The 111,048-nt window shown below is 61.6% G+C and carries 113 protein-coding genes and 1 pseudogene (2 of these 114 running past the window's edge); 55 read left to right on the top strand and 59 right to left on the bottom strand.

Features of this window, described 5'->3' with window-relative positions; translation table 11 throughout:
* On the top strand, positions 1–196 hold the 3' end of the coding sequence (gene mgtE / locus AB8B33_RS04190; protein ID WP_113324186.1) for a magnesium transporter. 1,178 nt of this gene lie to the left of the window's left edge; the window shows 196 of its 1,374 coding nt (coding positions 1,179–1,374); its start codon lies beyond the left edge, outside the window; it ends in the stop codon at positions 194–196.
* A gap of 316 nt (positions 197–512) precedes the next feature.
* Here mgtE and AB8B33_RS04185 read toward each other — a convergent pair whose 3' ends face one another.
* The 5 genes from AB8B33_RS04185 to AB8B33_RS04165 form a co-directional block, all read right to left on the bottom strand.
* The gene (locus tag AB8B33_RS04185) at positions 513–1,325 is read right to left on the bottom strand and encodes an ABC transporter ATP-binding protein (RefSeq protein WP_113324187.1); all 813 of its coding nucleotides are present in this window, start codon (positions 1,323–1,325) and stop codon (positions 513–515) included.
* The gene (locus tag AB8B33_RS04180; RefSeq protein ID WP_113324188.1) at positions 1,322–2,326 is read right to left on the bottom strand and encodes an iron ABC transporter permease; all 1,005 of its coding nucleotides are present in this window, start codon (positions 2,324–2,326) and stop codon (positions 1,322–1,324) included. Before AB8B33_RS04180 ends, AB8B33_RS04185 begins: the two co-directional genes overlap by 4 nt.
* Positions 2,323–3,336, bottom strand: coding sequence for a FecCD family ABC transporter permease (locus tag AB8B33_RS04175; protein WP_439014459.1), 1,014 nt, complete (start codon positions 3,334–3,336; stop codon positions 2,323–2,325). The genes AB8B33_RS04180 and AB8B33_RS04175 overlap by 4 nt, the downstream gene beginning before the upstream one ends.
* A gap of 6 nt (positions 3,337–3,342) precedes the next feature.
* Positions 3,343–4,275 (bottom strand): ABC transporter substrate-binding protein, encoded by a 933-nt coding sequence (locus AB8B33_RS04170; RefSeq protein WP_439014458.1) that lies wholly within the window; start codon positions 4,273–4,275, stop codon positions 3,343–3,345.
* A 133-nt stretch (positions 4,276–4,408) separates the two neighbouring features.
* Entirely contained in the window at positions 4,409–4,882 is a 474-nt protein-coding gene (locus AB8B33_RS04165; RefSeq protein ID WP_037071926.1) for an Lrp/AsnC family transcriptional regulator, read from the bottom strand.
* Between the two features lie 144 nt (positions 4,883–5,026).
* On the opposite strand from AB8B33_RS04165, the gene AB8B33_RS04160 reads away from it, so the two are divergent.
* Positions 5,027–5,932, top strand: coding sequence for a DMT family transporter (locus AB8B33_RS04160; protein ID WP_439014457.1), 906 nt, complete (start codon positions 5,027–5,029; stop codon positions 5,930–5,932).
* A 78-nt stretch (positions 5,933–6,010) separates the two neighbouring features.
* Here AB8B33_RS04160 and AB8B33_RS04155 read toward each other — a convergent pair whose 3' ends face one another.
* On the bottom strand, positions 6,011–6,631 hold the full coding sequence (locus AB8B33_RS04155) for a L,D-transpeptidase (RefSeq protein WP_439014456.1): 621 nt from the start codon (positions 6,629–6,631) through the stop codon (positions 6,011–6,013).
* A 230-nt stretch (positions 6,632–6,861) separates the two neighbouring features.
* A complete protein-coding gene (locus AB8B33_RS04150; RefSeq protein WP_439014455.1) occupies positions 6,862–8,526 on the bottom strand; it encodes an electron transfer flavoprotein-ubiquinone oxidoreductase in 1,665 nt (554 codons plus the stop codon).
* Between the two features lie 255 nt (positions 8,527–8,781).
* On the opposite strand from AB8B33_RS04150, the gene AB8B33_RS04145 reads away from it, so the two are divergent.
* Positions 8,782–9,570, top strand: coding sequence for an SDR family oxidoreductase (locus tag AB8B33_RS04145; protein WP_007825239.1), 789 nt, complete (start codon positions 8,782–8,784; stop codon positions 9,568–9,570).
* Positions 9,571–9,579: 9 nt separating this feature from the next.
* Here AB8B33_RS04145 and AB8B33_RS04140 read toward each other — a convergent pair whose 3' ends face one another.
* Positions 9,580–10,449: a phosphotransferase family protein gene (locus AB8B33_RS04140; protein WP_439014454.1), complete on the bottom strand. Its 870-nt coding sequence runs from the start codon at positions 10,447–10,449 to the stop codon at positions 9,580–9,582.
* Positions 10,450–10,745: 296 nt separating this feature from the next.
* On the opposite strand from AB8B33_RS04140, the gene AB8B33_RS04135 reads away from it, so the two are divergent.
* On the top strand, positions 10,746–12,065 hold the full coding sequence (locus tag AB8B33_RS04135; protein WP_439014453.1) for an efflux RND transporter periplasmic adaptor subunit: 1,320 nt from the start codon (positions 10,746–10,748) through the stop codon (positions 12,063–12,065).
* Complete coding sequence (locus AB8B33_RS04130) at positions 12,062–15,178, top strand: efflux RND transporter permease subunit (RefSeq protein WP_439014452.1); 3,117 nt, start codon at positions 12,062–12,064, stop codon at positions 15,176–15,178. The genes AB8B33_RS04135 and AB8B33_RS04130 overlap by 4 nt, the downstream gene beginning before the upstream one ends.
* A gap of 36 nt (positions 15,179–15,214) precedes the next feature.
* On the opposite strand, the gene blaOXA is transcribed toward AB8B33_RS04130, so the two are convergent.
* Positions 15,215–16,039 (bottom strand): class D beta-lactamase, encoded by an 825-nt coding sequence (blaOXA, locus tag AB8B33_RS04125; protein ID WP_439014451.1) that lies wholly within the window; start codon positions 16,037–16,039, stop codon positions 15,215–15,217.
* A 104-nt stretch (positions 16,040–16,143) separates the two neighbouring features.
* On the opposite strand from blaOXA, the gene AB8B33_RS04120 reads away from it, so the two are divergent.
* The 5 genes from AB8B33_RS04120 (at position 16,144) to AB8B33_RS04100 (ending at position 20,073) form a co-directional block, all read left to right on the top strand.
* A complete protein-coding gene (locus tag AB8B33_RS04120) occupies positions 16,144–17,034 on the top strand; it encodes a LysR family transcriptional regulator (protein WP_439014450.1) in 891 nt (296 codons plus the stop codon).
* A gap of 233 nt (positions 17,035–17,267) precedes the next feature.
* Complete coding sequence (locus AB8B33_RS04115) at positions 17,268–18,563, top strand: Hsp70 family protein (protein ID WP_439014449.1); 1,296 nt, start codon at positions 17,268–17,270, stop codon at positions 18,561–18,563.
* Positions 18,564–18,631: 68 nt separating this feature from the next.
* Positions 18,632–19,534, top strand: a complete 903-nt coding sequence (locus tag AB8B33_RS04110; protein ID WP_439014448.1) for a uracil-DNA glycosylase family protein — start codon at positions 18,632–18,634, stop codon at positions 19,532–19,534.
* A gap of 134 nt (positions 19,535–19,668) precedes the next feature.
* Positions 19,669–19,860 carry a hypothetical protein gene (locus AB8B33_RS04105; protein ID WP_113324116.1) on the top strand — a complete coding sequence of 64 codons (192 nt, stop codon included), beginning with the start codon at positions 19,669–19,671 and terminating at the stop codon, positions 19,858–19,860.
* A 66-nt stretch (positions 19,861–19,926) separates the two neighbouring features.
* On the top strand, positions 19,927–20,073 hold the full coding sequence (locus tag AB8B33_RS04100) for a hypothetical protein (protein WP_439014447.1): 147 nt from the start codon (positions 19,927–19,929) through the stop codon (positions 20,071–20,073).
* Here AB8B33_RS04100 and AB8B33_RS04095 read toward each other — a convergent pair whose 3' ends face one another.
* Both AB8B33_RS04095 and AB8B33_RS04090 read right to left on the bottom strand, forming a co-directional pair.
* Positions 20,074–20,946, bottom strand: a complete 873-nt coding sequence (locus AB8B33_RS04095) for a hypothetical protein (RefSeq protein ID WP_310382759.1) — start codon at positions 20,944–20,946, stop codon at positions 20,074–20,076.
* A 247-nt stretch (positions 20,947–21,193) separates the two neighbouring features.
* Positions 21,194–22,132, bottom strand: coding sequence for a DMT family transporter (locus tag AB8B33_RS04090; protein WP_439014446.1), 939 nt, complete (start codon positions 22,130–22,132; stop codon positions 21,194–21,196).
* Positions 22,133–22,584: 452 nt separating this feature from the next.
* Here AB8B33_RS04090 and AB8B33_RS04085 point away from each other — a divergent pair, with 452 nt between their 5' ends.
* The 3 genes from AB8B33_RS04085 (at position 22,585) to AB8B33_RS04075 (ending at position 29,046) form a co-directional block, all read left to right on the top strand.
* Entirely contained in the window at positions 22,585–23,691 is a 1,107-nt protein-coding gene (locus AB8B33_RS04085; protein WP_439014445.1) for a methyl-accepting chemotaxis protein, read from the top strand.
* Positions 23,692–23,877: 186 nt separating this feature from the next.
* Complete coding sequence (pepN, locus tag AB8B33_RS04080) at positions 23,878–26,526, top strand: aminopeptidase N (protein ID WP_439014444.1); 2,649 nt, start codon at positions 23,878–23,880, stop codon at positions 26,524–26,526.
* 204 nt (positions 26,527–26,730) lie between these two features.
* Entirely contained in the window at positions 26,731–29,046 is a 2,316-nt protein-coding gene (locus AB8B33_RS04075) for a PAS domain-containing sensor histidine kinase (RefSeq protein ID WP_439014443.1), read from the top strand.
* Between the two features lie 12 nt (positions 29,047–29,058).
* On the opposite strand, the gene AB8B33_RS04070 is transcribed toward AB8B33_RS04075, so the two are convergent.
* From AB8B33_RS04070 to AB8B33_RS04055, 4 genes are all read right to left on the bottom strand, one after another.
* The gene (locus AB8B33_RS04070; protein WP_439014442.1) at positions 29,059–32,016 is read right to left on the bottom strand and encodes a bifunctional [glutamine synthetase] adenylyltransferase/[glutamine synthetase]-adenylyl-L-tyrosine phosphorylase; all 2,958 of its coding nucleotides are present in this window, start codon (positions 32,014–32,016) and stop codon (positions 29,059–29,061) included.
* Between the two features lie 81 nt (positions 32,017–32,097).
* The gene (locus AB8B33_RS04065; RefSeq protein WP_113324124.1) at positions 32,098–33,504 is read right to left on the bottom strand and encodes a HAMP domain-containing sensor histidine kinase; all 1,407 of its coding nucleotides are present in this window, start codon (positions 33,502–33,504) and stop codon (positions 32,098–32,100) included.
* Entirely contained in the window at positions 33,501–34,247 is a 747-nt protein-coding gene (locus AB8B33_RS04060; RefSeq protein WP_029616368.1) for a response regulator transcription factor, read from the bottom strand. Before AB8B33_RS04060 ends, AB8B33_RS04065 begins: the two co-directional genes overlap by 4 nt.
* A gap of 135 nt (positions 34,248–34,382) precedes the next feature.
* Positions 34,383–35,948, bottom strand: a complete 1,566-nt coding sequence (locus AB8B33_RS04055; protein ID WP_439014440.1) for a Do family serine endopeptidase — start codon at positions 35,946–35,948, stop codon at positions 34,383–34,385.
* Positions 35,949–36,190: 242 nt separating this feature from the next.
* Between AB8B33_RS04055 and AB8B33_RS04050 the strand changes: the two genes are divergently transcribed.
* The 4 genes from AB8B33_RS04050 to AB8B33_RS04035 are packed head-to-tail and all read left to right on the top strand — an operon-like array spanning position 36,191 to position 37,863.
* A complete protein-coding gene (locus AB8B33_RS04050; RefSeq protein WP_113324126.1) occupies positions 36,191–36,538 on the top strand; it encodes a metalloregulator ArsR/SmtB family transcription factor in 348 nt (115 codons plus the stop codon).
* 40 nt (positions 36,539–36,578) lie between these two features.
* Entirely contained in the window at positions 36,579–37,055 is a 477-nt protein-coding gene (locus AB8B33_RS04045) for an SRPBCC family protein (protein WP_439014438.1), read from the top strand.
* 5 nt (positions 37,056–37,060) lie between these two features.
* On the top strand, positions 37,061–37,477 hold the full coding sequence (locus tag AB8B33_RS04040) for a VOC family protein (protein WP_439014437.1): 417 nt from the start codon (positions 37,061–37,063) through the stop codon (positions 37,475–37,477).
* Positions 37,474–37,863, top strand: a complete 390-nt coding sequence (locus AB8B33_RS04035; RefSeq protein ID WP_439014436.1) for a DoxX family protein — start codon at positions 37,474–37,476, stop codon at positions 37,861–37,863. The genes AB8B33_RS04040 and AB8B33_RS04035 overlap by 4 nt, the downstream gene beginning before the upstream one ends.
* Before the next feature lie 43 nt (positions 37,864–37,906).
* Here the strand turns inward: AB8B33_RS04035 and AB8B33_RS04030 are convergent, their stop codons facing one another.
* The 8 genes from AB8B33_RS04030 to AB8B33_RS03995 all read right to left on the bottom strand — a co-directional run bounded on the left by AB8B33_RS04030 (position 37,907) and on the right by AB8B33_RS03995 (position 45,240).
* The gene (locus AB8B33_RS04030) at positions 37,907–38,380 is read right to left on the bottom strand and encodes a cytochrome c-type biogenesis protein (RefSeq protein WP_439014435.1); all 474 of its coding nucleotides are present in this window, start codon (positions 38,378–38,380) and stop codon (positions 37,907–37,909) included.
* A gap of 173 nt (positions 38,381–38,553) precedes the next feature.
* Complete coding sequence (locus AB8B33_RS04025) at positions 38,554–40,548, bottom strand: heme lyase CcmF/NrfE family subunit (RefSeq protein WP_439014434.1); 1,995 nt, start codon at positions 40,546–40,548, stop codon at positions 38,554–38,556.
* Positions 40,545–41,072: a cytochrome c maturation protein CcmE gene (gene ccmE, locus AB8B33_RS04020; protein WP_439014432.1), complete on the bottom strand. Its 528-nt coding sequence runs from the start codon at positions 41,070–41,072 to the stop codon at positions 40,545–40,547. Before ccmE ends, AB8B33_RS04025 begins: the two co-directional genes overlap by 4 nt.
* Positions 41,069–42,223: a c-type cytochrome biogenesis protein CcmI gene (gene ccmI / locus AB8B33_RS04015; protein ID WP_439014431.1), complete on the bottom strand. Its 1,155-nt coding sequence runs from the start codon at positions 42,221–42,223 to the stop codon at positions 41,069–41,071. The genes ccmE and ccmI overlap by 4 nt, the downstream gene beginning before the upstream one ends.
* Positions 42,224–42,322: 99 nt before the next feature.
* Positions 42,323–42,751, bottom strand: a complete 429-nt coding sequence (locus AB8B33_RS04010) for a hypothetical protein (protein ID WP_310377810.1) — start codon at positions 42,749–42,751, stop codon at positions 42,323–42,325.
* A gap of 121 nt (positions 42,752–42,872) precedes the next feature.
* The gene (locus tag AB8B33_RS04005; protein WP_113324135.1) at positions 42,873–44,276 is read right to left on the bottom strand and encodes a sensor histidine kinase; all 1,404 of its coding nucleotides are present in this window, start codon (positions 44,274–44,276) and stop codon (positions 42,873–42,875) included.
* Entirely contained in the window at positions 44,266–44,937 is a 672-nt protein-coding gene (locus tag AB8B33_RS04000) for a response regulator transcription factor (RefSeq protein ID WP_113324136.1), read from the bottom strand. The genes AB8B33_RS04005 and AB8B33_RS04000 overlap by 11 nt, the downstream gene beginning before the upstream one ends.
* 54 nt (positions 44,938–44,991) lie before the next feature.
* Complete coding sequence (locus AB8B33_RS03995) at positions 44,992–45,240, bottom strand: hypothetical protein (protein WP_113324137.1); 249 nt, start codon at positions 45,238–45,240, stop codon at positions 44,992–44,994.
* A 274-nt stretch (positions 45,241–45,514) separates the two neighbouring features.
* Here AB8B33_RS03995 and AB8B33_RS03990 point away from each other — a divergent pair, with 274 nt between their 5' ends.
* Positions 45,515–46,729 carry an MFS transporter gene (locus AB8B33_RS03990; RefSeq protein ID WP_439014430.1) on the top strand — a complete coding sequence of 405 codons (1,215 nt, stop codon included), beginning with the start codon at positions 45,515–45,517 and terminating at the stop codon, positions 46,727–46,729.
* Between the two features lie 478 nt (positions 46,730–47,207).
* On the opposite strand, the gene AB8B33_RS03985 is transcribed toward AB8B33_RS03990, so the two are convergent.
* Together AB8B33_RS03985 and AB8B33_RS03980 are read right to left on the bottom strand one after the other, a co-directional pair.
* Positions 47,208–47,519, bottom strand: a complete 312-nt coding sequence (locus tag AB8B33_RS03985) for a Dabb family protein (RefSeq protein ID WP_439014429.1) — start codon at positions 47,517–47,519, stop codon at positions 47,208–47,210.
* Between the two features lie 88 nt (positions 47,520–47,607).
* Positions 47,608–48,228: pseudogene (locus AB8B33_RS03980) on the bottom strand (hypothetical protein); the annotation flags it as partial.
* Between the two features lie 154 nt (positions 48,229–48,382).
* On the opposite strand from AB8B33_RS03980, the gene AB8B33_RS03975 reads away from it, so the two are divergent.
* Positions 48,383–48,520 carry a hypothetical protein gene (locus AB8B33_RS03975; protein WP_162748077.1) on the top strand — a complete coding sequence of 46 codons (138 nt, stop codon included), beginning with the start codon at positions 48,383–48,385 and terminating at the stop codon, positions 48,518–48,520.
* Positions 48,521–48,614: 94 nt separating this feature from the next.
* Here AB8B33_RS03975 and AB8B33_RS03970 read toward each other — a convergent pair whose 3' ends face one another.
* The 4 genes from AB8B33_RS03970 to AB8B33_RS03955 form a co-directional block, all read right to left on the bottom strand.
* Positions 48,615–49,181 carry a TetR/AcrR family transcriptional regulator gene (locus AB8B33_RS03970; RefSeq protein WP_439014428.1) on the bottom strand — a complete coding sequence of 189 codons (567 nt, stop codon included), beginning with the start codon at positions 49,179–49,181 and terminating at the stop codon, positions 48,615–48,617.
* A 27-nt stretch (positions 49,182–49,208) separates the two neighbouring features.
* Entirely contained in the window at positions 49,209–49,670 is a 462-nt protein-coding gene (locus tag AB8B33_RS03965) for a nuclear transport factor 2 family protein (RefSeq protein ID WP_113324142.1), read from the bottom strand.
* 209 nt (positions 49,671–49,879) lie between these two features.
* Positions 49,880–50,248: a DUF983 domain-containing protein gene (locus AB8B33_RS03960; RefSeq protein WP_037105104.1), complete on the bottom strand. Its 369-nt coding sequence runs from the start codon at positions 50,246–50,248 to the stop codon at positions 49,880–49,882.
* 304 nt (positions 50,249–50,552) lie between these two features.
* Positions 50,553–51,956, bottom strand: a complete 1,404-nt coding sequence (locus AB8B33_RS03955) for a PLP-dependent aminotransferase family protein (RefSeq protein WP_439014427.1) — start codon at positions 51,954–51,956, stop codon at positions 50,553–50,555.
* Between the two features lie 401 nt (positions 51,957–52,357).
* On the opposite strand from AB8B33_RS03955, the gene AB8B33_RS03950 reads away from it, so the two are divergent.
* The 9 genes from AB8B33_RS03950 to AB8B33_RS03910 all read left to right on the top strand — a co-directional run bounded on the left by AB8B33_RS03950 (position 52,358) and on the right by AB8B33_RS03910 (position 60,101).
* Complete coding sequence (locus tag AB8B33_RS03950; protein ID WP_439014426.1) at positions 52,358–52,840, top strand: MSMEG_0572/Sll0783 family nitrogen starvation response protein; 483 nt, start codon at positions 52,358–52,360, stop codon at positions 52,838–52,840.
* Between the two features lie 85 nt (positions 52,841–52,925).
* Positions 52,926–53,966: a Nit6803 family nitrilase gene (locus AB8B33_RS03945; protein ID WP_439014425.1), complete on the top strand. Its 1,041-nt coding sequence runs from the start codon at positions 52,926–52,928 to the stop codon at positions 53,964–53,966.
* A complete protein-coding gene (locus tag AB8B33_RS03940; RefSeq protein ID WP_439014424.1) occupies positions 53,893–55,011 on the top strand; it encodes an MSMEG_0568 family radical SAM protein in 1,119 nt (372 codons plus the stop codon). Before AB8B33_RS03945 ends, AB8B33_RS03940 begins: the two co-directional genes overlap by 74 nt.
* Positions 55,008–55,550 (top strand): MSMEG_0567/Sll0786 family nitrogen starvation N-acetyltransferase, encoded by a 543-nt coding sequence (locus AB8B33_RS03935; protein ID WP_113323035.1) that lies wholly within the window; start codon positions 55,008–55,010, stop codon positions 55,548–55,550. The genes AB8B33_RS03940 and AB8B33_RS03935 overlap by 4 nt, the downstream gene beginning before the upstream one ends.
* Entirely contained in the window at positions 55,550–56,527 is a 978-nt protein-coding gene (locus tag AB8B33_RS03930; RefSeq protein WP_439014423.1) for a sll0787 family AIR synthase-like protein, read from the top strand. The genes AB8B33_RS03935 and AB8B33_RS03930 overlap by 1 nt, the downstream gene beginning before the upstream one ends.
* Complete coding sequence (locus AB8B33_RS03925) at positions 56,524–57,675, top strand: MSMEG_0565 family glycosyltransferase (protein ID WP_439014422.1); 1,152 nt, start codon at positions 56,524–56,526, stop codon at positions 57,673–57,675. The genes AB8B33_RS03930 and AB8B33_RS03925 overlap by 4 nt, the downstream gene beginning before the upstream one ends.
* Complete coding sequence (locus tag AB8B33_RS03920; RefSeq protein ID WP_113323032.1) at positions 57,668–57,955, top strand: MSMEG_0570 family nitrogen starvation response protein; 288 nt, start codon at positions 57,668–57,670, stop codon at positions 57,953–57,955. Before AB8B33_RS03925 ends, AB8B33_RS03920 begins: the two co-directional genes overlap by 8 nt.
* A 14-nt stretch (positions 57,956–57,969) precedes the next feature.
* Positions 57,970–59,241, top strand: coding sequence for an MSMEG_0569 family flavin-dependent oxidoreductase (locus AB8B33_RS03915; RefSeq protein WP_439014421.1), 1,272 nt, complete (start codon positions 57,970–57,972; stop codon positions 59,239–59,241).
* A gap of 2 nt (positions 59,242–59,243) precedes the next feature.
* On the top strand, positions 59,244–60,101 hold the full coding sequence (locus AB8B33_RS03910; RefSeq protein ID WP_439017184.1) for a Pnap_2097 family protein: 858 nt from the start codon (positions 59,244–59,246) through the stop codon (positions 60,099–60,101).
* On the opposite strand, the gene AB8B33_RS03905 is transcribed toward AB8B33_RS03910, so the two are convergent.
* Positions 60,079–61,518: a PLP-dependent aminotransferase family protein gene (locus AB8B33_RS03905; protein ID WP_439014420.1), complete on the bottom strand. Its 1,440-nt coding sequence runs from the start codon at positions 61,516–61,518 to the stop codon at positions 60,079–60,081. The genes AB8B33_RS03910 and AB8B33_RS03905 overlap by 23 nt on opposite strands.
* A gap of 87 nt (positions 61,519–61,605) precedes the next feature.
* On the opposite strand from AB8B33_RS03905, the gene AB8B33_RS03900 reads away from it, so the two are divergent.
* From AB8B33_RS03900 to AB8B33_RS03880, 5 genes are all read left to right on the top strand, one after another.
* Entirely contained in the window at positions 61,606–62,469 is an 864-nt protein-coding gene (locus AB8B33_RS03900) for a DMT family transporter (RefSeq protein WP_439014419.1), read from the top strand.
* A gap of 44 nt (positions 62,470–62,513) precedes the next feature.
* A complete protein-coding gene (locus tag AB8B33_RS03895) occupies positions 62,514–63,230 on the top strand; it encodes a class I SAM-dependent methyltransferase (protein ID WP_439014418.1) in 717 nt (238 codons plus the stop codon).
* A gap of 90 nt (positions 63,231–63,320) precedes the next feature.
* On the top strand, positions 63,321–64,010 hold the full coding sequence (locus AB8B33_RS03890; protein ID WP_439014417.1) for a glutathione S-transferase family protein: 690 nt from the start codon (positions 63,321–63,323) through the stop codon (positions 64,008–64,010).
* 24 nt (positions 64,011–64,034) lie between these two features.
* Entirely contained in the window at positions 64,035–64,379 is a 345-nt protein-coding gene (locus AB8B33_RS03885) for a metalloregulator ArsR/SmtB family transcription factor (RefSeq protein ID WP_113323025.1), read from the top strand.
* Positions 64,379–64,840 carry an SRPBCC domain-containing protein gene (locus tag AB8B33_RS03880; protein WP_439014416.1) on the top strand — a complete coding sequence of 154 codons (462 nt, stop codon included), beginning with the start codon at positions 64,379–64,381 and terminating at the stop codon, positions 64,838–64,840. The genes AB8B33_RS03885 and AB8B33_RS03880 overlap by 1 nt, the downstream gene beginning before the upstream one ends.
* Here AB8B33_RS03880 and AB8B33_RS03875 read toward each other — a convergent pair.
* Positions 64,827–65,447, bottom strand: a complete 621-nt coding sequence (locus AB8B33_RS03875) for a CGNR zinc finger domain-containing protein (RefSeq protein WP_439014415.1) — start codon at positions 65,445–65,447, stop codon at positions 64,827–64,829. The genes AB8B33_RS03880 and AB8B33_RS03875 overlap by 14 nt on opposite strands.
* Positions 65,448–65,608: 161 nt before the next feature.
* Between AB8B33_RS03875 and AB8B33_RS03870 the strand changes: the two genes are divergently transcribed.
* The 3 genes from AB8B33_RS03870 to AB8B33_RS03860 are packed head-to-tail and all read left to right on the top strand — an operon-like array spanning position 65,609 to position 68,011.
* Positions 65,609–66,319 (top strand): alpha/beta fold hydrolase, encoded by a 711-nt coding sequence (locus tag AB8B33_RS03870; protein ID WP_439014414.1) that lies wholly within the window; start codon positions 65,609–65,611, stop codon positions 66,317–66,319.
* A gap of 57 nt (positions 66,320–66,376) precedes the next feature.
* A complete protein-coding gene (locus tag AB8B33_RS03865; RefSeq protein ID WP_439014413.1) occupies positions 66,377–67,216 on the top strand; it encodes an alpha/beta fold hydrolase in 840 nt (279 codons plus the stop codon).
* A gap of 24 nt (positions 67,217–67,240) precedes the next feature.
* Positions 67,241–68,011, top strand: a complete 771-nt coding sequence (locus AB8B33_RS03860; RefSeq protein ID WP_439014412.1) for an SDR family oxidoreductase — start codon at positions 67,241–67,243, stop codon at positions 68,009–68,011.
* A 6-nt stretch (positions 68,012–68,017) separates the two neighbouring features.
* On the opposite strand, the gene AB8B33_RS03855 is transcribed toward AB8B33_RS03860, so the two are convergent.
* The 4 genes from AB8B33_RS03855 to AB8B33_RS03840 all read right to left on the bottom strand — a co-directional run bounded on the left by AB8B33_RS03855 (position 68,018) and on the right by AB8B33_RS03840 (position 69,577).
* Positions 68,018–68,392: a VOC family protein gene (locus AB8B33_RS03855; protein ID WP_439014411.1), complete on the bottom strand. Its 375-nt coding sequence runs from the start codon at positions 68,390–68,392 to the stop codon at positions 68,018–68,020.
* 6 nt (positions 68,393–68,398) lie between these two features.
* Positions 68,399–68,575 (bottom strand): hypothetical protein, encoded by a 177-nt coding sequence (locus AB8B33_RS03850; protein WP_439014410.1) that lies wholly within the window; start codon positions 68,573–68,575, stop codon positions 68,399–68,401.
* Positions 68,576–68,690: 115 nt separating this feature from the next.
* Positions 68,691–69,125, bottom strand: coding sequence for a DUF1801 domain-containing protein (locus AB8B33_RS03845; RefSeq protein WP_113323019.1), 435 nt, complete (start codon positions 69,123–69,125; stop codon positions 68,691–68,693).
* 11 nt (positions 69,126–69,136) lie between these two features.
* Positions 69,137–69,577, bottom strand: coding sequence for a DUF1801 domain-containing protein (locus AB8B33_RS03840; protein WP_439014409.1), 441 nt, complete (start codon positions 69,575–69,577; stop codon positions 69,137–69,139).
* A gap of 165 nt (positions 69,578–69,742) precedes the next feature.
* Between AB8B33_RS03840 and AB8B33_RS03835 the strand changes: the two genes are divergently transcribed.
* Complete coding sequence (locus AB8B33_RS03835; RefSeq protein WP_113323017.1) at positions 69,743–71,365, top strand: ABC-F family ATP-binding cassette domain-containing protein; 1,623 nt, start codon at positions 69,743–69,745, stop codon at positions 71,363–71,365.
* Here the strand turns inward: AB8B33_RS03835 and AB8B33_RS03830 are convergent.
* On the bottom strand, positions 71,362–72,315 hold the full coding sequence (locus tag AB8B33_RS03830; protein WP_439014408.1) for an SDR family NAD(P)-dependent oxidoreductase: 954 nt from the start codon (positions 72,313–72,315) through the stop codon (positions 71,362–71,364). The genes AB8B33_RS03835 and AB8B33_RS03830 overlap by 4 nt on opposite strands.
* A 115-nt stretch (positions 72,316–72,430) precedes the next feature.
* Between AB8B33_RS03830 and AB8B33_RS03825 the strand changes: the two genes are divergently transcribed.
* Entirely contained in the window at positions 72,431–73,342 is a 912-nt protein-coding gene (locus tag AB8B33_RS03825; protein ID WP_439017183.1) for an AraC family transcriptional regulator, read from the top strand.
* 130 nt (positions 73,343–73,472) lie between these two features.
* Positions 73,473–74,378, top strand: a complete 906-nt coding sequence (locus AB8B33_RS03820; protein ID WP_113323014.1) for a S1C family serine protease — start codon at positions 73,473–73,475, stop codon at positions 74,376–74,378.
* 56 nt (positions 74,379–74,434) lie between these two features.
* On the opposite strand, the gene AB8B33_RS03815 is transcribed toward AB8B33_RS03820, so the two are convergent.
* A complete protein-coding gene (locus AB8B33_RS03815; RefSeq protein ID WP_037105163.1) occupies positions 74,435–75,163 on the bottom strand; it encodes an esterase family protein in 729 nt (242 codons plus the stop codon).
* The gene (locus AB8B33_RS03810; protein ID WP_439014407.1) at positions 75,160–76,125 is read right to left on the bottom strand and encodes an acetylxylan esterase; all 966 of its coding nucleotides are present in this window, start codon (positions 76,123–76,125) and stop codon (positions 75,160–75,162) included. The genes AB8B33_RS03815 and AB8B33_RS03810 overlap by 4 nt, the downstream gene beginning before the upstream one ends.
* A gap of 343 nt (positions 76,126–76,468) precedes the next feature.
* Between AB8B33_RS03810 and otnK the strand changes: the two genes are divergently transcribed.
* Positions 76,469–77,731: a 3-oxo-tetronate kinase gene (gene otnK, locus AB8B33_RS03805; RefSeq protein ID WP_439014406.1), complete on the top strand. Its 1,263-nt coding sequence runs from the start codon at positions 76,469–76,471 to the stop codon at positions 77,729–77,731.
* Entirely contained in the window at positions 77,724–78,359 is a 636-nt protein-coding gene (gene otnC, locus AB8B33_RS03800) for a 3-oxo-tetronate 4-phosphate decarboxylase (protein ID WP_439014405.1), read from the top strand. Before otnK ends, otnC begins: the two co-directional genes overlap by 8 nt.
* Here otnC and AB8B33_RS03795 read toward each other — a convergent pair.
* On the bottom strand, positions 78,356–79,165 hold the full coding sequence (locus AB8B33_RS03795) for an endonuclease/exonuclease/phosphatase family protein (protein ID WP_439014404.1): 810 nt from the start codon (positions 79,163–79,165) through the stop codon (positions 78,356–78,358). The two genes, otnC and AB8B33_RS03795, sit on opposite strands and share 4 nt — an antisense overlap.
* 70 nt (positions 79,166–79,235) lie before the next feature.
* Entirely contained in the window at positions 79,236–80,150 is a 915-nt protein-coding gene (locus AB8B33_RS03790) for an SDR family oxidoreductase (protein ID WP_439014403.1), read from the bottom strand.
* A 102-nt stretch (positions 80,151–80,252) separates the two neighbouring features.
* Here AB8B33_RS03790 and AB8B33_RS03785 point away from each other — a divergent pair, with 102 nt between their 5' ends.
* From AB8B33_RS03785 to AB8B33_RS03775, 3 genes are all read left to right on the top strand, one after another.
* A complete protein-coding gene (locus AB8B33_RS03785; protein WP_439014402.1) occupies positions 80,253–80,822 on the top strand; it encodes a TetR family transcriptional regulator in 570 nt (189 codons plus the stop codon).
* 103 nt (positions 80,823–80,925) lie between these two features.
* Positions 80,926–82,077 (top strand): class C beta-lactamase, encoded by a 1,152-nt coding sequence (ampC, locus tag AB8B33_RS03780; protein ID WP_439017182.1) that lies wholly within the window; start codon positions 80,926–80,928, stop codon positions 82,075–82,077.
* A 129-nt stretch (positions 82,078–82,206) separates the two neighbouring features.
* Positions 82,207–83,715: a mechanosensitive ion channel family protein gene (locus AB8B33_RS03775; RefSeq protein ID WP_113322585.1), complete on the top strand. Its 1,509-nt coding sequence runs from the start codon at positions 82,207–82,209 to the stop codon at positions 83,713–83,715.
* A 3-nt stretch (positions 83,716–83,718) separates the two neighbouring features.
* On the opposite strand, the gene AB8B33_RS03770 is transcribed toward AB8B33_RS03775, so the two are convergent.
* Positions 83,719–84,213 (bottom strand): YcgN family cysteine cluster protein, encoded by a 495-nt coding sequence (locus AB8B33_RS03770; RefSeq protein WP_310377891.1) that lies wholly within the window; start codon positions 84,211–84,213, stop codon positions 83,719–83,721.
* A gap of 187 nt (positions 84,214–84,400) precedes the next feature.
* Between AB8B33_RS03770 and AB8B33_RS03765 the strand changes: the two genes are divergently transcribed.
* The 3 genes from AB8B33_RS03765 to AB8B33_RS03755 all read left to right on the top strand — a co-directional run bounded on the left by AB8B33_RS03765 (position 84,401) and on the right by AB8B33_RS03755 (position 87,844).
* Positions 84,401–86,584 (top strand): transglycosylase domain-containing protein, encoded by a 2,184-nt coding sequence (locus AB8B33_RS03765; RefSeq protein WP_113322583.1) that lies wholly within the window; start codon positions 84,401–84,403, stop codon positions 86,582–86,584.
* 131 nt (positions 86,585–86,715) lie between these two features.
* Positions 86,716–87,303 (top strand): DUF1214 domain-containing protein, encoded by a 588-nt coding sequence (locus AB8B33_RS03760; RefSeq protein WP_113322582.1) that lies wholly within the window; start codon positions 86,716–86,718, stop codon positions 87,301–87,303.
* Entirely contained in the window at positions 87,296–87,844 is a 549-nt protein-coding gene (locus AB8B33_RS03755) for a DUF1254 domain-containing protein (RefSeq protein ID WP_113322581.1), read from the top strand. The genes AB8B33_RS03760 and AB8B33_RS03755 overlap by 8 nt, the downstream gene beginning before the upstream one ends.
* A gap of 15 nt (positions 87,845–87,859) precedes the next feature.
* Here AB8B33_RS03755 and AB8B33_RS03750 read toward each other — a convergent pair whose 3' ends face one another.
* A complete protein-coding gene (locus tag AB8B33_RS03750; RefSeq protein WP_439014401.1) occupies positions 87,860–88,030 on the bottom strand; it encodes a hypothetical protein in 171 nt (56 codons plus the stop codon).
* A 541-nt stretch (positions 88,031–88,571) separates the two neighbouring features.
* Between AB8B33_RS03750 and AB8B33_RS03745 the strand changes: the two genes are divergently transcribed.
* Positions 88,572–88,781, top strand: a complete 210-nt coding sequence (locus tag AB8B33_RS03745) for a hypothetical protein (protein ID WP_439014400.1) — start codon at positions 88,572–88,574, stop codon at positions 88,779–88,781.
* Positions 88,782–89,037: 256 nt separating this feature from the next.
* On the top strand, positions 89,038–90,090 hold the full coding sequence (locus tag AB8B33_RS03740; RefSeq protein WP_113322594.1) for a DUF2336 domain-containing protein: 1,053 nt from the start codon (positions 89,038–89,040) through the stop codon (positions 90,088–90,090).
* Between the two features lie 160 nt (positions 90,091–90,250).
* Here AB8B33_RS03740 and AB8B33_RS03735 read toward each other — a convergent pair whose 3' ends face one another.
* From AB8B33_RS03735 to AB8B33_RS03720, 4 genes are all read right to left on the bottom strand, one after another.
* On the bottom strand, positions 90,251–91,837 hold the full coding sequence (locus AB8B33_RS03735) for an ABC-F family ATP-binding cassette domain-containing protein (RefSeq protein WP_439014399.1): 1,587 nt from the start codon (positions 91,835–91,837) through the stop codon (positions 90,251–90,253).
* Between the two features lie 124 nt (positions 91,838–91,961).
* Positions 91,962–92,300 (bottom strand): DUF1491 family protein, encoded by a 339-nt coding sequence (locus AB8B33_RS03730; RefSeq protein ID WP_113322578.1) that lies wholly within the window; start codon positions 92,298–92,300, stop codon positions 91,962–91,964.
* 37 nt (positions 92,301–92,337) lie between these two features.
* Positions 92,338–93,786 carry a methyl-accepting chemotaxis protein gene (locus AB8B33_RS03725; RefSeq protein ID WP_439014398.1) on the bottom strand — a complete coding sequence of 483 codons (1,449 nt, stop codon included), beginning with the start codon at positions 93,784–93,786 and terminating at the stop codon, positions 92,338–92,340.
* A 190-nt stretch (positions 93,787–93,976) separates the two neighbouring features.
* The gene (locus AB8B33_RS03720) at positions 93,977–94,951 is read right to left on the bottom strand and encodes an oxidoreductase (protein WP_439014397.1); all 975 of its coding nucleotides are present in this window, start codon (positions 94,949–94,951) and stop codon (positions 93,977–93,979) included.
* A 54-nt stretch (positions 94,952–95,005) separates the two neighbouring features.
* On the opposite strand from AB8B33_RS03720, the gene AB8B33_RS03715 reads away from it, so the two are divergent.
* Positions 95,006–96,073, top strand: a complete 1,068-nt coding sequence (locus tag AB8B33_RS03715) for an AraC family transcriptional regulator (RefSeq protein WP_439014396.1) — start codon at positions 95,006–95,008, stop codon at positions 96,071–96,073.
* A gap of 86 nt (positions 96,074–96,159) precedes the next feature.
* Here the strand turns inward: AB8B33_RS03715 and AB8B33_RS03710 are convergent, their stop codons facing one another.
* Together AB8B33_RS03710 and AB8B33_RS03705 are read right to left on the bottom strand one after the other, a co-directional pair.
* The gene (locus tag AB8B33_RS03710) at positions 96,160–97,113 is read right to left on the bottom strand and encodes a peptidoglycan-binding domain-containing protein (protein WP_439014395.1); all 954 of its coding nucleotides are present in this window, start codon (positions 97,111–97,113) and stop codon (positions 96,160–96,162) included.
* Positions 97,085–98,623 carry a sensor histidine kinase gene (locus tag AB8B33_RS03705; RefSeq protein ID WP_310377916.1) on the bottom strand — a complete coding sequence of 513 codons (1,539 nt, stop codon included), beginning with the start codon at positions 98,621–98,623 and terminating at the stop codon, positions 97,085–97,087. The genes AB8B33_RS03710 and AB8B33_RS03705 overlap by 29 nt, the downstream gene beginning before the upstream one ends.
* Before the next feature lie 450 nt (positions 98,624–99,073).
* On the opposite strand from AB8B33_RS03705, the gene AB8B33_RS03700 reads away from it, so the two are divergent.
* Both AB8B33_RS03700 and AB8B33_RS03695 read left to right on the top strand, forming a co-directional pair.
* Positions 99,074–99,613: a DUF5330 domain-containing protein gene (locus AB8B33_RS03700; RefSeq protein ID WP_310380014.1), complete on the top strand. Its 540-nt coding sequence runs from the start codon at positions 99,074–99,076 to the stop codon at positions 99,611–99,613.
* 208 nt (positions 99,614–99,821) lie between these two features.
* Complete coding sequence (locus tag AB8B33_RS03695; protein WP_310377918.1) at positions 99,822–100,244, top strand: SufE family protein; 423 nt, start codon at positions 99,822–99,824, stop codon at positions 100,242–100,244.
* A 97-nt stretch (positions 100,245–100,341) separates the two neighbouring features.
* Here the strand turns inward: AB8B33_RS03695 and AB8B33_RS03690 are convergent, their stop codons facing one another.
* The 10 genes from AB8B33_RS03690 to AB8B33_RS03645 form a co-directional block, all read right to left on the bottom strand.
* The gene (locus AB8B33_RS03690; protein WP_113322572.1) at positions 100,342–100,767 is read right to left on the bottom strand and encodes a YciI family protein; all 426 of its coding nucleotides are present in this window, start codon (positions 100,765–100,767) and stop codon (positions 100,342–100,344) included.
* 365 nt (positions 100,768–101,132) lie between these two features.
* On the bottom strand, positions 101,133–101,564 hold the full coding sequence (locus tag AB8B33_RS03685; protein WP_007821525.1) for a MucR family transcriptional regulator: 432 nt from the start codon (positions 101,562–101,564) through the stop codon (positions 101,133–101,135).
* A 437-nt stretch (positions 101,565–102,001) separates the two neighbouring features.
* Complete coding sequence (gene mnhG / locus AB8B33_RS03680; RefSeq protein WP_007821521.1) at positions 102,002–102,334, bottom strand: monovalent cation/H(+) antiporter subunit G; 333 nt, start codon at positions 102,332–102,334, stop codon at positions 102,002–102,004.
* Positions 102,334–102,645 (bottom strand): cation:proton antiporter, encoded by a 312-nt coding sequence (locus AB8B33_RS03675; RefSeq protein WP_310377923.1) that lies wholly within the window; start codon positions 102,643–102,645, stop codon positions 102,334–102,336. Before AB8B33_RS03675 ends, mnhG begins: the two co-directional genes overlap by 1 nt.
* Positions 102,642–103,121, bottom strand: coding sequence for a Na+/H+ antiporter subunit E (locus AB8B33_RS03670; RefSeq protein WP_310377925.1), 480 nt, complete (start codon positions 103,119–103,121; stop codon positions 102,642–102,644). Before AB8B33_RS03670 ends, AB8B33_RS03675 begins: the two co-directional genes overlap by 4 nt.
* Positions 103,118–104,665, bottom strand: a complete 1,548-nt coding sequence (locus AB8B33_RS03665; RefSeq protein ID WP_439014394.1) for a Na+/H+ antiporter subunit D — start codon at positions 104,663–104,665, stop codon at positions 103,118–103,120. Before AB8B33_RS03665 ends, AB8B33_RS03670 begins: the two co-directional genes overlap by 4 nt.
* A gap of 61 nt (positions 104,666–104,726) precedes the next feature.
* Positions 104,727–105,104, bottom strand: coding sequence for a Na+/H+ antiporter subunit C (locus AB8B33_RS03660; RefSeq protein WP_310377930.1), 378 nt, complete (start codon positions 105,102–105,104; stop codon positions 104,727–104,729).
* Positions 105,104–105,523, bottom strand: coding sequence for a Na+/H+ antiporter subunit B (locus tag AB8B33_RS03655; RefSeq protein ID WP_310377932.1), 420 nt, complete (start codon positions 105,521–105,523; stop codon positions 105,104–105,106). Before AB8B33_RS03655 ends, AB8B33_RS03660 begins: the two co-directional genes overlap by 1 nt.
* A gap of 85 nt (positions 105,524–105,608) precedes the next feature.
* The gene (locus AB8B33_RS03650; protein ID WP_439014393.1) at positions 105,609–107,969 is read right to left on the bottom strand and encodes a putative monovalent cation/H+ antiporter subunit A; all 2,361 of its coding nucleotides are present in this window, start codon (positions 107,967–107,969) and stop codon (positions 105,609–105,611) included.
* Positions 107,970–108,101: 132 nt separating this feature from the next.
* Entirely contained in the window at positions 108,102–108,305 is a 204-nt protein-coding gene (locus AB8B33_RS03645) for a hypothetical protein (RefSeq protein ID WP_113322567.1), read from the bottom strand.
* Between the two features lie 215 nt (positions 108,306–108,520).
* Between AB8B33_RS03645 and msrB the strand changes: the two genes are divergently transcribed.
* Complete coding sequence (gene msrB, locus AB8B33_RS03640; RefSeq protein ID WP_113322566.1) at positions 108,521–108,934, top strand: peptide-methionine (R)-S-oxide reductase MsrB; 414 nt, start codon at positions 108,521–108,523, stop codon at positions 108,932–108,934.
* Between the two features lie 46 nt (positions 108,935–108,980).
* Here the strand turns inward: msrB and AB8B33_RS03635 are convergent, their stop codons facing one another.
* Positions 108,981–110,048 carry an NAD(P)/FAD-dependent oxidoreductase gene (locus AB8B33_RS03635; RefSeq protein WP_310377937.1) on the bottom strand — a complete coding sequence of 356 codons (1,068 nt, stop codon included), beginning with the start codon at positions 110,046–110,048 and terminating at the stop codon, positions 108,981–108,983.
* 76 nt (positions 110,049–110,124) lie between these two features.
* On the opposite strand from AB8B33_RS03635, the gene AB8B33_RS03630 reads away from it, so the two are divergent.
* Positions 110,125–110,664: a GNAT family N-acetyltransferase gene (locus tag AB8B33_RS03630; protein WP_310377939.1), complete on the top strand. Its 540-nt coding sequence runs from the start codon at positions 110,125–110,127 to the stop codon at positions 110,662–110,664.
* A protein-coding gene (locus tag AB8B33_RS03625; protein ID WP_439014392.1) for a class I SAM-dependent methyltransferase crosses the window boundary here: on the top strand, positions 110,661–111,048 show its 5' portion. The gene runs 359 nt beyond the window's last position; the window shows 388 of its 747 coding nt (coding positions 1–388); the start codon lies at positions 110,661–110,663; its stop codon lies beyond the right edge, outside the window. Before AB8B33_RS03630 ends, AB8B33_RS03625 begins: the two co-directional genes overlap by 4 nt.

Raw genomic sequence — 111,048 nt, 5'->3', positions numbered from 1 at the left:
GACGGTCTTTGCCGCATTGGTCGGTATCGTCACCTTCGGCTCCATATCGGGTTCGATGCTGCCGTTCATCTTGCAGAAGCTGCGGCTCGATCCGGCAACGGCATCGGCTCCGTTCGTCGCCACGCTGGTCGATGTGACCGGGCTCGTCATCTATTTCTCAGTGGCGCTGCTGATCCTCAGCGGGACGCTGCTGTAGATCCTGCTTCAGATTTCAGGCCGGTCGGCCTGAAATCATCCGCATCCAGAGCTTTGTTCTGATGCAATTCCGGACGAGGCCCTCAGTGCCTGCATAGGATGCATAAGATGCATAGGCAGTTTTCCACTGCTCTATAGGAAATGTCAGATACACACCTGTCATGTCACCATCTGACATTTCCCACACGGCGTATGGAAAATCCTATGCAAGTTATGCATCCTATGCACCCTATCAATGATCTGGCTGGCTCTGCGCAAGAACAGCTCCATCCCATCACCTCAACGCAAAATCGCTGCACATTTTTGTTGGAATGGCTCTAACGTTCGACGAAGGGGAGGCAGAGTGGTGTCCCATCAACGGGATGGGATATCACGACGGCGTCGATGCCGAAGACTGCGCGAATGAGCTCCGGCTTCAGAAGATCGGCAGGGCTGCCTGCCGCGTGAATGCCGCCATCGGCGACCGCGATGATGTGGTCGGCATATTGGGCGGCATGATTGAGATCGTGGACGACCATGACGATGGTGCGTCCACTCTTCTCGTTCAATTCCTTCAACAGTTCCAGAACTTCCAGCTGATGGGCGATGTCGAGATAGGTCGTCGGCTCGTCCAGCAGCAGGATCGGCGTTTCCTGCGCCAGCGCCATGGCGATCCAGGCGCGCTGGCGCTGGCCGCCGGAGAGGCGGTCGAGCGGGCGCTCGGCGAGACCGGTCAGGCCGGTCGCGGCCAGCGATGCCTCGACGATCTGCTCGTCACGGCGCGTCGTGCGCGACAACATGCCCTTGTGCGGATGGCGTCCGAAGCGGCAGAGCTGGCGCACTGTGAGACCATCGGGTGAAACAGGGCTTTGCGGCAGGAGCGCCAGCGTCTGCGCAATCGTCTTGCCGGGCATGGCGGCGATCGCCTTGCCGTCCAGCGTCACGGTGCCGCCGAGCGGCTGGATGATGCGGCCGAGCGCGCGCAGCAGCGTCGATTTACCGGAGCCGTTGGCGCCGATCAGGGCGGTGATCTTGCCGTCGGGGATCGTGACATCGACATGATCGAGAACCTTGATCGCGGCATAACCGAGCGTCAGGTCCTGCGCGGACAGGCGCGAATGGGCGGCATCAATCATACCTGCATCAGTCATGGGCGGCCTGCCTCCTTGATCAGCAGGAAAATGAGATAGGGACCGCCGATCACGGCAGCGACGATGCCGGCCGGGATCTCGTTCGGCAGGGCAACTAGCCGGCCGATCAGGTCAGCAGCGGAAAGCGTCAGGGCGCCGATCAGGGCGCTTACTGGCACCATGTGGCGGGCGCGCGGGCCGGCGAGCAGCCGGGCGGCATGCGGTGACAACAGGCCGAGGAAGCCCATGCTGCCGACGGCGGCGACGCTGCCGGCGCAGAGCAGCACCGAGACGACGATGAGGCCGCCGCGCAGGAGACCGGGCGAGATACCCAGGCTCGTCAACGTATCGTCGCCGAAACCGCCGGCATCAAGCCGGATGGTGGCGATCAGCACGAAAGGCAGACAGGCGAGAAGCCAGAGCGAGAGAGCGACCACATCGGTCATCGTCGAGCCATAGACGCTGCCGGCAAGCCAGACCATCGACTGGTCAGCGCGGGTCGGCACGAGCACCATGACATATTGCATCAACGCCTGGGCCAGCATGCCGAGGGCGACGCCGACGAGCGCCAATGCCGCTATGCCGCCACCGAAGCTGCGGCCGATCGCAAGCAGCACCAAAGCGCCGGCAACCGCGCCAGCGATGACACCTGATGGAATGGCCCAGACGGCCCAGGCCGGCGGGGTGAAGAGACCGGCGAGGAAGGCGCCGAGGCCGGCCCATTTGGTGATGCCGACCACATCGGGCGAGGCCAGCGGATTGCGCAGCGCACCTTGCAGGAAGGTGCCGGCAATGCCGAGCGAGGCCCCGGCGAGGATGGAAACGATGACGCGCGGGGCGCGGTACTGCATGACGATGAAGGCGCTCTTGCCGCCGGCGATACCATCCAGCACCTGGGCGACCGACAGGGTCACGGCGCCGATCGTCATGCCGAGCACGGCAATGATGAGGATGAGAACAGCGACGACGAGGCAGACGCTTGCCGCACGCAGGCTCTTCGATGGCAAGGCCGCACTGGTCATTTTGCCCTCTGCCGCCAGAGGATGGCAACGAAAGCCGGTGCGCCGATCAGCGCCGTCACGATGCCGACAGGGGTTTCGGCCGGAAAAGCGGCGACGCGGCCCACGAGATCGGCGGCAGTCAGGAGCAACGGGCCGGCGATGGCGCTCAGCACAATCACTGTCAGCTGGTCGTTGCCGGCGAGACGCCGCACGATATGTGGCACCAGCAGGCCGATGAAGCCAATCGGGCCGCTGACGGCGACGGCGGAGCCGGCGAGAATGACGATCAGCATTGCAGCAAGGCCGCCGACACGCCGGGCATTCTGGCCAAGCGAAACACCGGTGGTCTCATCGAGCGCCAGCACCCCGAAATGACGACCGGCGATGAGGGCGATCCCCCCGCCGAGAAGCGTGAAGGGCAGTATGATCCAGACCTTGCTCCATTGCGCGCCATTGATGGAGCCGGCAAGCCAATAGACGATATCCTGACCGGCATTGTTGGCAACGAGGATCGCCTGCACGAGGGCGGCAAGCACGAGCTGGATGGAGATGCCAGCAAGGGCCAGCTTCATCTCGTTCATGGCGCCCGATACCGACAGTGCCCACATGGCGAGACCTACGGCAGCCGCGCCAATGAAGGCCGGCCAGACCGTGCCGCCGGCACTCAGGCCGGGCATGGCGATGAGAGAGATGACGATGACCAGTGAGGCCCCGGCATTGATGCCGAAGGTCTGTGGCGAAGCGAGCGAATTGCGGGTCAGCGTCTGGATCAGCACGCCTGCAATTGCGAGATTGGCGCCGACCAGCATGGCGAGCATTGCCCGCGGCAGGCGCACATCCCAGACCAGCGCGCTATCCGGCGAGCCGTCGGGTGCAAACAGCAGATGAAGCGCGCGGGCGACCGGCAACTCGGAGACGCCGAAGGAAATGCCGGCGAGAATAACCATGGCGAGCGCCAGCAACAGGCAGAATGCCAGCAGCACGGGGCTGCCGGTTTCATGCCGCATGGCTGCGCCGCCTTTTGTCGTCATTGGCGCTTATCCGGCCTGATAGACCTTGGCGAGGATTTCGCGAGCGATCATCTCTGCCGTCGTCAACCCGCGGAAACGGGAAAACTGGTTGCGGTCGACCTGAAAGACCATGCCGGTTTTCACCGCCGCAATGTTGTTGAAGGCGGTGTTGCTCTTCCACTGGTCGAACACGGTGGCGCCGGCGTCGGTCGCGACCAAAAATACGTCCGGATTGACGGCGACGAGACGCTCGATCCCTGCCCCGCTTTCCACGGCATCGCTGGAATCGATCGCCGGCGTCAAGCCCATGGCCTTGAAGACGGAACCGGTGAAGGAGGAGGAGCTATGCAGGCTCATGGAATCGGGATTGGCGACGGCGAGCAGGAAGCGGCGCTTTTCGCCGGCCGGGATCTTTGCGACCAGTCCGGCGATGACGGCCTCATGGGCGGCGAGCGCCTGTTCACCCTTCGCCTTTTCACCCAGGGCATCGGCGATGGTTATGACCGAAGATTTGATAGTCTCGTAGCTGCCTTCCCAGCTGTTCAGCACGATGGTCGGCGCAATGGCACTCAATTGTTCGTAGATCGCCGAATGGCGGAGTTCATCGGCAATGATGAGATCGGGCGTCAGGGCGGCGACGAGCTCGAGATTGGGCTCCAGCCGCGTGCCGACCGAGCTGTAGTCGATCTTCTTGCCGAGAAGCTGTTCGATACGCTTCGGCTGGTTGTCGTCGGTAATGCCAACCGGCACGACATCGACCGCATTCAGCGCCTGCACGAAGGAGAATTCGAGGGCGACGACACGCTGCGGCTTGCCGGAGATTTCGGTAGTGCCGAGCTCGTGTTTGATCGTGCGCTTGTCATCATCGGCAAAGGCAAGGCTCGGTACGGCAGCAACCGCACCAGCCGAGAGCAACAGGCCGAACTGGCGGCGCGACAGCGGAATATCAAAAACGCTCACGGCAAATGTCCTCATACTGAAATGATCACCGGCCCTCACACCGGATGAGACACCCGCTACAGAAGTGAAGTGAATTTTTCAAGTAAAGTTTACAAAAACAATCACCTTATTGGGATGCCTTGTTGGGGGCGCGTCAGTTGCGCTCGGGCAGCTTCAGCGGTCCATGCGTCTTGATGCTGCGAATGGCGAAATTCGAGCGGATATCGGTGACATTCGGCAGGGTCAGCAGCGTCTCCGTCAATAGCCGCTCATAGGCCGAGAGGTCTTCGACCACGACTTCCGCCAGGAAATCGGCCGTGCCCGAGATCAGGAAACAGGAGACGATTTCGGGGATGGCGAGCAGTGCCGCCTGCTGGGCCTCGGAATTCTCCTTGCTGTGACGGGCAACCTTGAATTCGACGAAGACGGTGAGGCCGAGCCCGACCTCCTTGCGATCAATATCGGCTGTGTAGCGGCGGATGACGCCGAGCTTTTCGAGATTGCGGATACGGCGCAGGCAGGGTGATGGCGAGAGGTTCACCTTCTCGGCGATCTCGACATTGGTGGCGCGGGCATCCTCCTGCAGGCATTTCAGGATGGCAATATCGAACTTATCGAGATTTGGCATATTTGCGAAATCCATCAACATGAATTGGCAGATCATTGCGCATAACACGTTTTTTGAGCCACAGATAGCAAGGACATGCCTCGGCTTCCGGCGCTAAAGTTCTTTTCAACCGGATGGCATCCGGATGGAGGAAAGGACAGGACGATGAGCACGATCGCATTTTCAAACGAGAAATCGCCTTCGCAGACACTGGGTTATGCCGCCGGCACGATCACCGTGCTGATCTGGTCGACATGGTTTCTGGCAACCCGCCACAGCGCTGCAACGCCGCTCGGTTCCATCGATATCGGGCTCATCCGCTTCGGCATTCCGGCGCTCGTTCTCTCACCGGTCTGGCTGCGCACCGGGCTCTTGCCTAAGGGCCTTCCGCTTCACCTGCTGGCGATCATGGTCGCCGGCTGCGGTGCGATCTTCTTCCTGGTGACGACGCTTGCCATTCATTCGACGCCAGCCGCCTCGTCGGGCATCCTGCTCGGCGGCTCCATGCCGCTTGCCACCGCCTTGATCGGCGTTCTGCTGTTCGGCGAACGGCCGGATGCCACGCGGATTGCCGGGCTGCTCGCGATCGTCGCCGGTGTGCTGATCCTGCTCGTTCGCAGCCTTGCCGATGCTTCCCTGCCCTGGACGAGCTTCGTGCTGCTGCCATCAGGCGCCGTTCTCTGGGCAAGCTATACACATGCCTTCCGCCGTTCGGGCCTGACCGCCATCCAGGCCAGCGCGCTGATCGCCATCTGGTCCTTCCTGATCATGGCCGTCCTTGCGCTGGTCTTCGGCATTTCGCTGCCGCAGGCCCCTCTTCCGGAAATCGGCCTGCAGGTTCTGAGCCAGGGCATTCTTTCCGGCCTCGTTGCCATGGTCGCCTACGGCACGGCGGTGCGCACCCTCGGCGGAACGCAGGCTGCGGCTTTCACCGCGCTGACGCCGGTGCTTGCGACACTCGGCGGCGGCTTCCTGCTGGGCGAGCAGATGGGTCTTGCCGAAATCAGCGCGGCCGTGATCACTGGCATCGGTGTCGCGCTCTCGACCGGTATTGCCGCCAAGCGCCGCTGAGCATCCACCAAAAACAAAAGCCGCCGACAGCGATCCGCTGCGGCGGCTTTTGCATGCCTATCGTTCGGGCTTGGGGGTTCAGGCTGTCGCCTGGATGACGACGACCTTGGCACCGACTTCGACGCGGCTGTAGAGGTCGATCACATCGTGGTTCATCATGCGGATGCAGCCGCTTGACATGGCAAGGCCGATCGATTGCGGCTGGTTGGTGCCGTGGATGCGAAAATGCGTGTCGTTGCCGCCGCGATAGAGATACATGGCGCGCGCACCCAGCGGATTGTTCGGGCCGCCCGGCATGCCGCCGGCGAGCTTGCGATAGCGCTCCTCGCGACGCTGCATGTTTTCCGTCGGCGTCCAGCTCGGCCATTCCGCCTTGCGGCCGACATAGGCATTGCCGGCGAAGGCCAGCCCCTCACGGCCGACACCGACGCCATAGCGCATCGCCCTGCCGTCACCGAGGATATAATAGGCGCGCCGTATCGGGGTATCGACGACGACAGTGCCCGGCGCAAAGCTGCCCTCATAGGCAACTTCGGTGCGGCGCAGCTCCGGCTTGATCTGATCGATCGGCACCTGTCGCAGCGGAAATTTCTCATCCGGAAGTGCGGCATAATTCGTCTGGCTGTTCAGAGTGGTCGAAGAGCAACCGGCGACAAATAGGGGCAGAGCGATCAGAAAGCCCCGGCGCGAGATCGTCATGAATGTGTCCTTAACGCGTCAAGAAGATGTCGCAAGCTAAGGAGATTATGGTTAATGAAATGATAAACGGGCGCGGCAGAAAGAGATAACGAATGTGTTATCAGGTATAGGCGGCGCATTGCTCGGCGCAGCTTTCAATACTACTCGCCAGTGCAAGATATTGATCTGCGGCAAGATTTTTCCGGGGTCATTCCGGCGCCGGGTTTACGGCGCCGAACAACCGCGCGGCCTCACATATTCGGATAGACCGGCCCCTCGCCACCCTGCGGCGGCACCCAGTTAATGTTCTGGTTGGGGTCCTTGATGTCGCAGGTCTTGCAGTGGACGCAGTTCTGCGCGTTGATGACGAAGGTCTCTTGGCCGTCCTTTTCCACCCATTCATAGACGCCGGCCGGACAGTAACGCGCCGACGGGCCGGCATAGATGTCATGTTCGGACGATTTCTGCAGGGCCATGTCCTTCACCTGGAGATGGACCGGCTGATCCTCCTCATGGTTGGTGTTCGACAGGAAGACGGAGGACAGGCGGTCGAAGGTGAGCACACCATCCGGCTTCGGATAATCGATCTTCTTGTGCTGTGAAGCCGGCTCCAGCGAGGCTGCGTCGGTCTTGCCATGACCAAGCGTGCCGAAGAAGGAGAAGCCGAAGAGCTGGTTGGTCCACATGTCGAGACCGCCAAGGGCGACGCCCAAGGCTGTGCCGAACTTCGACCATAGCGGCTTGACGTTGCGCACGCGCTTCAGGTCCTTGCCGATATCGCTCTTGCGCCAGTCGGTTTCGATCTCGGCTACTTCGTCATTGGCGCGGCCGGCAGCAATCGCCTCGGCGATGCGGTCGGCGGCCATCATGCCCGAGAGCACGGCATTGTGGCTGCCCTTGATGCGCGGCACGTTGACGAAGCCCGCCGAACAGCCGATCAGCGCGCCGCCCGGGAAGGAGAGCTTCGGCACCGACTGATAGCCGCCCTCGGTGATGGCACGCGCGCCATAGGAGAGGCGCTTGCCGCCCTCGAACGTGCCGCGGATCGCCGGATGCGTCTTGAAGCGCTGGAATTCCTCGAAGGGATAGAGATAGGGGTTCTTGTAGTTCAGGTGGATAACGAAGCCGACGGCGACAAGATTGTCTTCCAGGTGATAGAGGAAGGAGCCACCGCCGGTGGACATATCAAGCGGCCAGCCGAAGGAGTGCTGCACCAGGCCGCGGCGGTGGTTTTCCGGCTTGACCTCCCAGAGTTCCTTGATGCCGATGCCGAATTTCTGGGGTTGGCGGCCGCTCGAAAGATCGAACTTGGCAATCAGCTGCTTGGCGAGCGAGCCGCGCACGCCCTCTCCAACAAGCACATATTTGCCCATGAGAGCCATGCCACGCGCATAGTTCGGGCCGGGCTCGCCGTTCTTCTCGATACCCATGTCGCCGGTCGCGACACCGATGACAGCGCCCTCATCATTGTAGAGCATTTCGGTCGCGGCAAAGCCTGGATAGATCTCGACGCCGAGTTCTTCGGCCTTGGTCGCCAGCCAGCGACAGACATTTCCGAGCGAGACGATATAATTGCCGTGATTGCTCATCAGCGGCGGCATCATGATGTTCGGCAGGCGGATGGAACCGGCGGGGCCGAGCAGCAGGAAGTGATCGGCATTGACCTCGGTCTTGAAGGGGTGGTCAGCCTCCGTGCGCCAGCCTGGAAGCAGGCGATCGATGCCGATGGGGTCGACAACGGCGCCGGAGAGGATATGAGCGCCGACTTCGGAACCCTTCTCCAATACCACGACCGACAGTTCCGGATTGACCTGTTTCAGGCGGATGGCGGCTGAAAGGCCGGCGGGACCGGCGCCGACGATCACCACGTCGAATTCCATGCTCTCGCGTTCCGGCAGCTCAGTCATTTCGGTCATCCATCCGTCTCCGCTCGGCCCTCTCAAGGCCGTTCATCCCCATTCCTGAGGTACTCTCTTGTCAAAACCGGAAAACATTGTCGAGCCGGGAAGCGACAGCCAATCCTCCAATTCGCACAATGATGTTCCTCCGCACAGAAGATTATATGACGCTTACGTTAACGTCAATTATTGGAGTACCGTGAAAGCGGTCTTCGCGCTTTTCTTTCACGGGACTTGCGCCCTATAGAAAGGGCACAGGAAATGGAGGAAATCATGGATCTCGGCATCAAGGGCAAACGCGCACTCGTACTGGCTTCCTCGCGCGGCCTCGGGCTCGGCATTGCGAAGGCGCTGGCGCAGGAAGGGGCAAACGTTCTTCTCTGCGGGCGCAGCGGCGAGCAGCTGGACGCCAATTGCAAGGCGATCAATGAGCAAGGAAATGGCCGGGCCGACTGGATCTGGGCCGACCTTTCCGAGGACAATTTCATCGCGAGCGTAACGGCTGCCGTGCAGGAGAAATTCGGCGGGCTCGATATTCTCGTCAACAATACCGGCGGCCCGACGCCCGGCACGACCGAGGACATGTCGCCGGAAAAGCTCGAAACCTATTTTCTCTCCATGGTCGCGCGCGTCATCACGCTGACCAACGCCCTGCTGCCCGGCATGAAGGCGCAGGGCTGGGGCCGCATCCTGACAGTCGCCTCGTCAGGGGTGATCGAACCGATCGCCAATCTGGCACTGTCGAACACGCTGCGCCCGGCCCTTGCCGGCTGGAGTAAGACGCTCGCATCGGAAGTGGCCGGCCATGGCATTACCACCAACCTGCTTCTGCCCGGCAGCATTCTCACCGCACGGCTCGACGATCTCGACGGCGCGGCCGCCAAACGGACCGGCAAGAGCGTCGAGGAGATTCGCGTGGAGAAGGAAGCGCGCATTCCGGTCGGGCGGTACGGCAAGGTGGAGGAATTCGCCGCAACGGCGGCCTTCCTCTGCAGCCAGCCGGCAAGCTACATCACCGGATCGCTGATCCGTTGCGACGGGGGTGCTGCGCGCTCCGTCTGAGCAACTGCATCATCCAGCAGCGGCCCATGCTTTGACGCTGTCGATCATCTCGCCGGCATAGGTCGGATCGTCTGCAAATTCTGCGAGTTCCGACAGGCGGTGGAAGCCGGTGAGGATAGCGATGCGCCAGCGGTCGAGCCGGCGGCCGGTCAGCATCTCGTAGGCCGAGACGATGCGTGATGTCAGATCGGGCGAGATGAAGTTCGAATAGATGAACTCCTGATGCAGCGGGCCGAAGCCTGAATCCGAGAAATCATAGAGGCCGTTCAGCCTGCCCTCAGCATGGTCGAACGCCATATTCCAGCCATGACCGTCGAAGAAGCCGTAAATGACCCCGTAAGGATCTGGCGGTAAAGCAATGAAATCCCAGATAATCCTTTCTGCATAACTTACCAGCTCGGACGACAGCAGCGGTAGCGCCTTTTCCCGCACCGCGTCAGGTGATTGCCAAGGCAGGATCGGTCCGGCGCCGAGCGCGCGCAGGCGGTCGGCATCGAGAGCATGCAGTTCGGCATAGAAGCGGGCGAGATCGTCGCCGAGGCGCTGGCGGGCCGCTTCCGGCAGACGCTCGTAATCGCCGGCGATGAGATGTTCGCCCCGGATCTTGGCATGGTTGGAGAAGATCGGCGGGCCGTCATGGATGCGCATATCGGGAACCGCCATCGACAGCGACGGCCTGATGATGCCGAGAAGGGCCGCCTCTTTGACCAGTGCCCTCTCCGCGGCCAGATCGCGCGGGAACTTGAAGATCAGCCTGTCATCCACATCGATGGCTATCGAATCCCAACCCTTCGTCGCGAGCCGGAAAACGGAGGCCGTAAGCTCCGGAAAGATGTTGGTGATGAGTGAACGAAATTCACCGGCATTCAACTCGGCCATGACCGTCTGCCTCTGCGTTTTCCAGATTCTAACCCGCGCACAGGACCTGCAATTCGGAGCAAATAGTGTTCGCCAATACAGCCTGCGCTGGCAGGTCACCAAGGCGGAGGACGCTGCCTATCCGACTATATATTAGTATAGTTTGAATATTACAGAATGTTCATTACCAAAATTTAAGCCATTATAACCGCTTAGTGATCATCGCCGGGGTGATTATGTCTTTTTTGCGCCGCAATATAGGCGGCTCAATCAGCGCGGAAAATCACGCAATCTGCCCAACAAAACCGGTTTCGCTTATGAAGAAATTTTGGATCACCGTCACTATTGTAGCCGTGGCCGCGGTTGGCTTCTGGCAGTTCGGGGACAAGATCCCCTATGCTTCACGCATCCCCTATCTCTCACAGTTCATCAACAAGCCTGAGGGCAGCCAGAACAACGGCCATCAGCAGGCGCAGGCCGATCAGGCCCAGAGTGGCGGCGGGCAGCAGGGTGGTCAACAACAGGGTGGCGGGCGCAGGCGTGGCGCGAACGGTGGTCCCACGATGATCAAGACCGTTGCAGCCGTGAAGGCCGCTCTGCCCATGGATGTGACGGCGACCGGTTGGGCCGATGCCGAGGATAATACGACGATTGCCGCACAGGAACAGGGCCTCGTCGTCAGCATCGAGTCCGAAGACGGTGCGACGGTCAAGGAGGGCGATCTGATCGCCAAGCTGGACGACCGGACGGCCAAGGCCGCCGTCGACAAGGACAATGCGATGATCGTGCGCGATACGGCAACGCTCGCAGAATCCGAGACGGCGCTGACCCGGGCGCAAGACCTCTTCAACCAGAAGGCCGGCACCCAGCAGAGCCTCGATCAGGCCAGGGCTGCCCGCGATACTGCCGCCGCGACCGTCGAAGCCGACAAGGCCACGCTTGCTTCGGACCAGGTCATCCTCGAGCATACCGATATTCGCGCGCCCTTCGACGGCAGGCTCGGCGATATCGCCCTCAGCAAGGGCGCCTTCGTCAATGCCGGTGCGGCCATCGTCACCATCGCCAAATACGATCCGATCTATGTGAAGTTCCACCTGCAGGAGCGCTACCTGCGCGTCCTGAAGAAGGCGCTGGCCTCCGGTCCGGTCGAGGTCAGCACGGCGCCCAATTCCACCAAGGGGCAAGTGCGCAAGGGCGAAATCAGCTTCTACGACAATACGGTCGACACGGCATCGGGCACGATCCTCGCCAAGGCTAAGTTCGAAAACGCCTCCGGCGCTCTGTGGCCTGGCCAGTCGGTCAATATCGTCGTGCATTTCAACAACGACGAGCAGCAGGTGGTCGTACCGACGGTTGCCGTCAGCCCCGGCCCCGACGGTTTCTTTGCCTTCGTGGCCAAGGACGGAAAATCGCATCTGACGCCTGTTACCGTCGCCCGCGCCAACGGCGGCTTCACCGCCATCGCGTCGGGCCTTTCGGAGGGCGACCATGTGGTCGTCGAAGGCCAGGGTCAGCTCAGCGACCAGCAGGCGGTCAACGAACAATTCGACGACAAGACGCTCAACGTCGCGTCCGCTGACGTGCCTCAGCAACAGCAGCAACAGGCCGAGACGATCGCGGTGGGGGCTGAGCAATGATCCCGAATTTCTGTATTCAGCGCCCGGTGGCGACGACGCTGCTTGCGATCGGTGTCATTCTGGCAGGCCTCGCGGGCTACCGGCTCGTGCCGGTTGCGGCTCTGCCGCAGGTCGACTTCCCGACCATCAACGTTTCGGCGCAGCTGAGCGGCGCCTCGCCGCAGACGATGGCGACTTCGGTCTCGACACCGTTGATCAAGCAGTTCGAGACGATCCCCGGTATCAGCGAAATCAGCGCGTCGAGTTCGCTCGGCAGCACCAGCATCGTGCTGCAATTCGACCTGAACCGAGATATCGATGCGGCCGCCGCCGACGTGCAGGCGGCCATTTCGCATGCGACGCGGCAGCTGCCCGACAACATGACGACACCGCCGAGCTACCGCAAGACCAACCCGGCCGATGCGCCGATCATGCTGCTTTCGGTGCAGAGCAACACCATGCCGCGCAGCAAGCTCGACGAGATCGCCGAAGACATTATTTCGCCGTCGCTGTCGACGCTTCCGGGCGTCGCCCAGGTCAGCGTCTTCGGTGCGCAGACCTATGCCGTGCGCGTCGAGGTCGATCCCAACAAGCTGCTGACCCGCGGCATCGGCATCGACACCGTCAACAAGGCGCTTGCGGCCGCCAACAGCCAACAGCCGGTCGGCACGCTGCAGAACAATTCGCAGGCCATGACCATCACGGCGAATACGCAGCGCACCAACGCCGAGCAGTTCCGTTCGCTCGTCATCGCCAATCCGAACGGCGCGCCGGTCCATCTCGGCGATATTGCCGATGTCCAGGACAGCGTCGAGAACCAGTATACGGGCAGCTGGTATGACGGCCAGCGCGGCATCATCCTTGCCATCCAGCGCCAGCCGGATGCCAATACGGTCGATGTCGTGGATGCGATCAACGCCAAGCTGCCGCAGCTCCATGCCGAAATCCCGCCCTCGGTCAACACGGTCATCATGAACGATGCCGCAAAGCCGATCCGCGATGCCATCGCCGACGTGAAGTTCACGCTGCTTCTGACGATCGGCCTCGTCGTTCTCGTCATCTACCTCTTCACCGGCCATGCGACCGCTACGATCATTCCGGGGCTTGCCGTTCCGCTGTCGCTGATCTCGACCTTCGGCATGATGTATGTGCTGGGCTACAGTATCGACAATATCTCGCTGCTGGGGTTGACGCTCGCGGTGGGTCTCGTGGTGGACGACGCGATCGTCATGCTGGAAAACATCCTGCGGCATGTCGAGGAAGGCATGCCGGTGCGGGAGGCGGCTATCAAGGGTGCGGGCGAAGTCAGCTACACGATCATCTCCATGTCGGTGTCACTGATCGCGGTCTTCATCCCAATCCTCTTGATGGGCGGCGTGGTCGGCCGCGTGTTCAACGAATTCGGCATGGTGGTGGCGATCGCCATCATCGCTTCGGCCATCGTATCGCTGACGGTGACGCCGATGCTCGGTTCGCGCCTTTCCAACAACCACAGCCGTCCGCCACTCATCATCCGCATCTTCGACGCCGGTTTCGAGCGGACGCTGCGCGGCTACGACAATGCGGTCGGCTGGTGCCTTCGCCACCGCCCCTTCATCCTCGGGATCTTCTTCGCTTCCGTCGCGCTGACGATCTATTTCTTCATGACGCTGCCGACGAGCTTCTTCCCGCAGGAAGATATCGGCCGCCTGACGATCAGCACCCAGGCGCGACAGGACATTTCCTATTCGGCGATGGAAGCCCTGCAGCAGCAGGCTGCCGCGATCGTCAAGGCGAACCCAGCCGTCAACCATGTGATGTCGACGATCGGTGGCAACCCCAACAAGCCACAGAACAACGGCTCGATGTTCGTCGAACTGAAGGACAAGGATCAGCGTGCACCGCTTGACCAGACGCTGCGCGAGCTGCGCACGGCGATCAACAAGATCCCCGGCCTGCAAGCCTTCGTGACACCGAACCAGAGCCTGCGCTTCGGCGGACGCCAGACTGCCAGCCAATATCAGCTGGTCATACAGGCACTGAACGCCGACCAGACCAACTTGTGGGCAGGAAAGGTCCAGCAGGCGATGCGCGCCGACCGCCTGTTCACGGACGTGACCTCGGATGCGCAGAACAACGCCCTGCAAGCCAATATCGTCATCGATACCGAGCGGGCAGCCGCCTACGGGATCGACAACGACACGCTGCGCACGACGCTGCAGGAATCCTTCAGCGGCTTTGCGGCTGCGGAAATCCAGTCGACCGGCGACAGCTACGACGTCATCGTCGAATATGACACGAGCAAGCCCTGGGACGACCAGAAGCTATCGGAAATCCGGGTCGCTTCTTCCAATGGCAGCCTGGTGCCGCTGTCGAACTTTGCGCATGTCGAGCGCACGGTCGGACCTGTCACCATCAACCAGACGGGTCAGCTCGTCTCGACCACCGTGTCCTTCAACCTGCCGGAAGGCGTATCGCTCAGCGACGCGACGGCCAGGATCGAGCAGATCAAGAAGGACCTCGACATGCCGGCAGACGTCTTCACGTCCTATGGCGGTACGGCAGAGATCTTCCAGCAGTCGCAGGGCAATACGCCCTATCTGATCCTGGCGGCTGTTCTGACCATCTATGTCGTGCTCGGCGTGCTCTATGAAAGCTTCATCCACCCGCTGACCATCCTCTCCGGCCTGCCGGCGGCGGCCTTCGGGGCACTGCTCGCGCTTAAGATCATGGGCTTCGACCTGTCGATCATCGCCCTCATCGGCCTCCTGATGCTGATCGGTATCGTCAAGAAGAACGCGATCATGATGATCGACGTGGCGGTGGAAACCATGCGCACGACGGGCGAGAAGGCGACAGCGGCGATCCACGAAGCATGCGTGCGACGCTTCCGTCCGATCATGATGACGACCTTCTGCGCCCTGCTCGGCGCCCTGCCGATCGCGCTCGGCACAGGTGCGAGCTCGGAACTACGCCAGCCGCTCGGCATCGCCGTCGTCGGTGGCCTCATCGTCTCGCAGATGCTGACGCTGTTCATCACGCCTGTCATCTTCGTCGAGATGGACCGCTTCGGGAATTTCCTCCACCGCATGCTCAGCCGCGAGAAGAAGGAAGAGCATGTGGCAGCGGAAACGCGAGCGATGGCCGCGGAATAGAGAGACAGAAAGGGCGCCTTCCGGCGCCCTTTCGCATCAGCGGCCTTCGACCAGCTTGGGGAAATCCGCGACCAGCGTATCCCGCGTCTCGAAGCTGATCGGATTGTCGCTGTAGCGGTGATTGGCGATATAGAGCCTTGCGAAGATGAGCCGCCTGTCGCCCTTGGTCGCCCAGCCGACAAACCAGCCGAGCGGCCGTTCGTAATTGGTCTTGCCGGCCGCATTGCGCAACCAGCCGGCGCCGGTTTTGCCCTGAATATCCCAGCCGCCAGCCGCCTGGAAATGCGGCACGATCGCCTCCGTCATCTGCCGCGCACGTTCCGAAATCGGCAGGATGCCGGTCCGGAAGCGGCGCAGGAAGCGCACCTGATCTTCGGCCGAGATCTTCAGCGAGGACATCAGCCAGGATTCGGTCAGTCCATCCGTATTGCCAGGCCCGCCCGTAACATCCTGATTGCCGTAGCCGAAACGCCTGACGTAATCGGCAAAGGCGCGCTTGCCGAGCTTGCGGGTCAGCGCCTGTGAGAACCAGACGATGGAATCCCGCTCCCAAATGGTCGGATCGGTATCCTTCTGCTCGCGTGGGGATCGCCTGAGCTTCGGATCATATGTCCAGAGCGGATTGTGCTCGTCGACCAAAATGCCGGAATCATAGCCCATCATGGCCAAAGGCAGTTTGAAGGTCGACTGCGGATAGAAGCCCTGGTCGCAATTGCCCTGACGGTAAATCGTCTCGCCGGTCTTCTCATCGATGATGACGGTGCAGCGGATCGCATCCGCGGCATCGGCCGGCGATACACCCATGGAAATTGCTGTAATACTTATGGAAAATGCCAGAAGAAGAAGTCTTTCGAAAGCCACTTTCGTTCTCCATATGGTTCGACCTCAGCTTTCTAGGCCGGCCTGGAAGGCCTGATCAAACGATGATATTTCCGGTCAGGCATAAATCAGATTAGGCCATTGCCATGGTTCGACCATATTTGCCGCTGAACTCGCTGCGTGCTTTCGAGGCGGCGGCGCGGCACCTTTCCTTCACCCGGGCGGCGATCGAGCTCTGCGTTACGCAGGCGGCCGTCAGCCATCAGGTGAAGCTTCTGGAACAGCGCCTCGGGGTGAGCCTGTTCCGCCGCCTGCCACGCGGGCTGATGATCACGGAGGAAGGGCTTGCGCTGCTGCCTGCCCTGCAGGATTCCTTCGACCGCATGGCCGATATGCTGGAGCGTTTCGAGGGCGGCCATGTGCGCGAGGTGCTGAAGCTCGGCGCCGTCGGCACGCTCGCCGTCGGCTGGCTCCTGCCCCGGCTTGCCGATTTCCGCGAGCAATATCCATTCATCGATCTCAGGCTTTCGACCAACAACAATCGCGTCGATATAGCCGCCGAAGGGCTCGACTATACGATCAAGTTCGGCAATGGCGCCTGGCACGATATCGAGGCGGAGGCACTGTTCGAGGCGCCACTTTCGGTGCTCTGCATTCCCTCGATCGCCCGCCAGCTTTCTTCCCCTGAAGATGTCGCCCATCAGACATTGCTGCGCTCCTACCGCGCCGACGAATGGCCAAGCTGGTTTGAGACGGCGGGCGTCACACCGCCGCCGATCCGGGGCATGGTCTTCGATTCCTCCGTGCTGATGATCGAGGCGGCACTGCAGGGTGCGGGCGTGGCGCTGGCGCCGCCCTTGATGTTTTCCCGCCAGCTTGCGGCGGGCGAGCTGGAGCAGCCCTTCCCGATCTGGATTTCCAAGGGCAGCTACTGGCTGATGCGGCTCAAATCCCGCTCCGTCACGCCTGCCATGGAGATGTTCCGCAAGTGGATCGGCAGGATGGCCGAGGAGACGCGGATGCAGCTCGGAAACTGATTAGAGCGCCGTGCATCCGCACAGCGCTCTAACTCTCTAGATTTGCGCATCAGGCTTTCCGAAAATCGATTCCGATTTTCGGGCCGATGCTAAGGCGGGTTGCTTTCCGACCTCTCCTGTGCGATCACGCGCCTCTCAAAACATCTTCGGGGGCGCAGCAAAGCGCCCTTTCGCATTTCGGGGTATCTGCCCCGGCTCATAGATTTTCGACATATTTGATAGGGAGCACGGCCATGGCACGGGCGCTCGGGCTTGACTTCGGCACGACCAATACTGTTCTGGCGCTGGCAGATGGCGACGCAGACACACATTCCATATCGCTTACCAGCAGCGCCGGCACGGCCGACAGCATGCGCACCGCGCTCTCCTTCATGAAGGATCCGCAGCTCGGTGCCTCGGCGCTGAAGGTCGAGGCCGGGCACGCGGCGATCCAGCAGTTCATCGACAATCCCGGCGACTGTCGTTTCCTGCAGTCGATCAAGACCTTTGCGGCCAGCGCCCTCTTCCAGGGCACGATCATCTTCGGCAAGCGGCAGAGCTTCGAAGACCTGATGGAAATCTTCATCCGGCGCCTGCGCCATTACGCAGGCGAGAACTGGCCCGAAGATACCGGCCGCATCATTGCCGGCCGCCCGGTGCATTTTGCCGGCGCCAGTCCGGACCCGGTGCTGGCCGTGCAGCGCTACAACGAGGCGCTGACGCGTTTCGGCTTTCCGGAAATTCACTATGTCTACGAGCCTGTTGCGGCCGCCTTCTACTTCGCGCAAAACCTGAAGTCCGATGCGACCGTGCTCGTTGCCGACTTTGGCGGCGGTACGACGGACTATTCGCTGATCCGCTTCGAGACCAGGGCCGGCAAATTGACGGCAACGCCGATCGGCCATTCCGGTGTCGGCGTCGCAGGCGATCATTTCGACGCGCGCATGATCGACAACATCGTCGCGCCGCTGATCGGCAAGGGCAGCCATTTCAAGAGCTTCGACAAGATCCTTGAGGTGCCGTCAAACTACTATGCGAGCTTCAGCCGCTGGAACCAGCTGTCAATCTTCAAGACATCGCGGGAATTCGAGGATCTGAAGAAGCTGGTGCGCACGGCGCTGGAACCGGAGAAGCTGGAAACCTTTGTCGATCTCATCGATCATGACGAAGGCTATCCGCTCTATCAGGCGGTCTCGGCAACGAAGATGGCGCTTTCCTCCGCGGAGGAAGCACCCTTCGATTTCGCCCCGCTCGGGCGCGGCGGTCATCGCACGATCAAACGCCGCGATTTCGAAAGCTGGATCGTCGACGACCTCGCCCGCATCGAAGGGGCGCTCGACGAGGTGCTGGAAAAGACCAATACGGATGTGTCCGGCATCGACAAAGTGTTCCTGACCGGCGGCACATCCTTCGTGCCGGCGGTGCGGCGCATCTTCACCGAGCGCTTCGACAGGGACAAGATCGAGACCGGCGGCGAACTGCTGTCGATCGCGCATGGTCTGGCACTGATCGGCGAACGCGACGATATCAACCAGTGGACTGTGCAATAGCAGCCGAAAGGGCGCCGGCAGACCTGCCCGCCCTTTCATTGCCGTTTTCGCTCCGCTAAAGTCTGTCCATGATCTCCGCCAACGACCTGAGTCCGGCCGAACTTTCAGCACTTCTGCATTTTCATGCGGAGGCGGGTGTGGACTGGCTGCTGGAGGAAGAGCCGGTCGATCGTTTCGCCGAGTTCGAGGCGATGAAGGCTGCGCGCCGTTCGGCGGCACCGGCCGCGCAACCGCAGCAGGATAGACAGGCACCACCTGAGAGGCAGGCGTCCTCCCGCCCTGCCCCACCCGCGCCGCAGCAGCACGCGGCCGTGTCGGCTCCTGCCTCGCGGCCACAACCGGCAATTCCCGACGGTGAGGCGGTGCAGCAGGCGCGGTTCGCAGCCGAGAGCGCCCGCTCGCTTGCAGAACTCAAGACGGCGCTCGAAGCCTTCAATGGGTGCAATCTGAAAAATAGCGCCCGCTCGACTATTTTCGCAAGCGGCGATCCGGCAAGCGGCATCATGGTGATCGGCCCGGCGCCAGGCGCCGATGACGAGCGTGAGGGAGTGGCCTTTGCCGGCCGGCAGGGCCAGTTGCTAGACCGGATGCTGGCCTCGATCGGGCTTGAGCGGTCAGCCATTCTCCTGACGCAGATCATTCCCTGGCGTCCGCCCGGCAGCCGCATGCCCTCGGCGGCCGAGACGGAGATCTGCCGTCCCTTCATCGAGCGGCAGATCGCGCTTGCCGAACCGCGCGCCATTTTGCTGCTCGGCAACTATACGGCACGATTCTTCTTTGGCGAAACTGACACGATCCACGGGCTTCGCGGCCGGTGGAAGGAGATCGCTGTCGCAGATCAGGTCATTCCGGCCATCGCCAGCCTGCATCCGCAAGACCTGTTAACCGCGCCAGTAAACAAGCGGCTGGCCTGGAGCGATCTACTGGCCTTCCAGGCTAGACTTAAAGAGCTGTCTCTGCTTACAAATTAGCCAAGTTTGAAAATATTATGAATTTGTCCATGCAATATACGCATGGCTGCATCCTGCAAGGGTGCATTGAAGAATCAATGCTGCACTGCAATATAGAAGGCGTGTCTTGGGAGGAATGAACAGGAACCAAGGCCATGAGCAAGCGTTTTCGTCCTATACATTGCGGGTTTGAAACCCTGCGCCAAGCAAGCGATCAGGTTCGCACCACGCAGGGCTACAGCCGTTTCGGCTTTGCCACAAACGAACAGATGATCGCCCGCGGTACCGGCATCAACGGTCGTACTTCGCGTCCGGTGATGATCTTCGCGGATTTCCAGGAATATTGAAAATTCCGGAATGATGATCCGGCAGGCGGTTCGCCTGCCTTTTCGCATTTCAAGAAGCAACGACCGATGTCAACAATTCTGATTTCACTGCTGCGCCACATCGACTCTTTCGAGCATATCCGTGCTGCCGTCTGCGCCGCGCACGAATATCGCCGCGAGCTTTGCGATGCGCCGTCCGAGGTCAAGAGCCCGGCTTCCGCCATCGCGCTCTGATCAGGCGCCTGCGCTCTCGAATCTTTCCTTGGCGGATTCGAAGGCTTCGTCCACATAGGCGAACTTGATCGCCTGCCAGCCGACATATTCCTTCAGGAAATCGCGCGACAGCCACAGTTGCGACTTCTTCGGCTCGTCGTACCAGCCGACACAGCCGCGCTGCGCGCCCTTGGCGAGTAGCCGCTGGAGATGTGTGCGCGACATCATGAAATCACCGGCAAGCGCGCGGGTTTCCACCTTGCCGATCGCCAGCCTTGCCGGATCGGATCCTTCGAGATCGAGCCGGGACATGAAGTGATCGATGACCATACCGCCCGCTTCCGTCCAGAGGAACAGCGCCACCTGTTCAGGCGGTTCGCGCCAGTTGATATCCTCGAGGCAGTTATAGGCAACACGCGGCTGGATCTGGCGGAAAAGCGTGGGATTTTCCTGCAGAAACGCCGCCCGGCTTCCACCATCGATGAGATCAAGCGCGCCGAGGTTGGAGTACAACCAGCCGAACATTGCCTGGTGGCTGACTTCGGCCGGCTCGAAATGGCGAGGACGGCGGCGTTCGTCACCGGGCGTATGGGTGATGAAGCGGTAGGTGAAGAGCTCTTCGATGAAGGCAAGCACCGTGTTGCGGCTGGCGATCTTGTGCGCCGTGATCTTGCCGGTCAGCCGGACGGCGGTGAAACCCGAGGTCACGTCCCGCGGATCATATTCCAGATGCAGCGCATAGGCCGTCTGCGTCAGCAGCCAGCGTTGATGCGAGGCCAGCAGGCGCGCCAGCCGCGGCCCCGCATCAAACATGCCGCGCATTTGCCCGGCCAGAAAGCGAATGCTCACTACAAAAGAAGGATCCCGCGCCAGTTGTTCCGCCGTGAACGCCATGATGCTTTTCCTCAACCCTCGCTCGCAAGCCAGCGTTCGGAGCAGCGATACCGAAACTCCCCCGGCATCTATGGCCTATCGATTATGCACGGCTTTGAATAAATGAAAGTAATTCACTTTCATAACCATATTTTTGCGAAAAGCGATATCCCAAGATTTCACCATCCCATTCTCTTTTGAGGGGCGGATGACATAATTTTTCAATCAGAGCGATAAAAAATTCGCCTTGTGATATAGGTTCAGCCGCTCAGGATTGCGGCGCACCGGCTTTTCGCGCTTCGCGGCGCTCCAGGCCAAGCTGGTGCTCGCGGTAGATGATGAAGATGCCGGCGGCAATGACGATGACCGTGCCGAAAAGCATCGTACTGCTCGGAACGTCGCCGAACACATAGTAAGCGACGATGCCGCCAAGCAGGATCGAGCTGTATTCGAAGGGAGCGACGGTGGAAACATCCGCGTGCCTGTAGCTCTCGGTCAGGAGGATTTGCGCCACACCGCCGCAGAAACCGGCAGCGATGAGGAAAGGAGCCGAGGACCAGTCGAGCAGAAGCCAGCCGAGGGGGACGGTCGCAAGCGAGAAGACCGAAGCGGTGATCGAGAAGTAGAGGACGATCGTCGCCGTCTTCTCTTCCTCCACGAGCCGGCGCACCTGGATCATCGCCATGCCGCCGAGCACGGCCGACAGCAGCACGCAGAGTGCACCGACCGCCTGTTCAGCCGCCATGCCGCCCTCCCGGAACAGCGTGAGCTTCGGCCAGGAGATGATGGCGACACCGATGATGCCGAAGCAGACGGCGCTCCAGCGATAGACGCGCACCGTCTCTCCTAAGAAAACCGCCGCGAAAATGACGGCGACGAGCGGCGTGGCATAACCGAGCGCGATCGCCTCCGGCAGCGGCAGATGCAGAAGCCCGTAGAAGCCGAGCCCCATCGAGATGATGCCGAGCGTGCCGCGCTTCAGATGGCCGATCGGATTGGCCGTATAGAAGGCAGAGCGCAGCTGACGCCGGTAGCCGAGATAGGCCATGATCGGAAACAGCGCGAAGAAGGAGCGGCAGAAAGTCACCTGCCCCGGCGGAATATCCGACCCAGCCAGCTTGATGAATGTCTGCATGGCCAGGAAGACCACGACCGACGAGACTTTCAGCGCAATGCCTCTCATCGGGTTTCTGAGAACCGATTCCATAATCCAGGCTCTTATGCGGGCATGCCGAGCGGGGGAGACGCGTTCGACTCGAACGCAGCGGATGATTTCTTCATCGTAACCGAAGAAATGCACCGGTGGGAAAAAATCTGCGCGCAGTAGAGCGCCGTGCGTCCATTCGGACGCACAAAGGACGCCCTAACTCTTGGAATCTAAGTATCAGGCTTTCCGAAAATCGATTCCGATTTTCGGGCCAATGCTGTGGGCGGCAAGTATTTACCCGCTTTTTGTCTGCCGCTTTTCTGTGCAATTCCGTTTTCTGATGAAAAAACTTCGCGTTTTACGCTTATTCGCCCGAAAATGTTCGCATCCGCACCCATTGCGTTAACCGGTTGCAAACCATGCCACCGCATCGTTCTCAGCTAATTAATCATACAAAAGAATCGCATTCGTTCCGCAGCCAGTCGCGTCAGATTATTTTCAGGATCTTTTTGATGAAGCCGCTCAGCGCAGAGATCGTTTCCCAGTCGCAGAACGCAACGCCCCGCTCGATGCGTGTCGTCACCGATGGCATCAGCACGGATCTGGAGCGCTTCAGCGCCGACAACACCAGCATCGTCAAGCAGATCAAGCTGCTTGCCATCAACGCGCTGATCGAGGCGGCCCGCGCCGGCGAAACCGGCAAGGGCTTTGCCGTCGTCGCCAATGAAGTGCAGCGGCTGGCGCAGATCGCCACGGAGATCACCAACAAGTTCGAAAGCAATGTGCTCGGGCGCATCGGTCTCAGCCGTGCGATGGCGGATTCGCTCGTCACCGAGATGGAAGGCGTGCGGTTGACCGATCTCGCGCAGACGCTGGTTCAGCTCATCGTGCGCAACCTCTTCGAACGCACCGCCGACGTGCGCTGGTGGGCGACGGATCCGGCGCTCTGGCAGGCGCTGCAGGAGCCGGACAAGGATCGTGTCGCGTTCGCGGCCGAACGGCTCGGCGTCATCAACCGCTTTTATACTGTTTATCTCGACCTCGTGATGACTGATCTCTCCGGCCGGGTGATCGCATCGGCCAATCCGACCTTTCAGCGCAAGATATCAGGTTCATCGCTTGCGGGCGATCCGTGGTTCCGGGCCGCGGCGGGCTGCGCCTCCGGCGACGACTATATCGTCGATGAAGTAAAACCGAGCCCTCTCCACGACCAGCGCCATGCGCTCGTCTATGCGACCGGCATCCGCGAAGGCGGCAAGCTCGACGGCAAGCTCCTGGGTACGCTCGGCGTCTATTTCGACTGGCAGAATCAGGGTCAGGCGATTGTCGAGAAGGAAGCGAACCTGCCGCCGCAGCTTGCGGAAAAGACCACCGTCATGCTGCTCGACGGCGCAAGCCGTGTGATCGCCAGCACCAATCCGGCCATGCTCTTCACCCATTTCGCGCTCGCCAACCAGACCGGTCAGCCTAAGGGCAGCTATTACGACAATAACGGCTCGATCGTCGCCTTCGCGCGCACGCTCGGCTACGAGGATTATGACGGGCTCGGCTGGTATGGCGTTGTCATCCAGCAGACGGAAAGCGACGCCGAGATCAAGACTGCGCTCAATCTCAAATAGCGGTCTTCTCCTTTCAGCTGCACATGCACGACAAATTGACCATAATAATTTGGCTGTGAACTTCGCATTCACGGTCGATTTGCTTTAACTTTAGTTCAGACTTTAATGTAATTATGGCGGCCAAATTTCAGCAGAGTGCGCCCGCCTCTGTAATCGGCCATTGTCTAATAAAGGTCTTCAGGCAACATGCGAACAGATACCGGTCAGGTCATCAATCTGGCAGATTACCGCCCAACAGATTTCGTGCTGGAACGCGTCGACCTGACTTTTGAACTGGATCCGACAGAAACAAAGGTGGAAGCGCGGCTGATCTTCCATCGCCGCGAAGGCGCCGATCTTTCCGCTCCCCTCATCCTCGATGGCGACGAGCTCAATCTTTCCAGCCTTCTCTTCGACCAGAACGAACTGGCGCCGGAACGCTATACGGTAACGCCCGAAAGCCTGACCATCCGCGACCTGCCGGAAACGGTGCCTTTCGAAGTGACCGTCACCACGATCATCAATCCGGAAGCCAATACACAGCTGATGGGCCTTTACCGCACCAGCGGCATCTATTGCACGCAGTGCGAGGCCGAAGGCTTCCGCCGCATCACCTATTTCCCCGACCGGCCGGATGTGCTGGCGCCCTATACGGTCAACATCATCGCCGACAAGGATGCCAACCCGCTGCTCTTGTCTAACGGCAATTTCCTCGGTGGTGCCGGCTATGGTCCGGGCAAGCATTTCGCCGCCTGGTTCGACCCGCATCCGAAGCCGAGCTATCTCTTCGCACTGGTCGCCGGCGATCTCGGCGTCGTCGAAGACACGTTCACCACGATGTCCGGCCGCGAGGTCGTGCTGAAGATCTACGTCGAGCATGGCAAGGAGCCGCGCGCGGCCTATGCGATGGACGCGCTGAAGCGCTCGATGAAGTGGGACGAAGAGGTGTTCGGGCGCGAATACGATCTCGACATCTTCATGATCGTCGCGGTTTCCGACTTCAACATGGGGGCCATGGAGAACAAGGGCCTCAACATCTTCAACGACAAATACGTGCTCGCCGATCCCGAGACGGCGACCGATGCCGATTACGCCAATATCGAGGCGATCATCGCGCATGAGTATTTTCATAATTGGACCGGCAATCGCATCACTTGCCGCGACTGGTTCCAGCTCTGCCTCAAGGAAGGCCTGACTGTTTATCGCGACCACGAATTCTCGTCCGACCAGCGTTCGCGCCCGGTCAAGCGCATTGCCGAAGTGCGCCACCTGAAATCCGAGCAGTTCCCGGAAGACGGCGGCCCGCTCGCCCATCCGGTGCGCCCGACCAAGTATCGCGAGATCAACAACTTCTATACGACGACGGTCTATGAGAAGGGCAGCGAAGTCACGCGCATGATCGCGACCCTGCTTGGCCGCGAGACCTTCAAGAAGGGCATGGACCTCTATTTCGATCGTCACGACGGCCAGGCCGTCACGATCGAGGATTTCATCAAATGCTTCGAGGATGCGAGCGGCCGCGATCTCGCGCAGTTCTCGCTCTGGTACCATCAGGCCGGCACGCCGCTCGTGACCGCATCCGGCACCTATGATGCAGGCGCCAAGACGTTCAGCCTGTCACTGGAACAGATGATCCCCGCGACACCCGGCCAGCCGACCAAGGAGCCGATGCATATTCCGCTGAGCCTCGCACTCTTTGCAGAGGACGGCTCCAAGATCGAACCTGCTACCGTCGACGGCGCCGAATATGCCGGCGAGGTGCTGCATCTTACGGCGCGGACACAGACTGCCGTCTTCCACGGTATCGGCTCGCGCCCGGTGGTTTCGATCAACCGCAGCTTCTCTGCGCCGATCAATCTGCATTTCGATCAGAGCCCGGCCGATCTGGCGCTGCTCGCCCGCTATGAGACGGATCATTTCGCCCGCTGGCAGGCGCTGACGGATCTGGCGCTGCCGAACCTCCTGAAAGCCGCCCGCGATGCCCGCGAGGGTGCGCCGATCGTCTGCGAACAGACCTTCGTCGATACGCTGATTGCGGCGGCTGCCGATGAAAGCCTCGAGCCTGCCTTCCGCGCCCAGGCGCTGGCCTTGCCGAGCGAATCCGACATCGCCCGCGAGCTCGGCAGCAACATAGATCCCGATGCCGTCCATGCCGGCCGCCAGGCGATCATGAAGCAGATCGCCGAAGCCGGCAAAGCCACCTTCGCGGCCCTCTACGACGCGATGACCACACCGGGTGAATTCAGCCCGGATGCCAAGAGCGCCGGCCGCCGCGCGCTGCGCAACACCGCCCTTACCTATCTCTCCTATGCCGAGGGCAGCCCGGCTCGCGCCAAGGCCGCCTTCGACGGCGCCAACAACATGACCGATCTCAGCCATGCGCTGACGATCCTCGCCCATCGCTTCCCCGACAGCGCAGAGGCCAAGGCGGCGCTCGAATCCTTCCGCAGCCGTTTCTCGGAAAATGCGCTCGTCGTCGACAAGTGGTTTGCGATCCAGGCCGGCATTCCCGGGTCGGGCGCGGTCGATCGCGTCAAGGCGCTGATCGAAAACCCGCTCTTCAAGCGCACGAACCCGAACCGCATGCGCTCGCTGGTCGGCACGTTCGCCTTCGGCAATCCGACCGGCTTCGGCCGCGCCGACGGCGAAGGCTACCGTTTCCTCGCCGGCGAGATCCTCGACATCGACCAGCGCAACCCGCAGCTAGCCGCACGCTTGCTGACCTCGATGCGCTCCTGGCGCTCGCTGGAATCGGCCCGCGCCGATCATGCACGCTCGGCACTGATCGAGATCGAACGGGCGGCCAACCTTTCAACCGATGTCCGCGACATCGTCGAGCGCACGCTCAAGGGGTGATTTTCCGCAAATGATTTGCCGCCTAGCTGTCTTCCACCCGTGGGACAGCTAGGCCCGCCATCAGCGAATCCCTCCGAAAAACCAGCAATCCCAAATGGTTAATAAATTTTTACCGCCGGCTCTGGACAAGGCGAATCACGCATGATTCTCTAGGTGTAGTTCGAGCGAGCGGCGCGCGAATCACACGAGGGATTAGGTTCAGAGATGATGGACGTGCGGCGGGCAACCGCGGCCGAAGGACGGCTGCGTGTCGATTTTGGCGGGCTCAAAGCCTGGCGCGACAGCCTGTCCGGACAGACCGCAAAAGCTCCTGAGCCATTGCTGCGCCACCTGCCAAAGGCAGAGCTTCTCCTGAAGCGGACGATCCCTGTTCTCATTGTTGCCTTTCTTGCTGTCGTTGCGGCCTCGCATTTCTTCGGCATGGTCAGCGAATATAGCCGCATGGAAGCCTCCGCACGGCATGCAACGGCGCTTTCGGCTGCAACGGCGGCCGCCGTCTTTGCCGATGCGACCGATCTCTTCGACGGCGGCAGTGCGGCAGAGGCGCAGGCGCGCCTTGCGAAATTCCTGCCGCAGGATCGGCTGGAGAACGGCGCCTTCGTGCTGCTGGTGCAGGCAAGCGGCAAGGTGTTTGCGGCAACGACGGCCGGTGCCTCCTATATCGGCGCCGATGTCTCGGCCCTCTTCCCGGAGATCTCCGCGATCCGCCGCTTCGGCGACCGCACTGATGTCATCGAAACCAGCATCGGCGGCGAGCTGCATTATGCCGAGATCTCCCTGATGGGCACGGCGGGCGGCTATATCGTTTCCGCCACGTCGCTCAACGAGATAAACCGTCTCTGGCGCGAGGAACTGACGCTCAACGTCACGCTGTTTGCCGGCATCTCCTCCATCCTGCTCGTCATCCTCTATGCCTATTACATGCAGGTGAAGCGGGCGCGCGATGCCGATGACATCTTCCTGGAATCCAATCTCAGGGTCGAGACGGCGCTGTCGCGCGGCCGCTGCGGCCTTTGGGATTTCGATTTCCACAATCGCGAATTCTTCTGGTCGCGCTCGATGTACGACATGCTCGGACTTGCCGGCTCCGACAAGACGATGGGCTTTGCCGATGCGGCAAGGCTCATGCATCCGGAGGATAACGGGCTGCACGAGATCGCCCGCGCCGTCGCCAAGGGCGATTCCGGCCAGGTCGACCAGATCTTCCGCATGCGCCACGCGAGCGGCCACTATGTCTGGATGCGCGCTCGCGCTCAGGTGATCCGCGGCCATTCCGGCCGCGTGCACATGATCGGCATCGCCATGGACGTGACCGAACAGCATCGGCTTGCTCAGCGCTACGCCGAGGCCGACCAGCGACTGGCCGATGCTATCGAGTGTACCTCGGAAGCCTTCGTGCTGTGGGACAAGAACGACCGGCTCGTCATGTGCAACGCGCATTTTCAGCAGGCCTACGGACTTCCGGACAGCGTGCTGGTGCCCGGCACGGAACGTACGGTCGTTCATGCCGCTGCGGCGCGGCCCGTCATCGAGCGGCGCATTGCCGATGCGGACGGTTCCGGCTATTCGCGCACGACGGAAGTGCAGCTTGCCGACGAACGCTGGCTGCAGATCAACGAACGTCGCACCCGTGACGGCGGTCGCGTATCGGTTGGCACCGACATCACGCCCTTGAAGCGTCACCAGGAGCGCCTGCGCGACTCCGAGCGCCGACTGATGGCGACGATCAACGATCTCTCCGCCTCCCGCCAGACGCTGGAATCGCAGAAGGCCGAGCTTTCGACCGCCAACTCCAACTATCTGGTGGAGAAGGAGCGCGCGGAAGCGGCCAACAAGGCGAAGTCGGAATTCCTCGCCAACATGTCTCATGAGCTGCGCACGCCGCTCAACGCCATCCTCGGCTTCTCGGAAATCCTGCAGAACCAGATGTTCGGGCCGCTCGGCTCGGCCAAGTACAATGAATATGCCCGCGACATCCATGACAGCGGCAAGCATCTCCTCAACGTCATCAACGATATTCTCGACATGTCGAAGATCGAGGCCGGTCACATGCTGCTGTCGCGCGAGCGCACCGACCTTGCGCCGCTGATCGAGGAAAGCCTGCGCTTCACCGCCATTCCGGCCGCTGAAAAGAACATCGTCATCGAGCAGCGCATCTCCTCGGGCATGACGCTGATGGCCGACCGCCGCGCCATGAAGCAGGTGCTGCTGAACCTGCTCTCCAATGCCGTGAAGTTCACCAATGAAGGCGGGCGCATTGCGGTTCGTACCCGCCGCGTCGCCGATGGCGTCATGGTCACTATCGCAGATACCGGCATCGGCATCCCGCGCGCAGCACTCATCAAGATCGGCCAGCCCTTCGAGCAGGTACAGAGCCAGTATGCCAAGAGCAAAGGCGGCTCCGGCCTCGGCCTCGCCATCTCCCGTTCGCTGACAAGCTTGCACGGCGGCAGCATGAAAATACGCTCGCGCGAGTCGGTCGGAACGGTCATCTCGCTGCGTATTCCCGATCAAGCCTGAGGCAATCCGGTCCTACGCCTTCACCACCGTCTGAAGGACCTTACGGACCGCCTTGGAAAGCCGCTTTACTTCGCCCTCCAAAGTCTTGATGTCAGGGCAGTCTCCGGCCCGGCAGACGAGCTCGGTCAGGCCCGCGGGTGCTTCCTTGGGATCGAAGAGGCTGTCGATGCAGAGCCGGATCAGTTGCGAAAGCTCTGTGTAGAGCGCGAAAGCTTCGAGGCAGGTATCGAGATCGGCGGAGGTCATCAACTTGTCGCCGATCGTCTTCAAAGCGGCACCGGTGGTAAGGCCGTTGATCTTGGTCTCGACACCCTTTACCGGCGCGATCAGGGCCAGATATTGGGCGATGAATTCGATATCGATCACGCCGCCCGGAATGAGCTTCAGATCCCAGCCATTTTCCGGCGCCTTTTCCTTTTCGATCAGCTCGCGCATCTCCGCGACGTCGTGGGCGACCTTGGCGATATCGCGTTTTGTTGAGAGCACGTCAGCAATGATGCCTTCCGCCTCGCCGACCAGGCTTTGGTCGCCGCAGATCAGTCGGGCGCGCGACAGCGCCATGTGCTCCCAGGTCCAGGCCTCTTCGCGCTGGTATTTGCCGAAGGAATTGATACGGGTCGCGACCGGTCCCTTGTTGCCGGAGGGGCGAAGCCGCATGTCGACTTCATAAAGCACGCCTTCTGCCGTGGGGGCCGAGAGGGCAGCAATCAGGCGCTGGGTGATGCGGGTGAAGTATCGCGTCGCATCGAGTGGTTTTGCACCGTCGGATTCGCCAGCGGCATCGTCGTAGTCGTAGAGCAGGATGAGATCGATATCGGAGCCTGCCGTCAGTTCGAAGCTGCCGAGCTTGCCCATGCCGGCAATCGCAATCCGTCCGCCGGGATAATTTCCGTGTGCAACGCGGATCTCGTTCATGACCGCGTCGAGGGCGGCTTCAATGATGAGATCGGCGAGATGGGTGAAGGCGCGCGCGGCCATGTCGCCATTGATTGCGCCTGTCAGCAGGCGGATACCGATCAGGAAGCGCTGTTCTGACGCGAAGATGCGCAGCCGGTCCAGCACTTCCTCATAGTGTCGGGCCTGCACCAGCGAGGCCTTCAGCCGCTCGCCGAGATAGTCGCGCGTTGGCAGCTCGGCCATCAGGCCGGGGTCGAGCATGCCGTCGAAGACATGCGGGCGGGCGGCGATGACTTCCGCGAGCTTCGGCGCCGAGGACATGATGTTGACGATGAGGGAGAGCAGCGCCGGGTTGCTGCCAAGCAGCGAGAAGAGCTGGATGCCCGACGGCAGGCCGGAAATGAAGCTGTCGAAGCGCAGCAGCGCCTCGTCCGCCCGCTTGCTTTCGCCGAAGACGCGCAGAAGCCCGGGCGTCAGCTCCGTCAGCCGCTCGCGCGCCTCGACCGATTGCGTGGCACGGTAGCGGCCGTAGTGCCAGGTGCGGATGATGCGGGAAATATCCGAAGGGCGTTCGAAGCCGAGTTTCCTCAGCGTCTCCAGCGTATCGGGATCGTCGCCCTGGCCGGTAAAGACGAGATTGCCTGTCCCAACGGAGAGTTTGGTTTCCTGTTCGAAGAGGTCGGCATAACGCCGCTCGACCGCCTTGAGCACCTCCACCAGCCGCTCGGAAAAACTCGGCGTATCGGTAAAGCCCATCAGGAAGGCGATACGCTTCAATTCCGCGTCCGTCTCCGGCAGAAGATGGGTCTGCTCGTCGCGCACCATCTGGATGCGGTGCTCGACATCGCGCAGGAACCAGTAGGCTTCGGTCAGCTCGTCTCGGGTTTCCGCGTCGATCCATTTTGCCCTGGTGAGTTCGGCCAGCGTCTCCTCGGTGACGCGGGAGCGCAGAGCCGGCATGCGCCCGCCGGCGATCAGCTGCTGGGTTTGCACGAAGAATTCGATCTCGCGGATGCCGCCGCGGCCGAGCTTGACGTTGTGGCCTTTCACGGCGATTGCGCCGTGGCCCTTATGGGCATGGATCTGCCGCTTGATGGAATGGATGTCGGCAATCGCCGCATAATCGAGATATTTGCGGAAAACGAAGGGAGCGAGGCCGCGCAGGAACTGCTCGCCTGCCGCGATATCGCCGGCAACCGCACGGGCCTTGATGAAGGCGGCCCGCTCCCAGTTCTGCCCCCTGCCCTCGTAATAGATCATGGCGGCATCGACGGGGATTGCGAGCGGCGTGGAGCCGGGGTCAGGCCGCAGCCTGAGATCGGTGCGGAAGACATAGCCATCCGCCGTGCGCTCCTGCAGGATGCGCACCAGCCGTCGCATCATGCGTGGGAAGATCTCGATCGCATCATCGGGGTCGGGCACGATGCCGGCCTCTTCATCGAAGAAGATGACGAGGTCTATATCGGAGGAATAGTTGAGTTCGGAGGCACCGAGCTTGCCCATGCCGAGAACGATTACGCCGGAGCCTTCGCTGGGAGCGGCGATATTTTTCAGTTTCAGCTTGCCGCTTTCATGCGTCGACAGCAGCAGGTGATCGATGGCGGCCTCGACCGAGGCCTCGGCAAGTTCGCTGAGCCAGCCGGTTGTTGCGCGACCGTCGAAGATACGGGCGAGATCGGCAAGGGCTACGAGGAAGGCCACCCTGCGCTTGACGATGCGCAGCCTGCTCATCACCTGGCTTTCGCCGGGCGTACTTCCTTCGCCGTCCGGTTTCCAGCAATCGCGCGCTTCTGCAATCAACGCTTCGATCTGCGGCTCCAGCGGGTCGCTGATAGCGGAAGCAAGGATTGCCGGATCGAGATTGGCGATTTCGCGCAGGTAGGGAGAGAGCGTCAGGACGGCGGCGATAAAGTCGCGCAGCGACCCCTCGGCTTTCAGCATCTCAGCCACGACAGGCTCGCTCTTGCCGATATCCTGCAGGTCGGCAAGCGCCGACTTCAGTTCCGCCTGGCTCAGCGGCCGCAGGAGTCCTTCAGCGACATCCTTCAGGCCGTGGTTCGATTTCGTCAGCATTTGCTCTCCCTGCCATGCAGCAATGCGACTTTAAACTAGGGTGTCGAAACGAAAGCGCCAATATGAAAATGATCAGGAAAATCAGGCTGCCTTAGCGGGGAAAACCATACTGACGGTGAGGCCGGGGCGTTCGGTATTGCCGGGCTCGGTGTCGGACAGTTCCAGCGTGCCACCATGCAGCTCCATGATCGCTTCGACCAGCGAGAGGCCAAGGCCGGTGCCCGGCTTCGAGCGGCTTTCATCCAGGCGCACGAAGCGCTTCACTACGTCCTCGCGCCTGTCGAGCGGCACGCCCGGGCCGTGATCGGCGACGGAAAGGCAGATGCCGTCAGGGCGGCGGCTGAGCTTCACCGAGACGGCGCCTGGCCCTTCGGTATCAGCGGAATATTTGATCGCATTGTCGAGCAGATTGAAGATCGCCTGGCCGATCAGTTCGCGATTGCCCTGGATCTCGATGCTGGGCTCGATCTCCGAGGTCAGGGCCATGCCCGCCTCATCGGCGACAGGCTCATAGAGTTCGGCGCTGTCGGCGACGATGGCGGAGAGCTCGATCGGCGACATTTCGGCGGCGACGGAACCGGCTTCCACGCGGGAGATCATCAGCAGCGCATTGAAGGTGCGAATCAGCTGGTCGGATTCTGAGATGATGCCTTCCAGCGCGCCGCGGCGCACCTCGCCGTCCTCAATGTCGAGCGCATCGGCGGCCTTGTTGCGCAGGCGCGTCAGCGGCGTCTTCAGGTCATGGGCGATATTGTCCGAGACCTGCCGCAAACCTTCGTTCAGCTTTTCGATGCGTTCCAGCATGTTGTTCAGCGAGACGGAAAGACGGTCGAACTCGTCGCCCGAGCCGGCGACCGGCAGGCGCTGCGAGAGATCGCCGGCCATGATCTTCTTGCCGGCGTCCGACATGCGGTCGATGCGTTTCAACGCGTTGCGGCCGATGCCGAACCAGATGATGATGGCGCCGAGGCCCATGATGGCGAGCGCGATCATCAGCGCCTGGCGCACCAGCACGCGGAAGCGTTCCGGCTCGCCGAGGTCGCGGCCGATCAGCACGCGCAGGCCATTGTCGAGAACGAAGATGTTGGCAATCGCCGTATGCCGCACCACGCCGCTATCGGTATAGCGCTGATACATGAAGGGCACCGAGGTCCAGCCCTGCTCCTCGAAAACACCCGGCTGCACGGAGGCGACGTTGCCGGCAAGGATATCACCCGAGGGGCCTGCAATGAGGTAGAGATTGGCGCCCGGCTGACGGGCGCGGCGCTCCATCGTGCGCAGAAGCAGGTTCATGCCGCCGGCATCATAGGCGCGCTGGACCTGCGTCACTTCCTGGGCGACCGCATCGCGGATCTGGCCGGTCAGCAGCCGCTCGGACATCGCCGTCACATAGAAGACGAGCGTTGCAGCGCAGATGGCGAAAAGCAGGATATAAAGTGCCGAAAGGCGGACTGCGGTGGACTTGAAGAGAACCCGGAAACGGCTCATCCCTCATCCTTGATCATGTACCCCGCACCTCGGATCGTCTTCAGCAGCGGCTGGCTGAAGTCTTTCTCGATCTTGGAGCGCAGGCGCGAGACATGCACGTCGATGACATTGGTCTGCGGATCGAAGTGGTAATCCCAGACATTCTCCAGCAGCATGGTGCGGGTCACGACCTGACCGGCATTCTTCATCAAATATTCCAGCAGGCGGAATTCGCGCGGCTGCAGCGGGATTTCCTTGCCGCCACGGCGAACCTCATGGGAAAGGCGGTCGAGCTCGAGATCGCCGACGCGATAGACGACATCCTGATCCGGCGTGCCCTTGCGGCGACCGAGCACTTCGACGCGGGCAAGCAGCTCACTGAAAGCGTAGGGCTTCGGCAGATAATCGTCGCCGCCGGCGCGGAGACCCGTCACGCGGTCGTCGACCTGGCCGAGGGCAGAAAGAATGAGAACGGGCGTGTGGATGCCCTTGCGGCGCAGCTCGCTGATGACGGAGAGACCATCGCGGCGCGGCAGCATGCGGTCAATGACGATGACGTCGTAAGTATTCTCCGATCCCATGAAAAGACCGCTTTCGCCGTCGCTTGCATGGTCCGCAACGATCCCCGCCTCACGAAAGGCTTTCGTGAGATAGACCGCCGCTTCGAGATCGTCTTCGATAATGAGAATCTTCATGCGGCCGACATTACCCGCCGGTTGCTTTTCGGCAAGGCTCAAAGCGTCTTCTTGTTGGGGGGAGGTCATTGCGGGCGTCCTTCATAATTGAAGAATTTGGCATAATTGAAGAATTTGGCAGCTGTGAAGAATTCGTCAGACTTGAGGCGTTGGAGCCGCGCGGCGTTTGCGCCTGCGCGGCTCCGGCATTCTGAGGCCAGAAGATCAGCCCTGGCCATTGATCGGAAGCGCGACGAAGCGGCTGCCGTCCTTCGACTGGATCTGGAACAGCGCGCGGGTGCGGCCGTCCTTCTTGGCCTGGTTGATGACGCGGACGACATCGTCGGCGCTGGAGACCTCCTGGTTGTTGACCGAGGTGATCGTCTCGCCTTCCTTGATGCCCTTGTCGGCAGCATCCGAATTCGGATCGATGCCGGTGATGGCGAGGCCCTTACCGTCATCCGACGGGCCGACCGTCAGGCCGAGATCGGCAAGCGCCTTCTCGGAAGCCGGCGGCTGGGCCTGCTCCGGCTGGCCGTTGTCGTCACCAGCAGAAGCCTGCTGGTCGGCCGGCAGCGTGCCGAGCTCGACAGTCACGGACTGGGCCTTGCCGGAACGCCATACCGAAAGCTCGACCTTGCTGCCCGGCGTCATCGCGCCAATGCGACGGCTGAGATCGCGGGCATCCTTGACAGGCTCGCCGTTGACGGCAGTGACCACGTCACCCGTCTTCATGCCGGCCTTCTGGCCGGGCGTGCCTTCCTGAGCGGAGACGACCAGAGCGCCACTTGCTTCAGAGAGACCGAGGGAGTCGGCGATATCCTTGGTGACCGGCTGGATCTGAACGCCGAGGTAGCCGCGCGAAACGGTACCGTCCTTCATCAGGTCGGCAACGACATCCTTGGCGGTGGAGGCCGGGATGGCGAAGGCGATACCGACGCTGCCGCCCGACGGCGAGAAGATCGCGGTGTTGATGCCGACGACCTGGCCGTTGAGGTTGAAGGTCGGGCCACCAGAGTTACCGCGGTTCACGGCTGCGTCGACCTGGAGGTAATCGTCATAGGGGCCGGAGCCGATATCACGACCGCGGGCCGAAACGATGCCGGCCGTGACCGTGCCACCGAGGCCGAAGGGGTTGCCGACGGCGACGACCCAGTCACCGACGCGGACCTTGTTGTCATCGGCCCAGTTGACATAGGTGAATTTGCGGCCCTTGCCATCGACCTTCAGCACGGCAAGGTCGGTGCGCGGGTCCTTGCCGATCAGCTTGGCATCGAGCTCGGTGCCGTCGTTCATGACAGCAACGAATGCGGAGCCGTCGGAAACGACGTGGTTGTTGGTGACGATGTAGCCATCTTCAGTGATGAAGAAGCCCGAACCTTGAGCGACAGGGCGCAGACGGCCCGGACCGCCCGGCTGGCCGAAGCGGCGCTGCTGGTTCTGACCCTGGTGGCCCTGGCCCTGTTCGCCGAACTGACGGAAGAACGGCTTCAGAGCGTCAGGCAGATCGTCAAAGCCGCGACCGTTGAAATCGAAGGAGAAACCGTCGCCATCATCAGAGGCCGGCTTGACGCGGCTTTCGACGCGGACGGAAACGACGGCCGGGGAAACGGCGTCAACGACATTTGCAAAGCTCGGAACCGAGGGGGACTGGACATTGACAGCCTCGGCATAGGAACGGGAGATCTCGACAGGGATACCGGTTGCAAGAACGGCGGCTGCCAGACCTGCAACGGTGGATGCCTGAAGCACCGTTTTGAGGGACGGACGTCCGCGGAAATTTTTCAGCATAAGAGTACCTTCTTTTCTTGTTCAGACCTTCGTTCCGTCGGTGCCGGACCAGTTATGACCGAGATATAGGACGCCGCACCTTACTACGAACTGTCCAGCCCATGAAAAATTCGTAATGTACCAATATTCTTTTGGTTGCATGCCGAAGGGCGAGATTAATTGACCAAACCGCATTTAACCGATCAGTTGACAATCGATATCGCGCCCTGTATTTAACCGTTGAGTTATATACGAGGCCCATCATGCAGACCGACACTCTGAGCGCCGCTTTCGCAGCCCTCGCAGACCCCACACGCCGGGCGATCATCGCGCGGCTGGCCGAAGGCGAGGCTTCGGTCAACGAACTCGCCGCCCCCTTCGAGATGAGCCTTCCGGCGGTCTCGAAACATCTGAAGGTGCTGGAAAAGGCAGGGCTTATCAGCCGGGGCAAGGAAGCCCAATGGCGACCGGCCAAGCTCGAACCGATAGCGATGAAGGGCATTGCCGACTGGCTGGAGCAATACCGGCGTTTCTGGGAATCGAGCTTCGACCGGTTGGATGGCTACCTTCAAAAGATCCAGAGAGCGGACGACAGCGGCCCCCGCAATTGACAGTCGCCCTCTCATTTTTCAATCACGATAGGGGAATACCATGGCCGATCAGCTATCGCGCCCCACATTGCATATGCAACGGATATTCAATGCACCGCGTGCCCTCTTATGGGCCGCCTGGACCCGGCCGGAAATGGTCGTTGCCTGGCTCGGCCCTGTCGAACGGCCGGCGGTCAGCGTCGTGCAGGATCTGCGCGTCGGTGGCACATACAGGGCATGCCTGAAGAATATCGGGGATGGCAGCCTGCTGTGGCAGAGCGGCGTCTATAGGGAAATCGAGGAACCCTCGCGTCTCTCTTTCACCTTCCAGTGGGAGGGATCGCATGAGGATGGCGAACCGGTCGTGACACTCGTGACCGTCGTCTTCGAGGAACTGGCCGATGGCCGCACGCTGATGGATTTCACCCATGCGGACCTGAGGTCCGAAGAGAGCCTTACCGGACACAGACACGGCTGGGAGAGCACCTTCGGCAGGCTGGAAAGCTGGATTGCGGCTCAAGGAAATCAAAGGGAGTGATGACCATGAAACTCGTAACGAATCTCGTCTTCAAAGGCGAATGCCGGCAGGCCTTCGAATTCTACGCCAAAGTGCTCGGCGGCAAGCTGAACGGCATGTTCACCTTCGCCGAAGCGCCCGGCGACATGCCGATCGATCCGTCCTTCAAGGACAAGATCATGCATGCCTGGCTCGATGTCGGCGACCAGTCCCTCATGGGCTGTGACGCCCCTCCCGGATATCAGGAGAACATGGGCGGCTTCAGCGCCACGTATCACAGTCAGGATGCGGCGGAAGCGAAGCGTGTCTTCGAGGCGCTGTCGGAAGGCGGCAAAGTGACCATGCCCTTCAACGCGACCTTCTGGTCGCCGGGCTTCGGCATGTTCACCGATCGCTTCGGCACACCCTGGATGGTCAATACGATCCCGGCGGATCAGCGATGAGCGATAAGGCCATGATCTGGACCGGTCGCGTGCTGACCGGGCTTTTCGCGCTCTTCATGCTCGGAGCATCGATCGCCCCCAAGCTTCTTGGCCTGCCGATTGCCGAGGAAACCATGACCCAGCTCGGATGGCCAAACGGCTATGTGCTGATGATCGGCCTGATCGAGCTGACCTGCCTCGTGCTCTACCTCATCCCGCAGACGAGCGTTTTCGGTGCGGTGCTGATGATGGGGCTGCTCGGGGGTGCCATGGCCACGCAGATCCGGGCCGGAAGCCCGCTCTTCAGCCATATCCTGTTCAGCATCTATCTCGGGCTGTTCATGTGGGGCGGCTTGTGGCTGCGCGATCCTGCAGTCAGGGCGCTGTTTCCCTATCGAAAGGCGTGAGGATCAACCATTCCGCCGTGATTTGTCGCGGCGGAATGGTTTCTTATTTTTCCAGTAGCTCGGCGAGCTTCGCCTGCTCTTCGTCCGTGAGTTTGCTGCCGGTTGGCTTGCCGGCCCGCTTGCGGGCAAAGACGATGAGCGAAACCCCGCCGGCGAGGATCAGCAGCACCGGTGCACCCCAGAGCAGCAGCGTGCGCAGGCTGAAGCGCGGCTTCAGCAGCACGAATTCCCCGTAGCGTGAGACGATGTAGTTCAGCACCTGTTCGTCGCTATCGCCATCGGTGATGCGCTCGCGCACCAGCAGGCGCAGGTCCTTGGCGAGATCGGCATTGGAATCGTCGATCGACTGGTTCTGGCAGACCATGCAGCGCAGTTCGGCAGACAGTGCCCGCGCCCGCGCTTCGAGGGCCGGATCGGTGAGCATCTCGTCCGGGTTGACGGCGAAGGCGGACAGGGGCGTGAAGAGGACGAACAGGATAATGAGGAGCCGGGAGAGCAGAGACGAGATTTGCGACATGCGCCGAACCTCTCCTCCCCTCATTCCTGTGCTTGTCACAGGAATCCAGCCACGGCGCGTCCGCGCCGTGAATGAATCCATGCCAGTGTCAAATGAGTCTTCTGCGCCCAAGGACTTGGGCGCGCTGGATTCTTGTGACAAGCACAGGAATGAGGGAGATGGGGGACGGCGCATCATTCCGCCGGCTCCATGGCGGGTGTCGCCGGCTTCGCCTTTGCCTTCCTGCTTGGTGCACCGACACGCAGACGCCGGTCGCTGAGCGAGACGAAGCCGCCGAGGGCCATAATCAAGGTCCCGCCCCAGATGCACAGGATGAAGGGTTTCCACCAGATACGCACGACGATGCCGCCGTCATGGGTGGCGTCACCCAGCGAGACATAGAGCTGGCTGAGACCGAAGGTGAGGATACCGGCTTCCGTCGTCGGCATCTGCCGGGCGGTGTAAACCCGCTTGGCCGACCAGACATCGGCGACTTGCGCGCCGCCGCGGCGGATCGAGAAATGGCCGCGGTCCTCGGTATAGTTGGGACCGGTGGCCGGCTGCATGCCATCGAAGACGATGCTGTAGCCGCCGGCATCGGTCGACTGGCCCTGCTTCATCTCGACCACATGTTCGGTCTGGAACGTGGTGACCGCGACAATGCCGAGCACGGTGACGCCAAGCCCGGCATGGGCAAGTGCCGTGCCGAAGGCCGAGCGCGGCAGGCCGGAGAACCGGCGCCAGGCGATATCCGCCTTCACCTTGCCGATACCGGCGCGATACCAGAGGTCGGCCACCGCACCTAAGATCAGGAACAGGCCGGCAGCAAGGCCGAGCACGGCCATGACCGGGCCGCCATGTTCGAGATAGAAGAAGACCAGCGCTGCGACGAAAGCGAGACCGGCAACAACGTACAGCCGCTGCAGGGCGCCGAGCAGATCGCCGCGCTTCCAGGCAAGCAGCGGCCCGAACGGCACGACGATCAGAAGCGGCGCCATCAGCAGGCCGAAGGTCAGGTTGAAGAAGGGCGGCCCGACGGAGATCTTGTCGCCGGTCAGCGTTTCCAGCACCAGCGGATAGAGCGTGCCTGTTAACACCGTGCCGCAGGCAACCGTCAGGATCAGGTTGTTGACGACGAGCGCCCCCTCGCGCGAGATCGGCGCAAACAGGCCGCCGGCCGACAGAAGCGGAGCGCGGAAGGCAAAGAGCGACAGCGCGCCCCCGATGAAGATCAAGAGGATGCAGAGAATGAAGACGCCGCGGCTCGGGTCGCTGGCGAAAGCATGCACCGAGGTCAGGACGCCGGAGCGCACCAGGAAGGTGCCCATCAGCGACAGCGAGAAGGTGAGGATGGCCAGCAGCACCGTCCAGATCTTCAGCGCCTCGCGTTTTTCCATGACGAGGGCGGAATGCAGAAGTGCGGTGCCGGCAAGCCAGGGCATGAAGGAGGCATTCTCCACCGGATCCCAGAACCACCAGCCGCCCCAGCCGAGCTCGTAATAGGCCCAGTAGGAGCCCATGGCGATGCCGAGCGTCAGGAAGGTCCAGGCGGCCAGCGTCCAGGGCCGCACCCAGCGCGCCCAGGCGGCATCGATGCGGCCATCGAGAAGGGCGGCAACGGCAAAGGAGAAGCAGACGGAAAAGCCGACATAACCGAGGTAGAGCAGCGGCGGATGGATGGCGAGCCCGATATCCTGCAGCACCGGGTTCAGGTCCTTGCCCTCGGCAGGGGCCGGATCAAGGCGGACGAAGGGATTGGAGGTCAACAGGATGAAGAGGATGAAGGCAACCGAGATCCAGGCCTGGACGGCGAGAACATTGGCCTTCAGCGTATCCGGCAGATTGCGGCCAAAGATCGCGACCAGGGCGCTGAACAGCGAAAGGATCAGGAGCCAGAGCATCATCGAGCCCTCGTGGTTGCCCCAGACGCCGGAATACTTGTAGATCAGCGGCACCAGCGAATGCGAGTTCTCCCAGACATTCTGCACCGAGAAGTCGGAGACGACATGGGCATAGGTGAGCACGCCGAAGGAGAAGGCGACGAGGGCAAAGAGCAGGACGGAACCGAGCGGGGCGACATCCATCATCGCCTGATCGCCGCGCCGGGCACCGATCACGGGCACGACCGACAGGACGATCGCGGTTGCGAGCGCCAGAACCAGCGCATAATGGCCGATCTCGATGATCATGGCGTCGCCTTTGTCTCTTGCGCCTGGGCTTCCTGAGCCTTGGCTTCAGCACCTTGCGGCGCCTCACCTTGCTTTGTCGGGCCCTTGCCCTCTTCCCAGAGGCCTTGAGCCTTCAGCCTGTCGGCCACTTCCTTGGGCATATAGGTCTCGTCATGCTTGGCAAGCACGGTATCGGCGGTGAAGACAGTGCTGCCCGTCTCGAAGGCGCCTTCGGTCACCACCCCCTGCCCCTCGCGAAACAGATCCGGCAGGATGCCCTCATAGCGGACATTGACGATCTCTCCGCTCGGATCGGTCACGGCAAAGCGCACGACCGAGCCCTCGCCGCGCATGACGCTGCCGCTTCCGACAAGGCCGCCGAGGCGGATGCGGGTGCCGGGCGCCACCGGTGTCTTGGCGAGATCACCCGGCATATAGAAATAGGCGACCGACTGGCTGAAGGCGAACATCACGAGTAGCACCGCGACAAGGATGAAGCTCATGCCGCCGGCAATCACCGCCAGGCGTTTCTGCTTGCGCGTCATTCACTCAATCCTTCCGTCGCGATGCCGAGTTCCTTTGCCAGCGCGAGCAGCTGCCTGCCCTCGTCGCCCGATGCCGGGAAGGCGGCAAGCCCCCGCTTCAAGGCGCCGGCAGCGCGATCCTTGTCGTTCAATACGGCGTAAGAGCGGACGAGACGCATCCAGCCCTCGAAATTATCAGGGTCAGCCGACAGTTTGGCATCCAGGCTTTCCACCATGCCACGGATCATCTGCTGACGGTCGCCGCTATTCATGTTCTGAGCCGCCGCCACATCCTCCGCCGTCGGCCCGACCGGGGCGGCAGGCTTGGCTTCTGGCTCGGCTACAGGGGCGACCGCCGTGCCGCCGTTCTTGGCGATATGCTCGTTGACCAGCGGAAGCCAGGGTGCATCATCAGGCGATTGCTTCGCCAGATCCTCGAAGGCCGTGCGCGCCTGATCCGGCTGGCCCGCCTGCTCCAGGCTCAAAGCAACATAGAAGCGCGCACGCGGGTTGTTCGGCTCAAGCGCCAACGACTGTTCCAGCACCTTGCGCGCATCTTCGGTCACCACGCCTTCGGCCATCGCCATCAGCGTTTCTGCAAGGCCGTCGAGACGCGCGGGGCTTGGGCCAAGCAAACGGATGGCGTTGCGATAGGCGGTCTCGGCGTCGGTAATGCGCATGGTGCTGAAATAGATCGGCGCCAGCACATCCCAGCCCTTGCCGTCGTCAGGGTTCTGCGCCAGATGCCGCTCCGCCTTGGCCACGAGAACGGCCATATCATTCCCGGGATTGGCAAGCCGCGCCTCTAGCGGCTGGGACGGCAGGTCGGGCCTGCCGGTATTCATGTAAAGACAGAGCCCTATGATCGGCAGGAGCAGCACGATGAAGGCTTCGGTCAGGCGGTGATGCCTTGCGGGCTTGCGTTCTTCGGCCGGAGCAACACCGGAAACGGCGATCAGCCGGCGTCCGATCTCCGCGCGGGCGTAATCAGCCTCGTCAGCGCTGATCAGGCCGCCCGATAGATCCCTGTCGAGTTCACGCAACTGGTCGCGATAGACGGCCGCTTCACCGGCGCGCGTATCCTCAGCCGCCTTCGCCCCACGCAAAAGAGGGTAAAGCAGAATGGCGGCAACAGCCGCCGTCAGGACGGCCACGAGAATCCAGAACAGCATATCGGCCCAATTACTTGAAGCGCGCCCTCATTCCAACTGCCAATGCCGGAATGACGAAGATTTGAGGCTTTTGGCCGCAAGGATAACGAGCAAGGGCGCTCAGCCGAGCGGCGACCAGGTGCCGTTTTCGTTGCGACAGGCGGCACCGCGCGCCAGCGTATTCTTGCCATCGACCGTCACCGTATGGGTGTACTGACGGCAGTTCTGCGAGCCGACCTGATAGGGTGCTGCCGCAACGACGCTGCCATTGGCATCGCGACCAGTCCAGGTCACCGGCTGCCCGACGGCTGCACCTTCCAGCGCGCGGTATTCGGCTTCCAGCGCCCGCTGCTTGTCGCTGTCATCAAGCTCCACGCCGGTGCGTCCGACGATGCCACCCTGCAAGGCGGAGATGAAAGCGGCCGAAGCCGGGGGCTTGCCGCCGCCAAAGAGCCCACGCGTTGTAGCTCCCTTCGTCGTCGTGCAGCCAGAGAGCGCAACGGCGACGAGAAGGGAAGAAACGATCATGCCTTGCGAACGTAGAGTCATTGCAATCGAACCACGATCAGGGGTGTCAAAATGAGCCGATCGAAGTGCAGCGTCCCCGTGTCAGCATTAAGGCAAAGCATGCTATACATTTGCCACTATCTTTGTGACATCAAGCAGTTGCTCATGCAACATCCTTTGTCACACCTGGCAGGATAAGCTTGGCTTTGAGTCCGCCCCACTCCCCGCGCGTGAGTTCCAGGCGGCCCTGGTACTCGTTGGAAATTTCGGTGACGATGGAGAGGCCAAGGCCGGTTCCGGGCTTGCTCTCATCCAGCCGCCGGCCGCGCTTCAGCGCTTCGCGGATCTGGTCGGGCTCCAGGCCCGGGCCGTCATCCTCGACGGCAAGCTCCACCCAATGTTTTCTGGCGCTGGCTTCTGTGCCCTTCACGTCATCGCCGGCTTCGACCGCCGAGAGGCGCACCTTGCTCTTGGCAAAACGCGCAGCGTTTTCCAGCAGGTTGCCGACCGTCTCCTCGAGATCCTGCTGCTCCATGGCAACAGCCAGATGCGGCGGCTGGACGATCAGTTCGAATTCGGTATCGACATTCAGGCGACGCATGACGCGCACCAGCCGCTCGAGCGCCGGTTCGGCATCGGTGCGCGCAAGCACGGATTCACGCTGGGCGGCAATACGGGCGCGGTTGAGATAGGACTGCACCTGCCCCTGCATGGCTTCGGCCTGATTGCGCACCAGGTCGCCATGCGATCTCTCAAGCACACGCGCTTCATTGAGCAGCACGGCTATCGGCGTCTTCAGGGAATGGGCAAGATTGCCGACCTGCATGCGCGCCCGCTCGACGATGCGGCGGTTGCTGTCGATCAGCGCATTGACCTCATTGGCAAGTGGCAGGATTTCGCGGGGGAAATCACCCTTCAACTGCTCGCTTTCACCGGCGCGAATACGCTCCAGGGCGGCGCGCGCCTTGTCGAGCGGCTTGAGGCCATAGAGAATGGCAAGCGCGTTGACGATGAGACTGCCGACGCCGAAGCCGGCGAGCGCCAGATAGAGCCGGTGGGAGAAGTTGCGGACGTCGTCTTCCACGACATCGACATTGCCTGTCACGCGGAAGCGCGCGGCTCGGCCGTCGGTATCGAGCACGACTTCGGTTTCAGCCACCTGCACGCGGTTCCCGGAGGCGTCCGTCACCTGGTAGTAGCGCTCGTAATTCTTGTCGAAGGGGGCTTCCACGACCGACAGCACCGGGATCGTCGCGGAACCAAGAGACGGCGAGACGAGCGGCGCGGTCGTATAGGTGCCGAGCGGCTCGACTACCCAGTACCAGCCGGTCTTCGGCTGGGCGAAGCGCAGGTCGCCGAGCTGCGGGCTGCCCGACAGGGCACCCTGATCACCGATCGTCACGGAATTGATGACGTTATACAGCTGCGCGCGCAGGAGATCCTGAAAGCCGCGCTCGGCGCTGCGTCTATAGAGTGTCGAAATCAACAGGCCGATCACCACCAGCGCCACCGTCGACCAGACCGTGGTCAGAAGGAGCACGCGTGCGGTGAGCGACTTAATTCGCATTGGTCGGCGCTTGGATGCGGTAACCGAGACCGCGCACCGTTTCGATCAGATCGACGCCCATCTTCTTGCGCAGGCGGCCGACGAAGACCTCGATCGTATTGGAATCGCGGTCGAAATCCTGATCGTACATATGCTCGACCAGTTCCGTGCGCGACACCACCTCGCCCATATGGTGCATGAGATAGGCAAGCAGGCGGTACTCATGCGAGGTGAGCTTCAGCGCCACGCCATTGACGATCGCCTTCGAGGTCTTGGTATCGAGCCGCACCGGGCCGCAGACGATTTCCGAGGAGGCATGGCCGGCCGCACGGCGGATCAGCGCGCGGATGCGGGCGAGCACCTCCTCGACATGGAAGGGCTTGGTGACATAGTCGTCGGCGCCCGCATCGATGCCGGCCACCTTGTCGCTCCAGCGGTCACGGGCGGTCAGGATCAGTACCGGTACGGAGCGGCCGGCGCCGCGCCATTTTTCCAGAACTGTCACGCCGTCCAGTTCGGGAAGGCCGATATCGAGGATGATGGCGTCATAGGGCTCTGTGTCACCGAGGAAATGGCCTTCCTCACCATCGAACGCCTGATCGACGACATAACCCGCCTCTTTCAGCGTGTCGCTCAGCTGTCGGTTCAAATTGACGTCGTCTTCGACTACCAGAATGCGCATCGCTTCGCCTTCATCCGCTGCAAATCACTGATGTCATGAATAAGCCGATTCCGCCTACATCGGAACCTTTACCGTCACCTTGCGCGGACGCTGGCCATTGCCCTGAACGAGAACGGTGATGATGCAGGCATTGCCTACCGGCTGCACGGAAAGAAGCTGGCCGCCCGTCTCTTCCACGACCTGCTGGGCTGCGGCGCTGCAATCGCCCGCCACACGCAGGACAAGCGTGTGCGTATCGTCCGGTGAGGGCGCCGAAACCGCCAGACCGGCGGCCAATGCTGCGACGCTCAGAGGAGAGGCCATGTGCTGTGCTTTCAATGTAATGCCAACTTGTCCCGAATATGTACTCACGCGACCTGAATGGCAAATGAATGCACGGTAACGCAGGGTTTTTAGAACAATTCTCGACTATTGCGCGAAATATACGTGATTTCTGAATGATGCCGCTAAGGCCTTCTGCCACTGGGAGAATCCCGACACAAGGCAAATCCGTACTGGATTTGTTCGATCAAGCCTTTCACCATCTGGTTGAAACTGCTATCGCTGGGCCGTCTTCATCCATTTCATTTTCGAATCCATGCAAAAATCACTTTCGCTTCGTACGGCGCAGACAGTTGGCGTGCTCGCAGTCACCCAGCTTATCGGCTGGGGCACCACTTTCGATATGCTCGGTGTCATGGGCCGCGTCATCGCACCATCGCTCGGCCTGCCGAATGAGGTGATCTTTGCCGGTCTGACCGTGATGATGGTCATCAGTGCCTTCGCCGGTCCAGCCACCGGGCGCTGGCTCGGCCGCTATGGTGCCGCGAAAGTGCTGGCGGCCTCGTCGCTCACCTTTGCGATCGGCCTGCTGCTGCTTGCCGCCGCCACCAATATCGTCGTCTATGGCCTTGCCTGGGTCGTCATCGGGCTCGGCGGCGCGCTCGGCCTCTCGGCGCCGTGTTATACCGCAGTTGTCGAACGCGAGGGTGCGAACGGCAAACGCGTCATCGCCATCCTCATGCTGTTCACAGGTCTTTCGGCGACCATCTTCTGGCCGATCCTGACGCTGCTCAACGAGAATTTCGGCTGGCGTGTCACCTTCGTCGTCAGCGCCTGCCTGCAGTTCTTCGTCTGCCTGCCGCTGCATCTCTTCGGCCTGCCGAAGCCGGTTGCGAGCCACACGCAGGGCAACGCCGCCGAAACACCGCCGGTGGAGCTTTCGCCTGCCGACCGGCGCAAGGCCTTCCTGCTGATTGCCGTCTCCACCACACTCTGCACCTTCATCACCTTCGGCGTCTCGCCGTCATTGCTCGAAATCTTCCGCCAGTCCGGCGCATCGTCGGCCCTTGCACTGCAACTCGGCTCGGCCCGCGGCGTCATCGGCATTTCGGCACGCGCACTCGACATGCTGCTCGGCAAGCGCGGCAATCCGATCCTGACATCGGTGATGGGCGTCAGCCTGATGCTGTTCAGCTTCCTGATGCTCTTCATCGTGCCGCCATCGACGCCGCTGCTCGTCACCTTCGTGCTGCTCTACGGTTTCGGCTCCGGCGTGCTGGCGGTCGCCCGCGCGCTAATGCCGCTCGCCCTCTTCTCGGCCAAGGAATACGGGCTGCAGGCGGCGCGCCTGTCGATGCCGCAGAACCTTGCCAATGCCATCGCACCCGTCATCTTCACCGCCATCCTCGATCGCGCCGGCGCCGGTCCGACAGTCATCACCTGCGCGGTGCTTGCGGCCATCGCCATGGTTTTCGTGCTGATGCTGATGTCACTGGTGCGCAGCGCGAGGCCGAGCGAGCAGCCGGCCTGACCGGCGACAAAACTGAGAACCAGCACTGTGCCTTCAGGCAGAGGAGGTTCCGGTCATACAGCATCAGGAACTGCCAAGCCGTTAAGCTTTTGAATCATTTACGGCTTTTTTCTCAAGAGCTGCTTCCGGCCCTTCACAGATTGATTCATCTGCAACCGGCATCGCTTCCGATCCTCCCTATCTATTTGAAACTGAATAAGAATTTTCAGAATGAGCCTTCAGTGTAGTGTTTTTGGGGCTAAGTCATTGATTCTGAATAAGTGATCCACTTAGCCTCAAAATTTCGCATAAGGAATTTCAAAATCAGAAGCAGCGTTTGCCGAAATCGAATTATTAAAAGATTTTTGTGCTTTGGTGGATCACTTAAACACTATCAATGACTTAGCCGGAAAATCACGGCAAAATGCACCAGCACTAGAAAATACTTATTCATTTTCAATGAGATAGATCTTCGCCCTAAGCGGCACACTCTTCATCGTCAATCGTGCAGGGGCCTGGTGACCGCTTTGCTGCTATCGAAATCGGCCGCGGTCCTCGTATCCCGAAGCGGCTTTACCGTGCGTGTGGAGAGATCATAATCGGGATGCGCCTTGTAAGCGGCAAGCGCCTCCTCGCTTTCAAATTCGCCATAGACGACGAAATCGACCGCATTGCCCCACTGGTCCGTCTTGACGTTTTCGCCGATCTCCAGCTTCAGCGCGTGCGGTATGCCCGTCAGTATGGAGAGCCCCTTGCGCACTGCCTCGCGGTTTTCCTCCGGCACGGTGAAGAAGACGATATGGCGGATCACGCGGACACTCCTGTGGCAATTCTCTGAGCTTAGGTCGGGCGATAACACGCGCCGCCCAGGCCTTCAACCGGGCCACAATGCCGCGTCAGGATGGCTTGCGCATGGCGGCAAGGAATGTCCGCCCATATTCGGCGAGCCTCTCCGCCCTGTCGGTGCCGTTGACGATGCGGCGCGCATTCACCCAGTCTTCCCTCTCCTCATTGAGGTGATCGCAAAGCCGGTGGCTGGTGAAGCTGCCGCGCAGCATGCCCTCGATCAGGATCGTCACGGCGGGCGTCATCTCCATAGCGCGGTCAGGATGAGCGACGAGATCGATGCCGGTCACCTCGCTCATAGCCTCGTAGTTTCGCTTATGGGTGAGCTGCACCAGCCCGCGGCCAAGCCAGCACTTGCCATCCTCATCCGGCCGCCAGTAAGGCGACTTCACCCAGGAGAGCCGGCCGGATGCGAAGGCGGTCTCGAGGATCTCGACGGCGCGCGAATCGCTCGTTGCCAGCGTCTCACGTACAGGCTGCATCGTGTAAGCCGTCTCATGAAACGCAGTCGCCAATACATAGGCCAGCCAGCGCCGATCGGCGGTAGCCAAATTCGCGTCCCAGTAGTCGAGGATCGCGTTCATGCCTTCGATCTGGGTAGTGGTGAGACTGCCTTTGAAGAGGGCGTTCTGCACGGTATCGAAGAAGAATTGCCGGTCGAGTGGGGCTGTCATGATACGCTTCTCTGAGGCCTGCTGTGGTTAACGTCGGCTTAATCGATTGAAATTAATTTAATCGTTTCAAGTGTGACCGGGGTAGATTTACACGCAGTTTTTGTTGTGCGATGCATCAATCCGTAAGCACACCCTTGCTGAGGAAGAGAGGCATATGATGCAGACCACCGCAGAAACTCCGACCAAGATCCCCCAGCACGTCGTCGACCAGATGGAAAACGAGTGGCGCCAGGTACGCACGCAGCGCGAGAATCCGCGCCCGGTCCGCCTGCCCTCCCAGAACGACTCTTAAGCACAATCTTGACGGGTGAGGACGTCCTGAACCCCTCACCCGCAGTTCCCCGCGTTGCCGGCATTCCTGCTCCTGCCAAGACAGCGGCCACCGCCTATCCCCCACGTTTCGTCGCAGCCAGCCTGCCGGTCAGCCGATCCAGGGTTCTGCGGAACATATCCTTGTCATCCAGCGCCCGCGAGAGCACCAGCGCGCCCTGAATGCCGGAGACGGCCTCTTCGGCCGCGGCAAGTGCGTCATCCTCGGCGGAGCCGGCGCGGACCAGCGCCTGGCGCAGCGCCTCGATCCAGCGGACGAAATAATCCCGGATGACAGGCGAAAAGCGCTGGCGCGTTTCGTCCAGCGCAAAGGCGCCGACGAGGCAGATGCGGCTGCCGGAGCGGAAATAGTCCATCACATTCGCCCACATCCCATCGATCGCCGCCCTGGGATCGTCACGTCGCAACGGCTCGTAGATAGCGCGCTCGAACCAGGCGTCGACATCAGCAAGGACTGCGGCCGCCATCTCCTCCTTGCCGCCGGGGAAGAAGTGATAGAGGCTGCCTTTGCCGATGCCGGTGCGTTCGGTGATGCGGCTCAATGTCGTGCCCTCATAGCCGAGCTCGCGGAAGATTTCCGCAAGCAGCGGCACGACATCGGCACGTTCATAAACGGTCTTCACAATTCACCCTCGGGTCACCTGCAGGCCTCAAAGGCCGAGGTCGGAAAGGCCCGGATGGTCATCAGGCCGCCGGCCGAGCGGCCAATGGAACTTGCGATCCGATTCCTTGATCGGCAGATCGTTGATGCAGGCGAAACGGCGCTGCATCAAGCCCTCTGCATCGAATTCCCAATTCTCGTTGCCATAGGAACGGAACCAGTTGTTGCTGTCGTCATGCCACTCATAGGCAAAGCGCACGGCGATGCGGTTGTCGGTGAAGGCCCAGAGTTCCTTGATCAGCCGGTAATCGAGCTCCTTCGCCCACTTGCGGGTCAAGAAGGCCACGATCTCGGCGCGGCCGGTGACGAATTCGGCGCGGTTCCGCCACTGGCTGTCGGGCGTATAGACGAGCGATACGCGCTGCGGATCGCGGCTGTTCCAGCCGTCCTCGGCAAGGCGGACCTTCTGGGTTGCGGTTTCATGGCTGAAAGGGGGAAGCGGTGCAGGCATGTCTGGTCTCCTTGATTGAATTGTACCTTTCGTCACGCATTGTACCGATCGGTACATAAAACGCAAGAGGCTTTGATATCCATTTCCTGCGGCATTTTGGCTTCAGACAACGACGGCCGCTTGCGCAGCAAAAAAGGCCGCTCGATGTTCCGAGCGGCCTTTCATACGCAAAGATCAGGATATCCCGCGCGATCCTTGACTACCCGAGATCAGGCGAGCTTGCCCTCTTCGGCCTTGTAGAAATACTGGCTTGCGACCAGCCATCCCTTCAGCGGCCTCAATGGCGGAATACAGGTGGCGAACATGAAGGGGCCGGTGACCAGCAGCTGGACCCAGAGCGGCGCGGAGAAGGCAACTTCCAGCCACACGCCAAGCAGCACGCTCGGCACGCAGGCGAAGCAGATTACGAAGAAGGCCGGGCCATCGGCCGGATCGGCGAAGGAATAATCCAGCCCGCAGACTTCGCATTCCTTCTTCAGCGTGAGGAAACCCTTGAACATATGTCCCTGTCCGCAGCGCGGGCAGCGGCCCCGGATGCCGGTCTGCATCGGAGGGAGAGGAGGATATTCGGTATCCATGGCGATCTCGCTTTTCGACGTTGCGAGGCATTGGCGTAATCCATTCAATGCCTCATAATGTATGCATACAATATAATTACATTAAAAGCGGATTGCCAGTCTATTCGTCAGAATGACGCAGAGATTCTTTGAATCGGGTTTGGGGCGTGAAAGAGTGGATGGCGGACGCACGAGCAGGCAAGCCGGAAGATCCGACGGCGGCCGTATTTTGTGCAAGGGAGAGTCATTCACCGCGCAGACGCGCGGTGGCTCGACCCTCTTGACATCCCTTGTGCCGGCACGAGGGCAAAGGGATGAGGCGACATCAGAAGAACGAAGCGGACATTTCCGGCGGGCCTTCGAGGGCATGGGCCATGAAGTCCAGCGCGCCTTTCAGCCTGTCGCGGCTGATCGGTCCGCCGAGGCAGACGCGCACGGCTTCAGGGGCGGCACCTTCCACGGTGAATGCGTCGCTTGCCACCACGCCGATGCCTGAGGAGCGCATGTGGCTGCCGAAAGTGGAGCGGGTCCAGCCATTGGTGAGCGGCAGCCAGATGTTGAAGCTGATCGGATCGGCCTTGTAGCTGCCGTCGGGCAGGATATTCGCCACCATCTGCTGGCGCGCCCCTGCTTCCGCGCGGATGAAGCGCAGGATCGTGTCTGCCGTGCCATCCTCGATCCAGCGCGTCGCAAGCGCCACGGTCATCGGCGAGGCCATGACATTGTTGGCGCGCATGGCGCTGACGAAGGGCCAGATCGCCTTGGTGTCCGGGGCGACCACATAGGCAAGACGCAGGCCGGCGCCGATGCACTTGGCGAGACCGCCGATATGCCAGGTCAGATCGGGCGCGATGGCCGCGAGTGGCGGCGGGCCATGCAGCGGGATGAAGCCATAGGCGTCATCCTCGACGATTGGCACGTGATATTTGCGGGCGACGGCAGCGATCTCCTCGCGGCGCTTTTCCGGAATGGTCAGCGTCAGCGGGTTCTGCAGGGTCGGATTGAGATAGAGTGCCTTCGGGGCCAGGCGCTGACAGGCCTCCGCAAAGGCGTCGGGCAGGATGCCCTCCTCATCCATCGGCAGGCCCGAGAGATTGAGCCGCAACTGGGCGGCGATCGAGCGCATGCCGGGATAGGTGATGTTTTCCGAGAGCACTGTTTCGCCGGGCTTTGCCAGCAGGCCGAAGATCGCGAGCAGAGCCGGATGGGCGCCGGGTGTGACGAAGATGCGCTCCTGCGACGGCACGAGCCCGCGACGGCTGAGCCAGGCGGCGGCGGCCTCCTTATCCATGCCGGAACCGCCGAAACCCTGGTAGCGCAAGAGCGGAATGAGATTGGTCGCCACGGCCGACATGCCCTCGCGCATGCGGGCGATCAGATCCTGATCATCCGGCTCCGGCGGCAGGTTCATCGAGAAGTCGACGACGGAGGCGCGGCGCGGATCGGGCGCCGCATCGGAGGCGAAGCCGCGGCGCTCCCTGTCCTGCCCGCCAGTCACGAAAGTGCCGCGGCCGACATGCGAATCCACCAGGCCGCGCTTCTGTGCTTCCACATAACCGCGCGCCACTGTGGTGAAATCGATGCTGAGGCGCTTTGCCAGCTCGCGCTGCGGCGGTAGCCGGTCCCCCACCGCCAGCACGCCGCTCCTCAGATCCATCTCGATCAGATCGGCAATTGCCATGTAACGGGGGCTGGAGGAGCGGCTGAGATCGGGATGCCAGTCTTTCATTTCATGTTCCGCAATTCGTGATCGACGCAGAGGGGGATTCCCGTCGACATTGACCGTATATTGTTGCATATTTCTTCTGTCACGCAAAAACAGCGTCGCGCCCACGTGCGCCAGACGACTGAATGCCGCATGCAAGCATGATATAATCAGCATCGCGCATAGCATCAATACATTGATAGCATTTTGACTGCATTCATTTCGATCTCTCTTGCATTCATTTTTTGCACATAAATGCCCGCCTAATCGGCGTCAAATTCACCTCCCTTCAAAATTGAATGTATAATTGAATGCTTTTCTGCATAAATTGACTGCTATTTGTGCAAAGTCAATTTGGCACGGCGCTTGCAATTCAATGGCTGTACCCCGCGAGAGGGGCCTGACTTCAAACACAGGAGCCATTCATGCCCGCAGTTACCGCACCGGCCCACGCAGATGGAGACTTCTTCGTCGATTATGAGGAAAAGGTCTTTGAAGACGTCCAGGCCAAGGAGGGTGAGAAAGCCCTCATCACCTTCCACACCGTCGCCTTCGAAGGGTCGATCGGCCTTGTGAACCTGCTGCAGGCCAAGCGCCTGAAGCGCAAGGGGTTCGAAACCTCCGTCCTTCTCTATGGTCCCGGCGTGACGCTCGGCGTGCAGCGCGGCTTTCCCAAACTCGGCGCGGAAGCATTTCCCGGCCATCTGAACTTCAACAATCAGATCAAGGGATTCCTGGAAGAAGGCGGCAAGGTCTATGCCTGCCGCTTCGCGCTGCAGGCGCTCTATGGCCATGGCGAACAGGCCTTGATCCCCGGCATCCGGCCGATCAGTCCGCTCGACGTGCTGGACCTGATCCTGATCCACCGTCGCGACGGCGCCTTCATCCTCGATACCTGGACGCTCTGACCCGGAAGCAACGCCGTCGTCAGCCGCGTTCGGGAGGCGGAGTTCCCCTCCTCCGCCTCCCTCACACCATCAGAAGGATTTCGTCATGGAGAAGAATACGACCGTCCGGGCCGCAGCCGCGCAGATCGCGCCGGATCTGACCTCGCGCGAAAAGACGCTGGCGCGCGTGCTGGAGACAATTGCCGAAGCCGCTACCAAGGGTGCCGAGATCATCGTCTTTCCGGAGACCTTCGTTCCCTGGTACCCCTATTTCTCATTCGTGCTGCCGCCGGTTCTATCGGGCCGCGAGCATCTGCGCCTTTATGAAGAAGCAGTCACCGTTCCGAGTGCGGCAACCGATGCGGTTGCAGCGGCTGCCCGCGAACATGGCATCGTCGTGGCGCTCGGCATCAACGAGCGCGATCACGGCTCACTCTACAATACCCAGCTTCTCTTCGATGCGGATGGCAGGCTCATCCTCAAGCGCCGCAAGATCACGCCGACCTACCATGAGCGGATGATCTGGGGCCAGGGCGATGCCTCCGGCCTCACGGTCGTCGATAGCAGCATCGGGCGGCTCGGAGCGCTCGCCTGCTGGGAGCATTACAATCCGCTTGCCCGCTACGCGCTGATGGCCCAGCACGAGGAAATCCACATCGCCCAGTTTCCGGGCTCGATGGTCGGGCCGATCTTTGCCGAGCAGATGGAGGTGACGATCCGCCACCACGCGCTTGAAAGCGGCTGCTTCGTCGTCAATGCCACGGGATGGCTGACCGAGGAGCAGATCAATTCCATTACCCCCGATCAAGGCCTGCAGAAGGCACTGCGCGGCGGCTGCATGACGGCGATCATTTCGCCCGAGGGCAAGCACCTGGCACCGCCGATCACCGAGGGCGAAGGCATCCTGATCGCCGATCTCGACATGAGCCTGATCACCAAGCGCAAGCGGATGATGGATTCGGTCGGCCACTACGCCCGCCCCGAACTGCTGCATCTCGTCATGGACGGCCGCGCCACCCAACCGATGGTCGGCTCTGCACATTCCTTCCAAACAGACACAGGGAGCAACACCGATGGACAATACGACGTTTCTGCCGACCGAGACTCTGATCAACGAGTTGCAGTCCTTCGGAGCCAGGCTCGTTGATCCCAAGGCCGGCCACGAGAGCCGCCGCGGCGGCGCCGGCCCATCCGATCACAAGGCGCTGACGATCGACGGCATGACCGTGATGGTACCGGTTCATACCGCACCGGCTTTCGAGAGCCCCTATCTGGTCGATAAACCCGATGAGGCCGGCAAGAGCCGCATCAGCCGCGATGGGCGCGTGCTCGGCGAAGTGTCCTTCCCGCTGCGCCCGCGTTTCTACGAGCGCAGCACGGCCGATGGCATTCCCTATTCGCAGATCGCCGTGCTGCATGGCCGTGACGTGCTGGCGACCACGGTGCTGCAGACCTGCATCCGCTATCAAAGCCGCACCAAGACCTGTCAATTCTGCGCCATTGGCCAGTCGCTGGCGGCGGGCCGCACCGTTGCCCACAAGACGCCGGAACAGCTCGCGGAAGTCGCCAAGGCCGCCGTCGAGCTCGATGGCATCAAGCATATGGTGATGACGACGGGAACGCCGAAGGGGCCGGATCGCGGCGCTTCGATCCTTGCCGACAGCGCCCGCGCCATCAAGGCGGCCGTCGACCTGCCGATCCAGGCGCAGTGCGAGCCGCCGGAAGACGACATCTGGTTTTCGATCATGAAGGAAGCCGGCGTCGATGCGCTCGGCATGCATCTCGAAGTCGTCACGCCGGAATTGCGTGAGCGCATCATGCCCGGCAAGGCGCAGGTCCCGATTTCAAAATACATGGCCTCGTTCAAGGCCGCCGTCGAAGTGTTCGGGCGCGGCCAGGTCTCGACCTACATTCTCGCCGGCCTCGGCGATACGCGTGAGGCGATCCTCGATATCTGCGAAAAGCTTGTTGCCATCGGCGTCTATCCTTTCGTCGTGCCCTTCGTGCCGATTTCGGGAACGCCGCTCGAAAGCCATCCGGCGCCGAAGCCTGATTTCATGCATTCGATCCTCGGCCCGCTCTCCAAGATGCTGGTCGATAGCGGGTTGAAGGCCGTCGACATCAAGGCCGGCTGCGGCAAATGCGGCGCCTGCTCTGCCCTTTCCTCCTATGAAAGGATGCTGACCAAATGATGCTGGAGCCCTTCTCGCCCTATCGCGCCAGCGAATTCCAGGTGAAATTTTCGACCTCGGAGTGGGAACGGCAGGAAGCGCATGCGCTGCGCCGCGCCGTCTTCTGCGAGGAGCAGAAGATCTTCGAGAGCGATGACCGCGATGTGATCGACGATCACGCCATTCCGATCGTGGCGCTGTCGATGATGGGCGTTGCCGCCGACAGGCTGGTCGGCACGGTGCGCATCCATCAGGAGGAGCCCGGCCTCTGGTGGGGCTCGCGGCTCGCCGTGCACGAGGATTTCCGTAAGATCGGCGCGCTTGGCGCAACGCTGATCCGGCTTGCGGTCTCCTCGGCCAATGCGATGGGCTGCCACACGTTTCTTGCCAATGTGCAGGTGCAGAACGGGCTGCTCTTCCGCCGTCTGCATTGGGATGTGATCGAGGAATTCGAGGTCTACGGCAAGCCGCATCTCAGGATGAAGGCGGACCTTGCCTGGTACCCGCCCTGCCCGACGCCGGAAACCGGGCTGGTGGCACTCGCCAGGAAGGCGGCGTGATGGGCGACAGGATCGATCTCACGGTGCTGGCAGCCAAGCTTTCCGCCTCCTCCGGCATCGCTGCCAAGGCGGATATCGGCACGGTTGCCGCGAGCCTTGGCCTTGCCGGTCAGCAGATACCGGTGGGCGACGATTGTGCAGCGCTGCCCGATGGCGACGGATACCTGCTCTTTGCCATCGAGGGCTTCATCAACGAGTTTGTTGCCGCCGATCCCTGGTTTGCCGGCTGGTGCGGGGTGATGGTCAATATTTCCGATGTCGCTGCCATGGGTGGCCGGCCGGTCGCCGTCGTCGATGCCGTCTGGGCGAATGGCGAGGCAGGCGCAGCACCTGTTCTTGAGGGCATGCGGGCGGCAGCCAGGACGTTTGGTGTGCCGATCGTTGGCGGCCATACCAATATCCGCACCGATCGCGGTCAGCTTTCAGTCGCCATTCTCGGCAGGGCGAAGAAGCTGCTGACGAGCTTCGATGCGAAGGTGGGCGATGTGCTGATCGCGGCGATCGATCATCGCGGCCGTTATCGCGAACCCTTCAACAATTGGGAAGCGGCAACCGATGCCCCGTCCGCCCGGCTGCGCGGCGATCTGGAGATCTTACCGCAGATCGCAGAAGCCGGATTGGCACTCGCCGCCAAGGATATCAGCCAGGGCGGAATTATCGGCACGGCAATCATGCTGGCGGAATGTTCCGGGGTCGGCATCGATATCGATATCTCGGCAATCCCGCTGCCGGATGGCGTGGCGCTCGAGCGCTGGCTCGCGACGTTCCCAAGCTTCGGTTACCTGATCTCCACCACGCCCGAAAAGGCCGATGAGGTGATCCTGCGTTTTGCCGCCCGCAATATCAGCGCGGCCGTGATCGCCAATGTCAAAGCTGGCAGCGAAGTGGCGATATCTGATGGCACCGATCGTGCCGTGATCCGCGATTATGGTGAGACACCGCTGCTGCAGCTCGGCCGGCAGGAGGATGCTGCATGAGCCGGGCGCTGCGCATCGCCATGCTTTCCCACTCCACGAACCCGCGCGGCGGCGTGGTGCATGCCATGCAGCTTTCCGAAGCACTGGCCGATCTTGGCCATGAGGTCGTGCTGCATGCGCCAGATGCCAAGGGGACAGGTTTCTTCCGCACGCCGGCCTGTAGCGCGATGTGCATTCCTGTCGGGCCTGCGCATGATGGCATGACCGCCATGGTCGAGCAGCGGATTGCCGATTATGTCAGGCATTTCGAAAGTGCCGGGGCCTGCGACTTTGATATTTTCCACGCCCATGACGGCATTTCGGGCAATGCACTGGCAACCTTGAAGGAGCGCGGGCTGATCCCCGCTTTCGTCCGCACCGTCCATCATATCGACCAGTTCGCCGATATCAGGCTGATGGAGCTGCAGGATCGATCCATCGACCAGGCCGACCTGTTCTTTACCGTCAGTTCGATGTGGCGCAAGACGTTCAAGGAAACACGCGGCATCAGCTCCACCGTCGTCGGCAATGGCGTCGACACCAAGCGCTTCTGTCCCACCGCCGACGGCACTTCGCTGCGCAGCAAACTCGCCTTGCCGGATGGCCCTGTTTTCCTTGCTGTCGGCGGCATCGAGGCGCGCAAGAATACGATCGCCATGCTGCAAGCCTTCGACCAAGTGCGCGCGATCCGCCCGGATGCGCAATTCGTGATCGCCGGCGGTGCCTCACTGCTCGATCATCGCGGCTATCAGGGCGAGTTCCGCGCCGCGCTAGCCTCGCTCGGCGAGTGTGCGGCTGCCGTCCATATCCTCGGCACCGTTGCGGACGAGGACATGCCGGCGCTTTACCGGCTTGCCGATACACTGGTCTTCGCCTCGGTCAAGGAAGGTTTCGGCCTCGTAGTGCTGGAGGCGATGGCGAGCGGTGTTCCCGTTGTCGTCTCCTCGATCGCACCCTTTACCGAATATCTCGGCCCTGAAGACGTCGTCTGGTGCGATCCGCACAATGCCGCCTCTATCGCCGAGGCCATGGCGATTTCGCTTATGCCGCCGGTGCGTGCCGGGCTTATCCCGCGCGGGCTGAAGCTTGCCGCCCATCACGGCTGGCAGCGTACGGCTGCCGCGCATCTCCAAGCCTACGAGACATTGAAGGAGCCTGCCCATGCCTGAAATGCGTTTCGTCATCGCCTGGCCGGATGGCCGCGAGGAGACCTGTTATTCGCCCTCGCTCGTCATCCGGGAATTCTTCGAGGAAGGCCAGACCTATCCGATCCGCGATTTTCTCGACCGCAGCCGCAAGGCGCTGACCATCGCCAGCGACCGGGTGGAGGCGAAATACGGCTATCCGTGTTCGCTCGCCCGCGGCCAGCTCGCCCGCATCGAGGAGGCGGGCTCCCTGTTTCTTGCCGACGTCGATGCCCGCGTGCGCTGCGAAAGCTTCATTCTCTGAAAGGAACCCGACCAATGACCTTTTCCCTCAAGCCGCATTACAGCGCCGTCGTCATCGGCGGCGGTCAGGCCGGGCTTTCGGCCAGCCACTATCTCAAGGAGCACGGCATCGACCATGTCGTCTTCGAGAAGAAGACCGTGGCGCATAAATGGAAGAACGAGCGCTGGGACGCCTTCTGCCTGGTGACGCCGAACTGGCAGTGCCAGCTGCCCGACCACCCCTATGACGGCGACGATCCGCATGGTTTCATGGTGAAGGACGAGATCCTCGCCTATGTCGATCGCTTCGTGAAAAAGGTGAATGCGCCCGTGCTGGAAGGCACGACGGTCACCTCGCTGGAAAAGGCTGGCGATCTCTTCAGGCTCTCGACTTCGGCGGGATCGCTTACCGCCGACAGCGTCATTATCGCCACCAGCCTCTACAGCGCGCCGGCGATCCCACGCGCCGCCGAGCGCCTGCCGGATGATATCCTACAGATCCACACCGCTGACTATCGCAATCCCGGCCAGCTGCCGGAGGGCGCCGTCGTCGTTGTCGGCTCCGGCCAGTCCGGTTGCCAGATCGCCGAAGACCTGCATCTTGCCGGCCGCAAGGTGCATATGGTCACCGGCAATGCACCACGCTGCGCCCGTTTCTATCGCGGCCGCGATGTGGTCGACTGGCTCGCCGATGTCGGCCAATACGACATCACGGTCGAACATGACGGCATGACCAAGAAGAAGCACGACACCAACCACTATCTGACCGGCCGCGACGGCGGGCGCGATATCGATCTGCGCAAATTCGCGCTGGAGGGCATGTCGCTTTATGGGCGCATGGAGGGTGTTTCGGGTGGGCGGATGCTGTTCGAGCCGAATCTGAAGGCCAATCTCGACAATGCCGACCGCGTCTATAACGGCATCAACGCGCTGATCGACCGGCATATTGCCGAGAAAGGCATCGATGCGCCGCCGGCCAGCCTCTACACGCCGCTCTGGGAGCCGGAAAGCGAGCCGGCGGAACTCGATCTCAGGGCGGAGGGTGTCACTTCGGTGATCTGGGCGACCGGCTTTTCGCCTGACTGGTCCTATGTCGGCCTGCCGATCTTCGACGGCACCGGCTATCCGGTGCAGCGGCGCGGCGTGACCGGCATCGACGGCGTCTATGTTCTCGGCCTGCCCTGGCTCTGGACCTGGGGTTCCGGCCGGTTCCTGGCCGTCGGCAAAGATGCCGAGCATGTGGTGAACCACCTCGCCGGCCATCTTGAGGTCACCCATCAGGTCCTGAAACAGGCGGCCAGCGCTTGAACATGAATGTCGCGATCCTCGATTTTCATCCACCCGAGCCGTCAGCGCGCGAGCTGATGGAGCAGGCGCTTGCGCCGCATATGCTCGTCGGCATGCCGCACCTGACGCCGTCAGGCCTCTCGGAAACCTGGGCGATGAAAGAGCTCGGGCATCGCCACTGGCTGATGCTCGCGCGCCATCTCGGCATGGAGAATGCCGATTTCCGCGCGCCCGATGGCGGCGAGGCCTATGCGGCAATCTGCGCGACGTCGCTGGAGCATGCAAACTTCGGCGCGGTTCGCGCCAATGATGTGCTCACGATACGCTCGACACTGTCGCCCGTCTCGCGCACGCAGGTTTCAACTCGCCACCGGCTTTTCGTGCGTGGCAACCTGATCGGCGAGGTGGAGCTTATTTCCACTTTCGTCTGCCGCATGCGGGAGGGCGACAACTATTCGATCGCCCGCGTTCCCCTGCCCGGCCTGACGACGGCTGTGGAGGACAATGCGCTGGCAAGGACGGCAGCATTGCTGCGCGCCGGCACGCTGGAGGCGCATTTCGGCCTGCCTGCCAACCCGGCCAAGGCACTGCGCGGCTTTCGCTTCGAGCCGGATGCGTCGCAGGAGTTCAACGGCGCCGGGCTGTTCTACTTCGCCGAATTCCAGGCACTGGCCGACCGCGCCTTCGGGCGGTGGTTTCCCGAGCTTTCGCAGGTGTCTCGGCGTGAGATCTTCTTTTCCGGCAATATCCGGGCGAGCGAAGCCGTGCGGGTGGAGTTGATGGGGCTTTCTCCCGATCGGCGGCAAGCCCTCTGCCGGCTGCGGCGGGAAGAGGATGGCAAGGTGATCGGCAAAGCCTTCATGGAGTGGCAGGCGGACTAATTGATGCCTGCCTGAGCGCATCCCGAAGCACGTCAAACACCCTGTTGTCCAGTGTCTGGGAGACGTTGAAGCGCATGAAGCCGGTGGCCGATTGCGACAGGCTGAAGGCGTTGCCCGGCGCGAGCACGACATTCTGGGCGAGCGCGGCACGCGCCACGGCCGCGGCATCCAGACCATCCGGCAGATGGCACCAGAGGAACATGCCGGCTTGCGGCTCCAGCCATGGGCGGATGCCCAATGTTTTCAGCCGGGTCGTGACATCAAACATCGCCTTGGAGAGACGGCTGCGCAGGCCTTCGGCATGTTTGCGGTAGCTGCCGTCGCTGAGCACGCTCAACACCAGTTCGGCATTCAGCCGGGCGCCGCCGAAGGAGGTGGCAATCTTGAGGTCGATCAGGCCTTCGATCCATTCAGGCCGCGCCGCGATGAAGCCGCAGCGCGCGGCGGCCGAGAGTGTCTTCGAAAAGCTGCCGATATGGATGACGCGGTCGAGGCCGTCGAAGGCGGCAAGGCGGGGCGCCGGCGTCAGTTCGAAATCGGCGAAGATATCGTCCTCGATGATGGTGAGGCCATGTTGTTCGGCGAGCTTCAGCAATCGGTGCGCCGTGACCGGCGAGAGCGTGGCGCCGGTCGGATTGTGGATTGCGGAGTTGGTGATGTAGAGGCGCGGCCGGTGCTCGGTGAGGGCTGCGGCAAAGAGCTCGATATCGGGGCCTGAAGGCGTGTAGGGAACGCTGACGACCTTGGCGCGGTGGGCTCTCAGCAGCGCATGAAAATTGAAATAGCAGGGATCGTCGACCAGCACCGTATCGCCGGACTCGATGAGAAAACGGCAGAGGAAATCGATTGCCTGTGTGCCGGATTCGGTGAGCATGATCTTATCGGGCGCGGCCTCGATGCCGCGCTCGGCCATGCGCCTGGAAATCAGTTGGCGCAACGGCTTGAGGCCGAGGGGCGAGCCGTAGTCGGAGAGGCTTGCGGCGTCCGCACGCGACAGGGATCGCAGCGCCCGGCGAATGGCCTCCTCGGGAAGCCATGCGGGCGGCAGCCAGCCGCAGCCGGGCTTGAGATCGCTTTCCTGCGCCTCCAGCGATTGCCGCGATACCCAGAAAGGATCGACCGCGCGATCGAGCTTCGGGCCGATATCGGCCAGCGAGAGTGGCGCGGCCTGGCTCGCGACATAGAAGCCAGAACCGGGGCGCGAGAGGATCGCACCCTCGGCCACCAAGCGCTCATAGGCATCGACCACCGTAGAGGCGGAGACTTTCAAAGTTCCCGACAGGCTGCGGATCGAAGGCAGCTTGGCTCCGGGCGTGAGGCTGCGGCCGGCAATGCGCTGGCGGATGGTCGCCATGACCATCCCGACCCGGCTGCTTGCCTGTACTTGCTCGTCCATCCGTACTGCTTCCCCAACCATAACAGTTTCAGCCAACTGTATCGAACTGTGGCTGGTAGTACCAGTGCGAACGGCGGATAAGCATGGGGCAAACAAAGGAGTGCCCGCATGGATCGCACAGCGACCGGATGGATCAATGGTTTTATCGGCGTGCTCATCTTCAGCGGATCGCTGCCGGCCACCCGCGTGGCCGTCATGCAGCTCGATCCGGTTTTCCTGACGGTGGCGCGAGCGGCGATTGCCGGCATCCTGGCGCTTTGCCTGCTGATCACTTTCCGTGAGAAACGGCCTTCACGGCAGGATCTCATTTCGCTTGTTGTCATCGCGCTCGGCGTTGTCGTCGGCTTTCCGCTGTTGACGGCGCTGGCGCTGCAGCATGTAACCTCGGCGCATTCCATCGTCTTCATCGGCCTGCTGCCGCTGGCGACTGCGATCTTCGGGGTCATCAGGGGCGGCGAAAGGCCGAAGCCGGCCTTCTGGCTCTTCTCGCTGCTCGGCAGCGCGCTGGTGGCGGGCTTTGCGCTGGCGCAGGGGCTGACGGCCTCGCCTGTTGGCGATGCGCTGATGCTGGCCGCCGTCATCGTCTGCGGGCTTGGTTATGCCGAGGGCGCGCGGCTGTCGCGCCGGCTTGGTGGCTGGCAGGTGATCTCGTGGGCGCTGGTGGTGTCGTTGCCGGTCATGATCGTCGCCGCCATCCTCTACAGGCCGCCGAGCTTTGCCGAGATCCAGACGCCGGCCATGCTGGGCCTTGCCTATGTCTCACTCTTCAGCATGCTGATTGGCTTCATCTTCTGGTATCGCGGGCTTGCGCAGGGCGGCATTGCTGCCGTCGGACAGCTGCAGTTGCTTCAGCCTTTCTTTGGCCTGGCGCTTGCCGCGACGCTGCTGCGCGAAACGGTGAGCTGGAGCATGCTCGCGGTGACGGTCGCCGTCATTCTCTGCGTAGCCGGGGCACGCAAGTTCGCAAAATAGGTCGAAAATTGACAGCTCTGGCATCCTGTAATAATTAAAGTTACATGATGCGAGATCACAATTACCCTAGCCTGCCCACACCTCACAAGACGGCATCTGCCTTTACCGGCGATGCCGTCAAATCCTATCTCGAAGGGCCGCCGCGGCAGGTTCCCGGCTTATCAAGCCTGCACCGGATGGCGACGATGCTGATGGCGGAGCGGACGCCTGACAATGGCCGCGTGCTCGTGCTCGGCGCCGGCGGCGGACTGGAACTCAAAGCCTTTGCCGAGGCGCATGCGGGCTGGACTTTTGATGGCATAGACCCCTCTGCCGACATGCTGCAACTGGCGCGGCAGGTTGCCGGAGAGCACAGCAGTCGCATCGGTTTTCACCAGGGCGGCATCGATATCGCGCCCGAAGGCCCCTTCGACGCCGCCGTCTGCCTGCTGACCTTCCATCACATCCCCGTCGAGCAACGACCTGAAATACTTCAGCAAATTCGCCGCCGACTGAAAGCCGGTGCGCCGTTTGTTGTTGCGCATATGAGTTTCCCGCAAGACGAGCCGGGGCGGTCGATGTGGATCGATCGCCATATCGCCTATGGCGCTCCTGACGGAGGAGACCCTTCTCGGCAGGAGAATGCGCGCACCGCCATGCGCGAGAGGCTGCATATCCTCGCTCCGGAAGATGAGGAGGCCATGCTGCGCGCGGCAGGCTTTTCGGATGTCAGCCTGTTCTACGCCGCCTTCAGCTTCAGGGGATGGGTGGCATACGCATAGGCGCCCCTAAACTTTCCAGTTTTGGAAAGTATCTTGCGTGACAATAGCGACCGAGATATAGTTTCCGAAATTGGAAACTATAGGTGCCGTATGACGCTGACCCTTTACCTGCATCCGCTTGCCTCCTTCTGCCACAAGGTGCTGATCGCGCTTTATGAAAACGAGACCGCGTTCGACAGCCGGATCGTCAATTTTGCCGATCCGGACTCGGCCGCGGCCCTGTTCGACAAATGGCCGGTCGGCAAGATTCCGATCCTGCATGACGAGGCAACCGGGCGTACGGTCCCGGAGACGAGCATCATCATCGAATACCTGCAGGCCCATTATCCGGGGCCGGTGCGGCTTCTGCCCGATGATCCGGACGCGCTGCTGCAGGTGCGGCTCTGGGATCGGTTTTACGACCTCTATGTCAGCGTGCCGATGCAGAAGATCGTCACCGACAGAATCCGGCCGGCGGACGCCCATGATCCGCATGGCGTCACTGAAGCGAGAGGGATGCTTGATCAGGCCTATAAGATGATCGAGGCGGATATGCAGGGAAGGCTCTGGGCGACGGGCGATGATTTCACCATGGCCGATTGCGCGGCTTTGCCGGGGCTGTTCTTTGCTTCCATCGTGCATCCTTTCACAGCTGAGCAGCAGGCGCTTTCCTCCTATCTGGAGCGTCTGTTACAACGTGCTTCCGTCAAACGCGTGCTGGCCGAAGCGCAGCCCTATTTCTCGATGTTTCCCTATCGGGAGGCGATGCCAGCGCGTTATCTTGAAGCCGCGACATCTTGAGGCCGGGACATCTTGAGGCATATGATGGCAGAACTGGCGCCAGCCGAATTCGACCGGATATTTCAGGCGCTCGCCGATCCCTATCGCCGTGGCTTCGTGGAAAAGCTTGCCAGGGGGCCGGCCTCCGTCACGGAACTGGCAGAGCCCGCCGATGTCGGCCTGCCGGCGGTGCTGAAACATCTGCGAATTCTGGAAGAAAGCGGCATTGTCATTTCGGAAAAGGTGGGGCGGGTGCGCACCTATCGCATGCAGCAGCAGGCATTCGGCGCCATCAACCAATGGATCGAGCAGCGTCAAGCTGAAATGCACGCCGCCTTCGATCGCCTCGCCTTGCTGATGGCGGAAACTCCTGAGGAAAAGGATCACTGATGGGTGTCAGCGTCAATCACCGCACCTTCGTCATCAAACGCGACCTGCCCGGCAGCGTGGCGCATGCATTCCGCTTCTGGTCGGACCATGCGCTGAAACGGCGCTGGACCGCCTGCCATCCCGACTGGCAAGTACTGGAGGATCAATTCGACTTCGAGACCGGCGGGAGCGAGCGCATGACATGGCGCATGCCCGACGGGACGGAACAGGCGATGCGCGCCTATTATCTCGAAATCCACCCGCGCGAACGCATCGTCTATGCCTATACGATGCTGACGGCGGGAAAGAGCATCTCTTCCTCGCTGGTCACGGTGGAATTCACCGGACGCGGCGGCATGACGCTGATGACCTTCACCGAACAGGCCGTCTTCGGCGATGCCAAAGACGGCGATATCAGAGAGAGCGGCACCGGCATCGGCTTCGACCGGCTCGTCGAAGAGATGGCGGCTACGCCTGTCTGATCCGGTGCCGATGTGCGGCCTGCTTGGCGCGATTACCGCACATCGCCATGCTGCACCAGCGCCGGCGATGACCACGGGTATGGTCGGCAAACAGCAGGGTGCAGACTGGTCCTTCGCAGGCCTTCACATTGGAAAAATCCTCGGTACAGACGAAGCGGCCGAGTGCCTCGCCGACCGGTAGCAGCAATGATTCCGGCGAGCGCCATTTGCGCATGGGCTGGAAGTCGAAGACCGCGCCCTCATCCGTCTGCCGCGCCACGACGCGGCCATAGCCTTCGTCGCGCTCCAGCAGACGGTTCAGCGGTTCGAGCTCGGCCAGGGCGTCGGGCTTCAACTGCCTTCCCTTATGCTCGCGGACGAAGGTCCGGAACCACTCGCGCAGGTTCCTTGCCTGATCGGCGACGTTGTCGAGTTCGCCCGGCAACGCCTGGGCACGCAGGCTTTCGAGCGTTTCGCGCGGGACGAGGTTTGCCTGCTCGAGCCAGCGCAACAGTCCCTCCCCGTCCTCTATCCAATCAACAGGCGTGTCGACGGGCGTTGCCACCGAATTCAGGAAATCCAGTGCCAGCGCATCACCCAGAAACAGGGCGGGAGAGTGGTTATCCATGACAAGTCCTATTCCGGCTGCCGACCATAGTTGTAGGGCAGCCTGCTTGAAGACGCGACTCTTATGTAACCTGTCAAAAGGCTGTTGACAAGTTACCTTCCTAAGGAGTAACCGTCCTGTATCGATTTAAGCGGTTACAAGCCGAACGAAGGAGAAAGCAGATGTCGTCGCAGTCGATTGATCAGCAGACTATGCATATCGTGCTCGTCCATGGCGCCTGGGCCGACGGCTCTGGCTGGGCCAAAGTCATCGCGCCGCTTGTCGCCGAGGGTTTTGCGGTGACAGCAGCGCCGCTACCGATGACCTCCTATGCCGATGACGTTAAAGCCCTTGAGCAGGCGCTGGACCGTGTGGATGGGCCAGTGGTTCTTGCCGGCCATGCCTATGCCGGAGCGGTTATCGCCGGGGTGGGGAATGAAAATGTGAAGGCACTGGTCTATGTTTCTGCTCTCGCCCCCGATGAGGGAGAGACGGTTGCCGATGTCTTCTATCGCAGCGAACTCGATCCGCGGGCGCCGCAGCTAGCGCCTGATGAAAACGGCCTGATCTATTATCCGCATGAAGCCTTTGCCGCGGCCTATGCGCAGAATGCCACGAATGAGGAACTAGTGGTGCTTGCAGCCGTGCAGCGGCCGATCTCGCCTGCCTGCATCACGGCACCGGTCGGGCGGCCGCTCTGGAAGGATCGCCCTTCCTGGTTCCTGGTCGCCGAGGACGACCGTATGATCGCTGCCACCAACCAGCGCTTCATGGCGGAGCGCATGCAGGCGCATCAGCGGCCTTTCCCGGTCGATCATACGCCGATGGCGACGGCGCCGGAGGCAGTGCTGCAGGTCATCCGTGAAGCGGCGGCAAGTGTGGCCGCAGGCTGAATGACAGACATATCTCCCAACACATCGCCATTCATCTCAACTGAAGGAAACAGGACCATGACCAAGATCAGCTACCGCCACACCACCGTCGACGGCATCAAGATCGCCTATCGCGAGGCCGGCACCCAGGACGCTCCGAAGCTCCTGCTGCTGCATGGCTTCCCGACCTCCGGCCACATGTTTCGCGATCTGATCCCGCTGCTGGCCGATCGCTATCACATCATCGCGCCGGATCTTCCGGGCTTCGGGCAGTCGGACGATCCCGCGGTCAACAGCTTCGACAGCATTGCAGACACGATCGACCGCTTCACCGAGATCGTCGGCTTCGTTCGCTATGCCGTCTATGTCTTCGATTACGGCGCTCCGACGGGCTTCCGCCTGGCGGTCAAACATCCCGAGCGGATCACGGGCATCATTTCGCAGAATGGCAATGCCTATGTCGATGGCCTCAGCGACGCATGGAACCCGGTGCAGGCCTACTGGCAGGACGCCAGCGCAGAAAACCGCGCCGTGCTGAAGGGGTTCCTCGGGCCGGAAACGACGGCCTGGCAATATACGCATGGCGTTGCCGATACGACCAGGATTTCGCCTGACGGATATTCGCTCGACAATTTCTATCTCTCGCGTCCGGGCGCTGAAGATGTGCAGCTCGATCTCATGGGCGACTACAAGAGCAATGTGGCACTCTACCCGACCTTCCAGGATTACTTCCGGACCCACAAGCCGCGCTTCCTCGCCGTCTGGGGCAAGAATGATCCCTTCTTCCTGCCGCCGGGCGCGGAAGCCTTCGCCCGCGATATTCCTGACGCCGTGATCAAATTCTTCGATACCGGCCACTTCGCGCTCGAAACACATGCGGATGAAATTGCCGCTGCAGTCCGCGATTTCCTTGGCTGATAATCCCGCGACAGGAGAGATATCATGTCCGATAAAGTAGCCATCATTACCGGTGCCAGCCAGGGCATCGGCCAGGCAACGGCCATCCGGCTCGCAAAGGATTTTTCCAAGCTCGTGCTCGTTGCCCGCAACAAGGCCAATCTCGCGGAGACGGCGAAAGCAGTCGAAGCGGCGGGTGCCAAGACGCTCGTCATCGATGCCGACCTTGCGGAGCCGGTCGCGGCACAGGTCGTCGTCGACAAAGCGCTTGCCGTTTTCGGGCGGATCGATGCGCTGCTCAACATTGCCGGCGCCGTGCCGCAGATCGACGTGTTCGAAATGACGGACCGACAATGGGATGATGGCATGGCGCTGAAGCTGCATGGCGCACGGCGGCTGACCATCGCCGCCTGGCCGGCACTGAAGGAAACGAAGGGTTCCGTCGTGCTGATGTCAGGCAATTCGGCGGTCTTTCCGAAGGCGGCCTATGCTGCCGTCGGCACGATCAATGCGGCGATATCCGCACTCGCCAAGGCTTTCTCCGATCGCGGCATCGAGGATGGCGTGCAGGTCAACAGCGTGCTGCCCGGCCCGGTCATGACCGGCCGCCGGCGCAGCTATCTGGAGCACTGGGCGCCGCTGCACGACATGACGGTGGAAGAGGCGACAGCCCGGTTTCCGAAGGAGGCTGGCATTGCCCGTTATGGAGAACCGGAGGAGATCGCCGAACTCATGGCCTTCCTCGTATCGCCGGCGGCGCGCTGGATGACCGGCACGACGCTTCGCATGGATGGCGGCGAGGTGAAGTCTGTCTGACGCTGACTAATCGGAGGTGACGCAGAAATTGTTGCCTTCGGGATCGTTCAGCACGGTGTAATCGGCCGTCTCACGCACGAAGGTCGCGCCCAGAGAGATGAGGCGCGCGAGTTCTTTTGTCCGGTCGCCGACAGCGATATCGAGGTGAACGCGATTGCGGGCCGGACGCTCTCCCGGGCGAAGATGGAAGCAAAGGCGCGTTCCCGGTCCTTCGACCATCACCACCGGATCGGTTTCCGGCGTCAGGCCAAGCGTGGCAAGGCGGGCGATTTCCTCATCGTCGTAGGGCAAGACCGCATAGTCATCGAGCGCTTCGGCCCAGAAGCGGGCGACGCGGGAGGGCACATCGCAATCGATGACGATTTCCTTCAGCCGCCCCATGGTCACTCACGAATTGCCGGAGCGGCGCTGAGAAACACGCTCGGCGACAGCACCACCGACTACGGGCAGCAGGGCGAAAAGGACCAGCTGTGGCGTTCCTGTCAGCGTCAAAAGGCTGGACAGGAAAATGGCCACGAGCATTCCCGCCAGTGCGCCGGCCAGATAGGGAAGGTAACCCTTCAAGAGAGCCTCCGTCTTAGCGGGTTTCAATCGAAATGAGCTCGCAAGGCTCCACATAGGACGCTCCGCGGCATCGGCAATGACCAGTTGTCGCCCCAGATGCCTTTTACCCTCAGAACTAGGCGCTCGCTTTCTTCGATGCCGGTTTGCCCGCCGTGTTCAGCGCCACCGCGGCCTGCACCAGCGCCTTCAGCGCCGCCTCATCGATCTTATCCCCCTCGCGAATATCGATCGCCCGGCGCGTATTCCCTTCAAGGCTGGAGTTAAAAAGGTTGGACGGGTCTTCCACCGAAGCGCCCTTGGCGAAGGTCAGCTTGACCACCGCCTTGTAGGTTTCGCCGGTGCAGATGATGCCGGCGTGTTCCCAGACCGGGACGCCCCTCCATTTCCACGCCTCCTCCACCTCGGGATCGGCCTCGCGGATGATGGCCCTCACACGGGCGAGCGTTTCGCCGCGCCAGTCGACCAATTCCCTGATCTTGGCATCGATGCGTTCGGAGGGAGAGATTTCTTTCGGTTCCGCTTCCTTTTTCGTCGTCGCCGCTTTCTTCATGGTCTCTCTCCTTACATTTTCTCGCCCGGCAACAGGCTTGCCTGCCTGATCCAGTCGGCGAGCTGCGCCTCGTCGATCGGATCGTTCTCATGGATGTGGAAATAGCGCGTTTCCGCAGTCTTGGATTCTCCCGGCGGTATGGGCTGCAAAGCAGCGCCGCGGAAGAAGGCCAGCTTGATGTATTTGTTGAAGCAATGGATGCCGAGGAACCAGCCGTCGCCTTTCGTGCCGTAGAGCGGCGAGTTCCATTTGACGGCCTTGTGGGCATCTGGAACAGTGCGCATGATCAGTCCATCGAGGTGGCGGCCGACATTGCTTTTCCAGCCGGGCATGGCGGCGATATAGGCCTGGACGGGGCCATCGCCCTCGCCTTTGGCGATCTGCGGATTGCCGCCGGATAGCAGCTTGGGCTCTGCCGATTTTGCCGGCTTGCTGGACATCTTATTGACCATGGGCTCCTCCCCCTTGGGGATAATAAGGAAGCATCCCTCGATTTCCAGTCGTGCGGAATGGCCACAGCTGCAAAGATCACAGCTTGATGACGCGGAAAACCTGCGACACGGCGGCAAACCCGTGGCATAAGGGCGCCAAAATTCTCCCAAGCTCCCGCGTAAGACATGATCCGTATCGAAAATATCAGCAAGCAGAACAGCCACCGCATCCTCTTCATCGAAGCCACTGCCGCCCTCAATCGCGGCGAAAAGATCGGTCTCGTCGGCCCCAACGGCGCCGGCAAGACGACGCTTTTCCGCATGATCAATGGCGAAGAGCTGCCGGATGAAGGCCAGGTCTCAGTCGAAAAGCACGTCTCCATCGGCTACTTCAACCAGGATGTCGGCGAAATGTCCGGCCGCAGCGCGGTTGCCGAGGTGATGGAGGGGGCCGGCCCCGTCAGCATCGTCGCCGCAGAGCTGCGCGAGCTGGAAGCGGCCATGTCCGATCCTGACCGCATGGACGAGATGGATCAGATTATCGAGCGCTACGGCGAGGTGCAGGCGCGCTACGAGGAACTGGATGGCTATGCGCTGGAAGGCCGTGCCCGCGAAGTTCTGGACGGCCTGAGCTTCAGCCAGGAAATGATGGACGGCGATGTCGGTGCACTCTCCGGCGGCTGGAAGATGCGCGTGGCGCTCGGCCGCATCCTGCTGATGCGTCCCGACGTCATGCTGCTTGACGAACCGAGCAACCACCTGGATCTCGAAAGCCTGATCTGGCTGGAAGAATTCCTCAAGACCTATGAGGGCGCATTGCTGATGACCTCGCACGACCGCGAGTTCATGAACCGCATCGTCACCAAGATCATCGAGATCGATGCCGGCTCGCTCAACAGCTATTCCGGCGACTACGGTTTTTACGAGCAGCAGCGGGCGCAGAACGAGAAGCAGCAGCAGGCGCAGTTCGAGCGCCAGCAGGCGATGCTCGCCAAGGAAATCAAGTTTATCGAGCGCTTCAAGGCGCGCGCCAGCCATGCTTCGCAGGTGCAGAGTCGCGTCAAGAAGCTGGAAAAGATCGAGCGCGTGGAGCCGCCGAAGCGCCGCCAGACGGTGGCCTTCGACTTCCAGCCGGCGCCGCGCTCGGGCGAAGACGTCGTCAACCTCAAGAACGTGCACAAGAAATATGGCAGCCGTACCATCTATGAAGGGCTGGACTTCATGGTCCGCCGCAAGGAGCGCTGGTGCATCATGGGCGTCAACGGCGCCGGCAAATCGACGCTCCTGAAGCTGGTAACCGGCACGGCAGAGCCGGATGCCGGCAGCGTGGCGCTCGGCGCCAGCGTGAAGCTCGGCTATTTCGCCCAGCACGCCATGGACCTGCTCGATGGCGAACGCACGGTACTGGAATGGCTGGAAGATTCCTTCCCGCTCGCCGGCCAGGCGCCGCTACGTGCTCTCGCCGGCTGCTTCGGCTTTTCGGGTGACGACGTCGACAAGCGCTGCCGCGTGCTGTCCGGCGGCGAGAAGGCCCGCCTCGTCATGGCTCACATGCTGTTCGACCCGCCGAACTTCCTCGTGCTCGACGAGCCGACCAACCATCTCGACCTCGACACCAAGGAAATGCTCATCAAGGCGCTCGCCGATTTCGAGGGCACGATGCTCTTCGTCTCGCACGATCGCCACTTCCTTGCCGCCCTTTCCAACCGCGTGCTGGAGCTGACGCCCGATGGCATCCAGCAGTATGGCGGTGGCTATACGGAGTATGTCGAGCGCACCGGCTACGAGGCGCCCGGCATCCACGCTTAACGGCTGAACGCGTCTGCACCGGTCAGTTCCGCCGAGAACGCCCAGAGACGGGCCGCCTCGTCGGGATGGACGGCGTAAGCGCGCACGCTGGTTTCCGCACCGTCATCCGAGACGGATGCGATATCGCAGTCGGCGCAATAGAGGCCGCCAAGGTCTGCAAGCTGCGGCGAGGTTGCGGCCCAGACCTGCGTCGCGGCACCCTGCTCCGGTGTCTTGAACGTTGGGTCGGCCGCATTGCCGTCAGCGTCGATCCAACCGGCGGCGACCATGTCTTCCTTCTCCAGGTGCCGCTGCAGCGGCGTCAGGATCTTGCCGGGATGCAGCGAGAAGGCACGCACGCCGGCATCCCTGCCCAGCCTGTCGAGTTGCACCGCAAAGAGCGCGTTTGCGGTTTTCGCCTGTCCATAGGCCTGCCACCGGTCGTAGCCCTCGGTGAACTGGACATCGTCCCAGCGGATGGGCGTGATGCCATGGGCACCGGAGGAGACGGCAACCACTCGGGCTCCCCTCGCCATCGCCGGCCAGAGGCGATTGACGAGTGCGAAATGGCCGAGATGGTTGGTGGCAAACTGTGCCTCCCAGCCCGGCCCGACCCGCGTTTCCGGGCAGGCCATGATGCCGGCGCTGTTGATGAGGATATCGGTCTTGCGGCCGGAGGCGACGAAGCGCTCGGCGAAGTCGCGGACGCTTTCGAGATCGGAGAGATCGAGCCTGTCGACCTCGACATTGGCGATGCCCGAGACCGCCTTGGCCGCCGCTTCCGGCTGACGCGCGCCGATCAGCACATGCGCGCCGGCCCGCGACAGCGCTTTCGTCGTCTCCAGTCCGAGGCCGGAATGGCCGCCGGTGACGATTGCCAGTCTGCCCGTGAGATCGATGCCCGCGAGCACGTCGTCGGCTGTGGAGCGAGCGCCAAAACCGGAGCCGATGGGGTGTTGTGTGTTTTCCATGGATGCCTCCTTCTGCTTTCGGCCGGAGACTAATGCGGTGGCGTCCATACGATCTATGCGTTAAAGTCCATGATATGTTTGCGATCGTCCGGATTTCCTTATGAGTTCTGTTTCCATGGATCCGCTTTCCGATGTGCTGGCGCTCTTGAAGCCGAAGAGCTACGTCTCGCTCGGGCTCGATGCCGGCCGTGACTGGGCGATCGATTTTCCGCCACCGCAGGGCATCAAGTTCAATGCCGTTCTCTCGGGCGGCTGCTGGCTGGAGGTGGATGGGGTCGCTGAGCCTGTGCGGCTGGAGGAAGGCGATTGTTTTCTGCTGACGCAGAGCCGGCCCTTCCGGATGATGAGCGACCGCAGCCTGCCGACGATCCCCGCCAATGACATCTATGCGCATGCTAAGGATGGTGTCGCGATCTGCAATGGCGGCGGCGCCTTTTTCCTCGTCGGCAGCCGCTTCGGCTTTTCCGGCGCAGGCGCCGATCTGCTCGTCGGCATATTGCCGCCGGTCGTCCATGTCAGCGAGCATTCGGATCAGGCCTCGGTGCTGCGCTTTGCGATCGACCAGATGGCGCGGGAGCTGCGCGGCCGCCACCCGGGCGGCTTCCTGATGACCGAGCATCTGGCGCATATCATGCTGATGCAGATCCTGCGGCTCTATCTCTCAGCACCCGATATCAAAGGCACCGGCTGGCTGTTTGCGCTCGCCGACCGGCAGATCGGCATGGCGATCGGCGCCATGCATGCAGAGCCGGCGCGGCGTTGGACGCTGCAGCAACTTGCTGCGATGACCGGCATGTCGCGCTCCTCCTTTGCCGAGCGCTTCAAGGAAAAGGTCGGAGCCGCGCCGATGGACTATCTCACACGCTGGCGTATGATGCTGGCGAGCGAGCGGCTCTCCAACAGCAGCGAGCCGATCGGCAAGATTGCACTTTCGCTCGGCTACGATTCCGAAAGCGCCTTCAGCACCGCCTTCAAGCGGGTGATGGCGCGCTCGCCGCGGCAATACAGCCGGGAAGCAGCAGGGTAAAAGACCGCAGGCTGCGGGTCTTGCAGAAACGACTGTCGTTTCATACCTATAGAAGGAATGGTATGCGTCCGGCCCTTGCCGGCCCTCGCTGCATTCCGAGCCTTTGTGCCCGCCTTACGAGGATGAAACCATGAATATCGACAGGATCCTGCGGTCAGTTGTGGCCGTTCGCGCCTCCATCCCCGAAGATGCCTTCACCGCGAATACGCTGGGCACCCGCCGGGAAGGAAGCGGCGTCGTCATCAGGGAAAACGGGCTGGTGCTCACCATCGGCTACCTGATCACCGAAGCAGACGAAATCTGGCTGACGCGCCATGACGGCAAGGTCGTACCTGGCCATGCGCTCGCCTATGACCAGGAAACCGGCTTCGGCCTCATCCAGTCGCTGGCGCCTCTCGACCTGCCGGCCATCGACATCGGCGACAAGGTCAAGACGACGGTCGGCGATGCCGTGATCTTTGCCGATGGTCTCGGCGAATTCGTGCAGGCCAATATCGTCGCCAAGCAGGAATTTGCGGGCTACTGGGAATATCTGCTCGACGAGGCGATCTTCATCGCACCCGCGCATCCCTCCTGGGGCGGTGCGGCGCTGATCAGCGACGACGGCAAGCTGCTTGGCATCGGTTCGCTGCGCCTGCAGATGGTTCAGGACGAAGAGGTCGCCGATATCAACATGGCCGTGCCGATCAACCTCCTTCCGCCGATCCTTGACGACCTGCTTAACCGCGGCCAGATCGACAGGCCGCCGCGCCCCTGGCTCGGCGCCTTTTCGGCTGAAAGCAACGGGGAAGTTGTCGTCATGAGCGTTGCCAAGGGCAGCCCGGCCGCGCAGGCCGGCCTGCAGCAGGGCGACGTGATCTCGGAAATCCGCGACGGCGAAGTGGACGGGCTTGCCGATTTCTACCGTAAGGTCTGGAAGAGTGGCCCGGCAGGCGCTGAAATCCCGATGCGTGTGCTGCGGAACGGCCGCGAGGCCTGGCTGCGGATCAAATCCGCCGACCGCAACAGCTTCCTCAAGAAGCCGCTGATGCAGTGAATCAGATATAGAGCGGCGCCATCCGGCGATGCCTAGATATAAACATCCGGCGATGCTCATATATAAAGGGGCGCCATCCGGCGCCAGGCACCGGCGCGGTGCGCCCTGCCATCCCAGAAATGCAGCCGATGGCCGACACCCATGTCAGCGAGAAGGCGGCTGAGATAGCGATTGTTATCGAGGAACGGATCCTCGTTGCCGATCGTCAGCACGATATCCACCTGCCGCAGCTTTTCCAGCCGCCAATCGCAGGCAAGGCCCGGCAGGAAATGTGTCGGCATGTGGAAATAGACCGTGTCGTCGTAATAACCGTCGAAGAGATCCGAGAAGGATTCGACCTTCATCGTCAGGTCGTAGCGGCCGGAAAAGGCCACCAGCTTGCGGAAGAGATGCGGGTGGCGGAAGACGAGGCTGGCGGCCTGGAAGGCGCCGAGGCTGCAGCCGTGGACGATGGTGCATTCGTGGCCGTTGCGGCTCTCCATCAGCGGCAGAACCTCGTTCAGCACATATTCCTCGAAAGCGATATGGCGACGGATACGATCGGCCGGATGGCGGCCGAAGTCGTAGAAGGTTTCGCCCGCGAGGCCCTCGATGCAGAACAGCTGCAGATGACCGGCCTCGAGCTTATCGGCGAGGCTGGCAACGATTCCGAGATGTTCATATTCCCAAAAGCGCCCTTCCCGCGTTGGGAACATCAGTACTTTGGCGCCGGCATGCCCGAACACCAGAAGCTCCATGTCACGATGGAGCCGATCGCTGTACCAGCGCAGATATTCTCGGTTCATAGACCCCTGAAAAACCGCCCGACTCGCTCGCGCAGCACAGTTTGCTGCACTGCACTATCAGCATAGTCGAAATGCCCGGCATCCAGGATGAAGATTTCATTAAATTTTGATTTCGGCAAAGCGTTGGCCACCGTGAACTGACAGGGGGGTGCAACCGCCGGATCGAAGAGGGCGACGGCGGCCAGCATCGGCACGGTGATGCGGGTCGCTGCCGTTGCGGCATCGAAGAGCCGCAACTTTTCGAAAACACCCGCGTGCGTCTTTGCATAATCCTGCACCGAATGGGCGCTGCCGACCGTCGGCAATGTTAGCCACAGCTTGCGGTTACCAAAGGTCGGTACCGTCAGATGGCCGCGGGCAATACGTTTATCGAAGGGAATGCCGAGCGCGCCGATGCCGCCGCCGAAGCTGATGCCGCTATAGCCGATATGGCCATCAAGCGCGGGATAGAGCGATAGCAGCGCCGACACTGCAACCCAGAGATCCTCAACGCAGCCGCCGATCACGTAATGATCGGGATCATCGATGTCGTGGAGCACATGCCAGGGCGCGTCAGGCGAAATCGGCGGATGGGCGCTGCGCGACATGCCGCGGAAACAGGGAAAGAGGATGGCGGTGTCCTCGACCGGAATATCGAATTCAGGCTGGTCCCTGCCTCCATAACCGTGGCCAACGACGAGGCCGCGCTTGACCTCGCCCTTGCGGGGCGTGAGCAGCCAGCCGCCGATGCGGACGTCATCCGTGGACGTGTAGACAATATCGCGTACCTGCCAGTCCGGATGGGTATCCTTGCTTGGGCTCAAGCGCGGCTCAGGCTTCACCGCCAGCGCCCTGGCATAACGCTTCTGCCAAAAGGCATCGAATCCCTCAGGCGCTTCCGGCGGGCGGATTGCCTGCAGGTCGGCAAGCGTCATGCCGTAGGTGGGGTCGAAGTCGAAAGGGTATTCTGTCGGGATGCTCATGCCATGCTTGTTGCCGCGAAACCGGTCTCGGAGCAAGGCCGACTGCCAATTCCAACCCACAATCAAACCGGACCCTCCGCCCGAAATTGCGTGACAGCCTTGCCCGGCTGGTCTTAACTAGAAACGCACCGTGCCTGCCGACTCAGGCGGCGGCGCGTTTTGGTTTGCGTTCACATCATCCGTCGGAAGGACCGCTTCAGATGAAAATCCTTGTGATCGGCGCAGAGTTTGGATGCCAGCCCCACCCTTTCGCTCGGCTTCACAGCCGAGACATCCTTTGACGACATTATCTGCGTCCATATCGAGGACGAATTGAACAACAGACTGCCGGAGCCTGCCTGACATGCTGCTTGGAGCCATTGCCGACGATTTCACCGGCGCCAGCGATCTAGCCAACACCCTTGCCCGCGGCGGCATGTCGACGATGCAGTTCGTCGGCCCCGGCCGCGGCAAAGTGAATTGCGAAGCCGGTGTGGTGGCGCTGAAGACGCGCTCGATCTCGGTCGAAGATGCGGTGTTGCAATCCATGGATGCGGCGCGCTGGCTGCTGGATCAGGGCTGCGAGCAGATCTTCTTCAAATATTGCTCGACCTTCGATTCCACACGTGAAGGCAATATCGGCCCGGTGGCCGAGGCCCTGCAGCGGCTGACGGGCGCCGATGTCACCGTGTTCTGCCCGGCCTTTCCGGCGACCGGAAGGCGGGTCTTCATGGGCCACCTCTTCGTCAAGGACAAGCTGCTCAGCGAATCCGGCATGGAGAACCATCCGCTGACGCCGATGACGGATCCCGACATCCGCCGCTGGCTGCGGCACCAGACCCGCGGCAGTGTCGGCAGCATTACGCTCGATACGGTGCGCGAAGGTTCCGGCGCCATCCGCAGCCGCCTGCGCGACGAACTGACCGATGGCAACCGCCTCGTCGTCGTCGATGCCATCGAGGATGCCGATCTGATAACCATCGGTGAAGCTGTCGCCGACCATGCGCTGGTAACCGGCGGGTCGGGAGTGGCGCAGGGGCTGGTGCGTAATTTCGCCAAGCTTGGCAAGCTTTCCGGTATTCCCGCCGAAGTGCCTATCGTTGCTGGCCCCGGCGTCGTCCTCTGTGGCTCCTGCTCGCTCGCCTCGCAGAACCAGGTCGCTTGCCATCTGGAGAACCATCCAGGCCTGTCGATCGATCCAGCAGCCATCGTGCGCGGCACCATGTCGGTGGAGCGCGCCGCCAGCTGGGTCGCCGCCAATGCGGCCGACAATCCGATCGTTTACTCCACCACCTCGCCGGATGTCGTGAGCTTCGTGCAGCAGCGCTTCGGCCGCGAGGAATCGGCAAAGATCCTTGAGGATTTCTTCGGCGGCCTTGCCAAGCGGCTCGCCGATTCCGGCACATGCCAGATCGTCGTCGGCGGCGGGGAGACCTCTGGTGCGGTTGTTGAGGCACTCGGCCTCAAGCATATGACCATTGGTGCGGAGATCGATCCCGGCGTGCCGGTTCTGGTGTCCGAGCGCGGCCGGCCTGCGCGGCCGATCGGACTCGCGCTGAAGAGCGGCAATTTCGGCTCGCCGGATTTCTTCGCCAAGGCTCTGGACAGGATTGCAGGCCATGAATGAGGCAGCGCTGCGCGAAGCCATCGTCCGCTGGGGAAAATCGCTTTTCGAGCGCGGGCTTACGGCCGGCTCCTCGGGCAATATTTCGGTAAAGACCGCAGACTTCTATCTCGCAACGCCGACCAATTCCTGCCTGGGCTTTCTCGATCCTGAGCGGCTGTCGAAACTCGACAAAGACGGCAAGTCCCTCTCGGGCGATGCGCCGACAAAGGAACTGCCGCTGCATTTCTCCTTCTATGAGAAACGGCCGCAGACGGGCGCGGTCGTACATCTGCATTCCACCTATGCAACTGCCCTTTCCTGCCTTGCCGATACCGATCCCAAGGACGCCATTCCACCATTGACGCCCTATGTGGTGATGCGCGTCGGCAAGGTGCCTGTCGTGTCCTATACACGGCCGGGCTCGGTTGACGTAAAGCCACTGATTGCTGAAATCGCCGGCGAGCACAGCGCCGTGCTGCTGGAAAACCACGGGCCGATCGTGTCGGCTGCCACGCTCGATTCCGCCGTCTTCGCGATCGAAGAGCTGGAAGAGGCGGCAAAGCTTTCGATCATTACGCGCGGCATGAAGGTGCGACAGCTCAATAGTGAGCAGATTGCCGACCTGGAGCGGCACTTTAAGCTGCGCTAGGTAAGATCAATCAACAGAGCCCGGTGATCGGAAACTTCGGGAGCCTCCACCACCTCGAAGCGCTTCACCACCACTTCCGGCGTCACCAGCATATAGTCGGCAAAGCGTCCATCCTTCGGATAGAGCGAGGTGCGGGTATCGGTAAAACCCCTGCCGGTGACGAGATCGTTGAGGCCGAGGCGGCCAAGCTTTTCGAAGGTTACGCTGTCAGGCAGCACGTTGAAATCGCCGCAGACGACCAGGCGTTCATCACCCGGCCAGACACGTTCGATCAGCTCGACGAGCGCATCCGCCTGCGCATGCCGAGCCGGAATATCGCCCTTGCCGGCGGGATCACGCAGGCCGTGGAGCTGGGCGATGGTGACGGAAAAGCCGCCGGCATAATCGAACAGGCGAATGCAATGGGCATTGCGCGAACGCGGATGCTCACCCCAGCCATTGGACGAGAAACCGCCATGGATGAAGTCCACCGCCTGGGCGATTACCGCATGCGACTTACGCACGAAGGTGGCAATGCCGAATTCGGTCGGGAAGACCGCCTCGCCGTGAAAGAGATGCCCCCGCGCGAATGGACAGAAGAAGCCGTCATGGTCAGGGAGGACGGCGGCAATCTCGTCATAGAGATGGGCGCGCTGCGGCAGCACAACGCCGCCATCACGATATTCCAGCCATCCCGGCGTATCGGCTGCGGACCGGACTACCTCCTGCAGGCAGAAGACGTCGGCATCCACATTTGCCAGATAGTCGATCAGTGGCGCGTGGATGCTGCCGCCCCAGGCATTCAATGAAATGATACGCAAAGCCATGCGAACTCCCTCTTCGTCGAGAGACTAGCAGATTCGCATGGGGATCGATCCCTCGGGCGGCAGCGTCTGATCAGCGATATCCAGTGTCATCCGCCGGCTTACCAGGTTCCTGCACTTCGGCGAGGTAACGCCAGCAGTCCGGCCGCGTGCCGTCGAGATCGGTGAAACCGTAGGCATCGGCCAGCTGGAAGCTTGAGAGCGACTGACCGTTCCATCTCTTGCGGTCGGGATCGGCGGCCAGTGCAGCCACTCCCCGGCCGGTGAAACGCGGCGTTTCCGAGATGACGAAATGCGGCTGGACTTTTGTGCCGTCGCGCCAATTTTCTTCCTTAACCCCATAGATTTCCAGCATCATTTCCGAGCGCATCCAGCCGGGTGAGAGCGAGACGGCAGTGGCACCATGCGCTGCCAGATCTTTGGCATGCGCCCAGGCCATACGGTTCGTGCCCGTTTTCACCAGATCGTAATAGGGGCAGAGCCTGTAATGCGTGGCATTATAATCCGCCGTGCCATCCGTCATCTCCACCAGCAATCCGCCCGGCTGCTCGATCATCAGTGCCAGCGCGTAATGGGCGGTGATGAAATGGGTGTCGATGGCAAGCCGCAGCATGCGCAGGCCCTTGTCGAGGGAATGCTCCCAGACCGGCTTGTTCCACTCCGTCAGATGCTCGCCGCCCCAGATATCGTTGACGAGGATATCGAGCCTGCCCTCCTCCGCGCGAATGCGGGCAACCAGCGCTTCGACTTGCTCCGGCACCAGATGATCCACCTGCACGGCGATGCCACGCCCACCTGCCGCGCTCACCAGTTCGGCGGTCTCCTCGATGGTCTCAGGCCGGCCGTATTCGGATTGCTGCGTGCGGGTCGTGCGGCCAGTCACATAGACGGTCGCGCCTGCCGCGCCCAGTTCCACCGCAATGCCGCGGCCGGCGCCGCGCGTTCCGCCGGCAACAAGCGCCACCTTTCCCTTTAAGTTCGCTGTCACTTCGCTGTCCTCCCCGCTAGAAGCAATTAACCGGCCCAGTCGGCTTACTTGTATATAAACGAATGTTCGTTCATAAATATGGCGAACGCAAGAGGGAATTTCATGCCGCGTCCGCGCACGCTTTCAGATGAACAGCTGCTTTCGATGGTTCTCGATGTGATCCAGTCCGAGGGGCCGGATGCGGCGACCTTTGCGGCGGTCGCGAAGGCAAGCGGCCTTTCCGGCTCGACACTGGTGCAGCGCTTCTCTACCAAAGCCGGCATGCTGCGCGCCGCCCTGCTCCACGCCTGGGACCGGCTGGACGCGGAAACGGCGCGGCTTGCCGATACGCTGCCGAAGACCGCGGACGGAGCGATCGCGCTGCTGACCGGCCTTTCCCAGGACTATGGCGATAATCCCGCCTCCTATGCGGAAGGCCTGCTTCTACTGCGCGAGGATTTCCGCGATCCGGTTCTCCGCGCTCGTGGCGCGGCCTGGGGTGCTGCCCTGACGGCAGCGATTGCCGAGCGTTTCGGGGGACAGGGGCAAGCGCAGACCATTGCCCGGCTGATGCTCTCGCAATGGCAGGGATCGCTGCTCTGGTGGGGCTTCTCGTCCGAGGGAGCTGTAGCCGACTACGTCCAGCGGGAACTACGGCTCTTTCTCGCCGCCCTCGAGCCCAAATTAAACTAGGGTCTCCTGCGAGTTCTTATCGTTTGTGGAGGGACAAAGGGCCACGCTATCGACCGTGTGTCGGCCATATTGCCGGATGCACAGAGAGGAACCGCTAGTGAATATGAGACACTGCCTCATCGCCCTCGCCTTGTCGGCGAGCCCGCTCCATGCAGCAGACATGACGGACAAAGCGTTCCAGGAGATGGTCGATCGCGTTTTTCAGCCGGTAATTAGGAAATACGACATCCCGGGACTGGCCGTCGGCGTGACGATCAACGGCTCGGAATTCTATTACACCTATGGTGAAGCCTCGCGCGAGACGAAAGCACCCGTCACCAGCGACACGATCTTCGAGCTCGGCTCCGTCAGCAAAATTTTTAATGTCACGCTTGCCGCACTTGCCGAACAGCGCGGCCTGTTGTCGATGGACCAGCCGGTTTCGACCTACCTGCCGGAGCTCAAGGGCGGCGCCTTCGACAAGATCACCCTCGTCAATCTCGCCACCCACACGTCAGGCGGCCTGCCGCTGCAGGTGCCGGATAGCGTGAATGACGATGCCGGGCTGATGACCTATCTGAAAAGCTGGAAGCCGGCCTATAAGGCAGGCACCATGCGCTCCTATTCCAATGTCAGCATCGGCCTTCTCGGGCGGATCTCCGGTGAGCGTTTTGGCGGCACTTACAGGCAGGCGGCCGAAGGCAAGTTGTTTCCCGCCCTCGGTCTCAAGAGCACCTTCATCGCGGTTCCGCTTGACGTCATGGATCGCTACGCCTTCGGTTATTCCAACGCCAATAAGCCGGTCCGCGTCGGACCCGGCGTCCTTGAGGACGAGGCCTATGGCATCAAGACCACGGCCCGCGACATGGTGCATCTGCTGGAACTCAATTTGAAGCCGGGTGCTCTGGCACCCGAATTCAAGGCCGCGATCGAGAAGACGCATATGGGCTATTTCGATACGGCCTATTACACGCAGGACATGGTCTGGGAACAATATGCCTGGCCCGTGGCGCTCAAGAAGCTCCTCGACGGCAACTCGGCCAAGATGAGTCTGGAAAGCCAGCCGGTCAAACAGCGGGCGAAGCCGCTTGCGCCGCAAAGCGCGGTGCTGATGAACAAGACCGGATCGACGAACGGCTTCGGCGCCTATGTCGTTCTGGTGCCGAAGGCGCATATCGGCCTGACGGTGCTGGCGAACCGGAACTATCCGAACCCGGTACGTGCCGAAACGGGGCTGAAGCTCATCCAGGCGCTGGAAGCTTACGCGGCGAAATAGCTCAAATGGCCGGCCGGGCAAAATCCCGGCCGGTATTATCAACGGTCACGACACCCTATCCATTCGTGTCAGAGGACAGGACTTCTTCTTCCGTGATATAGGGTCCAACGCCCAATCAGGATGTACTGCATGTCATGGCAGATGCTGGAAGATCCGCTGTATCAGTTTATTGTTCTCGTTCTGGCCAGTGCCGCGGCGCGGTTCATTTTCGGACGGGAACCTGCCTTCCGGCTGATCGCCAACTTCATCTTCTTCGCGCTGCTGACCTTGCTGCTCGTGAAGCACGAGATTGCCCCCTATACGTCCGATATGGGCAAGGCCGACGATCTCTTCCGGCGCATCTTCGTCGGGGTCGCCAAGGCCGTCTGGTGGATAGGCGGCGCAATGGTGCTGGCGAGCTCGGTGCGGCTCTTCCTGATTTTCGAGCGCAAACCACGCGAGGGGCGCCTGCTGCAGGATCTCGTCGTCGCCATCATCTATCTCGGCGCCGGGCTTTCGGTCGTGGCTTACGTCTTCGGCGCGCCGATCGGCACGCTGATTGCTACATCGGGTGTCTTCGCCATCGTGCTCGGTCTTGCGCTGCAGAGCACGCTGAATGACGTATTCTCGGGCATCGCACTCAATCTCGGCCGGCACTATAGCGTCGGCGACTGGATCGTCCTCGACGATGGCGTGCAGGGCCGCGTGGTGGAAACGAACTGGCGTTCAACCCATCTTCTGAACGGCACCAACGACCTCGTCATCGTTCCCAACAGCGCGCTCGCCAAGGCGCGGCTGACGAACCTGACGAGCCCTGAAGAAGCCCATGGCGTCTCGCTGAAGATCCGGGTTGTTCCCTCGATCCCACCGGCGACCATCGAAGAGACGATGCGCACGGTACTTTTGAGCAGCAACGCCATCCTGAAATCCCCTACCCCTGTTGTCAGCGTCACGGGGCTCGACAGCAATGCCATCGAGTTTGAGCTCTCTTTCCGTGTCTCCGGACTGGGCGAAGCGACGGCTGCCCGGAACGAAGTCTACGATCTCGTCTATCGTCACACCAAGGCGTCAGGCCTCCAGCTTGCGCCACCCGCCGGGTCGACGCTTCCCCCGGTTGCCGATCCGCTGGAAGCGGCCGGAAAGCACCCGAATTCGGCCTGGCGGCTGCTGAACGCCATCCCGCTCTTCTCAACACTGACGGAAGACGAAAAGGAGTCGCTCGCGGCCGACATGAAACGGCTGAATTTCCGCAAGGATGCGCTGATCGCGACGCAGGACACCTCGCTGACCTCCCTGATGATCGTGCGGCGCGGCGTTGCCGTCGTGGAGCGGATCGAGGGCAACGAGATCATCGAGCTCGCCAGAATTGCACCCGGCGATCTATTCGGGGAACGCGGCGTGCTGATGGGTGCGCTCGAGCCGGCCAATATCCGCGCGCTCACATCCGTCATCGTCTATGAAATCGCCAAGGACCATCTCGCCGCGATCATGCAGGAACGGCCGGCGCTTGCCGAAGAGCTGGGACTGCTGCTGTCGCGCCGGATCGAATCCGAGAAACATCACTTCAGCGCCGGCGTATCGGCTGAAGGCAGCCATCCGACGACGCTGACGACGCGCATCCGGCATCTGTTCCAGATCCCCCATGGCACCTGGCCGTAGCGGTCAGCCAGCCTTTTCTTCGGCTTCCCGGTTTTTTTCGGCGTCCTCTCCGACCGTCAGCGGCCAGTCGACGACATAATCCTCGAAATCATCGACATCGACGTCGTTTTCGCTGATGGTGCGGCCGCGGGCCGAGATGCCGGCAGCGTGGACGGTTTCCGGATCCCCTGATACCAGCGGGTGCCACCAGTAGAGATCACGGCCCTCATTGACGAGGCGATAGCCGCAGGTCGGCGGCAGCCATGCGATCTCGGAGACGTTCTCCTTGGTGAGTTGAACGCAGTCAGGCACGAAATCCCAACGGTTCGGATAGCTGGAACATTGACAGCTCTCGCTATCGAGCAGCTTGCAGCGGACCGAGGTGAAATAGACGTCGCCGCTATCCCATTCCTCGATCTTGTTGAGGCAACAGAGGCCGCAGCCGTCGCAGAGGCTTTCCCACTCCTCGGCATTCATTTCGGCAAGCGTCTTGCGCTTCCAGAAGGGCAGATCGTTCATCGTTCGTTTCTTGCAACAGCCGCCCGCAAATTCGCGTGACGACCGTTCAACTCTCTTGTTCTTGTGCGCAAAATCAACCAATCATTCAACATGCTCCGGCTATCCGGAGAGTTGCGGCCCCTTTCAGGCCCCGCTCCTGCGTCCGGATTTCACGGCCGCCGAGCGTGCTCAGGCGGGAATATAGGACGTGCAGGATCCGGACAACCCAGATAATGGGCCAGACGAGCCCGAAAACGGGCAAGGCAAGAAGCCTCAGAAGCAGCAGTCGAGAAACCGACACCTGCTGTTGCGTATCGATTCATGGATCGACTCGACCGTCTGGAACGCTGGCTTCCGCGCTGCAGAAATCTGGGAAGACACCACCATTTTCTTTCGCCGCTTTCGCGTTCGCGGCTGGAAACGTGCGGTGTTCGAACTCGCCGGCGAAGGGCTGACGCTCGGGGCCGTCGGTTTCGTGCTGATGCTGGCGCTCGCGCAGCCGGCTTTCGAGGCCACCAAGGAAGACTGGCGCAACCGCGGCGATTTTGCCGTCACCTTTCTCGACCGCTATGGCAACGTCATCGGCCATCGCGGCGTGATCCATCAGAATTCCGTGCCGATCGACGAATTGCCGGATTCGCTGATCAAGTCCGTCATCGCGACCGAAGACCGCCGCTTCTTCGACCATTTCGGCATCGACGTCATCGGCCTCTTCCGCGCCATGGTCACCAATGCCCAGGCCGGCGAAGTCGTGCAGGGCGGTTCGACGCTGACGCAGCAGCTCGCCAAGAACCTGTTCCTTTCCAACGAGCGCTCGATCGACCGCAAGATCACCGAGGCCTTCCTGGCGTTCTGGCTGGAAGCCAACCTTTCCAAGAAAGAGATCCTCGCGACCTATCTCGACCGCGCCTATATGGGCGGTGGCACATTTGGTGCGGCGGCTGCGGCGCAATTCTATTTCGGCAAGAGCATCACCGACGTGAACCTCGCCGAATCCGCGATGCTGGCCGGCCTCTTCAAGGCGCCGGCCAAGTATGCTCCGCACGTCAACCTGCCGGCGGCGCGCGGCCGCGCCAACGAGGTGCTGACCAATCTGGTTCAGAGCGGACTGATGACCGAGGGGCAGGTGATCGCCGCGCGGCGCAATCCCGCCACCGTCGTCGACCGCAATGAAGTGGAATCGCCCGATTTCTTCCTCGATTGGGCCTTCGACGAGGTGCAGCGTCTGTCGCCGCGCTTCCATCAGCGCTCGCTGATCGTGCGCACGACGATCGACATGGGCATCCAGCAGGCGGCGGACGATTCCATCGAGACGTCGCTGCGCGAATATGGCGAAGCCTATCACGCCAAGCAGGGCGCGATGGTGATGATCGAGAATGGCGGTGCCGTGCGCGCCATGGTCGGCGGACGCGATTATGGCGAGAGCCAGTTCAACCGCGCCACCAAGGCGCTGCGCCAGCCGGGCTCCTCCTTCAAGGTCTATACCTATTCGGTGGCCATGGAGAGCGGGATGACGCCGAAGACGACGATCATCGACGCGCCCATCTCCTGGGGCAACTGGAGCCCGCACAATTACGCAAACCATTATGCGGGCCGCATCACGCTGGAAACCGCGGTCGCCCAGTCGATCAATACCATTCCAGTGCGCCTGGCCAAGGAAAAGCTCGGCATCCAGCCGATCCGTGCCATGGCCAAAGCCATGGGCGTCGAAACGCCGATCCGCGACGACGTGACGATCCCGATCGGCACGTCCGAGGTGACGGTGCTGGACCAGGCGACCGCCTATGCGGTGTTCCCGACCGGCGGCTATCAGTCTCGTCGCCACGGCATCACGCAGGTTCTCGATTATGACGGTGACGTCCTCTACGACTTCGATCGTGACGAGCCGCCCGCCCAGCGCGTGCTGTCGGAACAGGCCGACAGCTACATGAACCAGATGCTGTCGCGCGTGCCCTATGTGGGTACGGCGCGCAAGGCAGCACTCGACAATGGCGTCGTCACCGCCGGCAAGACGGGCACGACGCAGGCCTATCGCGATGCCTGGTTCGTGGGCTTCACCGGCAACTACACCTGCGCCGTCTGGTTCGGAAACGACGACTATACGTCGACCAACAACATGACCGGCGGCTCGCTGCCTGCCATGACCTTCAAGCGCGCCATGGACTATGCCCATCAGGGTGTCGCGCTGCGCCCCATCCCCGGTATCGAAAACCCGCTGCCATCCGAAAAGGATGTCGCCAAGGCCCAGGCCAGCAAGCCGAAGGACGGCGTGCCGACCCTCATTCGCCCGCGCATGCTCTCCGTGCAATCGACAAACATTCTCAAGGGCATCGGCGAGAAACTGAAGGATGCTGCACCGCTCGAGGTACAGAAGGTCGCGAGCGCGGAGTGATGCTTCGGCTGTTTTAGTCAAACCGACATATCTGGTTTGCCAAGACTTGGGGGACACATCGCCTCACGGCATTCCACCCTGCCAGAATCAGTGGTAACCCTTTCAACTGATTTGATCTTCAAGGGCGCAAGGTGTTTCGGTTTCCCCTTTTCATCCTAATCACGCTGATCGTCGCCTTCGGCGGCGGCATCATGATTTCGCTTTATGCGCTGGATGCAACGCAGGGATTCGGGGCGATCAAGCTCGGGGCCTGGGAGGCCTTTCCGGAACTCCAGACCGTCGACGCAGACCCCTACGCAAAGTCGCATCGTGCGCGCGCAGGCAAGCTGCTCTATGGCAGTGCCGAGGGCCTGACCTTTACAGCGAGTGTGGACGATAGCGGCGAGCGGCTGAACGCTGCCTGCCGCTACCGCATCATCGGCCAGACGCCGCCGGCGCGGCTGTGGACGCTGTTTACCGCCGACAATGCCGGCAATCCCGCCTCGTTGCAGGCGACCCTGCCAGCAGCGCTGAATTCATGGACGGTGCTGCGACAGCCCGATAGCAGCTTCACCATCGACATTGCCGCACGCGCTGAGCCCGGCAACTGGCTGGCGCTGCCGCAGGCCGGCACATTCCGGTTGGTGCTGACGCTATTCGATACGCCGACTGCCGGCAGCTCCGGCGTGATCGACCTTTCGATGCCGAAGCTGACCAAGATCGGATGTGGCAATGCTTAGGGTGTTCTTCGCCCTCCTCACCGGGCTTTTCGGCGCAGCACTTCTGCACCTCGTCATCATTCTCGCTCTGCCACACTTCACCGGCCGCGATGCCGCAACGCGCGTGGAGGCTGAGGGCGATCCGAACACTTTCTATCTGCTTACCGGCCGCTATGACGAAGCAGGGCTCGCCAATGGCGATCCCTTCGTGCGCACCGCCGTCTGCTCCTTCGATGTGAGCGAGGCTCCGGTGCATTTCACCGCCAAGGGCAATGTGCCCTTCTGGTCAATCGCGATCTATGACAGCGCCTCGAACGAGGTCTTCAGCATGAACGACCGCACCTCCGTCGGCGGCGCGCTCGACGTTGTTACGGCAAGCCCGATCCAATTGACGGACCTCCGGAAGAACCTGCCGCAGGAACTGCAGCAGACGATCATGGTGGAGATGGCACATCCTGAGGGGTATGCGGTGCTGCGCACGCTGGCGCCGCAGGCAAGCTTCGACGAAGCCGCGCGAGCCTTCCTGACGGAAGCGACCTGCGATGAACTCGACGCCCGCTAGGGTTGTTTTCGTGAGTTACTTGTTATTGACGCGCGGCGCAGAATGCGCCGGATTTTTCTTCGGGGTTTCGACGATCCGTTCGTAACGGACGCCGGTGAACCAGAGGATTTTTGCTTCGCGGGGCTCTTTACCCATGCGGCGCGGCTCCTCACGCAGCCGGTCCGCCAATGCGACTACAATTGCCATTCTCGTCTCCATGCACTGCCCGAGACGGATGAACTTGCGATGGATTTCACCCTGCCCGCCATGCTGCGGGCCAGCGCGTCCTCAAGCGCCGGATGAACCGGACCGAGGGCATTCGCGCCTTTCTCACGGCACCTGACCGAAATACCGTGATGTTGCGGAGCTTCCACGATCCATATTCCCAAATCGCGTCGTTCCTGTCCGAATTGAGACACACGACCGTTAACAGATTACTAATATTCAGCCACTGCTTTGGGCAGTCTGCTCGGCATTGAGATAACGCGCAGAATGGTTGTTTGGTTTCAGTCGCGAAAAAGAAAAGACCGGCTGAAAGCCGTCGGATAAAATTAGAAACAATTCAGATAGTTAACAGCCCCTCTCCGCTGAAACGGCCGTTGCACCGCAGGTGTTGCAAATATGCGTCACAAAAATATTAATTGCCGCAAGGGTGGATGGGTGTATTCTCGCCCCATCGGCCAAAAGTTTAAGGCATTGGCCGCCTGGGAGATTGTACGTGCTCTTGCTGCCATACGGAGAGCAACCCATGCCCCTTCTATACAACGCCACATTCACGTCAGAAGATCTGGATATATTGCGTAGCGCGCTGGATGCCTGGTGCGCGGAAAAGCAGATCGACATCAGAAGTGTCGAAGCGCAGTTTGCTGCTTCGACCGCGCTCGACCTTTTTTACCAGTCGGGCCATGACGACCACGACAAACTGCTGTCGGCACTCAGAGGCCACAAGGGCCTCTAGATTATTTGCCGGCTATTTATCCACATCTTTAAAAACTGGAAATCGCCCCGCTTCCGGGGCGTTTGATTTTATTTTGCCGGCTCACCAATCCACGACACGCGAAACGTGTATATTTCTGTTGCATTTTAATAGAATCTTCAGCATCCATTAACCGTGCCGGTGTAGGATTTGTTCATAACCGTATGTCTGACATGCGTCCCGCCAGCGCTTGTCGGCCCACGGTCTCCCGCTTGTTCTGCGTTTTCGGGGTGTTCTTGTGCGTGACCGGTTTCGAGACCTAGAGGGCCCCATGGCCATCAGGAAGAAGGACGTGGTGTTAATGGCGACTGTCAGCAGTTTCGAGAACCTGTCACATCCGACACGCTCCGAACTGCGCCAGTTTGCCGAACTCTTCATGCCGCTTTTCCAGGCCTCCTCCGAAGAGGCAAGACGCCAGGCCGTAGCAGCTCTTTCCCAATGCGAGAACATGCCGGCAGCAGTTGCACTGTTCATCGGCAACCAGCCAATCGAAGTCGCCGCACCTTTCCTCGCTGCCTCCAAGGCAATCAGCGACGATACGTTGATCACCATTGCCCGCACCCATGGTGCTGCGCATGTGAAGGCGATCGTCAGCCGGGATTCCCTGTCGCCGAAGGTCATCGATGCGCTGGTGGCGCTGCGCCAGGCCGAGCCGCGCCCATCCTCCGCCGCACCGGCCGAGCAGCCGGCTATGCCGCTTTCGCCGATGCCTGCTGCACCCGAAGTGGACCAGCAGGAAGCAGAACGCATTGCCAATGAAGAGGCGCTGCGCGAGCGCATCCGAAGCCTTGCCGGCCATCTCAGCCGCAACGATGAGGATCGGCTCGGCCTTCGCTCGCTGTCCGACATTCAGGAGGCGCTGCTGGTGCGCTTTGCCCGCTCGCGGGAAGCCACGCATTTCGCCACCGCACTTGCCGATGCGCTGTCTGCCAGCCGCTGGCTTGCCGAGCGCATCATGCTCGACCTCTCCGGCCAGCAACTCGCCACGACGCTGACGAGCCTCGGCATGGGCTTTCTCGATTCCGTCTTCGTGCTAGAAAAGCTCTATCCGCATCTTGCTGAAGTGCAGCACAATGTCAGCCGCGCCTTCCTCGTTCTCGATGCGCTGGACCCGGAAGAGTGCCATGCCCGTGTCGAGGCATGGCGCCGCGCCGACAGCTATACCTACAATCCGCAAAGCCCGGCAGCAGCCCAGCCGGCACCCGCAGCACAGCCACAGGCCGCGCCGGCCTATCGCTTCATCCGGCAGGCGCCGGTGCGCGACCTCAAAAGCGTCAACCGGGCGCGCTAACCGTCAAACAATCGCGTCGGTCCCGCGGCGGCGCGACGCGATATTATGCGCTTAAAGGCATTGCTGACGGCGCTCTTCGCGCTTTTCGCTGACCGACTCAGAGGCTACCGAGCGGCTCTGGTCGCTCAGCGAAAAGCTGCTCGGCATCTCCTTCACGTAACTATCTTGCAGGCAATTCCAGCCGACGCGCGATGCCGACCATCTCCAGAAACACCTCGTCATGGCTGACGATCAGCAGTGCGCCGTCATAAGCCCGGAGACCCGCTTCGACGGCGGCGATGGAATCGATGTCGAGATGGTTGGTCGGTTCATCGAGGATCAGCAGCGCCGGCGGTGTCGCGCCGCCGAGGACACAGGCAAGGCCAGCGCGCAGAAGCTGGCCGCCCGACAAAGTGGAAACGATCTGCAGCGCTGCATCCGCCCGGAACATGAAGCGGGCGAGTGCTGCGCGGCAGGCATTCTCATCCGATTGCAGGTTCAGCCGCCGGAAATTGTCGCGGATCGAGGTCGCGGGGTCGAGCAGGCTGACGCGCTGGTCGAGCATCGAGACGGAGGTCAGCACACGAACCGTTCCTTCCCACGGCTGCAGATCGCCTGAAATCAGCGCGAGCAACGTCGTCTTGCCCGAGCCGTTTGGGCCGGTAACGGCAATACGTTCGGGGCCGGTGATATCGAAGGACAGTTTGCGGATGATGGGTTCGTCCGTCTCGTAACCGGCCGTGACGGCGTCGATCTTCAGCACCGATCTGCTTGGCGGCAGGCCGGTCGAGGGCAGCTTGACGGAGAGCGGCTGCAGGATCTCGATGCGCTTGCGCGCCTCCTCGGCATCCTCGAGCGCCTGCGTGTGACGCCGTTCGGCGAGGCGGGCATTCTCGCCACTGGTACTCTCCGCCTGCCGCTTCAGGCCGCCGGCGATGATGCGCGGCATGTCGCCCTTGGCCGCTTTCTTCTTGCCGGCGCTGTCCTTGCGGGCCTTGCGCTCAGCCGTTTCCTGCGCGCTGCGGGCGACCTCCGCCACACGTTTCTTGGCGTCCGCCAGATCGTGCTCGGCGGCGGCAAGTTCCAGCGCCTTGCGGGCGCGGTAATCGCTCCAGTTTCCGCCATAGCGGGTGGCGCCCAAAGTCGTCAGCTCGACAACGGCGTCCATCGTCTCCAGCAGTTCCCGGTCATGGCTGACGACCAGAGCACCGTGGCGCCAGCCGCTGAGAAGCGAGATCACCGCATCGCGCCCATCCCGGTCCAGATTGTTGGTCGGCTCGTCGAGGATGAGGAAATCCGGATCTTCGAAGATCAGGGCGGCGAATGCTGCACGGGTGCGCTGGCCGCCGGAGAGCGCTGCCAGCAGCGTCAGCGGCCCGGCGGCGAGGCCGGCGCGCTCCAGTGCGGCTTCCATGCGGGCTTCGAGTGTCCAGTCGGCAAGGGCAAGCTCATCGGCGCTCGCTTCGCCACTTTCGGCGCGGTGGAGAATGGCAAGCGCCTGCGCCGCACCGAAGAGATCGGCAACCGTTTCATCCGGCCCGACCTGCACGCTCTGGCGCAGTATGCCTATCGTGCCGGATACGGCGACAGAGCCGGTCTGCGGCTGCAGTTCGTCGGCAACCAACTTCAGAAGCGTGGTCTTGCCAACGCCGTTGCGACCGACGAGGCCGGTGCGCTCAGCATTGAAGCTCAGATCGATATTGGAAAAAAGCGGCCGGCCGTCAGGTGTGGACCACGAAAGATTGGAAAGTGTAATGGATGCAGGCATGGAAATCCCCGATGGCAAGGCGAATTGGCATTGCGATCAGGTTGGAATCCATTTTGCACCGTCCTGTTGGTATTGCGGATGGCGGTAAACTAGGCGGGAATTGGCGTAAATTCAAGGCAGGCCGTCAGCCGGCCATCGGGATGAGTTCCGAGACCTTGTCTGTCTCCAACTCGACAATCCAGAGATCGGGGTCGAACTTGCGCTCGCGGTCCAGCATCTCCCGCACCTTGTCCGGCTCGGCGCGCTCCAGCCTGACTTCGAACAGGCGGTCGCCGCTGCTCTCCTCATCGAAGAAACTCTGCGGGGCTGGCGCATAGAGGGTTTCGAGGCCGTCACGGAAGCGCTGGCGGATGAAGATGGCACCGGCCTGCTCAGCGCCCTTCTTTTCCACGGCAGCAAAATCGCCCGCGGAGAAAACCCTGCGGACGAGAGCGGAAACGTAGATATCGGCGCGCAATCTCATGGGCGCGGTATAGACCGTGCGGCAGGTGGCGGCAACGCTATACCTTGACCGCCAGCCGCAGGCCGCCCCAATGCCGGCCGCGGACGGTGATCGGGGCGGAAATATCCTTCATCATGACAAAATTGCCGCCGCCCATGTCCCGTCGATAGGTCTGGACGAGGAAGGGCGCGGTGCTCCTTCCGGCGGCAAGGCCGACGCGATCGTTGAAGATGCGGCGGTTGCGGCAGTTCGCAGTATTCCAGACGATATCGCCCGGCCGCTGCGGCTCAGAGAACTTGCGGTTATGGGTCGGGAGGTAGCCATTTTCATCGATGGCGGCGCAGAAGGCGATGCGCTGGTCGGAGCCGGCCACCGGCTCCTGGATCGGCGGCAGCAGGCGGTCGGTGAGATCAGTGAAGGGGGCCATCATCTGCACCGGATCGGTGCCTGATATCGGCTGGTACTGGCGGTTGAACAAGCTCTCCATGCCGATTGCGCCTTCGGCAACGGCACGCTCGAGAGCATGCGATATCTTGCCAGCGACGGATTGCGCCTGTTCGATCCAGTGGCGGTCGGCGGTTTCCACGCCGGCGCTCGCGGTCAGCTGGATCAGCGTTTCCGACAGACCGACGACGCTGTCGACGCGTTTTGCCGCCTGCTGCAGTCGGCCGTTGGAATCCAGCACCTCGGCGGACATTTCGCCGAGCTTGGCAACGAAGCCGGCGCAATCGCGGTCCACGGCCTCGGTCGTATTGGCCATGACGGCGGATGAATCGAGGATGCGGGTGATGACATGCTCCATGCTTTCGAAGGCGCCGCGCATTGCCTCAGACTTTTCGCTGACGCCAGCAGCACTCTTGCGCGCGCCGCCGCCGACAGTCGAGAGACGATCGATCTTGACGCGAAGCTGCTCCAGCGTTTCCTGAATGGAGCCCGTCGCCTTGGAAGTCTGCAGCGACAAAGCGCGGATCTCAGAGGCGACGACGGCAAAGCCCTTGCCCGCCTCGCCGGCGCGGGCGGCCTCGATCGCTGCATTGAGCGCCAGAAGATTGGTCTGGCGGGCGATGGTGCTGATTTCGGCGGCCACCTTGTCGACGTCGGTCAGTGAGCGGGAGAAGCCTGCGATTTCCGTGCTGATCTCTTCCGATGACTGAACCATATGGCGGATTTCCTCGACCGAACCGGACAGGCGATCGGCCGATTCCTTCAGCATGTGGCGCGCTTGTGCGGCGGTACTATCCGTCTCACGCAGCGAAACGGCGACGGAACGGTTGGTCTCGGCGATGGAAAGGGCTGTGCGGGTGACGTCATCGAAGGCGGCGGCATGGCGGGCGGACATCGCCGCCATGTCCTGGATGGCGCCGGCTATATCGACGAGGTCGACGCCGAGCGTGGAGGCCTCTTCGGCAAGGCGCGAGAGGATATGGCGCAGAGCGTCGCGATCCGGTCCATCCGGTTCGTGGGCCGGGCTTACGGCATTCTCCTCCACTGCCTTCAACGCCTGCATGATCCAGCTCCCCCAAGCTACATTAGAGAAGCTTCAAACAACATGGTTAACAATTGTCTAAGAATATCGGGGCTTAGACTTAGGTCTTAGGGCCTCTGCCCCTCCGTCATTCTAGGTCTGTCCCCTGGCATCTGCTGGCAGCAGATGCCAGGCACAAGGCCGAGGATGACGTCAAGTGTGGGCTCCGTCTTCAGCTCTGCGTCAGTCCGGTCAGTCTTTCGCTCATCTGCCACAAACGCTCGGCAAGCTCCGGATCGGTCGCCCAGGGGCGCACGCCGAGCAACTCCTCGGAGTTGGCTGGAACAGCCTTGGCGATATCGCAGTTCTCGCAATAGACGCCGCCCATGCCTTCCAGCTCATCGCTGACGGCGCACCAGATGGTGGTTGCGGCACCCTGGGCGATGGTCTTCTTGTTGTTTTGGGGATCGATGACCGGGTTGCCATCGGCATCCACATAGCCGCTCGCCAGAAGATATTCGCGCGACTGATGGCGGATGAGATCGGTCGTGACGATGCCGCCCGGATGCAGTGAGAAGGCGCGCACACCCTCTCTTGCGCCCAAAGCATCCAGCGAGACGGCAAAAAGTGCATTCGCCGTCTTCGACTGGCCGTAGGCGACATAGGGCTGGTATTCGCGGTTTTCGAACATCGGATCGTCGAAATCGATGCCGGCGCGGACATGGCCGCGAGAGGAGACGGCAATGACGCGGGCGCCCTCCGCCTTCACCAGCGCCGGCCAGAGGCGGGCGGCGAGCTGGAAGTGGCCGAGGTGATTGGTGGAGAACTGCGATTCATAACCGCGGCTGTCGCGCGTCAGCGGATTGGCCATGACGGCGGCGTTGTTGATGAGGAAATGCAGCGGTTCGCCATTCTCCAGAAAACGGTCGGCGAAGTCGTCGATCGTGTCGGGATCCATGAGGTCCATGTAGTCGAGCTTCAGACTCGGAACGACTTCAGCGGCGGCCCTCGCCTTCTCGATATTGCGGGCGGGCACGATGACCTTGGCGCCGGCATCCGCCAGCGCGCGGGCGGTTTCGAGGCCGAGGCCGGCATAACCGCCGGTGACGATCGCCACCTTGCCGGTGAGATCATGGCCGGCAATCACCTCTTCCGCCGTGGAAGCGGCGCCGAAGGCGGAGCCTATAGGAGCTTGGGGAGTGGACATAGGATGTCTCCTTTCTAGTCGGAGAACATCTATGTCCCGCGAGCGGGATTCTGAATGCTTGTAAATCCCGATTTCTTGCGCCATCGTACAAAGATGACCAGTGATCCCCTCTCCGAAATGCTTAATCTGCTCGATGCCCGCTGCCTGATGGCCGGCGGGCTGATTGCCGGCGGCGCCTGGGCGCTTGCCTTTCCGCAGCCGAACCGCATCAAGATCAGCGCGGTGGCCAAAGGCCGCTGCTGGCTGGTGCTCGACAATGGCAGCGAGCCGATCCTTCTCGAAGCCGGCGACGTCGTGCTGCTCAACGGCAAGCATTCCTTCGTGCTGGCAACCGATCTTGCGGTGACGCCAGCCGATGCTGTCACAACCTTCAAGGAGAAGAAGGTCAATGGCATGGCGCGGCACGGCATGGGCGAGGATTTCCTCTATATCGGCGGCCATATCGCGCTTGGACCAACCGGCACGGCGCTGCTGCTCGATGTGCTGCCGCCTGTCATCCATGTGCGGGCGACCCTTGCTGAGGCCGGCGTGCTGCGGTGGCTGCTGGATCAGCTGGTGCGGGAAATGGCGGCGGGTAAACCGGGCGCACTGCTTGCCTCCACCCAGCTTTCGCAGCTCATCTTCGTACAGGTGCTGCGCGCCCATATCATGACATCGGAGCCGCTGACGGTCGGCTGGCTGCGCGCCTTCGGCGACGAGAAAATTGCGCCGGCGCTGCGACTGATGCATTCGGACCCGGCGCATGACTGGCAGCTTGGAGAGCTTGCGAAATCGGCCGGCATGTCGCGCACCAGCTTCGCGCTGCGCTTCAAGACGGTCGCGGGCGTCGCTCCGCTCACCTATCTCACCGCCTGGCGCATGCGCCTTGCCGAACGGGCGCTGCGCGAGGGCTCGATGCCCGTCTCCTCGCTGGCGCTTTCACTCGGCTATACTTCGGAAAGCGCTTTCAGCAATGCGTTCAAGCGCGTGACCGGCATTGCGCCGAAGCGCTACCGGACGTCGGCTGCCATCAATATCGGCCCGATCGAAGAAGTGGTGGATGTGGAAGGACGGGTGCCGACAGTGGACTACCGGCTCCTGCGGCTGGCGAACCAGCCATCGTCCCTTGCGCGCCAGGTTTGACGACTGGGTTGTCACCATCAGCAGCCAGTTTTGGTTCGTCTTTTCTTCCGGGAGCAAAACCGCTGCGCATGTTTGCCGGGATTGCTTTAAAGCGCGCCAATTTCCTTGAGCTTCTTCAGCACGGCTTCGCTCGGCTCGCCATTTTCCGGAAGATTATAGTGCTTCTGGAAGTGTCTGATGGCAGCGCGGGTCTGTTCGCCCGCTACGCCGTCGACGCCGACATTGGCGTAGGCCATGTTGGTGAGGCCCTTCTGGATCCTCAGCACCAGATCGACATTGGAAATGCCTGACAGCGGAACCTGTCTCGGCGCAGACGGCGCCGTCTTGACGGTCTTTTCGGCGCTGCGGATGGCAGCTGCAACCGGATCTTCCTCCGTCGCCTTCGACGTCACGTCCTCCCGCGGCTTTTCGACGGGAATGGTCGAGGGGCCGGCGGCATCGGTTCTGAGCGCTGCGAGCACTTCGGGCGTCGCGTCGCCGCTCTGCGCCATGCCGACCGTTTCCTCGAAGAAGAGGATGGCCGCACTGGTGCGCGGGCCGATGACGCCATCCGCATTGCCGTTATAGAGACCGCGGCGGATCAGCTCCTTCTGGATGTCCATCACGAGCTGGTTCGGCTGCTGGCCGGCCACGGCAGGTGGTGGCGTGGTCTGGGTCGTCGCGCTGGCATCGTCCGGCCGCTCGATGCGGAACGTGGTGACATCGCCTTGCGGCTCGGCCTGCGGACGAAAGCCGATAGCCGTCGGCGCGCCCGGATCGCGCGTGCGGAAGATCGGATGCGGGTGCGAGCCGGGCTGATACCAGAGCGCATTGGCGGCGACGAAAGAGAAGATGACGACGAAAGCGATCGTGCCGCCGGCAATGGAAGGATTGCGGCCGATGACGCCGCCGAGCGCACCAGCACCCTGGAGACCGAGGCCACCCAGCGCGGTCGCGCCCTGCAGGCCGACACCGCCGAGCGCCGCCACACCGGTCATCAAAAGGCCCGGCTGCTGCCGCCCTTTCCTGCCTTTAGGCGATTTTCGCTTGCGCGCGGCCATCGAAGAGCCCCTCCTCCAGTTCTACGGCGACCACCGCACCCTTCAGTCGCGGCGGAAACTCGACGGGCCCCGTCTGGCCGGTATCCTCGCCGGTGCAGGCGCCGGAACCATCAGCGGCGATCTCGATGGTGATGATCGTGCCTTCGCCCGGCTGGCTGGCGATGGCGAAATGACCGCCATGCAGGGCGACTAGGCCCTTGACCAGCGAGAGACCAAGACCCGTGCCCTCGAATCGGCGGGTATAATCATTCTGGATCTGGACGAAAGGTTGGCCGAGTGTGGCGAGCCTATCGGCCGGAATGCCGATGCCGGTATCGCTGACCGTCAGCTTGAGAATGCCGTCGCGCATGGCCGCATCGACAGTGACCACGCCGCCAGCTTCGGTGAATTTCACGGCATTGCCGACGAGATTGATGAGGATCTGCTGCAGCGCGCGCTGGTCGGCCACGACCTCTCCGATACCGCGCTGGACACGGTTCGTCAGCGTGACACCCTTGCTCTTGGCCTGCAGGGCCAGCATCGATTCGCAGGAGCGGATCGATGCGCCGATATCGAAAGGCTCGAGCATCAGCTCGTAGCGGCCGGCCTCGATCTTGCTCATGTCCAGCATCGTGTTGACGACGGAGAGCAGATGCGCGCCGGATTCACGGATCAGGCCGGCATATTCACGCTGACGCTCGTTCTCGAACTTGCCGAAATATTCGCCGATCAGGATATCCGAAAAACCGAGGATGGCGTTCAGCGGCGTGCGCAGCTCATGGCTGACGGCGGCAAGGAAGCGGGATTTGGCGTCATTGGCCGATTCCGCATCGGTCGCGCGCGCCTGCGCCTCGGCGCGAAGCCGCTGTTCTACCGAAACATCATGCAACTGGGCAACGACGGCCGAAAGCATGCCGTCGATATCGCGCCGCGCGGTCATATCCATACGCAGGTAAGCGAACTGCCTGCTATCGCGCGAGACCGAGGGACGCTCCAGCCTGAGATCGACGATCGCTTTTTCCTCGCCCTGGCGTAGTGCATCCAGCGCCTGCAGGAAAAGAATGCGGTCGGAAACATGCACCTGCTCGAAGAAGCCTCGGCCTTTCAGGTCGCGCATCCAGGCGAGATAGTCGCGCTTGTCGCGGCCGCCCGTCATCGTCACGCTGCCATGCGGATCGAGGAAGAGCACGAGGCCTGGGCTCATCTCAAGGAAGAGATCGTCGGCAGTGGCTGCCGCCACGTGCTGGGGGATAGCCTGCCGAGCCAGCGCGATGCTGCCGACGGCGGAAAAGAGAAAGGCGGCGCAGACGGTGGCGACACCGGCCGGCAGTGCAACAGCGGGGCTGGTGACGATGGAGAGGCCGACCGGAGCGGCAATAAGAGCGGCAGAAGACAGGAAGACGAGGCGGCGCAGAATCGCGAGCTCACTCTGGCGCACAGCTTCGCCACCGCTCGTCCGGGAGAGCCAGCCTGCCGCTGCCCGGTCCACGAGGGCTGTCGCCCGGCCGCCGATGTCACTCAATACACGCACGCAATACCTGCCCGAAAAGGCCTTTCATTACCCCGGACAATAGGCCCCCTCGGCTTAAGGAAAGGATAAGGCAAAGTCGCCTTCCACAGCCCAAAAACGCTAAAAGTCCCGTTTTGGGCCATCCGCATGGCTCTTTGAATTTTGTGGTTAATAGCAGGTAAGCGACGGATTTTCCTCATATTTCAGCATTGCGTTAACTCTTATGGCAGAGCGGCGGGCCAAAAGCCCAACGATTGCAGGCGGCGGCTGCCACCATGCTTAACGACATCTGGTAGAATTTGACTGAAATGCCCCGAAAATACCGATCATTAAAATTCGAGACAAATTTGCCGCAAATGCCAGTGAGTTTCGAAAAGCGGCATTCGCAACTTGGCGGTAGGGTGCAAACACACCGGACAACCGGCCCGATTCGGCGACAAGACCGGACGGGAAAACAGGATGGGCAAGACAATGTGGTTTCTGATCAAAGGATCATTCTGGTTTGGCCTTGTGCTCGTCGCTCTCTCCGTTTTCAGCTCGGAGAGCTTCGACAATGCCGGCCACCCGCAATTGCAGCTTTCCGACGCCTTCACGGCGGCAAGCGGCGCTTATGACTATATGACCGGCATGTGCTCCGAAAAGCCCGAGGTCTGCACCAAGGGCGGGGAAACCCTGACGGCTCTCGGCTACCGGGCCCGCGAAGGCGCCCGTGTCGCTTATGAACTGCTCGACAGCCAGTTTAGGGATGACAGCTCCAAAATGGCTTCTGCAAAGACGGCTGCGCCGCCGGCGCCTGTGGCACTCGCCGTTCCTTCCCTGCCGGAGGCCGTCACCAACACCGTGCGCGAGGCACAGGCCGCGCTGAACCAGCCGATGCCGCACCTGCCGCAGCCCTACCGCCCGCCGGTCGATGACGGTGCCTCGGCCGAACAGGTCGTGACTGGTACTATCTCGGCTAGCACCATTCCGGCAGGCTCGATCCCGCTGCCGACGCCGAAACCGGCGATCTGACGAATTTCGCGAGCATCCGCCCGCCCCCAAGCTTGCATCGGTGGTCCGCATGACGCGGAGATGCCCCATGCCTGACGTGCCTGCCCTGTTTATTTCAGCACTTTGCTGCGCCGTGAGGATGCCCATCCCTCACGGCGTTTCTTTTTAACTGTTCAAATCTGCGGTCGTTTCACCTATATCATCCGGTAACAGTGAAAGGCCTGACAGCATGGCGACCCTCGACCAGATCATCGACGACTTCTCCTTCCTGGATGATTGGGAAGACCGCTACCGATACGTCATCGAACTCGGAAAGGCGCTGCCTGATTTGGCCGACGCAAAGAAGACTTCCGAGAACAAGGTGATGGGCTGCGCCAGCCAGGTGTGGCTGGTGACGCATACGTCAGGCAATCCCGACAATCCGGTCATGACATTCGAAGGCGATTCCGATGCGCATATCGTGCGCGGCCTCGTCGCTATCGTGCTCGCCACCTATTCCGGCAAGACGGCGTCCGAAATCACTTCGCTGGATGCCTTCGAGATCTTCTCCAAGATCGGGCTCACAGAAAACCTCTCCTCGCAGCGCTCCAATGGGCTGCGCTCGATGGTGAACCGCATTCGCGAGGAAGCGCGTGTACGCGCTGCGGCCTGAGGGCGCGTGATCGGTATAATACAGAGCTGCGATCACATACGGCTGAGCGCCCGGAGGAAATCCGCCGGGCGCCCGAGTATAATATCCCCTGATGGGATTATTTGCCGTCAGCCATCTTTTCGCGCAGGCGCTCTTCCTGCTCGACAAGCTCCGGCGTGAAGGCTTCGCCGAAATCGGCAGCTTCGAAGACCTGGCGGATCTCGATTTCGCTCGGGCCAGGCATCGGATTGGGGCAGCGCTTGATCCATTCCAGCGCTTCATCCATGTCCTTGACCTGCCACAGCCAGTAACCGGCGATCAGTTCCTTGGTTTCGGCGAAGGGGCCGTCGATGACCAGACGCTTCGGGCCATCGAAGGCAACGCGCTTTCCCTTGGAAGACGGATGCAGGCCTTCGCCCGCCAGCATGATGCCGGCATTGACCAGATCCTCGTTATACTTGCCCATGGCCGCCAGAAGCTCAGTCGAGGGCATGACGCCCGCTTCACTGTCTGCTGTCGCCTTGACGATGACCATTACACGCATTGTCTCTTCTCCTCTTATTTGCGGCGGCATGAGTGCCTGCCTGTCATCAATCTCTTTGCTTCACGCAATTCCGAACGCATAACCGCTGGGCACTTTTGCTGGAATTGCCCTAAAGCGTGTCGCGATCTTTCAGATTCACTTGCCACGCTTCAGGCTTTTGTTTTCGCATGTCGTTATCGCAAAACCGCTGCGCACTTTTGCGCGACATGCTTTAGAGACGGATGAGCAATCGCGGGGCCGACATTTTTTGCCGCGCTTTTTTTGAAGATAAATGACGAGGGCCGAACATCCCCGGAAGGGACGATCGGCAAATACAAAAAAGCCGGGCAGCAGGCCCGGCTCTTTATCGTCTAGCGGTATGATACTCAGCCGCGTCCGCGTTTGCGGCGCTGACCCAGGCCCATTTCCTTTGCGAGGCGCGAACGCGCTTCGGCATAGGCCGGGGCTACCATCGGGTAATCGGCAGGCAGGTCCCACTTCTCGCGATATTCTTCCGGCGCGAGATTGTGATGCGTCATCAGGTGGCGCTTCAAGGACTTGAAGTTGCCGCCGCATTCCAGGCACGTAATCTGCTCGTCCTGTACGGACTTGCGGACAGAGACTGCGGGCTTCTGCTTTTCGACGACCGCTGCCACCGGCTGCGGTACGGATGTGTTGCTCAATGCCGAGTGTACATCGGAAATCAGATTGGCCAGGTCGCTGACCGGGACAACGTGGTTGCTGACATAGGCCGCGACGATATCGGCCGTCAGTTCCACAAGCAGCTCCGGCGCATTGCCGGTCGCCATATCCGTCATATTCTTTCTCCTGTTAGCATGCTCAAACGGTCCTTCTCCCAAAAAGACAAAGAACCCTCGTCGCAGAGCCAAACAGCAAAAGAGCAGGTCACAGCCTTTGTTTCGAAAAACCGGAATCCACCCCTAGATTCCGAAGACCGTATTCTGCACCAATACTGCCTGAAGGTGAGCTACTACGTATTCTTCCAGGCCGTCACCCAGTTAGACATTGGCAATCAAGGCTAAGGGACTTGGAAGCAGTACGTTTCTAATTCACAATCAGAACTCTACTTGGATTTTCAAATAGCATCGTTTTCGCAAAAGGCCAATTATTAATTGTGATTTTCCTAGAAAAAAAATCCATCACAAAGAATTGGTCAGCAGTTCAGCAAGCTTTACTCGTGCTTCCGGTGCATAAGTTTGCGTAAAATTGCTTAAAATTCTGAGTAGCCCCGCCTTCAGCGCATTCGCATATCGTCACGTACTGAGATATCAGCCGGGAAATGCCCCGATATATGCGAAGCTCTCGCAAGAAGGTGTGCAGAAACCGGTGCCGTCAGGATGAAGAAGAGGAAACCGGCCAGCGCTCTTGCAAGCACAGCAAGTTCGCCCGAGTAAAGCCCGGCGGCAAGCAACAACAAGCCGGAACCGACCGTGCCGGCCTTGGAAGCGGCATGCATGCGCGTATAGAGATCCGGCAGGCGCACGATACCGATCGCGGCCACCAGCGCGAAGAAGGCGCCGGCCAGCAGCAGGACGGCGGTGATTATAGCGAGCGCATAGTCCATCATCATTCGCTCCTCTTTCGCGTCTCAGGCCCCGCGTTTCCGCGCGAGAGCACGAAACGGGCGAAGGCGACGGTTGCCAGAAAGCCGACGAGGCCGAGCGCAATAGCGATATCGATGTAAAGCGAGAAGCCGGTGCGCACCGCGACGACGGCGATGAAGCCGATGGCGATGCCTGTCAGCATGTCGAGCGCCAGGATGCGATCCGGCAGGCTGGGGCCGGCAATGACCCGCCAGACCGTTATGAAGAGCGCCACGCAGAGGATGCCAAGCGCTGCGAATGCGGCAGTGGAAACGATGGCGGCGGGCGTTATCATCCGAAGGCCTCCATGATACGGCGCTCGAATCCGTCAGCAATATCGCGTCTGACGGCCAGCGGATTGGCACAGTCCAGCGCGTGCACATAGAGCGTACGCCGATCCGCTGACACATCGACCGAGAGTGTGCCGGGCGTGAGCGTGATGAGATTGGCAAGCAGAGTGATCTGGAAATCGCTCGTCACCGTCAACGGGAATGCGAGAATGCCGGGAGTAAGCTGCATACGCGGCGAAAGCACCGTCAGCGCCACCCGCCAGGCGGAAAGCGCCAATTCCTTCAGGAAAAGGCCGGCGAGCAGGAGGACATGCAAAGGGCGGATACGGCGCGGCGGCGAACGGTCGGCAAAGGCTTCGCGCACGACGGCGAGCGACAGCAGCGACAGGACGAGGCCGAAAACGAAATTATGCGGCGAGGCGCTGCCGGTCACGGCGACCCAGGCAATGGCGAGCGGCAGGCTCAGGAACAGCACGATCATCGTATAGTCCCTTCCGGAAAGACGGAAAAGATATAGGCGGAGGGATCGGCAAGCCCGTCGGCGGCCGACCGGGCGAGCTGCAGCAACTGCTCCGGCAGGACGCCGAAGCCGATGACGAGGATCGTCAATGCGGCAAGCGGCAGGCCGGTTGTCCAGCCGGTTCGCACCGGCGGGAGCGTCAGGAGGGCGGGACGCCAATAAGCAAACAGGAAGACGCGGCCACAGGCGATCGTCAGCAGGAAGCCGCCGAGCAGGATCGCGCCCGCCAGCCACCAGGCACCGACATCGAGCGAGGCCTTGACCAGCAGCACCTTCGGCCAGAAGCCGGAAAAGGGCGGCAGGCCGCAGGCGGCCAGGAGCAGCATGAGCGAAATCGCGGCAAACCATCCGCTCTGGCGATAAAGGCCCCCGAGCGCGGCCAGCGAGAAGGAGCCGCCCCGCCTGCCCGCTTCGCCGGCCAGAAGATAGAGCGCCGTCATCAGCACCACTGAATGCAGCGCATAGAAGACCGCGCCGCCGAGGCCATCGGCGGTGCCGAGTGCGGCACCGACCAACATGTTGCCGATGCCTGATATCACCACATAGCCGAGCAGACGACGCAGGTCGGTCTCGGCGAGCGCACCCAATGCGCCGACGAGAACGGTCAGGGCTCCGACGATCGCGATCAGCAGGCTGAGCTCATCGCGCTCGGCCGGCAGCAGCATGACCAGGACACGCAGCAGCGCATAGATGCCGACCTTGGTCAGCAGGCCAGCAAAGAGCGCGGAAACGGCGATGCGCGGCGTGTGGTAGGAGGCCGGCAGCCAGAAATTCACCGGGAAGGCCGCGGCCTTCATGGCGAAGGCGAGCAGAAAGAGGCAGGCGAGCGTCATCAGTGGCGCTGTGTCGCTCAAGCCCGCTGCCCGCTCGGCAATATCGGCCATGTTGAGCGTGCCGAAGCTCGCGTAGAGGATGCCGACAGCGATGAGGAACAGCGTCGTGGCGATGAGGTTCAGCACCGCATATTTCAGCGCGCCATCGATCTGCGCCCGTTCGGAGCCGAGGATCAGCAGGCCGAAGGAGGAGATGAGCAGCACCTCGAACCAGACATAGAGGTTGAAGATATCGCCGGTCAGGAAGGCGCCGGTGACACCAGCCATCAGCAGCATCAGCAGCGGGAAGAAACCGTAGCGCCGGCCGCTTTCGGTGGTATCCGAGAGCGCATAGATGCCGGCGGCAAGGGCAGCGACCGCTGCGGCGAGCGCCATCAGCGCGCTGAAGATATCGACCGTGAAAGCGATACCGAAGGGCGGCAGCCAGCGCCCCATGACCATGGTGAGCGGACCGTGTTCGACGACCTGCCGCAGGAGAGCGGCGTCGAGAAGCAGGAGGACGGCAAGGCCGGTGACGGCGATCCATGCCTGCAGGCGGGGAAGGTCCCGCAGCATCAGGAGCAGCGCGCCGAGGCTGATGCAGAGCACGACCGGCAGGATCGCCAGCCAGTGGGCCGGCGGGACCGGGGTGGTGACCATGGCGGCAGAGAGATCGGTGATGGGGGCGGCCATCAGGGGGTGCCTCCCTTGATAGCCGACGGGCAGAGGGGGGTGAGCATCCGCACAACCATGCTCAATACCCCACAGGCGGCAGCGGCCGGTCTTCGGGTTCGGCATCGTGCATGCGGGTCGTATCGTCTGTGCCGAGCTCCTGATAGGCGCGGTAGGTCAGCACCAGCAGGAAAGCGAGGAAGGAGAATGAGATGACGATGGCCGTCAGGATCAGCGCCTGCGGCAGCGGATTGGCCGCACCTGATGGCAGCATGTCGGCCCCGGCGGGTATGATCGGCGGCACGACGCGGGTCAGCCGTCCTGCCGTGAAGATCAGCAGGTTCACGGCGTTACCGAGAATGGCGATGCCGAGCATGATACGGATCGAGAAGCGCGACAGGATCAGATAGATGGCGGCCGAAAAGAACAGGCCGACGACGATGGCAAAGAGCGCCTCCATCAGTCCACCTCCCTTTCTTCCAGCGCCAGCGCGATCGAGGCGACGGCGCCGAGCACCACGAAATAGACGCCGAGATCGAAGAGCACGACGCTGGAGAGCGGCACCTCCACGCCTGCCACGACGGGATAGACCCAGAGGCCGGTCATGAAGGGCACGGCAAAAAGGACAGAGATCAGGCCGGCGAGGCAGGAGAGCAGCAGACCGAAGCCGGCAATCGCCAGCGGGTGGAAGCGGATCGCCCGGCGTACTGCCTCAACGCCGAAGGCAATGCCGTAGATCGCCAGAGCCGAAGCGGCAATCAGCCCGCCGATGAAGCCGCCACCCGGCTCATTGTGGCCGCGCAGCAGGATGAAGACGGAAAAGAGCAGCATCAGCGCGGTGATAAAGGGAGCGATCGTGCGGAAGATGATTGTGTTCATGCGGCGCCTCCGCTTCTCTGCGTGGCCGGGCGGTCAGACACGAGAAGGCGGATGCCGACGCCGACAGGTTTTGCGAAGACCCGGCTCATGCCTCCTCCGCATCCGGATCGTTCGTCGCCAGCCGGCGCTCCGTATTGCCGCGGATGCGGATGAGGGCCAGGATGGCGAGGCCTGTCACCGCCACGACGGCGATTTCGCCGAGCGTGTCCGTGCCGCGGAAATCGACGATGATGACGTTCACGACATTGGCGCCATGGGCGATCAGCTTCGAATGGGCGTTGAAGAAATCGCTGAGTGCCGTGTTGAACGGTGGCTCCGTGGCGCGCATCAAAAGCAGCGCGAAGCCGAGGCCGCATGCGAGTGAAAGCGCGATATCGAAGAGACGGCGGGCGCCGTGGCGCGGATCGGTCGGCGACAGGCGCAGACGGGTCATGACGAGGGCGAGGATGACGACTGCGAGCGTTTCGACCATGAACTGGGTGAAAGCGAGATCCGGAGCGCCGAAGAGCAGGAAGATCAGCGCGACAGCAAAACCCTGAATGCCGAGCGAGACGATAGCCGTCAACCGGTCGCGGGCGATCAGCACCGCGACGAGGCCGAGCATGGCGATGAGCATGATGCCCGCTTCGCGCAGGCGCAGGTCTGCGGGCCAGGCAAAGGCCAGCGGCAGTTCGTCATGGATGACGAGCGGCACGAGCAGCATCGCTGCCACACAGACAAAGGTGCAGGCGACATAGATATCGAGACGTCTCGGCTGGACGATGCCGATGAAGCGGTGCGCGAAACGCACAAGCCCGGCGATGACGTGATCAAAACCGCGATCGGGACCAAGGGCGGAGCGCAGGGCATGGGCCACAAGCGCGCGGGCACGGTCGAGATGCCAGTAGACAACGACACCGAGCACTATCGTCAGCAGCGACAGGGCAAGCGGCACCCCGATATGCGGGGCCAGCGAAATGGAGATGGCGGCCGTAGCTTCACCCGCCACGGCAGAGGCCATGGGCGAGGAAATCATGGCATGGGTGAAACCGGAAAAGAGCGCCGTGAGCAGCCCTGCGACAGCGAGGATCGCCGGACCGAACCAGAGCAGGACCGGCGCCTCATGCGGATGTTTCGGTGTTTCCACCGGCCGGCCGAGGAATGGCGTCAGCGCCACGGCAAAGGCGATCGCAAACATCAGGGCATTGCCAAAGACGGCGATGGCCGTGACGAGGATCGAATAGAGATCGCCGCTGGCGAGAGCCGTGTAGATTTCCTCCTTGGCGAGGAAACCGAAGAAGGGTGGCAGACCGGCCATGGAAAGGGCAGCTGCCATGGCGATCAGGAAGGTCAGCGGCATGGCCCTTCGCAGGCCCCGCAGCCGGGTGATATCACGCGTGCCGGTCTCATGGTCGATGATACCGGCGACCATGAAGAGCGCGCCCTTGAAGAGCGAATGTGCCACCAGATAGAGCACCGCCGCTTCGATGGCCGAGTGCGAACCGAAGCCGGTCAGCAGCACCAGCAGGCCAAGGGAAGAGACGGTCGTGTAGGCGAGCTTCAGCTTCAGGTCCGTCTGGCGGATCGCAAGCACCGAGCCGGTAACGAGCGTCAGGCCGCCGAAGACGGGCAGCAGGACCTCCCATGCGGGCGTCGCGCCCATGACCGGGTTCAGCCGCATCAGCAGGTAGACGCCGGCCTTCACCATGGTGGCGGAATGCAGGTAGGCGGAAACGGGTGTGGGCGCTTCCATGGCATTCGGCAGCCAGAAATGGAATGGAAACTGTGCCGATTTGGTGAAGGCACCGCCGAGCACCAGCAACAGGGTGGCGAAATAGAGCGGGCTGCCCCTGACGACATCGCCGAACTGCAGCAACTCGGACAACTGAGCAACGCCTGTCAGTCCCCAGAGCAGCAGCAAGCCGGCCAGCAGCAGCAGCCCTCCCCCGCCGGTGACGACGAGTGCCTGCAAAGCGGCGCGCCGTGCCGCCTCCCGCTCATGGTCGAAGCCGATCAGCAGAAAGGAAGTGATCGAGGTGAGCTCCCAGAAGATGAAGAACATCAGGAAACTGTCCGACACCACGACGCCGAGCATCGCGCCCATGAAAAGGAAGATGAAGGAGAAGAACCGGCCCTGATCCGGATGGCCCTTCAGATATCCGCCGGCGTAGAGCACGATCAGCGTGCCAATGCCGGTGATGAGCAGGGCGAAGGTGAGCGACAATCCGTCAAGGAACCAGGAAAAGCGCAGGCCCAAGCCCGGCACCCAGTCATAACCGCCGGTTATGACTTCGCCGTGAGCGATTTGCGGCACGAGACGCAGGAAATGCAGGAAGGCGAGCAAAGGGGCGATGGCGAGCAGCCAGGCACCGCCTGCGCCAAAGGCACGAATGATGAAGGGAGCCGCGAGAGCGCCGATCAACGGCAGACACAGGGCCAGAAATGTCAGAGCCGTGACATCGGCCATGTCCCCTCCCCGTGAGCACGGATGAAAGCCGGCAAGCAGCCTTTTCCAAGGCTTAGGCGAATCGGCTGATAGCCTCAAGCAATTTCGGCAACCCGCAATGGATGCAGGCGGCGGTTTTCACAGGCTTGGAGTTCAGGAAAGGCGTGTGACGAGACGGGAAACGGAACCGTGCAGGATGAAGAAAGCAAGCGGCAAAGGCCAGAGAATGCAGGCGATCAGCCCGCCAATGCGATGCACCGTCCAGCGGTCGTGATTGACCCAGCCTTCCAGCAGGGTCACGCCCAGGGCGATTGCGGCGACTGCGCCGTACAGAACAATCATCAGAGTATGAAACACCGTTTGTCCCCGAAACACGCAGCATTAAGCTTAATGGCACACTAAAGATAAAGCACGGGTGATTCGTCGTCTTCCCCCGAATTGGGTAGATGGTAATTGGGGCCTTGACGCGGCAGGTTTGATCGTGAGGCCTGATCCCAGACTTGATCAATCGTGCTCAGCGCACCACATTTGCGCACGAAAGAGATTGCCCCCATCGGCGAAAGGAGCACTCCATGGCCGAAACGACCACCACACCAAAAATTCACAAGACCGATGCCGAATGGAAGGAACTGCTGACCCCTGAGCAGTATCGCATCACGCGCCAGCACGGCACCGAACGCGCCTTTACCGGTCCCTATTGGGATTCGTTCGAGACCGGACTCTACCGCTGCGTCAGTTGCAATGCGCCGCTCTTCCGCTCCGACACCAAGTTCGATGCAGGATGCGGCTGGCCGAGCTATTTCGAACCGGTCTCTCCGGAGTCCGTGACCGAACACCGCGACACCACCTATGGCATGGTGCGCACGGAAATCCGCTGCGGCACCTGCGAGGCCCATCTCGGCCACGTCTTCCCTGACGGACCGCCGCCGACCGGCCTGCGCTACTGTATCAACGGGCATGCAATGGTTTTCGAGCCCGGCAAGTAAAGGCTTGTAAGTAAAAGAAAAGCGGACCCCACCAGGCCCGCTTTTTTCATATCAGCCCGGCGGATGGGATGAGCGGCGATCGCCGATCTTCCATTACATGCTCGGCGGCAAGCCGGCCGAGCAGTGGCGCGAGAATGACGCCGGGATGGCCGACGGCGACATAGGCGCCCTCGATGCCGGGCAGGAAACCGAGCCGCGGCATTCCATCGGAGAAGAAGGGCCGGTAACCTGCAGCCGCCTCGACCAGCGACACGCCTTCGGGCAGGCGCAGGCGCTCATGCATGACCTTCAAGATCCGCTGGCCGACCCTTTCCGGCGCGTTTTCGGAGGTATCGTCGATATAGCCCTTGGCGACATGCAGCATGTTGTCCGCCGACTGGCGGATTTCCAGGCCAGGGCCGCGGAGGATGCGGTTCACGACAGGCTCCGCGCAGCCATAGCGCAGGATGATGGAGGGCGAGGCTTCGACGCCTGTTCGGAAGCCCAGGCTTTCCGTTAGGCGGTCGACCGCTGTTCCGCCTGCGAGGATCACGAGATCGGCCTCGATCGCGCCATCGGCCAGACGCACGCCACTCACCCGGTCGCCCGAAAGGATGAGGCTTTCGACCTTCCGGCCAAAGGTGGCGGTTACGCCGGCGGCATCGATCAGGTCGCGTGACAGCCTTGCAGGGTCGAGCGCTAGATCGTCGGGCGAGAAGATCGCGCAGGCGGGAGGCTGACACAGATTGGGTTCCCATGCAGCAATCGCTGCGGCATCGACCAGTTCGACATCCGTGCCTGCAGCGCGATGGGCTGCGGCAAAGGCTTCGGTTTCGGCAGTACCTTTGAGCCAGAACAGAGAGCCGGGACGTGCAGCGGCAAAGGCATCCGGTAGATCGGCCTGCAGGCGGCTATAGTCGGCGAGCGCTTCCTGCACCAGGCGGTAATTGACCGCTCCCGGCGCGATGTTGATGATATTCACCCAGCCGAAGGCACGTGCCGTCACGCCGCTGCCGGCTTGCACATTCTCCTCCACCAGATGGACGGTGGCTCCGCGCCGGGCGAAATGGAAGGCGAGCGAAGCGCCGACAATGCCGGCGCCGATAATGATGACGCGTATCTTTGCAGATGCCATGACGGGAGCTCTCGTATAAATCGGGAGGAAGAGGTAGGCGCGGCTTAGGCACGCTCCATGACAGAGGGATGAAACAATGTCTATCATCCGGGAAATCCTGCGCAGCGACCGGCTGGTGTTGCGCGAAATCACCGTCGCGGACTTGCCGGCGCTCGAGCGCATCTTCGCCGATCCGCTGTGCATGCGGTATTACCCTTCCGTGAAGGATGCCGCAGCAACGCGCGATTTCTTCGACAGGCTCGCCTTCGGAAGCTACGAGAAAAATGGTTTCGGTCTCTGGGCGATGATCGATCGCGAGAGCGGCGATCTGCTCGGCGATTGCGGGATCACGCTGCAGGACACATCGCGCGGAATGGAGCCGGAGCTTGGCTACCATCTCTGGCCGGATTACTGGGGCAAGGGTTATGCCACCGAGGCCGCCCTTGCCTGCCGCGACCATGCCTTCTCGGTCATGGGACTGTCGCGCCTCGTCAGTATCGTCAGCCTGGAAAATCTTCCCTCGCAGAAGGTCGCCGGGCGGGTGCATCAGCGACGGGAGGTTTTCACCAAGCAGAATGCGGCCGGCGAGACAGTGGAACGCTATCTCTACATCAGCGAGAAGAATTCAGGCGCATGAGCACGAGTTCCGACGATCCCCTCTACCGCGATCCTTCACTTGCACAATTCTACGATACGGCCAATCGCTGGGGACCGGATTTCGACTTCTGCATGAAGCTGGCGGAAGGCGCCAATTCCGCGCTCGACCTCGGCTGCGGGACGGGCGAGCTGACGGCAGCGCTCGCCGCGACGCGCAACGTCACCGGCGTTGATCCTGCCGCCGCGATGCTCGACATCGGCAGGGCGCGGCCGGGCGGCGGCAAGGTGGCATGGGTCGAGGGTGACGCCCGCACCGTTCGCCTCAGGAAGAGATACGATCTCATCGTGCTGACGGGCCACGCGTTCCAGGTCTTCCTGACGGAAGAGGACCAGCGCGCCGCCCTTGCGACGATCGCAGCACATC

It is taken from the genome of Rhizobium sp. 768_B6_N1_8 (genome assembly GCF_051811225.1).
Taxonomy (GTDB): Bacteria; Pseudomonadota; Alphaproteobacteria; order Rhizobiales; family Rhizobiaceae; genus Rhizobium.
Note: the sequence above shows the minus strand (reverse complement) of the source record. Positions and strands in the feature narration are given on the sequence as shown.

Bases quoted from the DNA above. Each gene is read 5' to 3' on its own strand.
- AB8B33_RS03830 (WP_439014408.1), bottom strand. From the start codon at position 72,315: ATGGAAAACACACAACACCCCATCGGCTCCGGTTTTGGCGCTCGCTCC.
- AB8B33_RS03725 (WP_439014398.1), bottom strand. From the start codon at position 93,786: ATGCAGGCGTTGAAGGCAGTGGAGGAGAATGCCGTAAGCCCGGCCCAC.
- AB8B33_RS04045 (WP_439014438.1), top strand. From the start codon at position 36,579: ATGGCCGATCAGCTATCGCGCCCCACATTGCATATGCAACGGATATTC.
- AB8B33_RS04000 (WP_113324136.1), bottom strand. From the start codon at position 44,937: ATGCGCATTCTGGTAGTCGAAGACGACGTCAATTTGAACCGACAGCTG.
- AB8B33_RS03915 (WP_439014421.1), top strand. From the start codon at position 57,970: ATGACCTTTTCCCTCAAGCCGCATTACAGCGCCGTCGTCATCGGCGGC.
- AB8B33_RS03900 (WP_439014419.1), top strand. From the start codon at position 61,606: ATGGATCGCACAGCGACCGGATGGATCAATGGTTTTATCGGCGTGCTC.
- AB8B33_RS04150 (WP_439014455.1), bottom strand. From the start codon at position 8,526: ATGACCGAAATGACTGAGCTGCCGGAACGCGAGAGCATGGAATTCGAC.
- AB8B33_RS04095 (WP_310382759.1), bottom strand. From the start codon at position 20,946: ATGGCGTTCACGGCGGAACAACTGGCGCGGGATCCTTCTTTTGTAGTG.
- AB8B33_RS03810 (WP_439014407.1), bottom strand. From the start codon at position 76,125: ATGAGCATCCCGACAGAATACCCTTTCGACTTCGACCCCACCTACGGC.
- AB8B33_RS03710 (WP_439014395.1), bottom strand. From the start codon at position 97,113: ATGGCCGCGCGCAAGCGAAAATCGCCTAAAGGCAGGAAAGGGCGGCAG.
- msrB (WP_113322566.1), top strand. From the start codon at position 108,521: ATGGCCGAAACGACCACCACACCAAAAATTCACAAGACCGATGCCGAA.
- AB8B33_RS04070 (WP_439014442.1), bottom strand. From the start codon at position 32,016: ATGCTGACGAAATCGAACCACGGCCTGAAGGATGTCGCTGAAGGACTC.
- AB8B33_RS03910 (WP_439017184.1), top strand. From the start codon at position 59,244: ATGAATGTCGCGATCCTCGATTTTCATCCACCCGAGCCGTCAGCGCGC.
- AB8B33_RS04185 (WP_113324187.1), bottom strand. From the start codon at position 1,325: ATGACTGATGCAGGTATGATTGATGCCGCCCATTCGCGCCTGTCCGCG.
- AB8B33_RS03795 (WP_439014404.1), bottom strand. From the start codon at position 79,165: ATGGCTTTGCGTATCATTTCATTGAATGCCTGGGGCGGCAGCATCCAC.
- AB8B33_RS03670 (WP_310377925.1), bottom strand. From the start codon at position 103,121: ATGATCGTGCTGTTCCTGAGCCTGCCGCTCGCCATTGCCTGGGTCGCC.
- AB8B33_RS03840 (WP_439014409.1), bottom strand. From the start codon at position 69,577: ATGGTCAATAAGATGTCCAGCAAGCCGGCAAAATCGGCAGAGCCCAAG.
- AB8B33_RS03930 (WP_439014423.1), top strand. From the start codon at position 55,550: ATGGGCGACAGGATCGATCTCACGGTGCTGGCAGCCAAGCTTTCCGCC.
- AB8B33_RS04105 (WP_113324116.1), top strand. From the start codon at position 19,669: ATGAGCAAGCGTTTTCGTCCTATACATTGCGGGTTTGAAACCCTGCGC.
- AB8B33_RS04130 (WP_439014452.1), top strand. From the start codon at position 12,062: ATGATCCCGAATTTCTGTATTCAGCGCCCGGTGGCGACGACGCTGCTT.
- AB8B33_RS04005 (WP_113324135.1), bottom strand. From the start codon at position 44,276: ATGCGAATTAAGTCGCTCACCGCACGCGTGCTCCTTCTGACCACGGTC.
- AB8B33_RS03965 (WP_113324142.1), bottom strand. From the start codon at position 49,670: ATGCCTGCACCGCTTCCCCCTTTCAGCCATGAAACCGCAACCCAGAAG.
- AB8B33_RS03995 (WP_113324137.1), bottom strand. From the start codon at position 45,240: ATGGCCTCTCCTCTGAGCGTCGCAGCATTGGCCGCCGGTCTGGCGGTT.
- AB8B33_RS03895 (WP_439014418.1), top strand. From the start codon at position 62,514: ATGATGCGAGATCACAATTACCCTAGCCTGCCCACACCTCACAAGACG.
- mnhG (WP_007821521.1), bottom strand. From the start codon at position 102,334: ATGATGGACTATGCGCTCGCTATAATCACCGCCGTCCTGCTGCTGGCC.
- AB8B33_RS04075 (WP_439014443.1), top strand. From the start codon at position 26,731: ATGATGGACGTGCGGCGGGCAACCGCGGCCGAAGGACGGCTGCGTGTC.
- AB8B33_RS03875 (WP_439014415.1), bottom strand. From the start codon at position 65,447: ATGGATAACCACTCTCCCGCCCTGTTTCTGGGTGATGCGCTGGCACTG.
- AB8B33_RS03885 (WP_113323025.1), top strand. From the start codon at position 64,035: ATGGCAGAACTGGCGCCAGCCGAATTCGACCGGATATTTCAGGCGCTC.
- AB8B33_RS03685 (WP_007821525.1), bottom strand. From the start codon at position 101,564: ATGACGGATATGGCGACCGGCAATGCGCCGGAGCTGCTTGTGGAACTG.
- AB8B33_RS04140 (WP_439014454.1), bottom strand. From the start codon at position 10,449: ATGGCCGAGTTGAATGCCGGTGAATTTCGTTCACTCATCACCAACATC.
- AB8B33_RS03880 (WP_439014416.1), top strand. From the start codon at position 64,379: ATGGGTGTCAGCGTCAATCACCGCACCTTCGTCATCAAACGCGACCTG.
- AB8B33_RS04115 (WP_439014449.1), top strand. From the start codon at position 17,268: ATGGCACGGGCGCTCGGGCTTGACTTCGGCACGACCAATACTGTTCTG.
- AB8B33_RS04030 (WP_439014435.1), bottom strand. From the start codon at position 38,380: ATGTCGCAAATCTCGTCTCTGCTCTCCCGGCTCCTCATTATCCTGTTC.
- AB8B33_RS03835 (WP_113323017.1), top strand. From the start codon at position 69,743: ATGATCCGTATCGAAAATATCAGCAAGCAGAACAGCCACCGCATCCTC.
- AB8B33_RS03905 (WP_439014420.1), bottom strand. From the start codon at position 61,518: ATGGTTGGGGAAGCAGTACGGATGGACGAGCAAGTACAGGCAAGCAGC.
- AB8B33_RS03890 (WP_439014417.1), top strand. From the start codon at position 63,321: ATGACGCTGACCCTTTACCTGCATCCGCTTGCCTCCTTCTGCCACAAG.
- AB8B33_RS04175 (WP_439014459.1), bottom strand. From the start codon at position 3,336: ATGACGACAAAAGGCGGCGCAGCCATGCGGCATGAAACCGGCAGCCCC.
- AB8B33_RS04010 (WP_310377810.1), bottom strand. From the start codon at position 42,751: ATGACTCTACGTTCGCAAGGCATGATCGTTTCTTCCCTTCTCGTCGCC.
- AB8B33_RS04040 (WP_439014437.1), top strand. From the start codon at position 37,061: ATGAAACTCGTAACGAATCTCGTCTTCAAAGGCGAATGCCGGCAGGCC.
- AB8B33_RS03865 (WP_439014413.1), top strand. From the start codon at position 66,377: ATGACCAAGATCAGCTACCGCCACACCACCGTCGACGGCATCAAGATC.
- AB8B33_RS03745 (WP_439014400.1), top strand. From the start codon at position 88,572: ATGCCCCTTCTATACAACGCCACATTCACGTCAGAAGATCTGGATATA.
- AB8B33_RS03675 (WP_310377923.1), bottom strand. From the start codon at position 102,645: ATGATAACGCCCGCCGCCATCGTTTCCACTGCCGCATTCGCAGCGCTT.
- AB8B33_RS03630 (WP_310377939.1), top strand. From the start codon at position 110,125: ATGTCTATCATCCGGGAAATCCTGCGCAGCGACCGGCTGGTGTTGCGC.
- AB8B33_RS04155 (WP_439014456.1), bottom strand. From the start codon at position 6,631: ATGACGATCTCGCGCCGGGGCTTTCTGATCGCTCTGCCCCTATTTGTC.
- ccmI (WP_439014431.1), bottom strand. From the start codon at position 42,223: ATGCTGTTCTGGATTCTCGTGGCCGTCCTGACGGCGGCTGTTGCCGCC.
- AB8B33_RS03845 (WP_113323019.1), bottom strand. From the start codon at position 69,125: ATGAAGAAAGCGGCGACGACGAAAAAGGAAGCGGAACCGAAAGAAATC.
- AB8B33_RS04025 (WP_439014434.1), bottom strand. From the start codon at position 40,548: ATGATCATCGAGATCGGCCATTATGCGCTGGTTCTGGCGCTCGCAACC.
- AB8B33_RS03950 (WP_439014426.1), top strand. From the start codon at position 52,358: ATGCCCGCAGTTACCGCACCGGCCCACGCAGATGGAGACTTCTTCGTC.
- AB8B33_RS03955 (WP_439014427.1), bottom strand. From the start codon at position 51,956: ATGAAAGACTGGCATCCCGATCTCAGCCGCTCCTCCAGCCCCCGTTAC.
- AB8B33_RS04180 (WP_113324188.1), bottom strand. From the start codon at position 2,326: ATGACCAGTGCGGCCTTGCCATCGAAGAGCCTGCGTGCGGCAAGCGTC.
- AB8B33_RS03665 (WP_439014394.1), bottom strand. From the start codon at position 104,665: ATGGCCGCCCCCATCACCGATCTCTCTGCCGCCATGGTCACCACCCCG.
- AB8B33_RS03825 (WP_439017183.1), top strand. From the start codon at position 72,431: ATGGATCCGCTTTCCGATGTGCTGGCGCTCTTGAAGCCGAAGAGCTAC.
- AB8B33_RS03635 (WP_310377937.1), bottom strand. From the start codon at position 110,048: ATGGCATCTGCAAAGATACGCGTCATCATTATCGGCGCCGGCATTGTC.
- AB8B33_RS03775 (WP_113322585.1), top strand. From the start codon at position 82,207: ATGTCATGGCAGATGCTGGAAGATCCGCTGTATCAGTTTATTGTTCTC.
- otnK (WP_439014406.1), top strand. From the start codon at position 76,469: ATGCTGCTTGGAGCCATTGCCGACGATTTCACCGGCGCCAGCGATCTA.
- AB8B33_RS03720 (WP_439014397.1), bottom strand. From the start codon at position 94,951: ATGTCCACTCCCCAAGCTCCTATAGGCTCCGCCTTCGGCGCCGCTTCC.
- AB8B33_RS03920 (WP_113323032.1), top strand. From the start codon at position 57,668: ATGCCTGAAATGCGTTTCGTCATCGCCTGGCCGGATGGCCGCGAGGAG.
- AB8B33_RS03750 (WP_439014401.1), bottom strand. From the start codon at position 88,030: ATGGCAATTGTAGTCGCATTGGCGGACCGGCTGCGTGAGGAGCCGCGC.
- AB8B33_RS04085 (WP_439014445.1), top strand. From the start codon at position 22,585: ATGAAGCCGCTCAGCGCAGAGATCGTTTCCCAGTCGCAGAACGCAACG.
- AB8B33_RS03785 (WP_439014402.1), top strand. From the start codon at position 80,253: ATGCCGCGTCCGCGCACGCTTTCAGATGAACAGCTGCTTTCGATGGTT.
- AB8B33_RS03870 (WP_439014414.1), top strand. From the start codon at position 65,609: ATGTCGTCGCAGTCGATTGATCAGCAGACTATGCATATCGTGCTCGTC.
- AB8B33_RS03815 (WP_037105163.1), bottom strand. From the start codon at position 75,163: ATGAACCGAGAATATCTGCGCTGGTACAGCGATCGGCTCCATCGTGAC.
- AB8B33_RS04090 (WP_439014446.1), bottom strand. From the start codon at position 22,132: ATGGAATCGGTTCTCAGAAACCCGATGAGAGGCATTGCGCTGAAAGTC.
- AB8B33_RS03690 (WP_113322572.1), bottom strand. From the start codon at position 100,767: ATGCGTGTAATGGTCATCGTCAAGGCGACAGCAGACAGTGAAGCGGGC.
- AB8B33_RS04110 (WP_439014448.1), top strand. From the start codon at position 18,632: ATGATCTCCGCCAACGACCTGAGTCCGGCCGAACTTTCAGCACTTCTG.
- AB8B33_RS03820 (WP_113323014.1), top strand. From the start codon at position 73,473: ATGAATATCGACAGGATCCTGCGGTCAGTTGTGGCCGTTCGCGCCTCC.
- AB8B33_RS04165 (WP_037071926.1), bottom strand. From the start codon at position 4,882: ATGCCAAATCTCGATAAGTTCGATATTGCCATCCTGAAATGCCTGCAG.
- AB8B33_RS03700 (WP_310380014.1), top strand. From the start codon at position 99,074: ATGTGGTTTCTGATCAAAGGATCATTCTGGTTTGGCCTTGTGCTCGTC.
- otnC (WP_439014405.1), top strand. From the start codon at position 77,724: ATGAATGAGGCAGCGCTGCGCGAAGCCATCGTCCGCTGGGGAAAATCG.
- AB8B33_RS03945 (WP_439014425.1), top strand. From the start codon at position 52,926: ATGGAGAAGAATACGACCGTCCGGGCCGCAGCCGCGCAGATCGCGCCG.
- AB8B33_RS03855 (WP_439014411.1), bottom strand. From the start codon at position 68,392: ATGGGGCGGCTGAAGGAAATCGTCATCGATTGCGATGTGCCCTCCCGC.
- AB8B33_RS03660 (WP_310377930.1), bottom strand. From the start codon at position 105,104: ATGGAGGCGCTCTTTGCCATCGTCGTCGGCCTGTTCTTTTCGGCCGCC.
- AB8B33_RS04145 (WP_007825239.1), top strand. From the start codon at position 8,782: ATGGATCTCGGCATCAAGGGCAAACGCGCACTCGTACTGGCTTCCTCG.
- AB8B33_RS03925 (WP_439014422.1), top strand. From the start codon at position 56,524: ATGAGCCGGGCGCTGCGCATCGCCATGCTTTCCCACTCCACGAACCCG.
- AB8B33_RS03695 (WP_310377918.1), top strand. From the start codon at position 99,822: ATGGCGACCCTCGACCAGATCATCGACGACTTCTCCTTCCTGGATGAT.
- AB8B33_RS04055 (WP_439014440.1), bottom strand. From the start codon at position 35,948: ATGCTGAAAAATTTCCGCGGACGTCCGTCCCTCAAAACGGTGCTTCAG.
- AB8B33_RS04060 (WP_029616368.1), bottom strand. From the start codon at position 34,247: ATGACCTCCCCCCAACAAGAAGACGCTTTGAGCCTTGCCGAAAAGCAA.
- AB8B33_RS04120 (WP_439014450.1), top strand. From the start codon at position 16,144: ATGGTTCGACCATATTTGCCGCTGAACTCGCTGCGTGCTTTCGAGGCG.
- AB8B33_RS03730 (WP_113322578.1), bottom strand. From the start codon at position 92,300: ATGAGATTGCGCGCCGATATCTACGTTTCCGCTCTCGTCCGCAGGGTT.
- AB8B33_RS04050 (WP_113324126.1), top strand. From the start codon at position 36,191: ATGCAGACCGACACTCTGAGCGCCGCTTTCGCAGCCCTCGCAGACCCC.
- AB8B33_RS04135 (WP_439014453.1), top strand. From the start codon at position 10,746: ATGAAGAAATTTTGGATCACCGTCACTATTGTAGCCGTGGCCGCGGTT.
- AB8B33_RS03735 (WP_439014399.1), bottom strand. From the start codon at position 91,837: ATGCCTGCATCCATTACACTTTCCAATCTTTCGTGGTCCACACCTGAC.
- AB8B33_RS03715 (WP_439014396.1), top strand. From the start codon at position 95,006: ATGCTTGTAAATCCCGATTTCTTGCGCCATCGTACAAAGATGACCAGT.
- AB8B33_RS03960 (WP_037105104.1), bottom strand. From the start codon at position 50,248: ATGGATACCGAATATCCTCCTCTCCCTCCGATGCAGACCGGCATCCGG.
- AB8B33_RS03755 (WP_113322581.1), top strand. From the start codon at position 87,296: ATGCTTAGGGTGTTCTTCGCCCTCCTCACCGGGCTTTTCGGCGCAGCA.
- AB8B33_RS03860 (WP_439014412.1), top strand. From the start codon at position 67,241: ATGTCCGATAAAGTAGCCATCATTACCGGTGCCAGCCAGGGCATCGGC.
- pepN (WP_439014444.1), top strand. From the start codon at position 23,878: ATGCGAACAGATACCGGTCAGGTCATCAATCTGGCAGATTACCGCCCA.
- AB8B33_RS04035 (WP_439014436.1), top strand. From the start codon at position 37,474: ATGAGCGATAAGGCCATGATCTGGACCGGTCGCGTGCTGACCGGGCTT.
- AB8B33_RS03940 (WP_439014424.1), top strand. From the start codon at position 53,893: ATGGACAATACGACGTTTCTGCCGACCGAGACTCTGATCAACGAGTTG.
- AB8B33_RS03975 (WP_162748077.1), top strand. From the start codon at position 48,383: ATGATGCAGACCACCGCAGAAACTCCGACCAAGATCCCCCAGCACGTC.
- AB8B33_RS03935 (WP_113323035.1), top strand. From the start codon at position 55,008: ATGATGCTGGAGCCCTTCTCGCCCTATCGCGCCAGCGAATTCCAGGTG.
- AB8B33_RS04100 (WP_439014447.1), top strand. From the start codon at position 19,927: ATGTCAACAATTCTGATTTCACTGCTGCGCCACATCGACTCTTTCGAG.
- AB8B33_RS03770 (WP_310377891.1), bottom strand. From the start codon at position 84,213: ATGAACGATCTGCCCTTCTGGAAGCGCAAGACGCTTGCCGAAATGAAT.
- ampC (WP_439017182.1), top strand. From the start codon at position 80,926: ATGAGACACTGCCTCATCGCCCTCGCCTTGTCGGCGAGCCCGCTCCAT.
- AB8B33_RS03655 (WP_310377932.1), bottom strand. From the start codon at position 105,523: ATGAACACAATCATCTTCCGCACGATCGCTCCCTTTATCACCGCGCTG.
- AB8B33_RS03650 (WP_439014393.1), bottom strand. From the start codon at position 107,969: ATGGCCGATGTCACGGCTCTGACATTTCTGGCCCTGTGTCTGCCGTTG.
- ccmE (WP_439014432.1), bottom strand. From the start codon at position 41,072: ATGACGCGCAAGCAGAAACGCCTGGCGGTGATTGCCGGCGGCATGAGC.
- AB8B33_RS04065 (WP_113324124.1), bottom strand. From the start codon at position 33,504: ATGAGCCGTTTCCGGGTTCTCTTCAAGTCCACCGCAGTCCGCCTTTCG.
- AB8B33_RS03990 (WP_439014430.1), top strand. From the start codon at position 45,515: ATGCAAAAATCACTTTCGCTTCGTACGGCGCAGACAGTTGGCGTGCTC.
- AB8B33_RS04160 (WP_439014457.1), top strand. From the start codon at position 5,027: ATGAGCACGATCGCATTTTCAAACGAGAAATCGCCTTCGCAGACACTG.